134 protein-coding genes and 3 tRNA genes (1 of these 137 running past the window's edge) are annotated in these 106,148 nt (G+C 62.7%); 79 read left to right on the top strand and 58 right to left on the bottom strand.

Annotation, left to right across the window (positions count from 1 at the left end):
• The 4 genes from PZ895_RS07575 to PZ895_RS07590 all read left to right on the top strand — a co-directional run.
• Positions 1-301: hypothetical protein (locus tag PZ895_RS07575; RefSeq protein ID WP_275838415.1), on the top strand; the 301-nt coding region annotated here is incomplete at its 5' end.
• Complete coding sequence (locus PZ895_RS07580) at positions 298-534, top strand: hypothetical protein (protein WP_275838416.1); 237 nt, start codon at positions 298-300, stop codon at positions 532-534. The genes PZ895_RS07575 and PZ895_RS07580, both read left to right, overlap by 4 nt.
• Before the next feature lie 197 nt (positions 535-731).
• A complete protein-coding gene (locus PZ895_RS07585) occupies positions 732-1,322 on the top strand; it encodes a phage tail protein (protein WP_275838417.1) in 591 nt (196 codons plus the stop codon).
• Positions 1,323-2,035: 713 nt separating this feature from the next.
• Complete coding sequence (locus PZ895_RS07590) at positions 2,036-2,278, top strand: hypothetical protein (protein ID WP_275838418.1); 243 nt, start codon at positions 2,036-2,038, stop codon at positions 2,276-2,278.
• Here the strand turns inward: PZ895_RS07590 and PZ895_RS07595 are convergent.
• The 8 genes from PZ895_RS07595 to PZ895_RS07630 all read right to left on the bottom strand — a co-directional run bounded on the left by PZ895_RS07595 (position 2,275) and on the right by PZ895_RS07630 (position 8,965).
• On the bottom strand, positions 2,275-2,667 hold the full coding sequence (locus PZ895_RS07595; protein ID WP_275838419.1) for a hypothetical protein: 393 nt from the start codon (positions 2,665-2,667) through the stop codon (positions 2,275-2,277). The two genes, PZ895_RS07590 and PZ895_RS07595, sit on opposite strands and share 4 nt — an antisense overlap.
• 29 nt (positions 2,668-2,696) lie before the next feature.
• A complete protein-coding gene (locus tag PZ895_RS07600; RefSeq protein WP_275838420.1) occupies positions 2,697-2,978 on the bottom strand; it encodes a hypothetical protein in 282 nt (93 codons plus the stop codon).
• Positions 2,979-3,126: 148 nt separating this feature from the next.
• On the bottom strand, positions 3,127-4,101 hold the full coding sequence (locus PZ895_RS07605; RefSeq protein ID WP_275838421.1) for a DUF2971 domain-containing protein: 975 nt from the start codon (positions 4,099-4,101) through the stop codon (positions 3,127-3,129).
• 187 nt (positions 4,102-4,288) lie between these two features.
• A tRNA-Pro gene (locus tag PZ895_RS07610) sits at positions 4,289-4,365 on the bottom strand.
• Positions 4,366-4,379: 14 nt separating this feature from the next.
• Positions 4,380-5,672: an O-antigen ligase family protein gene (locus PZ895_RS07615; protein WP_275838422.1), complete on the bottom strand. Its 1,293-nt coding sequence runs from the start codon at positions 5,670-5,672 to the stop codon at positions 4,380-4,382.
• Positions 5,669-7,204 carry an undecaprenyl-phosphate glucose phosphotransferase gene (locus PZ895_RS07620; RefSeq protein WP_275838423.1) on the bottom strand — a complete coding sequence of 512 codons (1,536 nt, stop codon included), beginning with the start codon at positions 7,202-7,204 and terminating at the stop codon, positions 5,669-5,671. The genes PZ895_RS07615 and PZ895_RS07620 overlap by 4 nt, the downstream gene beginning before the upstream one ends.
• A gap of 77 nt (positions 7,205-7,281) precedes the next feature.
• Positions 7,282-8,385 carry a glycosyltransferase family 4 protein gene (locus tag PZ895_RS07625; protein ID WP_275838424.1) on the bottom strand — a complete coding sequence of 368 codons (1,104 nt, stop codon included), beginning with the start codon at positions 8,383-8,385 and terminating at the stop codon, positions 7,282-7,284.
• Between the two features lie 22 nt (positions 8,386-8,407).
• On the bottom strand, positions 8,408-8,965 hold the full coding sequence (locus tag PZ895_RS07630; RefSeq protein ID WP_275838425.1) for a polysaccharide biosynthesis/export family protein: 558 nt from the start codon (positions 8,963-8,965) through the stop codon (positions 8,408-8,410).
• Positions 8,966-9,150: 185 nt separating this feature from the next.
• Here PZ895_RS07630 and PZ895_RS07635 point away from each other — a divergent pair, with 185 nt between their 5' ends.
• Positions 9,151-11,214, top strand: coding sequence for an exopolysaccharide transport family protein (locus PZ895_RS07635; protein ID WP_275838426.1), 2,064 nt, complete (start codon positions 9,151-9,153; stop codon positions 11,212-11,214).
• Here the strand turns inward: PZ895_RS07635 and PZ895_RS07640 are convergent, their stop codons facing one another.
• A complete protein-coding gene (locus PZ895_RS07640; RefSeq protein ID WP_275838427.1) occupies positions 11,215-12,354 on the bottom strand; it encodes a GNAT family N-acetyltransferase in 1,140 nt (379 codons plus the stop codon).
• Between the two features lie 146 nt (positions 12,355-12,500).
• Between PZ895_RS07640 and PZ895_RS07645 the strand changes: the two genes are divergently transcribed.
• A complete protein-coding gene (locus PZ895_RS07645; RefSeq protein WP_275838428.1) occupies positions 12,501-13,466 on the top strand; it encodes a polysaccharide deacetylase family protein in 966 nt (321 codons plus the stop codon).
• Here PZ895_RS07645 and PZ895_RS07650 read toward each other — a convergent pair.
• Positions 13,461-13,688 carry a DUF2842 domain-containing protein gene (locus tag PZ895_RS07650; protein WP_275838429.1) on the bottom strand — a complete coding sequence of 76 codons (228 nt, stop codon included), beginning with the start codon at positions 13,686-13,688 and terminating at the stop codon, positions 13,461-13,463. The genes PZ895_RS07645 and PZ895_RS07650 overlap by 6 nt on opposite strands.
• A 139-nt stretch (positions 13,689-13,827) precedes the next feature.
• On the opposite strand from PZ895_RS07650, the gene PZ895_RS07655 reads away from it, so the two are divergent.
• Positions 13,828-14,925 (top strand): COX15/CtaA family protein, encoded by a 1,098-nt coding sequence (locus PZ895_RS07655; protein WP_275838430.1) that lies wholly within the window; start codon positions 13,828-13,830, stop codon positions 14,923-14,925.
• Positions 14,926-14,931: 6 nt separating this feature from the next.
• Here the strand turns inward: PZ895_RS07655 and argC are convergent, their stop codons facing one another.
• The 5 genes from argC to PZ895_RS07680 all read right to left on the bottom strand — a co-directional run bounded on the left by argC (position 14,932) and on the right by PZ895_RS07680 (position 18,623).
• The gene (gene argC / locus PZ895_RS07660) at positions 14,932-15,873 is read right to left on the bottom strand and encodes an N-acetyl-gamma-glutamyl-phosphate reductase (protein WP_275838431.1); all 942 of its coding nucleotides are present in this window, start codon (positions 15,871-15,873) and stop codon (positions 14,932-14,934) included.
• Positions 15,874-15,946: 73 nt separating this feature from the next.
• Positions 15,947-16,903 carry an agmatinase gene (speB, locus tag PZ895_RS07665; RefSeq protein ID WP_275838432.1) on the bottom strand — a complete coding sequence of 319 codons (957 nt, stop codon included), beginning with the start codon at positions 16,901-16,903 and terminating at the stop codon, positions 15,947-15,949.
• 96 nt (positions 16,904-16,999) lie between these two features.
• The gene (gene rpsI / locus PZ895_RS07670) at positions 17,000-17,476 is read right to left on the bottom strand and encodes a 30S ribosomal protein S9 (RefSeq protein WP_275838433.1); all 477 of its coding nucleotides are present in this window, start codon (positions 17,474-17,476) and stop codon (positions 17,000-17,002) included.
• On the bottom strand, positions 17,476-17,943 hold the full coding sequence (rplM, locus tag PZ895_RS07675) for a 50S ribosomal protein L13 (protein ID WP_275838434.1): 468 nt from the start codon (positions 17,941-17,943) through the stop codon (positions 17,476-17,478). Before rplM ends, rpsI begins: the two co-directional genes overlap by 1 nt.
• A 218-nt stretch (positions 17,944-18,161) precedes the next feature.
• Entirely contained in the window at positions 18,162-18,623 is a 462-nt protein-coding gene (locus PZ895_RS07680; protein WP_275838435.1) for a PaaI family thioesterase, read from the bottom strand.
• A gap of 129 nt (positions 18,624-18,752) precedes the next feature.
• Between PZ895_RS07680 and PZ895_RS07685 the strand changes: the two genes are divergently transcribed.
• The 5 genes from PZ895_RS07685 (at position 18,753) to PZ895_RS07705 (ending at position 22,270) form a co-directional block, all read left to right on the top strand.
• Positions 18,753-19,568: an enoyl-CoA hydratase gene (locus PZ895_RS07685; protein WP_275838436.1), complete on the top strand. Its 816-nt coding sequence runs from the start codon at positions 18,753-18,755 to the stop codon at positions 19,566-19,568.
• Positions 19,568-19,993, top strand: coding sequence for a VOC family protein (locus tag PZ895_RS07690; RefSeq protein WP_275838908.1), 426 nt, complete (start codon positions 19,568-19,570; stop codon positions 19,991-19,993). The genes PZ895_RS07685 and PZ895_RS07690 overlap by 1 nt, the downstream gene beginning before the upstream one ends.
• Positions 19,990-20,511, top strand: a complete 522-nt coding sequence (locus PZ895_RS07695; RefSeq protein ID WP_275838437.1) for a CoA-binding protein — start codon at positions 19,990-19,992, stop codon at positions 20,509-20,511. The genes PZ895_RS07690 and PZ895_RS07695 overlap by 4 nt, the downstream gene beginning before the upstream one ends.
• Positions 20,512-20,617: 106 nt before the next feature.
• A complete protein-coding gene (locus PZ895_RS07700) occupies positions 20,618-21,901 on the top strand; it encodes an O-acetylhomoserine aminocarboxypropyltransferase (RefSeq protein ID WP_275838438.1) in 1,284 nt (427 codons plus the stop codon).
• 18 nt (positions 21,902-21,919) lie between these two features.
• On the top strand, positions 21,920-22,270 hold the full coding sequence (locus PZ895_RS07705) for a cupin domain-containing protein (protein ID WP_275838439.1): 351 nt from the start codon (positions 21,920-21,922) through the stop codon (positions 22,268-22,270).
• Between the two features lie 33 nt (positions 22,271-22,303).
• Here PZ895_RS07705 and PZ895_RS07710 read toward each other — a convergent pair whose 3' ends face one another.
• Positions 22,304-23,545, bottom strand: a complete 1,242-nt coding sequence (locus tag PZ895_RS07710) for a cytochrome P450 (RefSeq protein WP_275838440.1) — start codon at positions 23,543-23,545, stop codon at positions 22,304-22,306.
• An 83-nt stretch (positions 23,546-23,628) separates the two neighbouring features.
• Here PZ895_RS07710 and PZ895_RS07715 point away from each other — a divergent pair, with 83 nt between their 5' ends.
• The 5 genes from PZ895_RS07715 (at position 23,629) to hupB (ending at position 30,187) form a co-directional block, all read left to right on the top strand.
• Positions 23,629-24,744, top strand: a complete 1,116-nt coding sequence (locus PZ895_RS07715) for an FAD-dependent oxidoreductase (protein WP_275838441.1) — start codon at positions 23,629-23,631, stop codon at positions 24,742-24,744.
• A gap of 114 nt (positions 24,745-24,858) precedes the next feature.
• Complete coding sequence (locus tag PZ895_RS07720; protein ID WP_275838442.1) at positions 24,859-25,494, top strand: ATP-dependent Clp protease proteolytic subunit; 636 nt, start codon at positions 24,859-24,861, stop codon at positions 25,492-25,494.
• 291 nt (positions 25,495-25,785) lie between these two features.
• Positions 25,786-27,060: an ATP-dependent Clp protease ATP-binding subunit ClpX gene (gene clpX / locus PZ895_RS07725; protein WP_252926364.1), complete on the top strand. Its 1,275-nt coding sequence runs from the start codon at positions 25,786-25,788 to the stop codon at positions 27,058-27,060.
• A 245-nt stretch (positions 27,061-27,305) separates the two neighbouring features.
• A complete protein-coding gene (gene lon / locus PZ895_RS07730; RefSeq protein WP_275838443.1) occupies positions 27,306-29,714 on the top strand; it encodes an endopeptidase La in 2,409 nt (802 codons plus the stop codon).
• A gap of 200 nt (positions 29,715-29,914) precedes the next feature.
• Positions 29,915-30,187 (top strand): DNA-binding protein HupB, encoded by a 273-nt coding sequence (gene hupB, locus PZ895_RS07735; protein ID WP_275838444.1) that lies wholly within the window; start codon positions 29,915-29,917, stop codon positions 30,185-30,187.
• 75 nt (positions 30,188-30,262) lie between these two features.
• On the opposite strand, the gene PZ895_RS07740 is transcribed toward hupB, so the two are convergent.
• The 17 genes from PZ895_RS07740 to PZ895_RS07820 all read right to left on the bottom strand — a co-directional run bounded on the left by PZ895_RS07740 (position 30,263) and on the right by PZ895_RS07820 (position 39,179).
• Complete coding sequence (locus PZ895_RS07740) at positions 30,263-30,439, bottom strand: Flp family type IVb pilin (protein ID WP_275838445.1); 177 nt, start codon at positions 30,437-30,439, stop codon at positions 30,263-30,265.
• A gap of 705 nt (positions 30,440-31,144) precedes the next feature.
• The gene (locus PZ895_RS07745) at positions 31,145-32,134 is read right to left on the bottom strand and encodes a site-specific integrase (RefSeq protein ID WP_275838446.1); all 990 of its coding nucleotides are present in this window, start codon (positions 32,132-32,134) and stop codon (positions 31,145-31,147) included.
• Positions 32,135-32,288: 154 nt separating this feature from the next.
• Positions 32,289-32,594 (bottom strand): hypothetical protein, encoded by a 306-nt coding sequence (locus PZ895_RS07750; RefSeq protein WP_275838447.1) that lies wholly within the window; start codon positions 32,592-32,594, stop codon positions 32,289-32,291.
• A complete protein-coding gene (locus PZ895_RS07755; RefSeq protein WP_275838448.1) occupies positions 32,591-32,935 on the bottom strand; it encodes a hypothetical protein in 345 nt (114 codons plus the stop codon). Before PZ895_RS07755 ends, PZ895_RS07750 begins: the two co-directional genes overlap by 4 nt.
• On the bottom strand, positions 32,932-33,630 hold the full coding sequence (locus PZ895_RS07760; protein WP_275838449.1) for a hypothetical protein: 699 nt from the start codon (positions 33,628-33,630) through the stop codon (positions 32,932-32,934). Before PZ895_RS07760 ends, PZ895_RS07755 begins: the two co-directional genes overlap by 4 nt.
• Before the next feature lies 1 nt (position 33,631).
• Positions 33,632-33,919 (bottom strand): hypothetical protein, encoded by a 288-nt coding sequence (locus PZ895_RS07765; RefSeq protein WP_275838450.1) that lies wholly within the window; start codon positions 33,917-33,919, stop codon positions 33,632-33,634.
• Positions 33,916-34,308 carry an HNH endonuclease gene (locus tag PZ895_RS07770; protein WP_275838451.1) on the bottom strand — a complete coding sequence of 131 codons (393 nt, stop codon included), beginning with the start codon at positions 34,306-34,308 and terminating at the stop codon, positions 33,916-33,918. Before PZ895_RS07770 ends, PZ895_RS07765 begins: the two co-directional genes overlap by 4 nt.
• Complete coding sequence (locus PZ895_RS07775) at positions 34,308-34,775, bottom strand: hypothetical protein (RefSeq protein WP_275838452.1); 468 nt, start codon at positions 34,773-34,775, stop codon at positions 34,308-34,310. The genes PZ895_RS07770 and PZ895_RS07775 overlap by 1 nt, the downstream gene beginning before the upstream one ends.
• Positions 34,775-34,990 (bottom strand): hypothetical protein, encoded by a 216-nt coding sequence (locus PZ895_RS07780; RefSeq protein ID WP_275838453.1) that lies wholly within the window; start codon positions 34,988-34,990, stop codon positions 34,775-34,777. The genes PZ895_RS07775 and PZ895_RS07780 overlap by 1 nt, the downstream gene beginning before the upstream one ends.
• Positions 34,987-36,099, bottom strand: a complete 1,113-nt coding sequence (locus tag PZ895_RS07785; protein WP_275838454.1) for a recombinase RecT — start codon at positions 36,097-36,099, stop codon at positions 34,987-34,989. The genes PZ895_RS07780 and PZ895_RS07785 overlap by 4 nt, the downstream gene beginning before the upstream one ends.
• Before the next feature lies 1 nt (position 36,100).
• Positions 36,101-36,787, bottom strand: a complete 687-nt coding sequence (locus tag PZ895_RS07790; RefSeq protein ID WP_275838455.1) for an exonuclease domain-containing protein — start codon at positions 36,785-36,787, stop codon at positions 36,101-36,103.
• Between the two features lie 2 nt (positions 36,788-36,789).
• Complete coding sequence (locus PZ895_RS07795; RefSeq protein WP_275838456.1) at positions 36,790-37,797, bottom strand: PD-(D/E)XK nuclease-like domain-containing protein; 1,008 nt, start codon at positions 37,795-37,797, stop codon at positions 36,790-36,792.
• Positions 37,794-37,961 (bottom strand): hypothetical protein, encoded by a 168-nt coding sequence (locus tag PZ895_RS07800; RefSeq protein ID WP_275838457.1) that lies wholly within the window; start codon positions 37,959-37,961, stop codon positions 37,794-37,796. Before PZ895_RS07800 ends, PZ895_RS07795 begins: the two co-directional genes overlap by 4 nt.
• 91 nt (positions 37,962-38,052) lie before the next feature.
• Positions 38,053-38,256, bottom strand: a complete 204-nt coding sequence (locus PZ895_RS07805) for a hypothetical protein (protein WP_275838458.1) — start codon at positions 38,254-38,256, stop codon at positions 38,053-38,055.
• Between the two features lie 79 nt (positions 38,257-38,335).
• Positions 38,336-38,479: a hypothetical protein gene (locus PZ895_RS07810; RefSeq protein WP_275838459.1), complete on the bottom strand. Its 144-nt coding sequence runs from the start codon at positions 38,477-38,479 to the stop codon at positions 38,336-38,338.
• Positions 38,479-38,730 carry a hypothetical protein gene (locus PZ895_RS07815; protein ID WP_275838460.1) on the bottom strand — a complete coding sequence of 84 codons (252 nt, stop codon included), beginning with the start codon at positions 38,728-38,730 and terminating at the stop codon, positions 38,479-38,481. Before PZ895_RS07815 ends, PZ895_RS07810 begins: the two co-directional genes overlap by 1 nt.
• A complete protein-coding gene (locus tag PZ895_RS07820; protein ID WP_275838461.1) occupies positions 38,727-39,179 on the bottom strand; it encodes a hypothetical protein in 453 nt (150 codons plus the stop codon). Before PZ895_RS07820 ends, PZ895_RS07815 begins: the two co-directional genes overlap by 4 nt.
• 648 nt (positions 39,180-39,827) lie before the next feature.
• Between PZ895_RS07820 and PZ895_RS07825 the strand changes: the two genes are divergently transcribed.
• Complete coding sequence (locus PZ895_RS07825) at positions 39,828-40,250, top strand: DUF2493 domain-containing protein (protein ID WP_275838462.1); 423 nt, start codon at positions 39,828-39,830, stop codon at positions 40,248-40,250.
• Here PZ895_RS07825 and PZ895_RS07830 read toward each other — a convergent pair.
• The 5 genes from PZ895_RS07830 to PZ895_RS07850 form a co-directional block, all read right to left on the bottom strand.
• Entirely contained in the window at positions 40,238-40,627 is a 390-nt protein-coding gene (locus PZ895_RS07830) for a hypothetical protein (RefSeq protein WP_275838463.1), read from the bottom strand. The genes PZ895_RS07825 and PZ895_RS07830 overlap by 13 nt on opposite strands.
• Complete coding sequence (locus PZ895_RS07835; RefSeq protein ID WP_275838464.1) at positions 40,624-41,067, bottom strand: helix-turn-helix transcriptional regulator; 444 nt, start codon at positions 41,065-41,067, stop codon at positions 40,624-40,626. Before PZ895_RS07835 ends, PZ895_RS07830 begins: the two co-directional genes overlap by 4 nt.
• Positions 41,054-41,539, bottom strand: a complete 486-nt coding sequence (locus PZ895_RS07840) for a hypothetical protein (protein WP_275838465.1) — start codon at positions 41,537-41,539, stop codon at positions 41,054-41,056. Before PZ895_RS07840 ends, PZ895_RS07835 begins: the two co-directional genes overlap by 14 nt.
• 67 nt (positions 41,540-41,606) lie before the next feature.
• Positions 41,607-41,846 (bottom strand): hypothetical protein, encoded by a 240-nt coding sequence (locus PZ895_RS07845; protein WP_275838466.1) that lies wholly within the window; start codon positions 41,844-41,846, stop codon positions 41,607-41,609.
• Complete coding sequence (locus PZ895_RS07850) at positions 41,843-42,508, bottom strand: XRE family transcriptional regulator (protein ID WP_275838467.1); 666 nt, start codon at positions 42,506-42,508, stop codon at positions 41,843-41,845. Before PZ895_RS07850 ends, PZ895_RS07845 begins: the two co-directional genes overlap by 4 nt.
• A 113-nt stretch (positions 42,509-42,621) precedes the next feature.
• On the opposite strand from PZ895_RS07850, the gene PZ895_RS07855 reads away from it, so the two are divergent.
• The 19 genes from PZ895_RS07855 (at position 42,622) to PZ895_RS07945 (ending at position 52,229) form a co-directional block, all read left to right on the top strand.
• Positions 42,622-42,879, top strand: coding sequence for a helix-turn-helix transcriptional regulator (locus PZ895_RS07855; RefSeq protein WP_275838468.1), 258 nt, complete (start codon positions 42,622-42,624; stop codon positions 42,877-42,879).
• Positions 42,876-43,574 carry a hypothetical protein gene (locus PZ895_RS07860; protein ID WP_275838469.1) on the top strand — a complete coding sequence of 233 codons (699 nt, stop codon included), beginning with the start codon at positions 42,876-42,878 and terminating at the stop codon, positions 43,572-43,574. Before PZ895_RS07855 ends, PZ895_RS07860 begins: the two co-directional genes overlap by 4 nt.
• A complete protein-coding gene (locus tag PZ895_RS07865; RefSeq protein ID WP_275838470.1) occupies positions 43,571-43,837 on the top strand; it encodes a hypothetical protein in 267 nt (88 codons plus the stop codon). Before PZ895_RS07860 ends, PZ895_RS07865 begins: the two co-directional genes overlap by 4 nt.
• A complete protein-coding gene (locus tag PZ895_RS07870; protein WP_275838471.1) occupies positions 43,838-44,350 on the top strand; it encodes a hypothetical protein in 513 nt (170 codons plus the stop codon).
• Positions 44,350-44,535 carry a hypothetical protein gene (locus PZ895_RS07875; RefSeq protein ID WP_275838472.1) on the top strand — a complete coding sequence of 62 codons (186 nt, stop codon included), beginning with the start codon at positions 44,350-44,352 and terminating at the stop codon, positions 44,533-44,535. Before PZ895_RS07870 ends, PZ895_RS07875 begins: the two co-directional genes overlap by 1 nt.
• Positions 44,532-44,864, top strand: a complete 333-nt coding sequence (locus tag PZ895_RS07880) for a hypothetical protein (RefSeq protein WP_275838473.1) — start codon at positions 44,532-44,534, stop codon at positions 44,862-44,864. Before PZ895_RS07875 ends, PZ895_RS07880 begins: the two co-directional genes overlap by 4 nt.
• A complete protein-coding gene (locus tag PZ895_RS07885; protein WP_275838474.1) occupies positions 44,861-45,037 on the top strand; it encodes a hypothetical protein in 177 nt (58 codons plus the stop codon). The genes PZ895_RS07880 and PZ895_RS07885 overlap by 4 nt, the downstream gene beginning before the upstream one ends.
• A gap of 211 nt (positions 45,038-45,248) precedes the next feature.
• Positions 45,249-45,617 carry a hypothetical protein gene (locus PZ895_RS07890; RefSeq protein ID WP_275838475.1) on the top strand — a complete coding sequence of 123 codons (369 nt, stop codon included), beginning with the start codon at positions 45,249-45,251 and terminating at the stop codon, positions 45,615-45,617.
• 7 nt (positions 45,618-45,624) lie between these two features.
• A complete protein-coding gene (locus tag PZ895_RS07895; RefSeq protein ID WP_275838476.1) occupies positions 45,625-45,750 on the top strand; it encodes a hypothetical protein in 126 nt (41 codons plus the stop codon).
• Positions 45,750-46,961 (top strand): phosphoadenosine phosphosulfate reductase family protein, encoded by a 1,212-nt coding sequence (locus PZ895_RS07900; protein ID WP_275838909.1) that lies wholly within the window; start codon positions 45,750-45,752, stop codon positions 46,959-46,961. The genes PZ895_RS07895 and PZ895_RS07900 overlap by 1 nt, the downstream gene beginning before the upstream one ends.
• Positions 46,962-47,057: 96 nt before the next feature.
• Positions 47,058-47,825 carry a DNA methyltransferase gene (locus PZ895_RS07905; protein ID WP_275838477.1) on the top strand — a complete coding sequence of 256 codons (768 nt, stop codon included), beginning with the start codon at positions 47,058-47,060 and terminating at the stop codon, positions 47,823-47,825.
• 41 nt (positions 47,826-47,866) lie between these two features.
• Complete coding sequence (locus tag PZ895_RS07910) at positions 47,867-48,409, top strand: hypothetical protein (protein WP_275838478.1); 543 nt, start codon at positions 47,867-47,869, stop codon at positions 48,407-48,409.
• Entirely contained in the window at positions 48,409-48,966 is a 558-nt protein-coding gene (locus PZ895_RS07915; protein WP_275838479.1) for a hypothetical protein, read from the top strand. The genes PZ895_RS07910 and PZ895_RS07915 overlap by 1 nt, the downstream gene beginning before the upstream one ends.
• Positions 48,963-50,414: a DnaB-like helicase C-terminal domain-containing protein gene (locus PZ895_RS07920; RefSeq protein ID WP_275838480.1), complete on the top strand. Its 1,452-nt coding sequence runs from the start codon at positions 48,963-48,965 to the stop codon at positions 50,412-50,414. The genes PZ895_RS07915 and PZ895_RS07920 overlap by 4 nt, the downstream gene beginning before the upstream one ends.
• Positions 50,414-50,770 carry a hypothetical protein gene (locus tag PZ895_RS07925; RefSeq protein WP_275838481.1) on the top strand — a complete coding sequence of 119 codons (357 nt, stop codon included), beginning with the start codon at positions 50,414-50,416 and terminating at the stop codon, positions 50,768-50,770. Before PZ895_RS07920 ends, PZ895_RS07925 begins: the two co-directional genes overlap by 1 nt.
• Positions 50,767-51,009: a helix-turn-helix domain-containing protein gene (locus tag PZ895_RS07930; RefSeq protein WP_275838482.1), complete on the top strand. Its 243-nt coding sequence runs from the start codon at positions 50,767-50,769 to the stop codon at positions 51,007-51,009. The genes PZ895_RS07925 and PZ895_RS07930 overlap by 4 nt, the downstream gene beginning before the upstream one ends.
• On the top strand, positions 51,006-51,218 hold the full coding sequence (locus tag PZ895_RS07935; protein ID WP_275838483.1) for a hypothetical protein: 213 nt from the start codon (positions 51,006-51,008) through the stop codon (positions 51,216-51,218). The genes PZ895_RS07930 and PZ895_RS07935 overlap by 4 nt, the downstream gene beginning before the upstream one ends.
• Positions 51,211-51,648, top strand: a complete 438-nt coding sequence (locus PZ895_RS07940; RefSeq protein ID WP_275838484.1) for a hypothetical protein — start codon at positions 51,211-51,213, stop codon at positions 51,646-51,648. Before PZ895_RS07935 ends, PZ895_RS07940 begins: the two co-directional genes overlap by 8 nt.
• Positions 51,645-52,229, top strand: a complete 585-nt coding sequence (locus PZ895_RS07945; RefSeq protein WP_275838485.1) for a hypothetical protein — start codon at positions 51,645-51,647, stop codon at positions 52,227-52,229. Before PZ895_RS07940 ends, PZ895_RS07945 begins: the two co-directional genes overlap by 4 nt.
• Here PZ895_RS07945 and PZ895_RS07950 read toward each other — a convergent pair whose 3' ends face one another.
• Both PZ895_RS07950 and PZ895_RS07955 read right to left on the bottom strand, forming a co-directional pair.
• On the bottom strand, positions 52,230-52,790 hold the full coding sequence (locus tag PZ895_RS07950) for an SLATT domain-containing protein (protein ID WP_275838486.1): 561 nt from the start codon (positions 52,788-52,790) through the stop codon (positions 52,230-52,232). It lies immediately after the preceding gene.
• Positions 52,748-53,851 carry a hypothetical protein gene (locus PZ895_RS07955; protein ID WP_275838487.1) on the bottom strand — a complete coding sequence of 368 codons (1,104 nt, stop codon included), beginning with the start codon at positions 53,849-53,851 and terminating at the stop codon, positions 52,748-52,750. The genes PZ895_RS07950 and PZ895_RS07955 overlap by 43 nt, the downstream gene beginning before the upstream one ends.
• Here PZ895_RS07955 and PZ895_RS07960 point away from each other — a divergent pair.
• Genes PZ895_RS07960 through PZ895_RS07970 form a run of 3 tightly spaced genes read left to right on the top strand, consistent with a single transcriptional unit; the run spans position 53,850 to position 57,329 of the window.
• The gene (locus tag PZ895_RS07960; RefSeq protein WP_275838488.1) at positions 53,850-54,056 is read left to right on the top strand and encodes a hypothetical protein; all 207 of its coding nucleotides are present in this window, start codon (positions 53,850-53,852) and stop codon (positions 54,054-54,056) included. The genes PZ895_RS07955 and PZ895_RS07960 overlap by 2 nt on opposite strands.
• Complete coding sequence (gene terL, locus PZ895_RS07965; protein WP_275838489.1) at positions 54,013-55,482, top strand: phage terminase large subunit; 1,470 nt, start codon at positions 54,013-54,015, stop codon at positions 55,480-55,482. The genes PZ895_RS07960 and terL overlap by 44 nt, the downstream gene beginning before the upstream one ends.
• An 8-nt stretch (positions 55,483-55,490) precedes the next feature.
• Positions 55,491-57,329, top strand: coding sequence for a phage portal protein (locus PZ895_RS07970; protein ID WP_275838490.1), 1,839 nt, complete (start codon positions 55,491-55,493; stop codon positions 57,327-57,329).
• Positions 57,330-57,350: 21 nt separating this feature from the next.
• Here the strand turns inward: PZ895_RS07970 and PZ895_RS07975 are convergent, their stop codons facing one another.
• Positions 57,351-57,530, bottom strand: coding sequence for a hypothetical protein (locus tag PZ895_RS07975; RefSeq protein WP_275838491.1), 180 nt, complete (start codon positions 57,528-57,530; stop codon positions 57,351-57,353).
• Positions 57,531-57,735: 205 nt separating this feature from the next.
• On the opposite strand from PZ895_RS07975, the gene PZ895_RS07980 reads away from it, so the two are divergent.
• The 13 genes from PZ895_RS07980 (at position 57,736) to PZ895_RS08040 (ending at position 65,054) form a co-directional block, all read left to right on the top strand.
• The gene (locus tag PZ895_RS07980) at positions 57,736-58,872 is read left to right on the top strand and encodes a DUF2213 domain-containing protein (protein ID WP_275838492.1); all 1,137 of its coding nucleotides are present in this window, start codon (positions 57,736-57,738) and stop codon (positions 58,870-58,872) included.
• On the top strand, positions 58,872-59,306 hold the full coding sequence (locus PZ895_RS07985; RefSeq protein WP_275838493.1) for a DUF2190 domain-containing protein: 435 nt from the start codon (positions 58,872-58,874) through the stop codon (positions 59,304-59,306). The genes PZ895_RS07980 and PZ895_RS07985 overlap by 1 nt, the downstream gene beginning before the upstream one ends.
• Before the next feature lie 19 nt (positions 59,307-59,325).
• Positions 59,326-60,273: a major capsid family protein gene (locus tag PZ895_RS07990; protein ID WP_275838494.1), complete on the top strand. Its 948-nt coding sequence runs from the start codon at positions 59,326-59,328 to the stop codon at positions 60,271-60,273.
• Positions 60,274-60,285: 12 nt separating this feature from the next.
• On the top strand, positions 60,286-60,639 hold the full coding sequence (locus tag PZ895_RS07995; protein WP_275838495.1) for a hypothetical protein: 354 nt from the start codon (positions 60,286-60,288) through the stop codon (positions 60,637-60,639).
• Positions 60,640-60,707: 68 nt separating this feature from the next.
• Positions 60,708-61,172, top strand: coding sequence for a DnaT-like ssDNA-binding protein (locus tag PZ895_RS08000; protein WP_275838496.1), 465 nt, complete (start codon positions 60,708-60,710; stop codon positions 61,170-61,172).
• Entirely contained in the window at positions 61,172-61,537 is a 366-nt protein-coding gene (locus tag PZ895_RS08005; RefSeq protein ID WP_275838497.1) for a hypothetical protein, read from the top strand. The genes PZ895_RS08000 and PZ895_RS08005 overlap by 1 nt, the downstream gene beginning before the upstream one ends.
• A complete protein-coding gene (locus PZ895_RS08010; protein WP_275838498.1) occupies positions 61,537-62,559 on the top strand; it encodes a phage minor head protein in 1,023 nt (340 codons plus the stop codon). The genes PZ895_RS08005 and PZ895_RS08010 overlap by 1 nt, the downstream gene beginning before the upstream one ends.
• Before the next feature lie 187 nt (positions 62,560-62,746).
• Positions 62,747-62,983, top strand: coding sequence for a hypothetical protein (locus PZ895_RS08015; RefSeq protein WP_275838499.1), 237 nt, complete (start codon positions 62,747-62,749; stop codon positions 62,981-62,983).
• A 76-nt stretch (positions 62,984-63,059) separates the two neighbouring features.
• Entirely contained in the window at positions 63,060-63,404 is a 345-nt protein-coding gene (locus PZ895_RS08020) for a hypothetical protein (protein ID WP_275838500.1), read from the top strand.
• A 2-nt stretch (positions 63,405-63,406) separates the two neighbouring features.
• The gene (locus tag PZ895_RS08025; protein WP_275838501.1) at positions 63,407-63,820 is read left to right on the top strand and encodes a DUF4128 domain-containing protein; all 414 of its coding nucleotides are present in this window, start codon (positions 63,407-63,409) and stop codon (positions 63,818-63,820) included.
• Positions 63,821-63,862: 42 nt separating this feature from the next.
• A complete protein-coding gene (locus PZ895_RS08030) occupies positions 63,863-64,315 on the top strand; it encodes a hypothetical protein (RefSeq protein ID WP_275838502.1) in 453 nt (150 codons plus the stop codon).
• Positions 64,315-64,767, top strand: coding sequence for a hypothetical protein (locus tag PZ895_RS08035; RefSeq protein WP_275838503.1), 453 nt, complete (start codon positions 64,315-64,317; stop codon positions 64,765-64,767). The genes PZ895_RS08030 and PZ895_RS08035 overlap by 1 nt, the downstream gene beginning before the upstream one ends.
• 80 nt (positions 64,768-64,847) lie before the next feature.
• Entirely contained in the window at positions 64,848-65,054 is a 207-nt protein-coding gene (locus PZ895_RS08040) for a hypothetical protein (RefSeq protein WP_275838504.1), read from the top strand.
• Here PZ895_RS08040 and PZ895_RS08045 read toward each other — a convergent pair.
• Positions 65,051-65,335, bottom strand: a complete 285-nt coding sequence (locus PZ895_RS08045; RefSeq protein WP_275838505.1) for a hypothetical protein — start codon at positions 65,333-65,335, stop codon at positions 65,051-65,053. The genes PZ895_RS08040 and PZ895_RS08045 overlap by 4 nt on opposite strands.
• A 55-nt stretch (positions 65,336-65,390) precedes the next feature.
• Here PZ895_RS08045 and PZ895_RS08050 point away from each other — a divergent pair, with 55 nt between their 5' ends.
• The 9 genes from PZ895_RS08050 to PZ895_RS08090 are packed head-to-tail and all read left to right on the top strand — an operon-like array spanning position 65,391 to position 74,523.
• Positions 65,391-67,733 carry a tape measure protein gene (locus PZ895_RS08050; protein ID WP_275838506.1) on the top strand — a complete coding sequence of 781 codons (2,343 nt, stop codon included), beginning with the start codon at positions 65,391-65,393 and terminating at the stop codon, positions 67,731-67,733.
• Positions 67,733-68,386 carry a hypothetical protein gene (locus PZ895_RS08055; RefSeq protein ID WP_275838507.1) on the top strand — a complete coding sequence of 218 codons (654 nt, stop codon included), beginning with the start codon at positions 67,733-67,735 and terminating at the stop codon, positions 68,384-68,386. The genes PZ895_RS08050 and PZ895_RS08055 overlap by 1 nt, the downstream gene beginning before the upstream one ends.
• Entirely contained in the window at positions 68,383-68,973 is a 591-nt protein-coding gene (locus PZ895_RS08060) for a DUF2163 domain-containing protein (protein WP_275838508.1), read from the top strand. The genes PZ895_RS08055 and PZ895_RS08060 overlap by 4 nt, the downstream gene beginning before the upstream one ends.
• A complete protein-coding gene (locus PZ895_RS08065) occupies positions 68,970-69,365 on the top strand; it encodes a hypothetical protein (protein ID WP_275838509.1) in 396 nt (131 codons plus the stop codon). Before PZ895_RS08060 ends, PZ895_RS08065 begins: the two co-directional genes overlap by 4 nt.
• Before the next feature lie 6 nt (positions 69,366-69,371).
• A complete protein-coding gene (locus PZ895_RS08070; RefSeq protein WP_275838510.1) occupies positions 69,372-72,362 on the top strand; it encodes a phage tail protein in 2,991 nt (996 codons plus the stop codon).
• 22 nt (positions 72,363-72,384) lie between these two features.
• On the top strand, positions 72,385-72,570 hold the full coding sequence (locus tag PZ895_RS08075; RefSeq protein ID WP_275838511.1) for a hypothetical protein: 186 nt from the start codon (positions 72,385-72,387) through the stop codon (positions 72,568-72,570).
• Positions 72,570-73,517, top strand: coding sequence for a hypothetical protein (locus tag PZ895_RS08080; RefSeq protein ID WP_275838512.1), 948 nt, complete (start codon positions 72,570-72,572; stop codon positions 73,515-73,517). Before PZ895_RS08075 ends, PZ895_RS08080 begins: the two co-directional genes overlap by 1 nt.
• Positions 73,514-74,140: a hypothetical protein gene (locus PZ895_RS08085; RefSeq protein WP_275838513.1), complete on the top strand. Its 627-nt coding sequence runs from the start codon at positions 73,514-73,516 to the stop codon at positions 74,138-74,140. The genes PZ895_RS08080 and PZ895_RS08085 overlap by 4 nt, the downstream gene beginning before the upstream one ends.
• Entirely contained in the window at positions 74,137-74,523 is a 387-nt protein-coding gene (locus PZ895_RS08090) for a hypothetical protein (RefSeq protein ID WP_275838514.1), read from the top strand. Before PZ895_RS08085 ends, PZ895_RS08090 begins: the two co-directional genes overlap by 4 nt.
• A 5-nt stretch (positions 74,524-74,528) precedes the next feature.
• Here PZ895_RS08090 and PZ895_RS08095 read toward each other — a convergent pair whose 3' ends face one another.
• Positions 74,529-75,965: a hypothetical protein gene (locus tag PZ895_RS08095; RefSeq protein WP_275838515.1), complete on the bottom strand. Its 1,437-nt coding sequence runs from the start codon at positions 75,963-75,965 to the stop codon at positions 74,529-74,531.
• Positions 75,966-76,054: 89 nt separating this feature from the next.
• Here PZ895_RS08095 and PZ895_RS08100 point away from each other — a divergent pair, with 89 nt between their 5' ends.
• From PZ895_RS08100 to PZ895_RS08130, 7 genes are all read left to right on the top strand, one after another.
• The gene (locus tag PZ895_RS08100; protein WP_275838516.1) at positions 76,055-76,732 is read left to right on the top strand and encodes a glycosyltransferase family 2 protein; all 678 of its coding nucleotides are present in this window, start codon (positions 76,055-76,057) and stop codon (positions 76,730-76,732) included.
• Positions 76,729-77,049 carry a DUF2304 domain-containing protein gene (locus tag PZ895_RS08105; protein ID WP_275838517.1) on the top strand — a complete coding sequence of 107 codons (321 nt, stop codon included), beginning with the start codon at positions 76,729-76,731 and terminating at the stop codon, positions 77,047-77,049. Before PZ895_RS08100 ends, PZ895_RS08105 begins: the two co-directional genes overlap by 4 nt.
• On the top strand, positions 77,046-77,399 hold the full coding sequence (locus tag PZ895_RS08110; RefSeq protein ID WP_275838518.1) for a hypothetical protein: 354 nt from the start codon (positions 77,046-77,048) through the stop codon (positions 77,397-77,399). Before PZ895_RS08105 ends, PZ895_RS08110 begins: the two co-directional genes overlap by 4 nt.
• Before the next feature lie 1,048 nt (positions 77,400-78,447).
• Positions 78,448-79,251 carry an N-acetylmuramoyl-L-alanine amidase gene (locus tag PZ895_RS08115; protein WP_275838519.1) on the top strand — a complete coding sequence of 268 codons (804 nt, stop codon included), beginning with the start codon at positions 78,448-78,450 and terminating at the stop codon, positions 79,249-79,251.
• 2 nt (positions 79,252-79,253) lie between these two features.
• The gene (locus PZ895_RS08120) at positions 79,254-79,619 is read left to right on the top strand and encodes a hypothetical protein (protein ID WP_275838520.1); all 366 of its coding nucleotides are present in this window, start codon (positions 79,254-79,256) and stop codon (positions 79,617-79,619) included.
• Positions 79,619-80,080: a hypothetical protein gene (locus PZ895_RS08125; protein WP_275838521.1), complete on the top strand. Its 462-nt coding sequence runs from the start codon at positions 79,619-79,621 to the stop codon at positions 80,078-80,080. The genes PZ895_RS08120 and PZ895_RS08125 overlap by 1 nt, the downstream gene beginning before the upstream one ends.
• Positions 80,064-80,369 carry a hypothetical protein gene (locus tag PZ895_RS08130; protein WP_275838522.1) on the top strand — a complete coding sequence of 102 codons (306 nt, stop codon included), beginning with the start codon at positions 80,064-80,066 and terminating at the stop codon, positions 80,367-80,369. The genes PZ895_RS08125 and PZ895_RS08130 overlap by 17 nt, the downstream gene beginning before the upstream one ends.
• Positions 80,370-80,429: 60 nt before the next feature.
• Here the strand turns inward: PZ895_RS08130 and PZ895_RS08135 are convergent, their stop codons facing one another.
• A complete protein-coding gene (locus tag PZ895_RS08135; RefSeq protein ID WP_275838523.1) occupies positions 80,430-80,621 on the bottom strand; it encodes a hypothetical protein in 192 nt (63 codons plus the stop codon).
• A 74-nt stretch (positions 80,622-80,695) separates the two neighbouring features.
• Here PZ895_RS08135 and PZ895_RS08140 point away from each other — a divergent pair, with 74 nt between their 5' ends.
• On the top strand, positions 80,696-80,998 hold the full coding sequence (locus PZ895_RS08140) for a hypothetical protein (RefSeq protein WP_275838524.1): 303 nt from the start codon (positions 80,696-80,698) through the stop codon (positions 80,996-80,998).
• 64 nt (positions 80,999-81,062) lie between these two features.
• Here PZ895_RS08140 and PZ895_RS08145 read toward each other — a convergent pair.
• Positions 81,063-81,138, bottom strand: a tRNA-Val gene (locus PZ895_RS08145).
• A 195-nt stretch (positions 81,139-81,333) separates the two neighbouring features.
• On the opposite strand from PZ895_RS08145, the gene PZ895_RS08150 reads away from it, so the two are divergent.
• Positions 81,334-81,410 (top strand) — tRNA-Asp (locus tag PZ895_RS08150).
• A 270-nt stretch (positions 81,411-81,680) separates the two neighbouring features.
• Entirely contained in the window at positions 81,681-81,806 is a 126-nt protein-coding gene (locus PZ895_RS08155; protein ID WP_275838935.1) for a hypothetical protein, read from the top strand.
• A 105-nt stretch (positions 81,807-81,911) separates the two neighbouring features.
• Here the strand turns inward: PZ895_RS08155 and PZ895_RS08160 are convergent, their stop codons facing one another.
• From PZ895_RS08160 to PZ895_RS08170, 3 genes are all read right to left on the bottom strand, one after another.
• Positions 81,912-82,073 carry a hypothetical protein gene (locus tag PZ895_RS08160; protein ID WP_275838525.1) on the bottom strand — a complete coding sequence of 54 codons (162 nt, stop codon included), beginning with the start codon at positions 82,071-82,073 and terminating at the stop codon, positions 81,912-81,914.
• Between the two features lie 171 nt (positions 82,074-82,244).
• The gene (gene bmt, locus PZ895_RS08165) at positions 82,245-83,255 is read right to left on the bottom strand and encodes a betaine--homocysteine S-methyltransferase (RefSeq protein WP_275838526.1); all 1,011 of its coding nucleotides are present in this window, start codon (positions 83,253-83,255) and stop codon (positions 82,245-82,247) included.
• A 53-nt stretch (positions 83,256-83,308) separates the two neighbouring features.
• On the bottom strand, positions 83,309-84,154 hold the full coding sequence (locus PZ895_RS08170; RefSeq protein ID WP_275838527.1) for a helix-turn-helix transcriptional regulator: 846 nt from the start codon (positions 84,152-84,154) through the stop codon (positions 83,309-83,311).
• A gap of 248 nt (positions 84,155-84,402) precedes the next feature.
• Here PZ895_RS08170 and PZ895_RS08175 point away from each other — a divergent pair, with 248 nt between their 5' ends.
• Positions 84,403-85,353, top strand: a complete 951-nt coding sequence (locus PZ895_RS08175) for a fatty acid desaturase (RefSeq protein ID WP_275838910.1) — start codon at positions 84,403-84,405, stop codon at positions 85,351-85,353.
• Between the two features lie 38 nt (positions 85,354-85,391).
• Positions 85,392-86,123, top strand: coding sequence for a PhnD/SsuA/transferrin family substrate-binding protein (locus tag PZ895_RS08180; RefSeq protein WP_275838528.1), 732 nt, complete (start codon positions 85,392-85,394; stop codon positions 86,121-86,123).
• Here PZ895_RS08180 and PZ895_RS08185 read toward each other — a convergent pair whose 3' ends face one another.
• Both PZ895_RS08185 and PZ895_RS08190 read right to left on the bottom strand, forming a co-directional pair.
• The gene (locus tag PZ895_RS08185) at positions 86,124-88,700 is read right to left on the bottom strand and encodes an FAD-dependent oxidoreductase (protein ID WP_275838529.1); all 2,577 of its coding nucleotides are present in this window, start codon (positions 88,698-88,700) and stop codon (positions 86,124-86,126) included.
• Positions 88,701-88,749: 49 nt separating this feature from the next.
• Positions 88,750-90,324, bottom strand: a complete 1,575-nt coding sequence (locus PZ895_RS08190) for a trimethylamine methyltransferase family protein (protein WP_275838530.1) — start codon at positions 90,322-90,324, stop codon at positions 88,750-88,752.
• A gap of 327 nt (positions 90,325-90,651) precedes the next feature.
• Between PZ895_RS08190 and PZ895_RS08195 the strand changes: the two genes are divergently transcribed.
• Positions 90,652-92,028, top strand: a complete 1,377-nt coding sequence (locus PZ895_RS08195) for an aspartate aminotransferase family protein (RefSeq protein WP_275838531.1) — start codon at positions 90,652-90,654, stop codon at positions 92,026-92,028.
• A 111-nt stretch (positions 92,029-92,139) separates the two neighbouring features.
• On the top strand, positions 92,140-92,505 hold the full coding sequence (locus tag PZ895_RS08200; protein ID WP_275838532.1) for a hypothetical protein: 366 nt from the start codon (positions 92,140-92,142) through the stop codon (positions 92,503-92,505).
• Between the two features lie 229 nt (positions 92,506-92,734).
• Here the strand turns inward: PZ895_RS08200 and mmsB are convergent, their stop codons facing one another.
• The gene (gene mmsB, locus PZ895_RS08205; RefSeq protein WP_275838533.1) at positions 92,735-93,619 is read right to left on the bottom strand and encodes a 3-hydroxyisobutyrate dehydrogenase; all 885 of its coding nucleotides are present in this window, start codon (positions 93,617-93,619) and stop codon (positions 92,735-92,737) included.
• A gap of 162 nt (positions 93,620-93,781) precedes the next feature.
• On the bottom strand, positions 93,782-94,957 hold the full coding sequence (locus PZ895_RS08210; protein ID WP_275838534.1) for an isobutyryl-CoA dehydrogenase: 1,176 nt from the start codon (positions 94,955-94,957) through the stop codon (positions 93,782-93,784).
• Between the two features lie 128 nt (positions 94,958-95,085).
• On the opposite strand from PZ895_RS08210, the gene PZ895_RS08215 reads away from it, so the two are divergent.
• Positions 95,086-96,549, top strand: coding sequence for a cobyric acid synthase (locus tag PZ895_RS08215; protein WP_275838911.1), 1,464 nt, complete (start codon positions 95,086-95,088; stop codon positions 96,547-96,549).
• Positions 96,550-96,553: 4 nt separating this feature from the next.
• Here PZ895_RS08215 and PZ895_RS08220 read toward each other — a convergent pair whose 3' ends face one another.
• A complete protein-coding gene (locus PZ895_RS08220) occupies positions 96,554-96,949 on the bottom strand; it encodes a cupin domain-containing protein (RefSeq protein WP_275838535.1) in 396 nt (131 codons plus the stop codon).
• Between the two features lie 192 nt (positions 96,950-97,141).
• Between PZ895_RS08220 and PZ895_RS08225 the strand changes: the two genes are divergently transcribed.
• Entirely contained in the window at positions 97,142-97,471 is a 330-nt protein-coding gene (locus tag PZ895_RS08225; protein ID WP_275838536.1) for a hypothetical protein, read from the top strand.
• Positions 97,472-97,556: 85 nt separating this feature from the next.
• Here PZ895_RS08225 and PZ895_RS08230 read toward each other — a convergent pair whose 3' ends face one another.
• The 5 genes from PZ895_RS08230 to PZ895_RS08250 form a co-directional block, all read right to left on the bottom strand.
• Positions 97,557-99,218: a dipeptide ABC transporter ATP-binding protein gene (locus tag PZ895_RS08230; protein ID WP_275838537.1), complete on the bottom strand. Its 1,662-nt coding sequence runs from the start codon at positions 99,216-99,218 to the stop codon at positions 97,557-97,559.
• Positions 99,215-100,087: an ABC transporter permease gene (locus PZ895_RS08235; protein WP_275838538.1), complete on the bottom strand. Its 873-nt coding sequence runs from the start codon at positions 100,085-100,087 to the stop codon at positions 99,215-99,217. The genes PZ895_RS08230 and PZ895_RS08235 overlap by 4 nt, the downstream gene beginning before the upstream one ends.
• Positions 100,084-101,031, bottom strand: a complete 948-nt coding sequence (locus PZ895_RS08240; RefSeq protein ID WP_275838539.1) for an ABC transporter permease — start codon at positions 101,029-101,031, stop codon at positions 100,084-100,086. Before PZ895_RS08240 ends, PZ895_RS08235 begins: the two co-directional genes overlap by 4 nt.
• 224 nt (positions 101,032-101,255) lie before the next feature.
• Entirely contained in the window at positions 101,256-102,734 is a 1,479-nt protein-coding gene (locus PZ895_RS08245; RefSeq protein ID WP_275838540.1) for an ABC transporter substrate-binding protein, read from the bottom strand.
• A gap of 106 nt (positions 102,735-102,840) precedes the next feature.
• Entirely contained in the window at positions 102,841-104,118 is a 1,278-nt protein-coding gene (locus PZ895_RS08250) for an acetylornithine deacetylase/succinyl-diaminopimelate desuccinylase family protein (protein WP_275838541.1), read from the bottom strand.
• A gap of 170 nt (positions 104,119-104,288) precedes the next feature.
• On the opposite strand from PZ895_RS08250, the gene PZ895_RS08255 reads away from it, so the two are divergent.
• Positions 104,289-106,148: the 5' portion of a molybdopterin oxidoreductase family protein gene (locus PZ895_RS08255; RefSeq protein WP_275838542.1), read on the top strand. Its footprint extends 981 nt past the window's final position; 1,860 of the gene's 2,841 nt are visible here — the first part of the coding sequence; the start codon lies at positions 104,289-104,291; the stop codon falls past the right edge of the window.

Genomic DNA, 106,148 nt, shown 5'->3' on the forward strand with positions numbered 1-106,148 from the left:
GAACGCAATGATCGATACTGCGCCGCAGCCGAGCCGGCCTTTCATTTGCAGGGGCGTTTATCTGTCGGAGAAGAATGGCGTCTCTCGGGAGGTCGTTCTTGAGGAATTGGAGCCGCGCGGAGAAGCGCGGCCGGAGTTCCTTGTTCTGATGCTTTCCGAACCGCGTCTGCAATTCGAAGAATGGGGCGTCTACGACCTCGCACTGACTGGATCGCCGAGGCTGCACGACTATGACTTGCTGGATGCTCGCTTCAAGGGCCGATGGGATCGGCCCCGCCACAATGACAGTGGGCAGGCATGAGCAAGATGCAGATCGAAAGCCCCAACAGCTTAGCGCAGCCCGTCGCGGAAGTCCGCTGCATCGGCATCGCGGTCGAGCCCACCGAAGACGGCGGCGAGACGATCCGCGCCCGCTTCGTCAGCACCAACAGTGACAAGCCGGGCACGGTCGAGATCGCCGTCAGCGGTAGCCTCCGATCGGCGTTCGTCATCGGCGAAGAATACGACTTCGGCGCGGCGATCACCGCGCGATGACCGTCTCGCCGCAGAGCCCCGCGACCCACGCGCGGCCTCGCCCCGAGCAAGAATATTGCGCGAGCCCCCCCTTTAGGGGCCGCATCCCCCTCCAAGGCTGGGCGAGGCCGCTGCATCCCGAGTTTCGAATGTATTTCCTCGATCGAAATTCGCGTTTTGGTTTCGTTTAAGACCCCCAATCCAAGGAGACTGCGATCATGAGCGGAGTTCAGAAAGCATCCATTTCGGTCCGGCCGGCCGATGACGTGCTGAAGCGCTATGGCAACATGCTCGGCAGTGTTTCAGGTCGCGAAGGCCACCGCGCGATGGCTCGCGCCATCAACCGCACTGTGGTCGGCGCACATGTTCAGGTCTCGCGGGCCGTGGCGAAGCAGTCGAGCATTCCGCTCGCCGAGGTCCGCAGATCGATGAAGCGCAAGATGGTGAACCCTGGCTCCCGCGGCGCGCTGCAAGGCGCGCTCGAAGCCTCTTCGCCCGCGAAGCCGATCCGCGATTTCATGCCGAAGCAGTTTGCGTGGGGTGTCCGGGTCAAGGCTTGGGGCAAGATGCAGCGGTATCCTGGCGCGTTCATCTTCGCCGGCACGTTCAAGAGCGGAAAGCCCGTCGCGAAGTTTCATGCCTTGGTCAACAGGCGCACGGCGATCAATCCGCTCGAAATCATGTATGGACCTTCTGTGCCGCAGGAGATGGTGCGTCGGCCGAGCAGCGACGTGTTCGAAACGACCGCTTACCGCATTCTCCCGCAGCGCCTGCATCACGAACTCGGCCGTCTGTTCCGTTTGAAATGAGTGATCGCGCCCAACGCATCTGCCGCATCTGCGGAGGCGGCTTCTGGCCCCGGTATCGCACCGATCGGGACTGTTGCTATTCCTGTCAGCCGGCGGGGAGAGCGCCCCCGAAGCAAAGGCCCTGCCGAGTTTGCGGAGCGTGGCTACGTGGCCACGCGCACTACTGCGCGCCCTGCTTTAAAGCCAAAGAGAAATCGCGACTGAAAGAGCGTGAGAAGACGCGGCATCGTATCCGCCGGCCGATCGCAGTTCCCGCCGAGAAGGCTTGCTCCCGCTGCCGGCAGGTGAAGCCGGCTTCTGCTTTCTATAGGCACAACGGCCGCGCAGACGGTCTGTCGCCCGACTGCGGCGAGTGCAGTCGGGCTCATCGCAAAAAGGCACGTCGGGAACGCGCGACTAATGCGGCTCAAACATAGGATTATTGACTTACCGCAGCGGTCGGGGATGGTATTGTGAAAGCGAGCCTACCGCTTCCATTCGGAGGGCTCTCCGAAAGGCCCGCGGCTGTAGACGCGGGCCTTTTTCGTGGCCTGGCGCGGGTCCGCTCAACGAGAAGGGGCGGGCTCCAAGCCCGCCCCCTGACCTGCCACAGGGCGTGGTCTGTCTAGGCCCGTTTCCCGCGTAGGTTGGAATTGTGAACGAAACAGGGCGTTAGCGAGTTGCAACCGGCAATGCTCTGAATAGGTGTGGACCCACCGCCTGGGAGCCGCGCCATGCCTCGAAAGCCTGATCCGATCGATACCGCCACCATTGCCCGCGCCGTCCGCTTCGATGCCACGATCTTCCTCGGGACGGGCCGCTATCACACCGCAGGCTTCGAGAAGCTCGAAGACGCCCGCGATGCCGCCCGGCAATTCGGCGAGGTCGTCAGGAATGGGCGGAAGGGCATGGTCTATGCGGTGAGCCCGGAGGGTCGATCGATCTTCGTGCCGGCCGATTACCGATGCGGCGCTTAGCCTGGCAACGCGCTCACGAACTGTAGCACTGACCCCAAGATGATGACGGCGAAACCGATGCCGAAGATCGTCCGTCGCCGATTAAGGCGCTCAACCGTGTCCAAGATCAAGATGTTGTGCATGAAGGCATCGAACCGATCCTGATCGGATGCGATCTCCGCCCAGTCCACTTTCTTCAAGACCCTCATTGCCAGCGGCGACAACTCCAACTCGCGATGCGGTTCGTGACCGTTCGACACGGCCAAGAGCGACTGCTCCATCTCGGCACGGCTTAGACCGTCATACAGGGATACTCGCCATTCCAGGGCGACGATTGCCACGCCCAAAACGTTGAGCGCGATCCCGACAGCGGGAAGCCACGGCAGCATTGCTCCCCAAAGATCACCCATGCCTATCTCCCTTCGCTGGGGGCGCGGCGTCAGCCGCGCGACGCCAGTACATTCGTGAGAGAAGCGCGTTCTGCGAGACGCATAGCGACCGGGCCGATGCGTTCGATTGCTTGCTGATTGAAAGACCCCGACCGGATGGCTGCGACCGCCGCCATGCGGTCTTTCGGATCAACGCCGGCCGCGATGATCGCGCGGACCATCCGCTCGCAAATGCGCCTGCGCATCGCTCGGAACTCTGGCCTGGATGGATCGCGGATAATGACTTCATGGGGCGATCGATCGATGCGCTTATTGTTTGCATTCGTGTTCATCAAATTGTCCTTTTTGCTGTCCGCTTCTTGACTGAACCGGAACGCGTCAAGGTTCGCGTGGTTTGTGACGTAAATCAAATTGGAAATGACGCAATTTACTCCAACTGTGACCGTTGGATTATAGTTGGAAAATTGTGCGCTTTATTGATCAGTGCGAGACGCGCAGCGGAATATCGGAATTGATGATCCGGTTCTCCGGGCTGTGAACGCCGGCCGCGGCCATGCTGTCAATGAGCGCCTGCCTCACGATCGGGCCGTAATTCGACGGCCCGATAATCACCCGCTCGATCAAGCGATTTGGGGATGCGCCTACAAAGCCGCGTTCGGGATAATCCTTCAGCGGGATTTTGTATATGCGCTGCGGAATGCCGTTGAGCGTGACGATTTCGGGTTTGACCTCCGTCGATTGGTGGAGAGTTGAATTGTGAATGATCCGCCACTCTAGCTCTTCTGCGAACCCCGGATGTTTGAGGCAGGTCAGCCCGAAAAGGAACATCGAGAAGCCCCAGTTCACAATCAACTGCGGGTCTTGGGTTGCCAGCCATTGGCGTTCGCTGTCGATGTTAGTGATGATCTGCTCGATATCGGCGGCTATCTCCGCATCGGTGAGATAGGACACCGGGCTCGAATAGACCCCGAGAACGTCCGTTTCAGATTTGAATGCCTCGGTGTTTAGCACGACGCCGACGCCGACAGAGCCCTGTGAGTAGGCCCGCCACATAGATAGCCGGCCGATCAAATCCTCACGCGGATCATGTTCGGAGACGCATGTGATGTAGGTGTCGTGAAGCATCGATCGTGCATGGCCGTCGACAAGCGAAAGAATTTCATCACTCGGCGTCAGGCCTGGGTGGATCGCGTTAAGCGCGGCGCGCAGGCGATCGATCCTGCCGTCCGAATAAAGCGCTGTCCGAATGCGGACATGTCCATTCGCGACCTCGCTTAGGTCGTTCATGCCGCGGGCGTTTCTCATCCAGATCGAACCCGACGAAAGCATTTTCGTGAAGCTATCCGCGGTCGTGTAATGCACGAACCGAATTTTTGGATTGGTCATGACCGCGATGAGCTTCTTGGTAGCGCGCGGCATGAAAATCGCGCGAAAGCGAAAGTCGTCTTGGTTCATAGGCTTCTCCTGATGCCCGGCAGAATGCCAAGCGTCGCTGGCCGCAGCCATGGCGGATGTCGAGCGTCCACGGAAATATGGATCGCCCTGTGCTTATTATGTGCTTACGAGGTTGAAAAACGAGCGCGCGCGGCGATGCGAGATTGAAGGCCAATCTCGCTAACATTCCGGTTTAATTGGGGAATTTTGGTCGGAGCGGCCGGATTTGAACCGACGACCCCTTGACCCCCAGTCAAGTGCGCTACCGGGCTGCGCTACGCTCCGAGCCGGGGCAAGCTCTAATTGGTCGGTCTTTGCAAGGCAAGCGCATAATTGCACGGCGCGATGGAATCGGTCGGTGACGCGGCGGAATGCATCGCGTGATGGCGGGCTTCGAGCCCAACGCAGCCCCAGATGATACCCATCAACAGATAGAAATGGCGCCAGTGGTCCATGTCGATGACGGTGCCGAGCGCGATATGGCCGACGAATACGACCCATGCGCACAGCAGGAATGGCTGCCAGCTTCTCCGCCGGAACAGGATGCGAAAGCCCGCGGCGACGGTCAGCACGAGCAGCGTGAAATATGCGGCGAATCCGACCCACCCATAGTCCATCAGCGCCTTCAGCCAAACATTGTGAGTGTCCTCGCCAAAGATCGTGCCGAAGACCAGCGGCCCGATTCCCAGCGGATGCTCCATGGCGAGCGCGAAGCCGAGCCCGTAGCGGGCGAAGCGGCCGAGCCGTGCGCCGTCATAGTCCTGCACGAGCTGGGCGCGCGTCTCGAACAGTGTTGCGACCTGCGGAATTTGTAGCGCGATCATGATTGCGACCGCGATCAGACCCATGCCGACAAGCGCCATGACGAGGATGCGCAGCCGCAGCTTGTTGCTCGACGAATTGAGGAAGACGGCCGCGCAGACGACGATTGCGGAAAGCGCATAAAGACCCCACGCGCCGCGCGAGAAGGACAGGAAGATGGCGAAGGACAGGACGAGAAGCCCGACCGCCTGGACCGGCATCTTCAGGAGACGGCCCGTGACCAAGCCATGCAGAAGCCAGACCGCCGGCAGCACGAGAAAGGGACCGAACACGTTCGGATCCTTGAAGGCGCCGGCGGCGCGATCGTAGAGCGTGAACCGCTCGGCGCCGGGAAAGGCGCCGAAATAGCCGAGGATGCCAAGAAGGCCCGTCAGGCAGGCGGCGAGCGTCCAGCCGACGAAGATCGCACCTAGGAGAGCGGCGCGTTTCTCGACGATGGCGGCGACGAACACCGCCGTCAGTGCGAGGAAGGCGGTGACGGCCAGATAGAGCGGCGTGTCCCTGAGGTCGCTCATCTGGGTCATCGAGATCATGCCGCCGATCAGATAGACGATCCATAGAACGAGGAGCGGCACCGTCGCGCGCGAGATGGTGAGTCCGAACAGCGCCCAGACGCCGATGAGCGCGACCATGTAGAGCTCATAGGGCGCGGGCTCGTTCTGGACGAAGCCGGCGAGCGCCACGCCGAAACCGACTGCGACGGAACTCACCAGCGCGACGATCCTGGCATCGATCGCCGCGCGGGAAAGGGGGGCGGACACGGCACTCAATACGCATTCTCCGTATTGAGAAGCCGCAACGGCGTCAGGAACAGGATCTTGAGGTCGAGACCGAGCGACCAGTTCTCGATATAGTCGAGATCGTATTCGGTGCGGCGGCGGATCTTGTCGTCATGGTCGATCTCGCCGCGCAGGCCGTTGATCTGCGCCCAGCCGGTGACGCCGGGCTTGACCCGGTGACGCGCGAAATAACCGTCGACGACTTCCTCGAAGAGCCGATTCTGCGAATGCCCCTTGATGGCGTGCGGACGCGGGCCGACGAGCGAGAGCGAGCCGAGAAGCGCATTGAAGAACTGTGGCAACTCGTCGATCGAGGTCTTGCGGATGATGCGCCCGACGCGGGTGACGCGCGGATCGCCCTTGCTGACGGCGCGGCGCGCGAGCGGGTCGCACTGATCGCTGTACATCGAGCGGAACTTGAAGACCTCGATGACTTCGTTGTTGAAGCCGTGCCGCTTCTGCCTGAAGAAAACCGGCCCCTTGCTGTCGAGCTTGATGGCGATGGCGGTGGCGATCATGATCGGCGAAAAGACGATCAGGCCCGCGAGGCTGAAGACGATGTCGAACAGGCGCTTGGCGACCGAATCCCAGTCGTTGATCGGCTTGTCGAAGATGTCGAGCATCGGCACCGAGCCGACATAGGAATAGGCGCGCGGACGGAAGCGTAGCTGGCTCGAATGGGCCGAAAGGCGAATGTCGACGGGCAGGACCCACAGCCGCTTCAGAAGCGACAGCACGCGCGACTGCGCGCTCAGCGGCAGCGAGACAATCAGCATGTCGATCCGCGCAATGCGCGCGAACTCGACGAGTTCGGCCACCGAACCGAGTTTGGGATAGCCGGCGACGATCGGCGGCGAGCGCGTGTCGTCACGGTCGTCGAAGATGCCGCAGATGCGGATGTCGTTGTCCGGGTCCTGCTCGATCGTGCGGATCAGGGCTTCGGCGGGCTTGCCGCCCCCGACAATCAGCGCGCGGCGTTCCATCGTGCCGTTTCGTGCCCACCGGCGGATCAGGATGGACAGCATGAAGCGGCCCGAAAGGACGAGGAGGAGCGCGCTGACGAGCCAGCCGGCGAACCAGACCCGCGAGAATTCGTCGGAAATCTTGAGGAAGAATCCCGCCATCGCGAGCAGTGCGAATGCCGCGGTCATGACGAGAACGATGCGCGGCAGATAGACGAAGGGCCGGCGCATGACGCCGAGTTGGTAGAGATTGGCGACTTCAAGCAGGAGCACGCCGAGCCCCGAGCCGGCGAGGATGACGAGCGGATAGCCATAGGTCAGGCCGGTCACCCCGTTCGTGTAGGCGAAGAAGATCGAAAGGCCGGTCAAGGCGAGGATCAGGAACTCGCAAAGGCGCAGCAGGCCGCTGACCATGACCGGCGACATGGTGTCGGTTCGGTATTGCGATGCGACGGCGCGTGCGATTTCGCTGAGTTCGCCCGGACCGGCGGGCGCCGACTCCTCGGTAAAGTCGCGAACGGCTTTCGCAGTGAACTGATGGGTGGGCTGGCTGTGGTTCATGGGCACACTCGCAATCTGCGAGAAAACCTTACGATGGCTGCCCTAAGAAACGCTTGAAACGAAGGGCGCGTCGCCCCTCAAGCACATTTACGGTAAATGCTTTCGATACGTCCCGCCATGGCGGTGGCGCTGAAATGCTGTTGCAGGCGCTTCGCATCCGGCATGGTCGCGGCGAGCCATTCGCGATCTTCCAGAGCGCGGATCATGAGGGCGACAAGGCTGTCGGCGGTAGGTTCGGCAAGAGCAGGCGAGTTTGCCCCGAAAATCTCGGGAATGCCGCCGACGGCGGTTGCGATCATCGGCCGCCTCGCGCCGAGTGCTTCGAGGACGATATAGGGCATCGCCTCCGCACGCGAGGGAACGACCATCACTTTCGCCATGCCGAACGCCTGTCGCGCCGGCATGGCCGAATGGAACGTGACGGCAAGTCCGAGCGCGGAGACGCGCGCGCGATAGCGCGGCAGGTCGTCGCCGTCGCCGACCATATGGGCGCTGACGCCCGGAAATCGTTCGCGCGTCTTTGCCAGCGCCTCGATGAAGAGATCGGGACCCTTCAGGTCGCGCATCATGCCGATATACAGAAAATCGGCGGCATCGGTCCGCGTTTCCACCGGCTCGAATTCCGATGCCTGCAATCCGTTGTAGACCAGGCTGTGTGGCGCGCGCGGCGTGCCGATCTTGGCAAGGTAGGTTTGCCGCTCGAAATCGGAGACGAACAGGATGTGGTCGCTGAACCGCTCCAACTGCCGTTCGGCCAGGAAATAGCCGCGCCCTGCCGCCGAGCGTGGGTCGTAGTGGAGCACGCCGCCATGCGGTGAATAAAGACGTCCGAGCGATTTGCGACGGCGCTTGAGAAGCGTACCGAAGAAGCGGGCGTAGAAGCCGCCCTTGGCCCCATGGCCGTGCAGGACGTCCGGCTCGAGGTCGCCGATGAGGTTGAACGCGCGTATCGCCGTCGTCAGGTCGCCGATCCCGACATGGCGCTGCATCGCGATCCGATGGATGCCGAGCGAAACGAAGGGCTCGACCGTCTTGAACAGCCGGTTCTCGTGATCGCCGCCGGTGGTCGAATCGCAGACGATCGCCACCTCGTGGCCGGCCGCATGTTGCGCCGATGCAAGGTCGCGGACATGCCGGAAAATTCCGCCGACCGGAGATCTGAACGTATGGACGATGCGCATACGTCCTTATGCGCGCAAAACCCTAAAAGAAGCGTTCCCGCACATAGAGCGTATCGCCCGGCAGGACCGGGTCCGTCGTCGCCACGCGGCCTGTCATCACCTCGCCATTGATCTGGCGCGTGATGTCGACATCGCGCTGCTGGGCGCGGGGCGTATAGCCGCCTGCCGCCGCGACCGCCTTTTGCACGGTCATTCCGGGGACGTAGGAATACTGCCCTGCCGCGCCGACTTCACCCATGATGAAGACCGGACGGTAGCGGTCGATTTCGGCAGTCACATCGGGATTGCGGATATAGCCGTCGCGCAGCTTGGTCGCGATCTGGCTCTCGATCTGATGCAGCGTATAGCCACGTGCAGCCACCGCTCCGATCAGCGGAAAGGCGATGTAGCCGGACTGGTCGACGGAATAGCTGTTGGTCAGGGAAGCTTGTTCGAACACGGAGATTCGCACGCGATCCCCGGCATCGAGCACATAGGGCTGGTTGATGGCTTCGTGGAAGGCGTTGGGGGCGGGCTCGTAGCTGGTGCAGCCCGTCAGGAGCGCGAGGGCGAAGAGACCATAAAGAGCTTGGCGTTTCATGACCTGGCGAGCGTCCATCCCTTGAGCCGCGAAGCAGCCCGATTGCAGATGGCATGTTATCGGCTCGTTAAGGTTAATGGCTGGTAAAGCGCAATCATCAGCGTCCTGATCGCTGCCTCAATCGTTAACTTCGTGGTTACCATGTATCTTTACTTCTGAGCCACCTTGGCCGGAGTGGATTCGCTATGAGCGGTATGCAAATGGGTGGCAATGACGTCGATATCGACCTTCGTCGTCTCGCCTTGAGCGTGCGCGACAAGTGGAAGGCGATTCTGACCGTTGCGCTGGTCGTCACCATCGCGGCCTTTCTTCTCGCCTATTTCGCGACGCCGCTATACCGTGCGGAAACGCGCATCCTGATCGAGGCGCGAGAATCCGCCTATACGCGCACGACGGGCGGCGGCGAGGGCGATCGTCCTGTCCTCGACGATGAGGGCGTGGCAAGCCAGGTCGAGGTGATCGCCTCGAGCGACATCCTGCGCCGCGTCGCCGCTGAATTGCAGCTTTCCGAGCGCAGCGAATTCCAGCGGAGCGGCATCCTTGCCTCATTCGGTTTCGGTGGGTCGGACGAATTGCTCCGCGCGCAGACGACGATCGACATTATGCGCGAGAAACTCTCCGTCTACCGCGTCGAGAACTCTCGCGTGATCGTCGTGCGCTTTTCATCGCAGGATCGCGAACTGGCGGCGGCAGTGCCGAACGCCATCGCCGACGCCTATCTCGACGAGCAGCGCGCCGCCAAGCTTCTTTCCAACGAGGATGCGACCGGCTGGCTCGCGCCCGAAATCGCCGATCTGCGCGAAAGGGTCCGCGAGGCCGAGGCGAATGTCGCCGCTTTCCGCGCCCGCTCGGGGCTTCTCGTCGGCCAGAACAATTCGACGCTGGCAAGCCAGCAACTCTCCGAACTGTCCTCCGAACTGTCGCGCGTGCGCGCCAGCCGCTCCGCTGCCGAAGCGCGGGCCGAAGGTGTTCGTCAGGCGCTGGAAAGCGGGCGGTCGCTCGATGCGGTGCCCGAAGTTCTCGCCTCGCCGGTCGTCCAGCGCCTTCGTGAAAGCGAAGTGCAGTTGAACGCCGAGATCGCCGAATTATCGACCACGCTGCTCGACAACCATCCGCGGCTGCGCGGCTTGCGCTCGCAACTGGCCGATCTGTCGACCCGCATCCGTGCCGAAGCGCGCAACGTTCTGGAGAGCCTGGAAAACGAAGCCCGCGCGGCCCAGCGCAGCGAAGCGCGCTTGCAGGGAGATCTCGACGCCTTGAAATCGACGTCTGCGGCGGCGGGCACACAGGAGGTGGAACTGCGCGCGCTGGAGCGCGAGGCGACGGCCCAGCGGGAACTGCTCGAATCCTACCTGACGCGCTTCCGCGAGGCGAGCGCGCGCGGCGACCGCAACTATCTGCCCGTCGACGCGCGGATTTTCGCCCGCGCCACGCCGCCGGTCGATTCCTACTATCCGAAATACGGACCGATTCTCGGCGCCGCCTTCATGGGCTCGCTGCTCCTGATGATCGTCGGGACGCTTCTGGGCGAACTTTTCAGCGGCCGCGCCATGCGTCCCGCCGCCGGAGGCCTGCGCGTTCAGCCTGTCCCGCATCTCGTCATGCCAGCGGCCGCATCCGCCAGCATTGGCGATGCCTCGGCGGGCGACGATGCGCTTTCGCTGGACGTTCCGGTCGAGACCGCTGCCCAAAGGCTGATCGCAGCCGGCGTTTCGCGCGCCGTGTTCGTCTCGCCGGAAGGGGAGGAGGCAACCACGGCATCCGTCATGGTGGCGCGCGAACTGGCCGATGCCGGGATGCGCGTCCTCTATCTCGATTTGACTTTCACCGGCACGCCGTCGAGCAACATGCTCGAAAGCCAAACCTATACGGGAATCACGAATCTTCTTGCCGCCGAGGCCCAGTTTACCGAGACGATCCACGGCGATCTCTATTCCGATGCTCACGTCATTCCCGTCGGAACGGCCGAAGCGCGGCGCGCGATGCGGGCCGCCGACCGGCTGCCGATCATCCTGACGTCGCTCACGACCGCTTATGACATCGTGGTGATCGAATGCGGCCCGGCCGAAAGCGACAGCCTCCGCCGTGTGGTGGGCGATGCGAGCGAGGTCATGATCGGCACGATCGACGCGACCGATGCGCGTGTGCAGGCGGCTTCGGAGAGCCTTTTCGGGGCAGGTTACGGGGAAGCTTTTCGCGTCGTGGCGAGAATGCCGGAAGCGCGCAGTGAGGCAAGGACGGTCGCCTGACTATCTGAGGCGACGCATCGCTTTCGCCATGGCCCAGAGCTGCGGGTTGGCCTTGATCTGCTTCTTGGCGCGGCTGACGAGATTGGAGCCGAGCACGGCAAGGCGCGCTGCCGGCGTCAGTGGAATCACCACGTCGAAATGGGTGATCTCGACGTTGCACCAGGAGCGCTTGTACGCCTCGTCGCCGACGCTGAAATCATAGAGCCGCAGACCTTTTGCGCAGGCTTCCTCGAGATTGGAATAGGCGAGATATTCGCCCGGACTGATCGATGCCAGGTCGTCATCCTCGATCGCCCCGAACTCGCAAACGGTCCGATCGTGAAGATGCGACGAACCCGTAATCGCCCGCACCCGGTTACCCACGATCAGCGCTTCGAGGGTGAACGGCCTGTCGCCTTCATGCTGGCTGGCCTGGAGAAGCGCACGCCAGAAACTGCGGATATGCGGCTGCGAAAACACGTCGGCGATGCCGGCCTTTTCGAAACGCGCCGCCTTCAACCGGAAGAAGGCGTCGAGCACCGCATCGATCTCTGCGGGGCTTGCGGGCTTTTGCACGTCGCTTCCGCCGGCCTCTTCGAAACGGCGCGATTGCACACGGCGCTTCTTCGATTTCTTCTTCCCGTTGGCCCTTTCGAGGAGGCCGGCAAAGCCGCCGCCAAGGTCGGCGGCAAGCGCGATGTTCGGGCTCGTCCGCGAGGAGAGGCCGGCGAGGAGGTTTGCCTGCCCGCCAAGCCAACGGTGCTGGCGTTCGAGTGCGATAAGGGCGACATGTGGCAGCGCCCGTCCGATGGCATCTGCAAGCATGTCGGCCGGGACCATGATGTCGGGATCGGCGCACGGGCAGAAATTGCCGTTGGCGTGTGCTCCGCCCGCAAATGCGAGAGCGGAAAACCCGTTGATCCGCGTTTCGACCAGCGGAAGCGCGGCAACGGTCCTGGCTCCATTCTTCAACCAGACGATCCATCCGGTTTCGCCGCTCTCGCGGAGCCACTTTTCGACCCAGAGCGGATGTTGCGCGGCGCCCTTGATCCGCTGGGCCGCGAAATCACGGTAGCGGCCGAGGGCCCGGTGATCGGCGCCTTCGACGGTGAGTGCAAGTCCATCATCTGCGCACCGCTTCATTTCCAGAGCGTCAACCATGCTTCAACTCTTCGCTCATATGGTCTTGTGCGTTTCTCTGCTGTCGGCGGAGGAGGTTAGGGCACAAAGGTTTCGAAATGACCGACAACCGCGAGCGACTTCGCAGATTCGTGCTGAACGCATCGCGATGGTCGGGCGTCGCCAGAATGGCCGGATCCCATCTTTCCGGGCTTGGCGCCATCCTGATGCTGCACAGCGTCACCGCCGTGCCGCGGGCGGGCCTCGGGCTGAACGATCATCTGTCGGTAACGCCCGATTTCCTCGACCGCGCGATCGCGGACATGAAGCGCGCCGGCTTCAGCTTCATTTCGCTCGATGAGATGGTCGAGCATCTGGCAACCGGGCGTCGCTGCAAGCTTGCGACCATCACGCTCGACGACGCCTATCTCGACAATTTCACCGAGGCGCTGCCGGTCTTCGAAAGCCATGACACGCCCTTTGCCATATTCGTTGCGCCGGGCCTGATCGACGGCACGGTTCAAGCCTGGTGGGAAGTGGTCGAGCAACTCGTCATGATGCGCGACGAGGTGGCCCTGCCTCCAACCGTCGAGGGAGCACCGTTCGTCAGTTCGTCTCCGGCCGAAAAACTGGTCGCAGCCAGGCATCTTTGTGAACTGATGACGGCGCGGGTGCCTGAAACCATGCGGCAGGCCGTTCTCGACGAGATGGGGGGCAGGCAGGTCGATACGAGCGCGTTCATGTCATGGGACGACATTGCCGCCGTCTCGCGCCATGCGCTGGGCACGATCGGCGCACATACGATCCACCATCACAATCTCGCGCGGCTCGATGAGGAACTCGCGCTCATCGAGATGCGCGGCTCGGCCGACGTCATTGCCGACATGATTGGCATCCGGCCCCGACACTTCGCCTACCCATATGGTCATGCGCAGGCTGTCGGAGACCGGGAAATCCGGCTGGCAGGGGAGGCGGGCTTCGTGTCGGCGGTGACGACGCGGCACGGCACGCTTCACCCCGAACATCGCGAACATCTTCATGCACTGCCGCGTATCTCCCTCAACGGCCGCTATCAGGACATCGGCCATCTGCGAACGATGCTGACCGGCTTCACGACCTTCGCGAATTCGCGGCGGCGGGTCGTGACCCTATAGGTTCCGCGCGAGGTCTCGTTTCGAGGGCTTCACCATCCACGAAATGATGAACATCGCCGGGATGACCCACAAAAATCCCGTCAGGAAGAAATAGGCGAGGTGGACCCACACGCTGGATTCGGCGAGCTGCGCCACCGCGATGATCGTGGCGACGATCGCATAGATGGCGACCAGCAGGACCAGAAGCACTGTTCCGATGAGTTTTTTGACGCGAACGGGCATGGGTTTTCCTTCCGGGCAATCGTGTAGTCCAGACAATCACCCAAGGCAAACGCGACGGCATGTCGCGCGGGGCAGACGCTTGAATTGACGCGTCCGATGCGGCACTTCTCCGCCACGCCAAACATCAAAGGACCACGCGATGGCTGTGTCGGCAGCAACAGGCAGCCTTCCAATCGACGCCCGCGCCCGCGAAACGCGCGACCGGCGGCTGGTCCGCTATTGGCTTTATCTCGTCCTCCTCGTTCTTTTCGCGCTCTTCGTCGTCGGCGGCGCAACACGCCTGACCGGGTCCGGTCTGTCGATCACCGAATGGAAGCCGATCCACGGGGTCATCCCGCCGCTTAGTGAGGCGCAATGGCAGGAGGAACTGGAGAAATACCGCCAGATCCCGCAATATCAGCAGATCAATCGGGGTATGAGCCTCGACGAGTTCAAGACGATCTTCTGGTGGGAATGGGCGCATCGCCTTCTTGCGCGCGGCGTCGGGTTTCTCGTCGCCATACCGCTCGCGTTTTTCTGGCTGACGGGCCGGCTCGAAAGTCATCTGAAGCCGAAACTTCTCGGCCTGTTGGCATTGGGCGGGCTGCAAGGCTTCATCGGCTGGTGGATGGTCGCATCAGGGCTGTCGGAGCGCGTCAGCGTCAGCCAGTACCGTTTGGCGACGCATCTGATGCTGGCCTGCCTCATTTTCACCGCAACGATGGTGATCGCACGCGGCCTCGCGCCGCATTCGGCCGGCCCGGCGCCCGACCGGACGCGCAGCCAGGCCGGCTGGCTCCTGATCCTCGTCCTCTTCCAGATCTATCTCGGCGCGCTCGTCGCCGGCCTTCACGCCGGCATGACGTTCAACACCTGGCCGCTGATGGACGGCGCATTCTGGCCGGGCGGCCTCCTCGTCGTCGAGCCGGTCTGGCGCAATTTCTTCGAGAACCCGAAGACCGTGCAGTTCGTCCACCGGATGGGCGCATACGTCCTGCTGGCGGTCGCGATCTGGCATGTCGTTTCGGCATGGCGCGCTTCGCCTGCCACCACGCATTCCCGCCGCGCAGGGGTTCTGCTGGCGATGATCGTCGCACAGGCGTTGATCGGCATCACGACGCTGGTTCTGGTGGTGCCGCTCGGCTGGGCGCTGGCGCATCACGCCTTCGCCATCGTCGTGCTCGGCTTCGCCGCCGCGCACTGGCGCGGCACGAAGGGGGCATATCGGCCGCAGGTTACGACCGTCTACGCCCGCTGACAGGCATCACGCAGCCCGTCGCGACAGCATCAGATCCATGTTCTGGACGGCGGCGCCAGAGGCGCCCTTGCCCAGATTGTCGAGCACCGCGACGAGATTGACCTGTCCGGCGTCGTCGTTGCCAAAGACGAAGAGCTTCATCCGGTTGGTGTCGTTGAGTTCGGTGGGGTCGATCCGCGCGAGCCTGGCGCTCGTCTCCAAAGGCACCACCTCGACGACTTCCTGCCCGGCATAGTGCGCAGCCAGCGCGGCGTATATGTCACCGACACCTGGCGCGCCGTTCATATCCGCCGTATGCAGCGGCACCTGCACGATCATGCCCTGCGCGAAGCGGCCGACGCTCGGCGAGAAGATCGGCCGGCGGTCCAGCAAACCATGCTGCATCATTTCCGGCACATGCTTGTGCGCAAGCGTGAGGCCGTAGAGGAAGTGCGGCGCGGCGATATGATCGGGCGTGTCGGTGTTTTCCATCTGCGCGATCATCTGCTTGCCGCCGCCCGTATAACCGGAGATCGCATTGACGCTGACGGGATAGTCGGACGGCAGGATGCCCGCCCTGACTAGTGGCCGGATGAGGCCGATCGCGCCGGTCGGATAGCAGCCCGGATTGGCGACGAGCCGCGCGGTTGCGATCCTCTCGGCCTGGTCCTCGTCGAGTTCGGCAAAGCCATAGGCCCAGTCGGGATGGATGCGGTGCGCCGTCGAGGTGTCGATGATGCGGGTCGAATTCGTGCCTTCGAGCATGGCGACGGCCTGTTTCGCCGCATCGTCCGGTAGGCAGAGAATCGCGACGTTGGCCGCCTTCAGCATGTCCTCGCGCAGCGCATCATTGCGCCGCTCCGCTTCCGGGATCGACAGCATGTCGAGGTCGTCGCGACCGGCAAGCCGCGTGCGGATTTGCAGGCCGGTGGTGCCATGCTCGCCGTCGATGAAGATTTTCGGTTTCATGCTCGTCACTTCGAATTCGTTTTGAAACAATCGCTTGGGCCGGCTTTCGGACTCGATCCGGCAGCCGCTTGATTCACTTCGCCAACCGCGATCGTCGCTCCGCCAGAAGACCAACATAGTGCATCGCGACGGACGCGCCGGCAATCGCGGTGATGTCCGCATGGTCGTAGGCCGGCGCGACCTCGACGATGTCGGCGCCGACGATGTTGAGCGAGCCGAGCTTGCGAAGGACGGACAGCATCTTGGCGGAAGAGGGACCGCCGGCGACGGGAGTTCCCGTTCCCGGCGCATAGGCCGGGTCGAGGCAGTCGATGTCGAAGGTGATGTAGGCCCTGGCGTCGCCGACGCGGGCCTTGATCGCGGCGGCGATCTCGTCGGCCCGCATCTCCTCGAGGTCGTAGCCGTAGAGCATCTGGATGTCGCAGTCTTCCGGTGCGTGCGTGCGGATGCCGATCTGGATCGAACGCGATGCGTCGATCACGCCGTCGCGCACCGCGCGACCGACGAAGGAGCCGTGGTCGATCCGCTTGCCGTCGTCGAACCAGGTGTCCTGATGGGCGTCGAACTGGATCAGCGCCAGCGGGCCATGTTTTTCGGCGTGCGCCCTCAAAAGCGGCCAGGTCACGAAATGATCGCCGCCCATCGAGATGACGGACGCGCCGGAGGCGACGAGCTTGGCCGCCTCGCGTTGGATCGTCGCCGGCGTCTTCTGGTGATTGCCGTAGTCGAGAAGGCAATCGCCATAGTCGATGACGGCGAGGCTCTCGAAGAGGTCGGCGTCGAACGGATATTGCGGGTCATTGTCGAAGATCGCGGAGGCGCGCCGGATCGCCTGCGGCCCGAACCGCGCACCCGGCCGGTTGGAGACGGCCGCGTCGAACGGAATGCCCCAGACGACCACATCCGCGCCCTTCAGCGACTTCGTATATTTACGCCGCATGAAGGAGAGGGCGCCGGCATGGGTCGGGTCCGTCGCCGCGCCTGTGAGTTGGCGTGCTGTGAAGGCGTGGTCGATCGTCTTTGCGGGCATGAGGGGGCTCCTTCCAGACCATGGCAAATAGCACAGTTGTGGAACGAAAAAAGCGGACCCGAAGGCCCGCTTTTCGAAGTTCCGAATGCGAAACGCCTAGCGCTTCGAGAACTGGAACGAACGACGGGCCTTGGCCTTGCCGTACTTCTTGCGCTCGACCGTACGCGAATCGCGGGTCAGGAAGCCGCCCTTCTTGAGCACGGCGCGAAGGCCCGGCTCGTAATAGGTCAGGGCCTTGGAGATGCCGTGACGAACGGCGCCGGCCTGGCCCGAAAGGCCGCCGCCGGCGACGGTGGCGATGATGTCGTACTGGCCGTTGCGGTCAGCGGCGACGATCGGCTGCTGGAGCACCATCTGGAGGACCGGGCGCGCGAAATAGGCGCCGAATTCCTTTTCGTTGACGATGATCTTGCCCGAGCCTGGCTTGACCCAGACGCGCGCGATGGCGTCCTTGCGCTTGCCGGTGGCATAGGCGCGGCCCTGCTTGTCGAGCTTCTGGACGTGAACCGGAGCGGCCTGCTCGGTCGAGCCGGTCGCCTGGCCCAGGTCCTGGAGAGAATTGAGTTCAGCCATTATTTGAAGACCCTCGTGTTCTTCTTGTTCAGGCCGGCGACGTCGAGCGTCTCGGGCGTCTGAGCGGTGTGGGGATGTTCGGAGCCGGCATAGACGCGCAGGTTCTTCATCTGGCGACGGCCGAGCGGGCCGCGCGGAATCATGCGCTCAACGGCTTTTTCGATGACGCGCTCGGGAAAGCGGCCTTCGAGAATCTGGCGCGCGGTGCGCTCCTTGATGCCGCCGGGATGTCCGGTGTGCCAGTAGTACACCTTGTCGGTGAACTTCTTGCCGGTGAACACGGCCTTGTCGGCATTGATGATGATGACGTTGTCGCCATCATCGACATGCGGCGTGAAAGTCGGCTTGTGCTTGCCGCGCAAACGGTTGGCGACGATGGAGGCCAGACGGCCGACGACGAGATGCTCGGCGTCGATCACGACCCACTTCTTCACCACGTCCGCAGGCTTCTGCGAAAAGGTCTTCATGGTTTCTGTCTTTCGTTGGGTCCTTCACGAAGGAAGGCATTTCTTGTTGCTTGCGTTGGCGTCCGAAGCCGCCAACAAAAACGGCCTCCGGGATCGGAGGCGCGTTGGGATCGGCTTATACGTTCGAGGTTCCGCGTCGTCAAGCAGCAGAGTGAGTCATGCCGCAAAAAATAACGATATAAAACAATAAGTTAGTGATGCGGTATTATTTTACCGCGTCATTTCGGACGCTTCGGCGGGATCGAATAGGTTCCGGTGGCGTGCGCGACGACCTGCCGGTCGGGTCCGCTGACCATTTCGATATCGAAGACCATCAGGCTGCGCCCGAGCTTCAGGATGCGGCAATTGCCGTCGATGGGGCCTGCTTGGGCCTTGCGCATGAAGTTGATGTTGAGATTGGTGGTGACGGACAGCGCATCCGGGCCGGCATGGGAAAGCACGCACACATAGCCGCCGATGTCGGCGAGCGTGAAGAGGGAAGGGCCGGAGACGGTGTTGCCGGGGCGCAGGTGCCGATGGTCGGCGTCGAGCCGCACCGTGCAGCCGCCCGGAAAGACGTCCGTCGCATAATAGGCGGCGAAATCCTCGTTGAGCTGCGGGTAGACTTGCCTGAGCAACGAGTTCACCTCGTCCGCATTCATCACCGGCGTAGGAACGTTCGACGGCTTCGATCCGTGCATGTCTTCTCCTTCCATCCTCGTCGCGCCAAGGAACATGCAACGCCAGGCAAACGCAAGTGCGCTTCAGGGGGCATGAAACGCTTCTTCTTTGATGCTAAGGGTCGGCAAGGACGTCAGGGAGATTTGGCAATGAATGTGACTGCCCTTGCATCGGTCAGGACCGAGCCGGCGCGCGCCGAGCGTGAAGGTCCGGTCTTGCGCATCGTGCTCGATGCGCCGCCGGCAAACGCGCTGTCGATGGAGATGATCGCGACGCTGCGCCGCCATCTGGCCGCAGCGAAGGACGACGCAGCCGTGCGGGTGGTCGTCATCGCTGCCGTGGGCAAGGTCTTTTCCGCTGGTCACGACCTGAAGGAGATCACGGCGCACCGCTCCGACGCCGATGGCGGCCGCGTCTGGTTCGAGGAACTGATGACGGCGTGCGGCTCGCTCATGCAGGAGATCGTGCGCCATCCCAAGCCCGTCATCGCCGTCGTGGCCGGCGTCGCGTCGGCAGCCGGTTGCCAGATCGTCGCAAGCTGCGACCTCGCCATAGCGACGACCGAAGCGACCTTCGCCACGCCCGGCGTCAATATAGGTCTCTTCTGCTCGACGCCCATGGTGGCGCTGTCGCGCAATATCTCGCACAAGCACGCGATGGAGATGCTTCTGACGGGTGAGATGATCGAGGCGACGACGGCGCGCGAATTCGGCCTGGTCAACCGCGTGGTGCCGCCCGAATATCTCGACCAGATCGTCGGCAAATACGCCCAGACCATCGCGTCGAAATCCGCCCTCACGCTGAAGATCGGCAAGGAAGCCTTCTATGCGCAAGCCGAGATGAGCCTCTCGGGAGCCTACGACTATGCAGGCCGGGTGATGGTGGAGAACATGCTCGCGCGCGACGCCGCCGAGGGAATCGGCGCGTTCGTCGAGAAGCGCAAGCCGGAGTGGACCGACGAATGATGGAGCCGCGCATCTCCATCGTCACGCTCGGCGTGGACGACCTCGACCGCGCGGTCCGCTTCTATCAGGAGATGGGCCTGACGCGGCATCGGGGCATTACCGACGGCGTCGCCTTCTTTCAGATGGGGGGCATGATCCTGTCGCTGTTCCCACGGGCCGACCTCGCGAAGGACGCGGGAATCGAAAATCGTCCGACAGGCTTTGCCGGTATCGCGCTCGCCTACAACACGCGTTCGGATGCCGAGGTCGACGAGGTGATTGCAGCGGCGAAGGCGGCGGGCGGTCGCATCGTTAAAAAGCCCGAGCGCGCCTTCTGGGGCGGTTATGCGGGCTATTTTGCCGATACCGAGGGGCACTTGTGGGAAGTCGCGCACAATCCCGGCTTTCCGATCGACGGGGAGGGGCGCATCGCGCTGCCGCAATGAACCACGATTCCTACGATCATTCCTACATCACGGGCATTCTCAACAAGGTGAAGACCATCGCCATCGTCGGCGCCTCGGCGAACGACGTGCGCCCGTCCTTCTTCGTCGCGAAATATCTGATCGACAAGGGCTACGCCGTGTTTCCGGTCAATCCGGGCCATGCCGGCAGGGACATCCTCGGCCGCATGACCTATGCGAAGCTCGCCGACATCCCCGAGCCGATCGACATGGTCGACATCTTCCGCGCCTCGAATGCCGTGCCGGCCATCGTCGAGGAGGTGCTGGCGCTCGACCCGTTGCCGAAGGTCGTCTGGATGCAGCTTGGCGTGCGCGACGACGTTGCGGCCAAGCGGCTGGAAACCGCCGGCATCGAAGTCGTCATGAACCGCTGCCCCAAGATCGAATATGCCAGGCTTGCGGGCGAAATCGGCTGGAACGGCGTCAACAGCGGCGTCATCTCGTCGAAAAAGCCGATCATGCGCTCCGGCTTCCAGAGCTTCGGTATCCGGCAGAAATAGTTGCCACCGGACCGCCCCGGCGCGCAACATTCGTCTTTGCTTTTGGCCCGGCGCTTTGCGATGACTGTGCCGGCCTGACAATTTGCATTCATCTGGAGGACGTACGATGGCGCAGCGCGCACCCGGCTTCAACACCTTGGCGGTTCACGCGGGCGCGCAGCCCGATCCGGCGACCGGCGCCCGTGCGACGCCGATCTATCAGACGACGTCCTTCGTCTTCGACGACGCCGACCATGCCGCCTCGCTCTTCGGTCTGAAGGCGTTCGGCAACATCTACACCCGCATCATGAACCCGACGCAGGCCGTGCTCGAAGAACGCCTGGCCGCGCTCGAGGGCGGCACGGCAGCGCTGGCGACGGCTTCCGGCCACGCGGCGCAGCTCCTGATCTTCCACACGATCATGCGCCCGGGCGACAATTTCGTCGCCGCGCGCCGGCTTTATGGCGGTTCGATCAATCAGTTCGGCCACGCCTTCAAGAATTTTGGCTGGGAGGTGCGCTGGGGCGATACCAATGATTTGTCGACCTTCGAGAACCAGATCGACGACAGGACGCGCGGCATCTTCATCGAAAGCCTCGCTAATCCCGGCGGCACCTTCGTCGATATCGCCGCGATCGCCGAGATCGCGCACAGACACGGCCTGCCGCTGATCGTCGACAACACAATGGCCTCGCCCTACCTCCTGCGCCCGATCGAGCACGGCGCGGACATCGTCGTCCACTCGCTGACCAAGTTCATCGGCGGTCACGGCAATTCCATGGGCGGCGTCATCGTCGATGGCGGCACGTTCGACTGGTCGAAATCCGGCAACTATCCGATGCTGTCGGAGCCACGCCCGGAATATGGCGGCATCGTCCTGCACGAAACCTTCGGCAATTTCGCGTTCGCCATCGCCTGCCGCGTGCTCGGCCTGCGCGATTTCGGCCCGTCCATTTCGCCCTTCAACGCCTTCATGATCCTGACGGGCCTGGAAACCCTGCCGCTCAGGATGCAGCGCCATTGCGACAATGCGCTGAAGGTCGCCGAATGGCTGAAGACGCATGACAAGGTCGAGTGGGTTTCCTATCCCGGCCTCGCCGACGACCCGAACAACGCCTTGCAGAAGAAATATGCCCCGCAGGGCGCGGGGGCCGTCTTCACCTTCGGCCTGAAGGGCGGTTACGAGGCGGGCGTCAAGGTCGTCGAGGGCGTCGAGCTCTTCTCGCACCTTGCCAATATCGGCGACACCAAGTCGCTGATCATCCACCCGGCTTCGACCACGCACCGCCAATTGTCGGACGAGCAGCAGACGGCGGCCGGTGCTGGCCCCGACGTCATCCGCCTGTCGGTCGGCATCGAGGACGTCGCCGACATAATCGCCGACCTCGAACAGGCGCTGGCGAAAGCCTGATCATCACGGGAGGACGCCATGTATGTCAGCCATATCGTCGGTCTCGGCATTTCGGGAATAGACCCCGAGGCGGGGCAACCGGCCGAAGGGCGCGTGATCGAAGGCAATCCGCAGTTCCGCACCTGGAACATCGAGGAGGCCGGCAACGGCCTGTTCGCCGGCATCTGGGAATCGACACCCGGCAAGTGGCGCATCGAATATGACGAGTGGGAATATTGCCGCATCCTCTCCGGCGTCTCCGTCATCACCGAGGACGGCGGCGCCGCGCGCACGGTGAAGGCCGGCGACAGCTTCGTGCTCCGCCCGGGTTTCAAGGGAAGCTGGGAAGTCGTCGAGACGACGCGCAAGGAATATGTGGTGCGGGTTTAGGGTCGAAAGGCAGCGCTCCGTCGCGCGCCCTCATCACTCCACGACCAATCGCTCCAATCCATGAAAATGATAGGTGTCGCGATAGCGCGGCTCCTCGGCCAGCCTCAGCCCCGGCAACCTCTCGAACAGCATTTTCAGCGACGCCTGCATTTCCAGCCGCGCCAGCGGCGCGCCAATGCAGAAATGAATGCCGGCGCCGAAGGAGACGTTCTTCTGGTCCGCGCGGCCGGGTTGGAAGACGAGGGGATCGGCGAAGGCAGCCGCATCCGTGTTCGCTGCTCCCAGCATCAGCCAGATGCGCTCGCCGGCCTTGACGGAGACGCCCGGCGCGATCTCGCAATCCGTCGCCGCAAAACGGTTGAACATGTGCAGCGGCGCGTCGAAGCGCAGGCATTCCTCGACCGTGGCGGCCGTCATCGCTGCGTCGGTGAAGAACCGGCGCGGGTCGCCGCCCTGTTTCAGGATCGTGCGGATGGCATTGCCGGTCTGATGCACCGTCGCCTCGTGCCCGGCATTGAGAAGCAGGATCGCGGAGGCGACGAGTTCGTCCTCGGTCAGCTTCTCGCCGTTTTCATGCGCCGAATTGAGGAGGCTGAGGAGATCGTCCGCCGGCGCGGCGCGCTTCGCGCGGGCATGATCGCGAATGAAGGCGGAAAATTCGGCCGTGGCACGATTGGCGTCGGCCTCGATCTCGCGTGTCAGTCCGTGCATGTACATGGCGACCATGCGGTGCGACCAGTCGAGGAGCTGCGGCCCGGCTTCCACCGGAACGCCCAGCATCTCGCAGATGACGACGATCGGCACCGGCGTCGCGAAGGCTGGGATGAGATCGACGGGCCTTTTCGCCTCAAAACCGTCGATCAGCTCATGCGCCAGTTCCTCGACGCGCGGGCGCAGCCGCTCGACCTGACGCGAGACGAAGGCGCGGTTGACGAGCGTGCGCAGCCGCGTGTGGACGGGCGGCTCCAACTCCAGCATCGAGCGCGCCTCGACGGCGTCGAAATCAGCCAGATGCGAGCGGTCGCCCGACCGTGAGACATAATCGACATAGCCGCCCGGCTTTTCGCGGCCGAAATTGCGGTCGCGCAAGGCTCGGTTGACGCCTTCGTAGGAGGCGACGCACCACGTGCCGAAATCTTCCCAATAAAAAACCGGAGTTTGCGCCTGAAGCCGGGCATAGGTCGGATACGGATCCTGAAAGAAAGCCGCATCGTGCGGGTCGAGGCGGAGCTGAAGCGTGGCGGGATCGAACTGGAGGGTCGCGGGCAGGGTCATGCTTGAGCGTCTAGCGCGACTTGTCTGTCCGGTTCCAGTCCTTATGGTAGGCCAGCGGACAGGGTACGAGGGATACAGGGACGATGAAGACCATTGTGGTCGGCGCCGGCATTTCGGGCCTTTCGACGGCGTGGGCTCTGACGAAGCGCGGGCATGACGTGACGCTGATCGAGCAGGGACCGATCCCCAATCCGCTCGCCGCGTCCGGCGATCATCACCGCATCATCCGCCGCGCCTATGGCGCGCATCTGGGCTATGCGGCACAGATCGACGAGGCGTTCTCGGCCTGGAACGCGCTCTGGCAGGATCTCGGGCAGAAGCATTACGACCATCGCGGCTGCCTGTGCCTTTCCTATGAAAAAGGCGACGCGGCGGACGTGCATCGCGAGGGCCTTGCGGATGGCGGCCATCCGTTCGAGATCGTCGAGGCGGGCGAGGCCGTCGCCCGCTGGCCGTTCATCGAGGAGAGGGGCCTGCGCTACGCGCTCTATTCGGATGAAGGCGGTGCGCTGCACTGCCGCCGCATCGCGACCGGCATCGCCGAATGGCTGCGGGCCAACGGAGCCGATGTGCGAGAGAACACGAAGGTTGTCGGCGTCGATGTCGACGGCGCGACGCTGACGCTTGCAGACGGGTCGCTGCTTGCCGCCGACAGTCTCGTCGTCACGGCCGGAGGCTGGGTGCTCAATCTTTTTCCCGACCTTGCCGTCGACCTCCAGCCCTATCGCACCGCGGTCGCCTATCTCGACCCGCCGGCCGATCTGCGGGAGGCGTGGGCGGCAGCTCCCACGCTGCTCGACGTCGGCACGGAAGACGAGGGCTACATCATCCCGCCTTCCGGGGATGGCGGCTTGAAATTCGGCACCGGACTGCACCGTCAGGTGACGGCCGATGCCGACGGCGATCGCGAAATGGCGCCGGAGGAGGGGGACCGGATCGTTCGCCATTTCGCACCGTCCATCGCCCGGCTCGACGAGTACCGGATCGCGTCGACGGCAAGCTGCGTCTACACCTTCACGCATGACGAGACCTTCTACAGCGCACATATCGGCCACGCGCTCGTCGTCTCTGCCTGTTCGGGCCACGGGTACAAGTTCGGCGCCGCCATTGGCCGGCGTGTCGCCGATGCGGTGGAGACCGGCGATCTGGCGACGTTGCGTCACTGGATGCGAGCCGATCAAGCCAATGAAACGGCCTGATACGACACCATTCGGCCGCTCTTGCGCAGGCCGAACCGGCCATCCTATTTAAGGGCCAGCAGCGACCATTCAGATTCGGTCCGTCCGGGCCGACAATCCCTTGAAGGAAGAGACATGAGAGATCCCGTCGAAACCTATATGAGCCTCGTGCCGATGGTGGTCGAGCAGACCAATCGCGGCGAGCGCGCCTACGACATCTTCTCGCGCCTTCTGAAAGAACGGATCATCTTCATCACCGGCCCGGTGGAGGACGGGATGGCGACGCTGGTCTGCGCGCAGCTTCTCTTTCTCGAGGCCGAGAATCCGAAAAAGGAAATCAACCTCTACATCAACTCGCCAGGCGGCGTGGTGACCTCGGGCATGGCGATCTACGACACGATGCAGTTCATCAAGCCGGCCGTTTCGACGCTGTGCATCGGTCAGGCCGCTTCGATGGGATCGCTCCTGCTTTGCGCCGGCCACAAGGACATGCGCTTCGCCACGCCGAACGCGCGCATCATGGTGCATCAGCCCTCTGGCGGCTTCTCCGGCCAGGCGTCGGACATCGAGCGCCACGCACAGGACATCATCAAGCTCAAGCGCCGCTTGAACGAGGTCTATGTCAAGCACACCGGCCAGGATTACGAGACGATCGAAAAGACGCTCGACCGCGATCACTTCATGACGTCGGAAGAGGCGAAGGCCTGGGGCCTGATCGATCGCGTCATTTCCGAGCGCGAGGCGACCGAGGGCGACAAGCCGGCCGGATGATGCCTTTTGAACGGCCGATGACGCGGTTTTGACGCGAAACGCGGCAATTCCGTCACAATAGGCTGTTTCCACCGGGACATCGGGCTTCTAGGTTAAGCCGATGTTCAATGATAGCAGGCTTAGCTTTTAGCTGGGGATTTGCAGACAGGGGGCCAATTCGCGTTTTGCATCTCGGAGCGAATTGGGTTCACTGATGCGACATTCTTGGCAGGGCGGGTCGCCCGCCTTAGAATTTAGATTCGGCGCCGTGTTGGGGCGGTGCCGGAGAGCGGTGCCGAAAGGACGTACCAAATGAGCAAGATCAGCAACAGCGGTGGCGATTCCAAGAATACGCTCTACTGCTCGTTTTGCGGCAAGAGCCAGCACGAGGTTCGCAAGCTGATCGCAGGCCCGACGGTCTTCATCTGCGACGAATGCGTCGAATTGTGCATGGACATCATCCGCGAGGAAAACAAATCCTCGATGGTGAAGTCGCGCGAGGGCGTTCCCACGCCGCAGGAAATCCTGAAGGTTCTGGATGATTACGTCATCGGCCAGCCCTACGCCAAGCGTGTGCTGTCGGTCGCCGTCCACAATCACTACAAGCGCCTCGCCCACGCGTCGAAGTCGAACGACGTCGAACTGGCGAAGTCCAACATCCTCCTGATCGGCCCGACGGGTTGCGGCAAGACGCTGCTCGCCCAGACGCTCGCCCGCATCATCGACGTGCCCTTCACCATGGCCGATGCGACGACGCTCACCGAGGCCGGCTATGTCGGCGAGGACGTCGAGAACATCATCCTGAAGCTGCTCCAGTCGGCCGATTACAATGTCGAGCGGGCGCAGCGCGGCATCGTCTATATCGACGAGATCGACAAGATCTCGCGCAAGTCCGACAACCCGTCGATCACCCGCGACGTCTCGGGCGAGGGCGTCCAGCAGGCGCTGTTGAAGATCATGGAAGGCACCGTCGCGTCCGTTCCCCCGCAGGGCGGCCGCAAGCATCCGCAGCAGGAGTTCCTCCAGGTCGACACCGCCAACATCCTCTTCATCTGCGGCGGCGCCTTTGCCGGGCTCGACCGGATCATCTCCGACCGCGGCCGCAAGACCTCGATCGGCTTCGGCGCCAATGTCGCCTCTCCGGAAGACCGGCGCACGGGCGATCTCTTTCGCCAGGTGGAGCCCGAGGATCTGCTGAAGTTCGGCCTCATCCCCGAATTCGTCGGCCGTCTGCCGGTCCTGGCGACGCTCGAGGACCTGGACGAGCCGGCACTTATCCAGATCCTGACCGAGCCGAAGAACGCGCTCGTCAAGCAGTACCAGCGCCTGTTCGAGATGGAGAACGTGGAACTCACCTTCCACGAGAGCGCGCTTTCGGCCATCGCCAAGAAGGCGATCGAGCGCAAGACCGGCGCGCGCGGCCTGCGCTCCATCATGGAAGCGATCCTGCTCGACACCATGTTCGAGCTTCCCGCGCTCGAAGGCGTTCAGGAAGTCGTCATCTCCGACGACGTGGTGCAGGGTTCGGCCCGTCCGCTCTACATTTATTCTGAGCGCGAGCACGAAAAAGGCTCCGCCAGCGCGTGATTGCAATTCGGGCGTGGGCTTGCCTCACGCCCGCCATGCGTTTCGGGCATGGCGACGTTGCGGCAGCCTGCGTCTTGATCTGCCTGGAGTCAGACGCCACCTAAGTGCTATTCGGGTGCCAGGTCTTCCGTGCTGCTCAATTCGTGTCCTTGTCTCTCAGGGCAATAGGCGGAAGGCCTTGACGCCGCTAATATGAGATTCGCGGCTGGCTGCTTCACGGCGGTCGCGGACAGAAAGGTTGGAATATGACCAAGCTCTCCAGCGCCCCCGGCCAGACGACCTACGCCGTTCTGCCGCTGCGCGACATCGTGGTTTTTCCGCACATGATCGTGCCGCTCTTCGTCGGTCGCGAGAAGTCGATCCGTGCGCTTGAGGAAGTCATGGGATCGGACAAGCAGATCCTGCTTGCCACCCAGAAGAATGCCGCCGACGACGATCCGCAGGCCGATGGCATCTACGAGATTGGCACCGTCGCCAGCGTGCTGCAATTGCTGAAGCTGCCCGACGGCACCGTCAAGGTGCTGGTCGAGGGGTCCGCCCGCGCGCGGATCACCTCCTTCACCGATCGCGAGGATCATCATGAGGCCGCGGCCGAACTGATGGCGGAGACCGAGGATGAGGAAGTCGAGATCGAGGCGCTTGCGCGTTCGGTCGTCTCGGACTTCGAAAACTACGTCAAGCTGAACAAGAAGATTTCGCCCGAGGTCGTCGGTGCCGCGAGCCAGATCGAGGATTACTCGAAGCTCGCCGACACGATCGCCTCGCATCTGGCGATCAAGATTCCCGAAAAGCAGGAAATGCTTGCCACGCTCTCCGTGCGCGAGCGGCTGGAAAAGGCCATGGGCTTCATGGAAGCCGAGATTTCCGTGTTGCAGGTGGAAAAGCGCATTCGCTCGCGCGTCAAGCGCCAGATGGAGAAGACGCAGCGCGAATACTACCTCAACGAGCAGATGAAGGCGATCCAGAAGGAACTCGGCGAGGGCGAGGACGGCCGCGACGAGGCGGCCGAACTGGAAGACCGTATCAAGAAGACCAAGCTGACCAGGGAAGCCCGCGAGAAGGCGGATGCGGAGTTGAAGAAGCTGCGCACCATGTCGCCGATGTCGGCCGAAGCGACCGTCGTGCGCAACTATCTCGACTGGCTGCTGTCGATCCCGTGGGGCAAGCCTTCCAAGGTCAAGAAGGACCTGGAATTCGCCCAGAACGTGCTGGACACCGATCATTTCGGCCTCGACAAGGTCAAGGAACGCATCGTCGAATATCTGGCGGTCCAGAGCCGGCAGAAGAAGCTCAAGGGTCCGATCCTGTGCCTTGTCGGCCCTCCCGGCGTCGGCAAGACCTCGCTTGGCAAGTCGATCGCCAAGGCGACCGGCCGCGAGTTCATTCGCATGGCGCTCGGCGGCGTGCGGGACGAGGCCGAGATTCGCGGCCACCGCCGCACCTATATCGGCTCGATGCCCGGCAAGGTCATCCAGTCGATGAAGAAGGCGAAGAAGTCCAATCCGCTCTTCCTGCTCGACGAGATCGACAAGATGGGCCAGGATTTCCGCGGCGACCCGTCCTCGGCGCTTCTCGAAGTGCTCGATCCTGAACAGAACTCGTCCTTCATGGATCACTATCTCGAGGTCGAATACGACCTGTCGAGCGTGATGTTCGTGACGACAGCCAATACGCTCAACATCCCTCCGGCCCTGATGGACCGCATGGAGATCATCCGGATCGCCGGCTACACCGAGGACGAGAAGGTCGAGATCGCCCGCCGGCACCTGCTGCCCAAGGCCATTCGCGACCATGCGTTGAACACCGGCGAGTTTTCGGTGACGGACGAGGCGCTGCGCGAGACGATCCGCACCTATACGCGGGAAGCGGGCGTGCGCAATCTCGAACGCGAGTTGATGAAGCTCGCGCGCAAGGCGGTGACGGAAATCCTGCGCACCAAGGTCAAGTCGGTCGAAGTGACCGTCGAAAACCTCGATGGCTATCTCGGCGTCCAGCGCTATCGCTTCGGACAGGTCGACGGCGAGGATCAGATCGGCGTCGTCACGGGCCTTGCCTGGACCGAGGTCGGCGGCGAATTGCTGACGATCGAAGGTGTCATGATGCCCGGCAAGGGCAAGATGACGGTGACGGGCAATCTGAAGGACGTCATGAAGGAGTCGATTTCGGCCGCCGCGTCCTATGTCCGCTCGCGCGCGATCGATTTCGGCATTGAGCCGCCGCTCTTCGACAAGCGCGACATCCACGTCCATGTGCCCGAGGGCGCGACGCCGAAGGACGGTCCGTCCGCCGGCATCGCGATGGTCACGGCCATCGTCTCAGTGCTGACGGGCATTCCGGTCCGCAAGGACATTGCCATGACCGGTGAGGTCACGCTGCGTGGCCGCGTCCTGCCCATCGGCGGTCTCAAGGAAAAGCTCCTCGCGGCCCTTCGCGGCGGCATCAAGAAGGTGCTGATTCCCGAGGAGAATGCGAAGGATCTGGCCGACATTCCTGAGAATGTGAAGAATGCTCTGGAAATCGTGCCGGTCAGCCGCGTCGGAGAAGTGTTGCAACACGCGCTGATCCGTCAGCCCGAGCCGATCGAATGGACTGAGACGGCTGCGGCGACGCCCGTGCCGTCCGACGATTCGGCCTCCGCGAGCCTTGCGCACTGACCGGGTTGCAACAAACCGTCTGATAATTGCGAAAGCCGGGCCTCGCGCCCGGCTTTTCGATTGAAAAACCGCGGAAAAGCTGGGATTTTGCGCCCCCAAGGCCAGCTTTTCGCTTGGTTGCAGGCGCGCTGTGTGACTACACTCCGCCCGCTGCCGGCAGAACCCAGTTTTCCGGCCTTTCAAATGAAAGGAAGTTTTTAATGAACAAGAACGAGCTCATCGCCGCGGTTGCCGAGGAAGCGAACCTTTCCAAAGCCGATGCGCAGTCTGCAGTGGATGCCGTGTTTTCCACGATCTCCGGCGAACTGAAGAAGGGCGGCGACGTGCGTCTGGTCGGCTTCGGAAATTTCTCGGTCTCGCGCCGTGAAGCCTCGACCGGCCGCAACCCGCAGACGGGCGCCGAAGTCCAGATTCCGGCCCGCAACGTGCCGAAATTCTCGGCCGGCAAGGGCCTCAAGGACAATGTGAACTGAATTCACTTCTTCCTGTAGGTGAAACGAAAAAGAGCCGGCGAAAACCGGCTCTTTTTTTGGAAGGGTGATCAGGTCTTAGTTGCCTGCGGTTCCGACGCTTGTCGCGATGCCTTGGAACTTCGTGTTCAGGGCCGTGCCGACCTGGCCGGCGCCGACGATGATCACGACGCCGATGAGGGCGGCGATCAGGCCATATTCGATGGCGGTTGCGCCGGACTCGTCGTTCTGGAAACGCTTCAGAAGGTTCTTCATTGGAATTGGGCTCCTTGTCCCCGCTTTGTGACAAGGCTCAATCTAGAGGGGGCATATTGCAATCTGCTTAAGCGGGAAGGTTAACCAACCGCTACGTTTCGCGTAGTTAAAGTCGTATGAAACTTAAAACTTGAATTACTTGGACGAAGCGAGCCGCGGGGCGGTGTCGCGCGGCCCGTCTCCAAGGATGAAACGCGTGAAAACCACCTGGCCCCAGAGCGCGGATGGAACGTCACGAAGCATGGCCGGTTCTGTCCCAAAGCGGACAGGAGACCAACATGCCTGGCCTGCTGCCGGTTTCGTGGACACCGAGATATGGCCTGCTGCATGGCAGGATCGGGAAGTGCTCCTCGAAGCCTGCCTCCCGCCTGCTGCGGCAAGGATCCCTGTGACGACGGGAACGCGGTCTCCCCGCTGTCCGCAGAAAAGACGTTACACCCGAAAAAGCATTATGGCGGGCGTGAAAAATGCCTCCGCGCAAGCGGCTTTTCGTGGCGGTCAAGGGCTGGAACGATGAGTTCCTTGGAAAACATGGTGGGCGATGACGGGCTCGAACCGCCGACATCTTCGGTGTAAACTTCGTGGGCTTACCTGAACCATGCGGAACTCTGGGAACCGCACCCTTCGTAAATGGGTCGTTTCCGGCATGGTTTCGCGTTTCGTTCTCAAAAGTCAGGTTCGCCGTGTCAAAGCGCACTTCGTAAATCAGAACTCCAGCGACGACGCGAGCTTGCGCAGGTGGCCTGGCGAATAGCGGGCATAGACGCGATAGGTGATGCGCGGATTGTCGTGCCCAAGGAATTGCGCGATTTCATCCATGGAGTGGCCGTCCTCGGCCAGCCAGACCGCAGCCGAATGCCGGAGCATGTGCGGTGACACGTCGGGCCTGCCGATCGCCTCGCCTGCGGTCTTGATGCCCTTCCGAATGGACTTTACTGGCCCGCCTGCCCATTCGATCACGTAGGGCGACAACGCGCCCTTGTGGGCTACGTCGAGCGCAGCGCGCAGCTTGCCGTTAATCGGCACCGAGGCGCGGCCCTTGCGCTTCGCCTTGTCGAACGGATTGCGCAGGTGGATGATTCCTCGCGCGAAATCCACCCGATCCCACGTCAGTTGCAGCGCCGCCTCGCTTCGTGCGCCAGTGCCGATCATCAGCATGATCGCCAGGGCAACATGCGGCGCGTTCGTCGCGTCCATGAGCTTTGCGGCTTCATCCTTCGTGATATAGCCGTCCTTCGGGTTCGGCTTGGTCGGCCGCTCGATATGCGGCGCGTGTGGTATCATCCGCTGCTTCCATGCCCAGACCAGCACGGATCGAAGATGGCCGAGTTCGGTGTGAATCGAGCCATCGCTCTTCCCGGCCTGCCTTCGCGCTTCGACATAGGCGCGGCAATCGGCCGTGGTGACCTCAACGGCCTCGACGCTGGCGAACCAAGGCGCCAGCGCCTTCCATGTGTATTTCATGGTTTCGGCGATCGACCTACCGGCCTTGTCCAGCCGATAGCCCGCCCAGATGTCCTCTACCGTCGTCCCGCGCGGACGCGTGAGTTCGGCATATCGAGCCGGGGCGAGGCGACGCGCCTCTTTTGGATCTGATGTTCCAAGTCGATAACGCCGTCGTCCGCTGGCGACGGTGGGGTCGTCCCAGGTGACGCAGAGTTCGTCTCCGAGCTTGGTGATGCGCCATTCTGGCATTCGATCTTCTCCACGTCCTCGCCCCTGATCCGCAGCAGTTTGCCGCCCAGGCGGAAGGCTGGCAATTCCCCATCCGCGATCATGTTGCGGATATGGCGTTCCGAGCAGTCCCAGCGCTCAGCAAGGGTGCGAGGGGTATATGCTGTGGCACGGCTCATTCTGTCTTCCCCTCCCTTGTAGAGCGGGCGCGGACGGCAGAGGTTTCCCATGCCTTATCGATATCGGTCACGTCGCAGACGGTGCCGTAGGTCACCCCATCGCGGAACGCTTGCTCGACAAGCCCTGTCTCCACGATGCTGAACCCCTCGGCAGCGAGAGCGGCGATAGCCACGTCTGCGCATCCGAGACTGCCCTTCCATTCGGGGTGATGGGTGCCGTCCTGCCATGGGTCCGGTTCGCCCATCTGCGCTGCCTGCTCACGGTCGTAGGCCCGCGCGATTATCTCCCTTGGCGTCTTCATGGCTGGCGCTCCTGAAGGGCCTTCCACGACGGCATAGCTGATTGCAGGCGGGACTTGTGCGGCTCTGGACAAATCCACCAACCAAGAGATGAAAGCCGCTTAAACAGCCACCACCGCAAGCCGCTTGCTCTTTCCTGTTTTGCACCTTTGTATGGCGCGTCGGATGGTTCAAGCATCCGATAGGCGGAAAGAAGCCTTCTCTTGCTTGACGGGTCTGTAACGCCTTGGATTGCCGCCCAAATCATATCGTCGCGGCGCTGGTGAAAATCGAGGGCTTCTAGGCATTGCTTGTTGTGCGCCAGAAGCTCCATCAAGTCGGCATCGAACTGTTTCATGCTCATGGCTTCCCTTCCTCCCCTGCCGCCGATTGGGGACGGAGGGCGGCTTCGAGGACCGCGCGCGCAGCCTGGTAAATCACCGGTTCCGGAGCGTTGAGGCCATGCTGCATGAGAATATCGCCGGCCCGTCGCACGGCGTCGTCTGTCACCGCTGGCCCGCCCTCGGCTTGTGCGAGACGGGCTTCGGCAGGCAGGGCTGTTATTTCTGCAATACACCCTGCCACAATGTCGGCTATCGGCTGATCTGACCCACCATCAGACGTAGCTTTCACTTCGGCCATCGCTTCGACAAGAATATCGAAATGTCTCTGGCTTGGTGCTTGCTTGAGTGCGAATGCCATACGGATATTTTCAGCCTCCAACTCCGCCACCCGCTCCCGCAGCCGTGCTTCGGCTTCTGGAGAGGCGAGGGGCGCGGCGTAGAGTGGTTGTCGGTGCTCCCGACGAACCGGTTCAAATCCTTCGACATAGTGCCATATGCCGCTACCTTCATCCTTGTATCGCCAGACGACAGGTTCCGCCCCCACCCCATCTACGGGAAGGGAGGGGGAAGCGCGGCGGTTCCAAGCTTCGCCCCCATGCGGATGGGCCGCGCCACACGAAAGGCACGCAGCATCAAATGCGGAGAGCGATACGTTATCGCTACCACAAAACGGGCAGGGCTTGAGCGCTTCCCGCGCCTGTTCGATGGGGGTCATGTCAGGCTCCTTTCAGGGCGGTGCGCTTGGCGTCTTTCACGCACTGGTTCACGCGAAAACGAAGCTCTTGATGTGGGGTGAGGTCGTCCACGAAAGGCGGCTCAATCCATGAAATCGCGGCGCGCAGAGCATCATTCGCCGATCTCAACGCCTCTATCTCTTTGGCTTGAGCTTCGAGCGCTGCGACGGCTCGCTCGCACAATTCCCGTGTCGGGCGATTCGCATGATTCTTCGCGCGCATTCGCAATTCGCGCACCAGGTCGTCATTCGGGGCGGGCGTGGTGGTCATCGTGCGGCTCTATAAAGCGGGCGCTGTCGAGCGGGCAGGGGCAGCTTGTCGGCTGCCTTGGCCTTCTTCTCGGCGCGGGTTTTCGTGGTGGCAAAGGGCTGGCCCTGCATCTTCGGGCCGTCGTCGACGATGCGCAGATGCTTTTTGGCGACGGCATCGGTCTTGGCCTTGTGGAACTCGGCAAGCGCCGGCGCCAGATTGGATTCGCGGTGCTCGCCTCCGAGAATGAGCGCGACCTTGTGCTCGAGTTCCCATGGCTCGCCTGGCGCGATCGGCCGGCCCGAAAGGTAGCAGCAGCCGTCATAGGCTCGCAGGATGCGCAGGCGGACGCGCGGCGGGACTTTGCTGTCTGGTGTCTTTCCGATCCACTCCTTGACTGCTCGTGGCATCACGCACCTCCCTTCGGCGCCGGGAGCAGCGGCTGCATTGATCCAGTCTCATAGGCGCTGGCGATGCGCGGCCGCACATGCTCCGAAACGGAATGACCGTCGGGCATCTGGATATGGGCGAGGAATGCGTCCTCGAACGTCTCGATGCCGCTTTCGATGCTCTCCAGCTTCGCCTTGATGCAGAGGAAGAGCGCGCGCCAGCGGGACCGACAAGCCTGCTCCCATGCGGCCATTGCGGAATCGGCCGAACGGGTCTTGCCTCGCTCCGTCATGATGAACTGCTTGTCCATCTGGTTCGGCAGTGGAAGGTGGAAGACGATGCGCCGGCTCGACATCTCGAACACGAGCATGGCGCGGGTCTGCTCTTCGAAGATGCCGAAGCCAGCGGCGCGGTGTTTGCGCAGGAGGCCATCGATCTCGCCCTTCGTCTTAGAGACGGCGACGTTCGTCGTGGCAGCGTAGGCCATCAAACACCTGCCTTTCGGCGCATGACGATCTCGCACTCAAGCATTGTGCGGCGGCAAGAGGCCAATTCGCCCTCAAGGAACTTCCATGCGCGGCGCGCAGCCTTGCGGGCCTCGATCTGCCCGGCGATCACATGATAGCGCCTGACGGCCTCCGCATAGCGGCGTGCGGCCTTCCTGCGGTCGATGATGATGAAGAACCATGCCAGCGGGTTCATGCTGCCAACTCCCCAGCCTCGACGCCCGCAATCCCGGCGATGATGTCGACCGCGTCGTCCCGCTCGATCTCCTTCCGCGCGACCTGCCGGCAATAGTCGACGATCTTCCGGGCCCGAGCGCGCTGGTCGTCTGTCAGGCCATCCTTGAACAGGCCTTTCGACACCTGGACGATATCGCCTTCGTCGGGACCGATCGCCGCAACCATGACCTTGGCGAAGGTTGAGAGCCATGTCGGATCGGCAGGCTCGGAGGCCGGCGCATTGTCGCCACCGGCCTCCGAGCTCTGGCCGCTCTCCTGGGAGGAGGATTCGCCGGCCGCGGCGTCTTGAGGGGCGGGATCGCCGCTGCCGTTCTCGTCGGACGAGGGGGCGCCCGACGAGGTCTGTTGTTCGATTGCCGGGCCACCAGAGAGCGTATCCGTCTCGCGGGTCACGTGGTCCGCGCTGAAGCCTTCGCGCGCGCCCGCGTCCTCCTGTGGTGAATTCTGCCGTTCCTGAAGGCGCTGCATGATGGAGGGCGTGATGTCCTTCGCGTTGTCGGGGCCTTGGAACTGCTGGGCCTCGTCGCGGTCGTAGACGCCTAGGATCACCTCGGGGCAGTGCCGCCGCGCCCATGACCGCGCGGAGAAGTAGCCGAGCTGCTGCTGCGGGTCGGATTTCCAGAGCGGCGAGTTCTTCGTCGGGATCGTCCCGATCGGGGGCGAGGTGTACGAGCATTCCTCGCCGTCGAGCGTGCCGACGACGGTACAGGTCATTTCGGCCCCGCTGCCCTCGAACGAGTATTTCAGCCGGCCTTTGATGCCCGAGCGCGTGTTGACGACTGCGGCGATCAACTGCGCCTCGTAGGCAATTGCGCCGTTCACGGCATAGGACTTGGAAGCGACGGCGAACGGGCTCATCTGCCATTCGAGGGCCTGCATCGCGACGGCCATGCACGCGCCGGCATTCCCGCGAAGGTGCTTGGGCAGCGCAATGTCGGCGCGGCACATGACCTCTGCAAAACGCACGACGTCAGCGAGGCTCTGTGGGGCGAGGCTCGATCCATTCGCGCCGGTCGAGATTGCGACCGAGTTCATGGTCGATCGGTCGGTGGTGGCGATCTGGTTCATATCAGTTGGCTCCGAGAATGTGACGCGCGGTGTGTTTCTCGTCCGGCCCAAGATCGGACTTGAACGCGACCCACTGCAGGTAGTCGTGTGGCAGGGCGGCCCACTTGGCCCCGCGATGCTTGCCGAACGTGACATTGCGCAGCACGACAGGCTCGCTCGTCAGTTCGATCAAGCGCTGCACGCTGGACGCGAAGATCAGTCGGTGAAGGATGTAGGCCGTGACGAGTGTGTCAGGGCCTGCCCGGTGCGGTGGCATTGCCGCATCGAAGTCCATCCCGTCGCTGTCGATATCGAGATGATACCGGAGCACCTGATTGGAATGGCCCGGCGCCTCGGGGAAAAGATGCCGTGCGCACTGAAGCGTGCAGATCCATGGAAACGCCCCACCACCAAAGAATGCGCGTTCGAACTTGGCATTGTGCGCGGCGAAGGCATCGCCTGGCTCCATGCCTGCCATCAAATGGCGAAACGCCACATCCGGGGAAACAGCATTCGCAACGTCAGCGTCGCAGATGTGGTGAATCGCGCGTGTGACGGCCGGAATGGGGTGGCCGGGGTTGACGAACATCGCGTGAGGCCCGTTCATCCGCCAGTCGTCGGAAAGGTCAGTCCAACCAATCTCGCAGACGCCTTTGACCTGATCCTCGGGAACGCCAGTGGTCTCGAAATCGATGACACGGATCTTCATGGCTATGCGGCCTCCGCGTTAAGCTGCGTGTCGATGCGCGTCCGCGCCCAACCCGGCATTTCCGTGAATGAGATGTGCTGGTCGAACCCGTCGTAACCGGGCCACTCCTGGCGGCGCAGGCACTCGCGCAGAACCTTGATGCCCTGCAGCGCCTGGCGCTCGCCGAGATCGATGTCGCTGTCCTTCAACTGCATCACGCGGACGTCGTAAGGCGCGGTCTTCTCTACGAAGACGAAGGTGAAGGACGTGAACGCGTCGGCACCAAGCACCTCGCGGACGATCAGGCGCATCAAGCCAGCCTGGACGTGGTAGCCGTGGCTGTAGATCGCCTTGGCGATGCTCTCGTCGTCGACCGACGCCGCGGTCTTGAGGTCGACGAAGTCGCCGCCGTCCATCGGGATGACGTCGGGCCGGGCCTTGAGCCAGATGTCGCCGGCGCGATGGAAGATAGACCGCTCGATCTTGCCGTTCAGGATGCCGATGCGAACGGCTTCCTTTTTCGACAGAGCGTCGCGCATGTGGCGGATATGGCCGATCTCGGTTTCGGTGATGACGGTCTTGCCAGCGGTCGCCTGCTTCGCCAGCCATTCCTTGCAGGCGTTGGCGTTAGCGTTCCAAGGCTTCCAGGCGCCCTTGTCGTCCTCGTACTTCGCCGGCCGCAGAGCATAATGCTCCGCGAAGCCTTCCTCACCGAGCAGGAGCATGTGAGCGGCTTTGCCGAAGTTCAGGGCCGGCTTCTCGTCCTGCTCCTCGGCGTCCGCATTGTACGGGCTCGACCACCAGTATTCGGACGGGCGGCGCAGGACGGCACGAAGTCCGCTCGAAGAGATCGAAAACCCGTCGAACAGATCGGTGTCGCGGTGATAGGTGTCGATCGGCACCATGGCGTAGACGCCATCGGCCGTGATTTGCTTGCCGTCCCACCGGCGCTCCTTGCCGAGGTTCTGGACGACGCGCGCCGCAGCATTGCCGGCGAGCTCGAATGCTTCGTCGTTCGCGTGCTTGTTCATCGCAGTTCCCTTTCGTCCAAATCGTTCTGGATGCGCTCGAGGAGCTCCTTGGTGCCGCCGGTGCCGAACTCGGCGCGCAACTGACGCAAGAGCTGGCGGGCGCGGTATTCGAGAAAGCCGAGAGCGTGAATGTCGGGCTCGACCGGCTGCTTCTTGGCGCTCATGCCCACGGCCCCTTGTCGACGATGGAGACGAGAAGGATCGCAGCGGCGATCAAGCGGAAGGGATGGACGATGGCGAAGTGAGTGAAGCCGGTCATTGCACAGCGCTCCGATTGTCGAATTCGCTGTTAGGACCAAAGACCGCCTCTGCCCGCAGGTTGACGAGATAGCCGGCAGCCAACTCTTGGCGGGCGACCTCAAGCGCGACATCGACCGACCGGATGAACCGTGCCACCCAATCTTGACTATTCTCTCCACCCCACACATCGCAGACGACTAGTTTCTCATGTTCGCTCATCACAGAATGGCTCCAGTGTAGGCGGCAACCAGAAGGCAGCCGGCGAGAAAGGCGAGGAAAAGGGCGGAGGCGGTGCGGATCATGCGGCCGCCTCGCGGACGATCTTGATTTTGCGGATGACCGCTCCCGGCCGGCGGGCAGCGGCTTCCTTGCGGGCCTGCGCTGGCGTTTCAGCGGAGACGTCGATGGGCTCGGAGCCGTCGAAGTGGACGCGGAAAACCATCACGCGCCTCCCAGCAAATGGCCGCGACCGGCTGCGATCATGTCGCGGCGATAGGCGCTGTCGTCAGGCCCGCCGCTTTCCATCAGGCGCTCTTGTCGGTCCTGCCATGCGGCCTCGGCGCGGTTGTCGGACATCGCAGCGCATTCACCGGGAATGTTCTTGGCGAGGTTCGCGATCTGGTCAGGGGTCAAATCCCACTCATCCAGAAGCTGGCGGCAGATGTCGGTGAGAGCTTCGTTGGGGTAGGTCATGCCGCCTCCGCCATCTGCCTTTCGGCGACTTCGTATTCCATGACCGCAGCGTCATAGGCGCGCTGGGCCACCGCCAAATCGTCGGGCCGGCGCACGGTCCGCGCTTCCTCGATCGCGAGCTGCGTCTTGGCCGTGTCGCGGATCATGCGCAGATCGCGGAGGGGCTGGGGCAGGGCGGCAAGCTCGGCAGCGCGCCTCGCGTCGATTTCGGCATACTTGCGCTGGCGCAGGACGGCACTCTCGATCCGGGCAAGGCAGTCGTCGATCGACCGGCCGTAGCCTTCCTCACTGCCAGCGCGCCATTCCCAGCCGTCTCCATGCACGCGGACCCAGCCGACGCGCTCGCCGGTGTCCTCGTCCTCGACCCAGCGGACAGCCGGTGTCGCGCCAAACGTCGCCGATACCAGCGCCGTGGTCAGGTCTTCTGCAGTGGTGCGAAGTGCGGACATCGCTGCTCTCCATCTGTGCCAGCCTTGCCGGGGTGGCGGGTGGCTGATGGAGGGAATATCGCAGAAAATGCGATGCGCTACAAGAGGGCTTATCGAAAAAAATGCGATATGAGATTGACCGCGCCAGATCGATGCGCGAAAAAGAAAGCCCGCCGAAGCGGTTCAGGCTTTCGGCGGGCGTTGGTAGCGGTTTTGACCGTGGGACGTTTTATCCGCTGCCAAATCTCGGCTTAGTTATAACATAACGCGCCGAGGCATCAATTGAAAAACCTCCCAACGGGTTCCGGAACCTCCCAAAATCCGGGGCTTACGTGCCGAGATGCTTCGAGAGATCGGGCTAACCGGCATATGGACAGCATGAGGTTAGTAAGCGCGGGCTCTGAGACGGCCTTCCTCGTCTGCCAAGGCGAGAATAAACGACGAAAGCGGTGAGGTTCTGGCGCGAATGCCGGTTCACAGCCGGGAGTGCAGGCCCCCAAGACGCCACCGGGAGCATCCGGAAGTCAGCCTGGTCGATAAAGCGCTGGACCCCTGACAGGCTCAGGTTGGAATGGGATCGGATAGGTTGAGGGCCATACCTCACCCTCCGTCTTAATTGATAGCTATGCCTGAAGATCGGGTGAAGTCTGAAACCAGAAGGAAGGTGCTATGCGGGTTCTGATTTGCGGTGGCCGAGACTTCGGAACGTCCACCGATGAGAAACACTGGATGCTCGACCAGCTCACGCGATTGAATGCCCAGCACGGGTTCTCCGCGATCATCGAGGGCGGCGCTCCTGGCGCTGATACGGGCGCTCGCATCTTCGGTGAGATTTCGAGCATTCCAGTCGAGACGTTCCGGGCGGACTGGCGGAAGCATGGCCCGGCCGCCGGCCCGATCCGCAATCAGCGCATGATCGATGAGGGCAAGCCCGATGTCGTCATCGCATTCCCGGGCGGTCGCGGCACGGCAGACATGGTGCGGCGTGCTCGTACGGCGGGTCTCCGGGTCATAGAGGCGTCAGCAAAAGAAAACCCCGCCGAAGCGGGGCCGTCGTGTCCAATTTCTACGAAAATTGGTCAGCCTGCTTGAGGCGGGGCAAGTACCCGGATTTTCCCAGCTTCGATCGTCGGCCCACCATCAAATGCATACGTTACAGTTATTTCACCAGCGGACGGCACCTCAACAGGCAGCCCGGCCATGGCAAACACTGCCGGGGCATCACTTGAGGTAATATCCGTGTCGCCTGTAGCCTCAAATTTCGAGCGACCGGTTGGACCGGAAAGGACCATGTGAAAATGATGTTTTCCCTTCGCGAGCCCATACACGCGAGTCCAGAGCGAAATACCAAGATTTGCAGGCATGACGCCAGGGACAATATCTGAGCCATACACTCCGATCAAAATATGCTTGCCTGTATTCTCTAAGCGGACATCATCGCAAAACACTGTTTCTGCGCGGATTTTCAATTTGTAGTCTCCAGCCGGTTTGTCCGGGCAGTGGTCACAGCACCTACTCGAACAAACGTATTGGAACCCGTTGTCCCCGAGCTTGAGCGATTTGCAGCTGGGTAATCGCTGTGTTGTTCGGCCGTCGGCAAATTATTGCAGCCACGATCAGCGGGACGATCCAAGTCGATCGAAAAGTTTGGATTCCCGCGGAGAGCCCAAACCAATTCCGCGACGCTTTCGAGCGTTAGGTTGCTATAGCCAGACAGGCATCGGTGAATACGCGAGCGATCTACGTCAAGCAGTGCCGCCAACTGCTGCTGAGTGAGGTGATCAGTAGCCTTCCTCGCCAGAAAGGCATTTTGCAGCTGACTGCCAACATGAGAGACAAATCTCGCGACGGATTCACTCTTCTCGTCGAGCAAGAAGAAGTGGCCGTCTTCCAATTCATTCTGAGACAATGTCGGCCTCCTTTGCTCCAGCTTGATATTTTGGTTCGTCAAGATCGGTGTCGGCTCGGTGTAACTTGGCATCGATGCGGTGCCGCTCATAGAGCGACTTGTCATTTTTGAGGTTCTCGAAAAGGTCACCCTTCACAGCAATGAAGCAATCTCTGGTTGGAACCCATCCGAAAAATCTCAGGTCGGGTGTCCTCATTTCCCAGATATCATCGGACGAGGGGCTCATTCTTTGGAACATCCTCGAACCGATGAAGGCATGCCCCGCATTGTAAGATTGAAGGATTGCCAACGCTTGCTGGGCCGGGGCGATATGGTCTCGATAAAACGATCTTGCCGCCTTAACATCAGTGTTCAACCATCCAAGAAACCCCGGATCTGCATAAAAGCGACGGTCTTCAAATTCCGTCCGCTTCAACCGCACACGTACGCGGACAAGCACTCCGGTAGCTGCTAGCTCATCAAGTGTTGCCATATAAGTCAACAAATCCCAAGCGGCAATAACCCATTATGATTAACGATTGGCAATTGGCGGCAGCCCATCATGCCTCGCCTTCCTCGCGCACCTTCCGGCCCTTCTCTGTCAGCCGGAACCAGAACTGCATCCCGCGGCCCGGCACGAGTTCGACCAAGCCCATATCGACCAAGCTATCGACGGTCCGCTGTTCGTGGCCGATGAAATAGTTCAGTTCCCGCCCCACGCTGTCCTCATGATCGAACCCGTCGTCCAGCTTGATCATCATGCGGATTTGCGCGGTGGAGAGGTCGGACAGGCGGGTCATGCCGTTTTCAGCTTCAACTGACCCTGCACGCCGCCTTGGCGCTCGATCTGGTTCGTCATGCGGCGAAGCTGGTTTGCGCGGATCGTCACGTAGATCTCGCCCACCCATTCAAGCTCTTGATCCTCGATCGGATGGTCGTTCCAAGATTCGAGCGTGTAGCCCCGCGCGCCGCGCCGGATCGTCTTGAGGAAGCGCCGGCCGTCGCGCGTCCGTACCGCCGCTTCCTCGCCAAGGAATGAATCGGTCCCGCGCTTCTGCTCGCGCCAAACGATAATCACGTCGCCCTCGTCATAGCGGGGCAGCATCGAAATACCTTTGACCTGGAACGCGATCATGTCGCCTGGCAGCGGAATGCGCAGCGTGATCTGGTCGAGGCCCTCCGGCGGCGTCTGCTCGAAGTCGGGATCGATCTGCGCGCCCGCTCCGACGAAGCCCATCAGCGCGACGGTGCTGGTCGGCTCTTCGATGTCCTCGGGATCGCGGTAGAGATCATCGGGCGTAACGCCGAGAGCGTCGGCAATCGGCATCTCCCTCTTCGGCATGATCCGCGTGTGGCTGTTTTCGATACGGCTGATCGTCTGCCACTGGACGCCGATAGCGTCGCCAAGGTCGGTCTGGGTCCAGCCCTTGGCCTCTCGGAGTTCTTTGACGCGGTTCTTCATGCCGCAATCGATATCAAACATCGCAAAAAATGCGTATCGCACGAAATGCGATCTTAGAGGTTGACGATATCGCAAAAACTGCGATATAAGGCTTGAAAGAACGGAGCCTGTTGATGTCCCTCAAAGATTGGCGCGAAGCGAACGGATGCAGCACCCAGCAGCTCGCAAAGGAGCTTGGTCTGGATGAGAAGTCCGGACCGGGCACTGTCTGGCGCTGGGAGACTGGCCGCAGCCGCCCCGACGCCGATGTGATTGCCAAGATCACCGAAATCACGAGCGGCGCAGTCACCGCCAACGACATGCACGAGACGCGCCTCGCGTTCCTCCGCTCGAAAGAAGACGAGAGCGCCAGCGAAGAGGCGGCCGCATGAGCGTGATCTTCCTCAGGGCTGATCCATACTGGATCGACATGATGGTGCCGATCGCTGCATCTGATGCCGCGAACCTCTACTGGTGCTCTGACATACCAGCCGCCGAAATCATCGACGCGTACGCTCCCGACCTTCATCCCAACCAAATTGCGTCGTTGGCCGGCGCCGCGTTCAGCCCGTTCGTTTGCGAGGAATGCGATTCCGCTGTCATCGTAGCCTCGCGAACTAAGGCGCAGGAGCTTTTCAGTCAGGAACGGCGTCGAGCGCGTCGACCCGGACGCTGGGATCGATGGAGCCGGCTGCTTTGCTCCGATTGCCGCCAAGCCCGCCGCGATCGGGAAATTGCCCCTCTTCTCAGAGAACAGCACAGTCGTCAGCGTCGCGAGACGGAACTCCGCACGATGCCATATCAAGAGTATCTGCGGACGCCAGAATGGGCCGCCCGTCGAAAGGATGCGCTCCGCCGAGCACGGTTTCATTGCCAGACATGCGCAGGCGGCGGGCAGCTTCACGTTCACCATCGGACATATGTTCGTCGCGGCGCTGAACATTCGAGCGACCTGATCGTCTTGTGCGCCGACTGCCACGACCTTTTCCATAAGCACGGCAAGTTGGCCAACGGTGGCCGCGCGTTCGCCTCCAAAGTGGAGAACGCCACCCGCCGCACCCCCGCTACGGGAGAAGCGCAGCCATGACCCCTAACAAGCTGGAAATCATCATCAGCGACGTGCGCGGGGTAGGGCGTTTCCTTCGCCAAGTCGTCGCGATCTTCGCCTTGCTCGTCATACCGGTATCGATCGGCATCGCTGTCGAGAGTGCGCCCATGCAGTGGGTCGGCTTCGTCTGCGGGATCATCCTGCTCTTGTCGTTCGCGCACAAAAGCAACGGGCAGCACAAGTTCAAGACGACCGACGAGGCTCGCGCCTTCCTCGACAAGATCGATCGCGGGGAGGCGTGAATGACCGTCTCTCTCACCCACGCCGTTGCGGTTGCCGTCGAGAAGTTCGCAGACTGCGGACCTGGCAAGTGGTGGTTCGTCCATCACCCTGACGGCTTCCTTATCGAGTGCGCCCTTCAACAGCGCGCCGAACAGATCGCGGCCGAGATCAACGCCGGCCGTTCCACTTCGCCTGACAAGTTTTGCGTACAGGCGAGCGCCGACCGTGACGCTGGCCACATGCCAACATGCGCGCTCACCCCGCGAGATGACCTCACGGTCGGCACCGATTCCCCAGAGCGCGAACCGGGCAACCCCGAAGTATGCGCGATCTCCCCCATGCGTTCCCATTCTGGGGATAGCCGGCCGGCGGCGCATGACCCCCTCAAATCCTACGCGACTAGCCCGGCCGGCGAATCTATTCAGCGCGAGCGCAAGCCCATGCGGCCTCTTTGCCAGCGCCCAGGCATGTGCGGCGGCTACGGCCGGAAGCATTGCGGACCCTGCGAACGTGCGGCGGGAGTGGCGGCGTAATGGCGTACATCCCGAACCGCACCTGGACCGTGGCCGATGTCGATAGGGTGACTGATCTCGGCTTCAACCACTATTCGATCTCCGACATTGCCATGCTGGTCGGGCGCTCCGTCGAGGACGTGCGCAAGCTGGTCGTTGAGAACGGGATTTTCGTGCGGCCGGATGACAAGGCGGGGTCGCGATGAGCTACCTCCACTGGCATGTCGGCATGAAGGTCGTTTGCGTCGAAGGCGCCAACCGAGAACACGGCTACGGCGATGAGAAACTGCCGGAGACAGGGCGGGTCTACACGATCCGCGAGATCAAGCCGTGCATGGGGTCGGGCGTTGTTTGCATAACGCTCCGAGAGATCGTCAACGAGAAGCGGACCTACTTCCAAGTCGACCTCCGTCGTGAGGTGTTCGGTGAGTGTGCGTGGCCCGCCCATACCTTCCGCCCGATCCAGGACCGCAAGACCGACATCAGCGTCTTCACGGCCCTCCTGAACGATCAGAAGCAGAAGGAGCCGGCATGACCTGGTGGCTCTCATCATTCGTAATCGTTCTGGTTGTCGGCGCCATAGCCGCAGCGCGCGTCATGATCGGCAAGGCTCAAGCTGTTGCTCGAGACGAGTACGAGTTTGCGCGCGCGCCCATCGTCGACCACGAGCCGATCGTTTCTGAACTCCGGCGCGGCGGGGCGATCTGATGCCCCGTATGCCGGTCCAAACAACTCGAGTTGCACTGCCGTACGATCTTGGCGGGTCCTCTGGCCGTGCATTCGTCATTCCCTTTCTGCCTTTCGCCATCGAGCCGTTCAGGCCCGGTGCCGATGTCTCCAACGCTTCAAATCGTAGCGATGGAGACAGGGCATGTGTGACCGCAGACGGTGCGAATCCGCACCCAATGAGGGCGAGTTCATGAGCGAGAGTGCAGCAGCACATGAGGCGTTCGAAATGCTGAACGCCGCAACGCGACAGGAGTATCGCGGCTGGGGAGATACCCAGACCGCGGCGCGCGACAGGGCAGCAAGTAAGGCTGGGGTAACGCCGGCCCAAGCTGAACGGCTCTGGAAGCACTGGCGATCGATGAAGTCGATGAACGCCGACGTCTACCGGGGCCTGCGCAACAAGTACGGGCACCTGTGCTCGATCATCGAAAACGCCGCCGATGCGGTCGAGGCCAAGCGGCACGAAATCGAGGGAAATCATGCGTCTTTGGAACGCAGTCAAACGGCTGGCGGTCGAGCTGTGTCGGCTCGCCAGATCCACCATCAGGCAGATCGGTAGGCGGCAGATGAGCTATGCTTTCGCCGCCGCAGCCGCCGCTGCCATTGTCATCGCTCTGATCGTCTTCGATGCGAGCGCTCTTGGCATGTCGGAGCCTTCGGGCGTTCAGCGCGCGAATGCGTGGGGGTGGTGATGCGCCAGCCAACCCTCTTCGAAGGTTCTAAGCGTCTCGTATATGACGATGCGGTCGACCTGACAGTTCAATCCTTGCAGGCCTACGGACCGTCGCATGATCACTGGGCAATCGCGTGGTCGGGCGGGAAGGACAGTTCAGCCCTGCTCACCCTGGTCGTCCACCTGATCGACGTCGGCCGGATAACAGCGCCAAAGACACTGACCGTCTTTTATGCCGACACCCGACAGGAGTTGCCGCCGCTCGCGATCGCCGCGCAGGCGATAATGGCGCAACTCGCTGCGCGCGGCATCCGGTGTGAGGTAGTGACGGCGCCGCTCGACAAGCGGTTCCTCGTCTACATCCTCGGCCGGGGCGTGCCGCCGCCCAACAACAACACGCTCCGGTGGTGCACTCGGCAGATCAAGATCGATCCGATGGCGGGCGCGCTGGAGGCTCGCCTCGACACGCTCGACGGCAACATCCTGATGCTGACCGGTGTGCGGCAGGGCGAAAGCGCCATCCGCGACAATCGTATCGCGATGTCCTGTGGCAAGGACGGTGCTGAATGCGGGCAGGGCTGGTATCAGGAGGTCTTGCCGAACGCTAAGGGCATCCGCGGTCGGATAGCGACCCTGGCGCCGCTGCTCCATTGGCGCGTCTGCAATGTCTGGGACTGGCTGCGCATCTACGCTCCGATCAAGGACTATGGCGGATGGTCGACGGCCGCGATCGCCGATGCCTATGGCGGTGACGAGGCCGAGGAGAAAAATGCGCGCACAGGCTGTGCAGGCTGCCCGCTCGCTTCGAAGGACCTGGCGCTGGATACCATCGTCGCAATGCCCGATTGGTCGTATCTGGCGCCGCTCAAGGGATTGAAGCCGCTCTATCGCGAACTGCGGCTTCCGACCAACCGGCTGCGCAAAGCAGGCATCGAAACTCTCAAGGACGGCTCGATTGCTGCCAACCCACAGCGCATGGGCCCGCTCACGTTCGATGCGCGGCTGATGGGACTTGATCGCGTCCTGTCCATCCAGTCGGACTGCAACAACGGCGCTCGGCAGCAAAACCGACCGACTATCGATCTCCTCAATCGAGAGGAAGAAGCCCGCATCCGCGAACTGATCGCGGCCGAGACGTGGCCGCAAGGCTGGGACGGCGACGAGCCGACGGCCGACACTCCCATGGCATCGATCTTCGCCGACGGCTCCATGCAGCCGCTGCTGGTTTGAGGGAGCGCCCCGAATGACCTCCTCCCTCCGCCTTTTCATCATCCTCTCTCTCCTTTCCTCGGCAGGCATAGCCGGGCTCGCATGGAGTGGGATGCGATGATCCAGCGCGAGGAGGTCATTGGCGACTGCCGTTTGATCCTTGGCGATGCCATGTCGGTCATGCGCGACCTGCCGAAGGCCGATCTGATCGTGTCAGACGTGCCCTATTCTCTGACGACCGGCGGCGTCTCAAAATCGTCGAAAACGATGTCGGGCATCTTCGCCGCGCACAACTACCGGAACGACGGGCAGCTCATCATGGCGACCGTTCCGTTCCCTGAAATGATGGCCGCTTTCAATGACGCACTTGGCCCCGATGCCGACTGCTACGTCATGTCGAACGACAAAAACCTGCGGCCGATCATGAACGCCGCCGCTGCCGCCGGCTTCGGCCTCCACAATGTGCTCGTCTGGGATAAGGTCACCCCGACCGCGAACCGCTGGTACATGAAGAACCTCGAGTTCACGATCTACCTTTGGAAGGGCAGAGCGCGGACCATTAACGACCCGTCCTCAAAGCAGCTTCTGCGAGGCGGGATCGACAAGGCGACCGGCCACCCGACCGAGAAGCCAGTTCCCCTCATGGCCGAATATGTCCGCAACTCGTCGGCTCGTGGCGACCTGGTGCTCGACCCCTTCATGGGCAGCGGAACGACCGGAGTCGCGTGCGCCAATTTGGGCCGTAAGTTCATCGGCATCGAGATCCACGAACCGTTCTTCGACATGGCCTGCGAGCGCATTCGCGCGGCCTACGAGCGCCCCGACATGTTTATCGAGCGGGCATCGACGCAGGTCCAGCAGCCCCTTTTCGGAGGTGCCGCATGACCCCTCAATCAATCGATCGATCCAATGGAAGGAGCACTGGCATGTCTGACGTAGGTCACAACTCGGAACAGACGCCCGCCGAGCGCAAGGCGGTCTTCATGGGCCACTTCAAGCCGATCGCCGCGCAACTGTCGGTCGTCCAGGAGGCGCAGGCGGAATACAAGCGGCTCCGCAAGCTGGCGAAGGCCGAAAAGATCAAGCTCGCCGATATCGATTTCGCGCTGCGCTGCGCGGAGGTCGAAGACGAGAACGTGATCGTCGACGACCTGAAGCGCAGGGCAGAGATCGCGGCGTGGTTTGCGCTGCCCGTCGAGTTCCAGTCCGACATGTTCGGCGACTTCACCCGCGAGCCGGGCGTCGACCGCGCCCGCCGCGAAGGGCGTAAGGCTGGTGCGCTTGGTGTCGGCGGTAACCCGTATGACGAGAACAGCGAGAACGGCAAGGCATGGGCCGAAGAATGGTCCGCAGAGCAGAAGAAGGCTCTGGAGGCCATGCAGTCCGCGATGGAGAAGCGGAACGCCGAACTGATCAAGGGGCAGGAAGAAGCCGACGGCGATCCCTTCGAAGAAGACGAGGCTGCCTGATGCTGATCCTCGGCCTCGACATCGCGACGACAACAGGGTTCGCCTGGTACGATACCGAGGCGAGCCTATCGGCCATCAAAGCGGGCTCTTTCCGCATCGGCGGAGAGGGATTCGAGAACCGCGCCGGTGAGATGGGCGCCACCATGATCCGCATGCTCAAGGAGCAGCGTCCGGACTTCGTCGCGATGGAACAGCCAACGCGAAACGTCATGCAGCATCGCAAGCAAACTCACGATCTCGCCGGCGAACACGACGAACTCACCATCAATGCCGGGACATCGCTGTTGCTGAACCAACTGACGGGCGCGGCGGCGGCAATCATTCGCGGCTATCGAATCCCGTTCGATGTCATCGCGCCAACATCCTGGCGCAAGCAGTTCCTCGGATTTGGGAAGCGGCCGGGCTGGCAGCGCAAGGATTGGAAGAAGGCGGCACGGGACCGCTGCGCGCAGCTCAGGATCACTGTGACCAATGACGACATGGCAGATGCCGTTGGTGTCGCCTTCGCAGGCGCTTCGCTCCAGACCTTCAAGCATATGCAGGCGAGGGCGGCATGAACGCATTTGCTCGCGATCTCAAGCCAGCTCTTCCCGATGCCGTCGATGCAGAGTGTGCGCTGCTCGGCGCCATCATGCTGAACGCCGACGCTTACTGGCGCGTCGCGGGCTTTCTCAAGGGCCAGCACTTCAAGGAAGACGTGCACCGGCTGATCTACGAGACGATGGGCACGCTGATATCGAGCGGGCGTTCGGCGAACCCGGTCACGCTCAACCCATACATGCCCGCTGGCCTGATGATTGGCGACATCACGATCACGGCCTACCTCGCGCGGCTGGCCGCAGGCGCGATCAACGTCATCAACGCCTACGACTATGCCCGCGCCATCATCGAAATGTGGTCGCGGCACCAGATCATCGCCCGCATGGAAGACGTCATCGAAATGGCACGGTCCATGCCGGCCGACATGACGCCAGAGAGGATCATCGGCCATGCCGCCGGCGAGCTCACCCGGATCGCCCAAGAGGGCAATGAGCGCGCGGGCTCGACCAAGTATGGTGTCGTTCTCCCGGCCGCCGTCGACAAGGCGGCGAAGGACAGCGACAACAGCGCGTCGCGCATCCCGTGGTTTCTGCCGGAGATCGGCCAGGCGCTCGGCGACATCCGCCGCGGCAATCTGATCGGCCTGATGTCGGATTCGGGCGGCGGCAAAACTTCATTCAGCCTGCAGCAGTGCCGTTTCGTGGCAGGACGGGGCTTCAAGTCGGCGTTCTTCTCGATCGAGGTCACGGAAGAGGAGGCGGCTCTCCAGGCCGCGGCGCAGCACAGCAAGATCAGTCTCGGGCGGATCGACAACTTCACGCTCAACTCGAAGGAAAAGGCCGACCTCGAGGCGGAGATGATGGCCTCGACCGATCTGCCATTCTATATCGTCGGCTTTGGCGAGTGCACGCTCTCGGACATCCGGATCAAGGCGGAGGCGATGGTCAAGAGCCATGGGCTCGACCTCATCGTCATCGACCACGCGAAGATGATCACACTGCCGAATCCCAAGGACATGTTCGCCGAGCGGATCAATGCGCTCTACCGCGGCCTCAAGGCGCTGGCGAAGACGCTGAACGTCGCCATCGTGATCCTGATCCAGCGGAACGACGACTGGAAGAATCGTTGGCGCTCTGGCAGCTCCATCCGTCCCGTCATGGGCGACGCATATGGCGGCGGCTCGATCAAGCAGAGCCTGGATGTCTGGTTCTCGCTCTACCGCCCGGAACCGCTCTATCGCGAGTTGATCCCCACCATGCCGCCGGAACGCGCCCGCGACGGAGAGAAGACCAAACGCGAGGTGATGATCGAAAAGCTCGAGATGAGCCGAGGCAAGGCGTGGGTCATCAATCACAAGCGCCGGCGCGGCGAGCCCGGCCAATCACCTGAAATCCGGTTCGACGGCGAGTTCACCATGTTCTCATCGTCGTCCGACGAGATGCCACCTGCATTCGAGGGCTTCTGATGACCAAGGACTTCCTGCCCGAATACAGCCAGATGCCCTACGGCTCGCGCTACCGGCCCTTGTTCAAGCTCTTCGCCGGTGAGAACTGGCGCTTCGTGCGCAAGGACGGTCAGCCCGTCGAGTGCGACACCGCCACCCAGGCGATCGACGCGGCCAAGGCTTGCGTCAAGGCTATCTTGAACCCGGTCATCCGCGCTGAGGTGATCGAGCCCGACGCCATGCTCGACGAGGTCGCCGAGTGGCGCCAGCGCAAGGAAGCTGAGGCCGCAGAGGAGCGCGCCCGGGCATTCCTCGGTCCCGAGACGCTGTTCAGCAAGGGTCGTCAGGTCGTTGTCGAGCGGAGGAGAGCGCGATGACACCACGAGACATGGCAAACGCAATCATTGCCGAGACCGCAGCTGCGCACCGGGCAACTCCTGCCGAAGTGATGGGGCGTAACCTGTCACGTCGCGTCGTGGCGGCGCGGTACGCCTGCATCCGCGCGATTGACGCCGCGTTTGACTGGACACCTTCTCATCTTGGCCGCCTCTTCGGCCGTGACCATTCGACGGTGCTGTATGCGCTTGGCAAGCTCAAGAAGAAGCCAACGGTATGAAGCTCAACGCGCGGATCGAGCAGCAGAAGGCGAGGGATGCAGGAGCGCGCGGCGGCGCCAGAGCGGCTTATATCCAGGCGACCGACCGTCTGTTGGATGAATACGAGCAGGGCAGGGCAGCGAGCGCGGTGCTGGCAGACATGAAGCGGGAGCGAGATGCCTATCGCGCCCGACTCCCCGGCAACCAGAACAGGCCGCGCCATGGCTGACATCTATCGCGTCGCCCGACAGTGCGGCGTCATCCTAAGAGAAGGTCATGAGCATCCGGGGGCGTTTCGACGTCCCCGTGAGTGTTTCTGCAAGCCGACGCTGCGCGAGATCGGCCGAGAGCATGGCGAGGATCATCTTCGCCTTGTGCTCATGCTCATGACCGGCACGAAGACGAACGCTGCCGAGCTCTACGCCGACATGATCAAGGCCGTCTCGTCGGTGCTGGCGCGCAACCCGGATCTCATCAAGCGCCCGTCGCTGGTGCACGATTTCAACGCGATCGATCTCGGCTCGCTCAGGAAGAAGGCCAAGGGCATGAACAGCGGCGTACCCACGACCCATGTCCTTCGTGTTCTGATCGGTCTGAAGTTCTACAGCCCCATCCAGGGCGATCTCATCGAAATGCTCACAGGAGAGGCGGCGGCGTGACCTACGAGGCTTGGACGTACGATGCGGTTCGTGACCGCGTATTGGAAGCGGCAGAAACCCTGATGGCATCGCCGGCAGCGCTCGGACCGCGCATGCTCGGCAGCATGTCCGACATCTTCAGCGAGTATGTCGACGACTACCGCAGAGGCGAGACGACGCGCATCCGGCGCATCCCAGCACCCGGCGCGCTCACCCGCATGGAAGAGACCTGGACATGGATCAACACCATGCTCGAGGAGAAGGAACGCAAGCTCCTCTACGATTACAGCTTCCTCAAGAGCCGAAAAGGCATGTACCTTGCCCGGTATCTGGAGCAAAACGGCGTCATTCGCCGAACTTTCGAGCGCCGTGTAAACAAGGCGTGTCAACGCATTGCGAACAATCTCAACCGGCAGCTATCAGTTCGGTTGACAATGCCGCTGGACGGCGTGTCGCAAATCAGGACAGAAGTCGATCCAACAACGGTATCTTCGGTGTCGTACGCCAAATGGGAACGCGGCGCCGATGCGAAGCCCCAGCACCTCCCTGATCATCCCGATCACAGGAACCTCGTGAGGCAGCTTGCCAGGCGAGCGGGGTGATTAGCTCGCGGGCTGTTCGTCCACGTCACTGGTGTAGTGGCCCGCCTTGATCTTCGACTGCGCTTCCTTGAAACACCAATCTGGGGCGGGGGGTGCGGACCCGCGGGCCGCGTCTAACCGATCCATCAAGGCTTCAAACTCTGCTTGAAACTCTTCGAAAGGGCCAGATCTGCGGATTATAGATATCTGTCGGAACCGGTCGCGTAGATTGGTGAATTCCGCAGCAGAACGACTGATCTCAGACACGCGCATGTCCATGTTCAGCGCGATGTAGATGGAAGGGAAAAAGCCGGCGGTGAGGCTCATGAGAGCGGCGACTGCTTGGGCCCAGTCGCTACGAAGCGTCGTCCCCAAAATTTGGGACGTGGCCACACCGGCTAGCAGGATCGGAGCAATCAGGAAGCCGGCCCGCCACCGCTGAGCGCTCTTTTGCCAAGTGTAAAGGCTAGCCCCCGTATATCGGCAATTGTCCTCTTGGCGGCTGCATTCGTCGACCAGGCTCTGGATGCGAGTGTCCGTCATGGGATCAACGGGATGTCCGTCCCGAATATCTTCTGCCATTCTTCACCCGCTGAAATCGGACGGCTACCTGCCTCGTGTTCGCATGCATTGATAGCGCGATCCCGTGCCGTTCGCGCCTTCGATGTCCAGGCTGAACCCAAACTCATGGCTTCCCAAGTTCCCGGCGCGAACACATAAGAGTTCTCCTTGCCGACAAGGTAAACTAGGAAGTCGCGCACCATCCAGTCATACCAGGTTCGGCTCTTGCCGGCATGTTCCCAGCTGTTGATGAAGTCCACTGCTAGGATTTCAAACCAAAACGACTTAATCGGAACAGCGCAGTGAGTTTGCCAGCGCTTCATCATCTTGACGAGTTCGCGGGTATTGCCATTCGACCGTGTTGTTGAGCTGGATATAGCAACTCGTTCAGCCTCGTAATCCGCCGCCTTATAGCTTCCCCCGCCAGCCGTAATGCATACCCAATATTTTCCATCTTCGAGCTTGAAAGCGGGAATGACCTCGACGTTATAGGAAGAGAATGGAACCACGACAGCCGGGCCGTCCCCGCGTATTGCGGTGTAGGGATAACTCTTGAGAAGTACGCCGCGAATCTCCTGCAAGAGTTGTGACTGCTTGTTGCCTTCGCGTCGCTGGTACTGTTCGTAGACTGAATAGGGCAACTGGAAAAGAACGTCGACATCGCGAGGCGGCCGCATACGAGTGCGTTTCGCCCATGAGCCGATGAAGATCGAGTTGGCCGTGCCGCTGGATGACGCCCAATAGTACAGGTTGAGCGGCTTGATGGCGCTCTCGCGACGATCTCGACCGTTCTGCATCTGGATGTCCGTGAGGGTTAGCCTCTCGAGGAATATGCGGAAGCGTTCCGAGACAGACATGCTTGTGCTCACCGTTTGGCTTTGAAAAACAATCAAAACGTGCATCAGGAAATCAAGCATGGCTAGGGGCGGCAGTCGAACTAATGCCGGCCGCAAGCCCGGCGTCCCCAACAAAGCGTCTGTCGAGCGCCAGAAGAAGGTCGCAGCGACCGGCGCGACCCCGCTCGAATACATGCTGAAGGTGATGCGCAACCCGAAGGCGAGTGACCAGAGGCGGGACGACATGGCGAAATCGGCTGCCCCCTATGTGCATCCCAAGCTCGCGAGCATGCAGCACACCGGGCGCAATGGCGGCCCCATCCAGACCGTCGACCTGACCAAACTGAGTGGCGATGAACTCGATCAGCTCGAAAGCATCTTCGGTCCGCTTGCCGGATCCGGCGACGATGATGCGCCTGATCCGGCAGGAGAGGGCGCGGCGGCAGGATGAGGCCGAACGCAACCGCGTTGCCCGCGACGCCGAACGGATTCGGGAGCGGTGCCAGACGCTGTCCGGGTTCGTCCGTGAGGCCTGGCATGTACTGGAGCCGACGGCAAAGCTGGTCTGGAACTGGCACCTCGACGCGATCTGCGAACACCTCGAGGCGGTGACCGACGGCCGGATAACCCGGCTGCTGGTCAACGTGCCTCCCGGCTCGTCCAAGTCGATGCTGGTCGCGGTGATGTGGCAGGCATGGGAGTGGGGTCCGAAAGACCTCCGCTCGATGCGGTATCTGACGACGTCGTTCAACGATGGGCCGGTCAAGCGCGACACGCGCAAGTGCCGCGACCTGATGCTTTCGGACTGGTACCGGGCTCTATGGCCCGAAGTGGTACTGACCCGCACGGGTGAGACGTCTTTCGCCAACAGTTCGACCGGAACCCGTGAGGGTGTCGCCTTCGGGTCGCTGACGTCGCAACGTGGCGATCGTCTGGTCATCGATGATCCGCACTCCACCGAAACGGCAGAGAGCGCGACCGAGCGCCTGGCGACGACCCGCAAGTTCCGTGAGGGCGCCCAGAACCGTCTGAACGATCAGGAGAAGTCGGCGATCGTCATCATCATGCAGCGCTTGCATGAGGAGGATGTGTCGGGCGTTATCGAGGAAATCGGGATGGACTATGTCCACCTGATGCTCCCGATGGAATTTGAGCCGGAGCGGGCGTGCCAGACCGAAATCGGGTTTCGCGATCCGCGCACCTATGAAGGCGAATTGCTCGACCCTGCGCGCTTCCCTGCGGAGGCGGTGGCCAAGCTCAAGCGCGACATGGGCAGCTATGCTTATGCCGGGCAATACCAGCAGCGCCCGGCGCCCCGATCGGGCGGCATGTTCCAGCGCAGCGACTTTGAGGTCGTCGACGCGGTTCCCGCTGGCGCGCGGCGGTGCAGGGCGTGGGACTTCGCGGCATCGAAGGAAAAGCCCGGCCGGCAGCCGGACTGGACCGTCGGGCTGCTCATGGCGCACCACAAGGGCACATTCTACGTCGAGGACGTCGAGCGTGGCCGCTGGTCTGCCGGCGAAGTCGAGACGAAGCTGAAGAACATCGCGACACAGGACGGATTGAGCGTCACCATCCGAATGCCGCAAGACCCGGGATCGGCCGGCAAGGCGGATGCCGCGACGAAGACGAAGCTGCTTGCCGGACACGCCGTAAAGGTGTTGCCGGTAACGGGCGACAAGGCCACCCGCGCCAAGGGCGCATCTGCCCAGGCTGAAGCCGGCAATGTAAAGGTGGTGCGCGGCCGCTGGAATGAACTGTTTCTGGACGAGGTCTGCTCGTTCCCGAACGCACAATTCGACGACCATGTCGATGCCTTCGCGGACGCTCTGAACGAGCTCGCGCTGGGATCGACCTTCACTCTCGACAATCTCTAGGAGCCGACATGGGAGCCGTGATCGACATCGCGCGCCGGTTCGGCGACAGCCTGACGAACCTTGTGTCGAGGATGGGCACGGAGCGGGACAAGGCATCGCACTCGTTCTACGGCGCCGTGCTGCTCGATGACGCTCAACTCGTCAACTCCTATCGCGGCGCCTGGCTGCCAAGGAAGATCGTCGATATCCCTGCGCTGGACAGCTGCCGCAACTGGCGCAACTGGCAAGGCGATGAGGATCAGATCGAAGCCATCGAGGCCGAAGAGAGCCGGCTGAACCTGCGCGGCAAGGTGCTTGAGGCGCGCACCAAGGCCCGTCTTCTCGGAGGCGCGGCCATTCTGATTGGCACTGGCGAGGCGAACCTGCTTGAACCGCTGGACGACGCCCGTATCGGGCTCGGCGGCATCAAGTATCTGACCGTCTTCACCCGCAAGCATTTGACGGCGGGCGAGATTGATCGCGACCCCGCATCGGAGTTCTATGGCCGCCCGGCGTTCTATCGTCTGACGGGCAAGGACGGCCGGCAAGTGGAGGTGCACCCCTCGCGCCTTGCTGCCTTCCAGGGCAATGCTGTGCCAGATGAGGATTTCGCGCAGTATCAGGGCTGGGGCGACAGTGTGCTCGTCGCGGTCATGGACGCGATCAGGAACGCTGACAGCACGGCCGGCAACATCGCCTCGCTGGTGTTCGAGGCCAAGATCGACATCATCCGCCTGCCCAACTTCATGGCGAACCTGGGCGACGAGAGCTACAAGCAGAAGATCCTCGAGCGCTACACCCTCGCCAACACGGCCAAGGGCATCAACGGCACGCTGATGCTCGACAAGGAAGAGGAATACGAGAGCAAGTCGGCGAACTTCTCGAACTTGCCTGACGTTCTCGACCGATTCCTGCAGATCGTTTCCGGCGCGGCCGATATCCCGGCAACGCGCCTCTTGGGGCAGTCGCCAGCGGGCCTGAACTCCACCGGTGAGGCAGACCTGCGGAACTACTACGACCGCATCTCCGCCATGCAGGAAATCGAGATGACGCCGGCCCTGCACCGGCTGGACGAATGTCTGATCCGTTCTGCTGTTGGTTCGCGTGACCCCGGCATCCACTATCGCTGGGCCCCGCTCTGGCAGATGACCGACAAGGAACGGGCCGACATATTCAAGACCAAGGCCGACGCGGCGCGCGCCATTGCGGGCTCTGGCGGCATGTCTCCGCAGCTCATGCCGATCGATGCGCTGTCGGATGCGCTGGTCAATGCCTTCGTCGAGGACGGCAGCCTGCCGGGCCTGGAGAAGGCGATCGAAGAGTACGGCAAGCTGTCCGAGCAGGAAGAGGACGAGGACGACGTGGCGGCCGCGCTGCCGGCACCTGCGAACACCAATGAGCAGATGCGCCTTGCTGCGAACGATGCCGCGCCGCGCACGCTGTATGTCCGCCGCGATGTCCTCAACAAGCGCGATATCGAGCGCTGGGCGAGGGCGCAGGGCTTCACCGACATCGTGCCCGATCTGCACGTCACGATCGCCTACAGCCGGACGGCGGTCGATTGGTTCTCAGTCGGTACGTCATGGTCGGAAAAACTGGACATCGCCGCCGGTGGTCCGCGCCAGATGGAACGCCTTGGCGATGACGGCCGATACATCGCGCTCCTGATCACGGCGAACGAGCTCGTCTGGCGTCATCGCGAGATCGTCGATGCCGGCGCGTCGTGGGATTGGCCGGACTATCAGCCGCACATCAGTATCCAGATCGGCGGCGACATCGATCTGGCGCAGGTCGAGCCGTACCAGGGCAGGATCGTGCTGGGGCCAGAGGTTTTCGAAGAGGTTCACGGGGTCGACGTACGAAACTGATCGACCGGAATTCGTCGACTCCTACTTCTCCCGCCGATAGACGTCAGAATTGAAGCGGGGTTCCGAATACTCAACGAGAATGTGCTTTTCGACCGTGATCGAGCTTTTCAGCGCTTTTTCGGCAATGGACTTGATCTCATTGAACGCCTTCTCGGCGCTTTGCAGATCGTAGAACGCGCCGACGATTGTCGCGTTCGGCAACCGGTGCCAGGCCCCTTCCGAACTCAACATCCATGTTGCCCAGCCAAGCTTGATCGCAGCGTCTCGAAACGCAGGGTAAGGGCTGGGGTTGGCGTCTGCGAGGTCGTATGTCGCTAGAAATCTTGGCAATTCTTCCTCCCTCTTGCTGCGCTCGCAGACTGTTGTGAATGCAGCCAGGAGTCGACATCCGACGAGGGTCTTTTACATGCAATTCACAGACGCTGTAACCGTCGCGGGGACGCGCCGGACCGGTGACGGCTATCTTGTCGCCGACGCCAAGGCCGTCCGCACGGGCATCCAGCTCTATGCGGGCTCCGAAGTCGGCCGACCTGACCTTGCTATCGTTCGGGTCTACCGATCCGAGGACGAGGTTCGCAATACGGACAGCCTGCGCTCTTTCAGCCATGCGCCGATCACCGTCGAGCATCCCGCCGTCTCGGTTAACGCCAAGAACTGGAAAGACTTCGCCGTCGGTGAGGTCAGCACGGCGGCGACATGGGACGGCAACCGCATTTCCCTGCCGCTGATCCTGAAGGACGCCAAAGCCATTGAGGCGGTGACAGGCGGCAAGCGCGAGCTTTCGGCCGGGTACACCTGCGACCTGGACTGGACCGCCGGCACGACCAAGGACGGCCAGGCCTTCGACGCTCAACAGAAGAACATCCGCGCCAACCACGTCGCCATCGTCGACCGTGGCCGGGCCGGTTCCGAATGCAGGATCGGTGATGCCGAACCGCATAAGTGGGGCGTGAGCCCTGTCAACCTCCAGACTGCAGATGAAAGGACCATCCAAATGGATCTGCGAAAAGTGCTGGTCGATGGGCTCACGGTCGAAACGACCGATCAGGGTGCCCAAGCAATCGACAAGCTTCAGAACGCCCTCAAGGATTCGGCCGCTCGCGTCGAAACCCTGACGGCTGATCACGCCAAGGCCATCGCCGCCAAGGATGGCGAACTGGCAAAGAAGGATGCCGAGATCGACGCCCTCAAGGGCAAAGTTCTCGACGCCGCCGCGCTCGACAATCTCGTGCAGGCCCGATCGGCACTCGTCGACACGGCCCGCAAGATCGCGAAGGACGTCAAGATCGACGGCCTGACCGATGCCGAAATCCGCAAGGCGGTCGTCACCGCCAAGCTCGGCGATGATGCGGTCAAGGACAAGGCCGAGGCGTACATCGATGCACGCTTCGACATCCTTGCCGAGGACGCCGCCAAGGCCGCCGACCCGGTGCGCCAGGTTCTCCGTTCCGGCGTCCAGTCGAACGACGCCGCCACTGCCGACGAGGACAAGGCCTATGCCGCGTCCCTGGCTGATCTCAACCGCAAGACGGAGGCCGCATAATGGACCCGCTGCAGACTTCTTATCCCGATCGGCAGGCGCGCTGGGTCGAGGGCATGATCCCCGACATGCGCACGCCGGGCCAGGACATCTCCATGAACGTGGAGACCGCCGCCGGTATCGGCTTCGGCAAGGTGGCCGTGCAGGGCACCGCGGACAACCAGATCCGCGTCTCCGCTGCATCGCGAGCTTTCCGAGGCGTGACCGTGCTCGACACGACGCAGCTGCAGGACAGCTACCCGCAGTATGCGACGGCCCGCGTCCGCACCAAGGGCCCGATCGTCGTCACGGCGGCTGTCGCCGTCGCTGCGGGCGCTCCGGCCTACTACGTGCCGGCATCGGGTGCATTCACCAACGTCGAGACCGACAACACGCTGGTTGGCACGTGGGAAACCACGACCTCCGGCGCCGGTCTCGCCGTGCTCAACCTGAGCTAATCCTGAAAGGAACGAGGAAATGAAGCACTTCCAGATGGATGCTCAGGTCGCGATGAGCTTCGCGGTCTCGCAGGCATCCCGCATCAACGCCACGGTCTACCAGACCCGCTATCCGGCGATTCGGTACCGTGGCCTCGTGCCGGTCGATACGACCGGGCCGGAATGGGTGAAGTCGATCACCTATTTCTCGCTCGACGGCGTCGGCCAGGCGGAATGGATGAACGCGGGCGCGGACGATGTGCCGCGCGCCGAGCTCATCCGCGCCAAGACCGAAACGACCGTCTCCATGGCGGCTATCGGCTACGGCTGGAATCTCGAGGAACTGGCACAGGCCCAGATGCTTGGCGTCGACCTTGCCCCGCGCAAGGGTCAGGCTGCGCGTCGCGCTTCCGAGGAGTTCATCGATCAGGTTGCCTTCTTCGGCGACGTGGCGAAGGGCTTCTACGGCGTCACCAACCAGCCCGGCGTTACAGCCGGCGACGTTGCTGCGGTTGGGACGGGCTCTTCGACGGAGTGGGCGAACAAGACGCCGGGCCAGATCCTCGCCGACGTCAATGCCATCCTGTCGGGCGTGTTCGTCGACAGCAACACGGTCGAACTCGCAGGCGTCCTGCTTCTGCCCTACACGCAGATGCACTACCTCGGCACGACCCTGCTCAACGACAATGGCGCCGAGCGCACCATCCTGTCGTGGCTGCGCGAGAACAACGTCTACACCATGGAGACAGGCCAGCCGCTCACGATCCGCGCCGTTCGCGGGCTGGAGACTGCCGGCGACGGCGGTACGGCGCGCATGGTGGCCTACCGGAACGATGAGGAAGTGCTGCGGCTCAACATGCCGATGCCCTTCCGCTTCTTCCCGGTCTGGCAGACGGGTCCGTTCCGCTACGAGGTGCCCGGTGCATTCCGTATCGGCGGCGTCGATGTCTCTCTGCCTGGCGCGATGCGCTACGCGGACGGCATCTAAGGAGGATCGGATATGACGAAGATCACCAACAACGCTGCCGGCGTTCGCGTCGTCAATGCCAAGGTCGACGGCAAGGTCACTCAGGTTTCGCTCCGTCCGGGCGAAACCAAGGATCTCGACCTTATCGAGACGAAGGCCATGAAGGCCCGGATCGGATCCGGCGACATCGTCGTCGGCAAGTCTGCGGCGAAGGCAAAGGAGTCGGATACCGGCTTTAAGGCCGAGCATCACGGCGGCGGCAAGTTCAACGTCACCGAGGGTGAGACGGTGCATCTGTCCGGTCTCTCCAAGGCTGACGCGGACGCCTTCAACGCGATGAGCCCAGCCGACCAGAAGGCCTATGTCGACGCCGAGAAGGCCAAATAAAGCACAACGGGCCCGGTTTTGCGTAATGCGGGAATCGGGCCCCGGTCTTTTGCGTTAAGCGAGGCGTCATGACCCCTTACGGCACCGAAGCAGGCTTCACCGAGTACGCCGCCGCCATGGGTTACACCGTGCCCACTGGTGACGTTCTGCCGGCGATTGTGCGCGGCTCGGTCTATGTCGATGGTGTCTATGGCGAGCGCTTCACTGGCGTTCAAGCCGACATGATGCAGGAGCGTGCCTGGCCGCGTATCGGTGCCACCGCGTTCGGCACGTCAATCGCGCCGTCCATCACACCAAAGCGGGTCGAGCACGCGGCATATGAGGCCGCTCTGGCTGAATTGCGCGCGCCCGGCTCGCTTTCGATCGTGGTGACGCCGAGCAAGCGCATCGTGGAGGTTAAGGCTGGCTCCGCAGGCGTGCGCTATTCGGACCAGGGCGACGCGATCGACGGCGCCATTCCGGTGCTGACGGTCGTCGAGGGGCTGCTCGCGCCGCTCCTGACCCAGCCCATGCCCAGCATCATGGTGGTGTGATGTCTCTGCTTGAAGGCGAACTCGCCAATATCATTGGTGACGCGCTGGTGTCGGCCGACATCCCCTATGACGTGACGATCATTCGGCTCACATCGGGCGAGAGCGATCCGTCGACGCCATGGATACCGGGCGAGCCGACGCTGACGGAATACACGGGCAAGGGCTTTGTCGACAGCTACAGCGTGTTCGAACGCGCAGCGTCATCGATCGAGACGGGCGATATCAAGATCGTGCTGGTTGCGAACACGTTCAGCATCGTGCCGAACCCTGCCGATGAAATCCGGGCGCGGGGCGTGATCTACAACGTGATCGACGTGCAGCCGGACCCGGCGCGGGCGACATATGCTGTGCAGGCCCGCCGCTGATGGCCCGTCGCCAGACAGCACGGCAGCGCCTCGCAGCGCTATCGGCCAAGTTCGAGCCAGCCTTGCAGGCCGCGTTCCTCGCCGCCATTGATGACCTCCGCAATGGGGTGCAGACCGCCCGCGTGGCAGAGCGCCTTGAACGGGGCGATGTGGATGGGGCACTTCGGGCTTTGAACGTCGATCCGGCTGCCTTCCGGCTTTTCGAGGAAGGGATACGCGAAGCCTTCATCGGTGGCGGCATTGCTTCCAGCGGCGCGGTGTCCGGTCTTCGCGATCCGAGCGGCGGGCAACTGCTTGTGCGGTTCGATGCGCGGGCGCCGGTTGCCGAGCGGTTCATGCAGGACGTGGCGCTGCGCAATGTGCGCCTGGCCGACGATGTGATTGCAGCCTCGCGCCAGCATATGGTTCAAGGCTTGATCGACGGCCGCAACCCACGTTCTGTCGCGCTAGACATGGCTGGCCGCATCAATCGCGCCACTGGCAGGCGGGAAGGCGGCATCCTCGGGCTTTCGTCCGTGCAGGAGCGATATGTCGCCACGGCACGGCAAGACCTGCTCTCGGGCGATCCTGAACGGCTTCGGCACTATCTGAAGCTTGGCCGCCGCAATAAGAGCTACGACCGCACCATCACCGCCGCCATTCGGGACGGCAAGTCGATCCCGGCCACCAAGGTGCAGGAGATCGTCGGCAAGCTATCGGATAGCTATCTGCTTCTGCGGGCCGAAACGATCGCGCGCACAGAGACCATCGGGGCGCTGAACGCATCCCACTCGGCGACGTTTGATCAGCTCGTGGCAGACGGCAAGGTCACGGCCAACCAGGTCAGGAAGATATGGCGCGCGACGAGGGATTCGCGGACGCGGGACAGTCACGCTGCGCTGGACGGGGAGAGCGTCGGCAAGGACGAGCGGTTCTCGAACGGGCTGATGTTCCCTTGCGAGCCGGGCGGCAATCCATCCGAAATTTGTAACTGCAGATGCTCGCTCGATTATCGTGTCGACTGGTTTGCGAACCTGACGTGATGTAATGGCCGGTCAACAATCCTTCCAAGCGCAAATAGACCGATGGGTTGCGGAAACCCAAGCGCGGATGGTCGCGGTGTTTCGGGCGAGTGCGCAATTCGTCATTGAGGATGTCCGGGCTCGCACGCCGCGCGATACGGGCTATCTCGTGAACTCCCTCACGACCTCTCTCGACGGCCCGCTTCCAATGCGCGGGACGCAGGGCGATGGATACACCGCGCCGCCGTTCATAGCCGTCATCGCCGGCGCGGACTTGGGCGACGTGATCACGGCAAGCTTCGTCGCGGAATACGCGGCCGCCATCGAGTACGGCGCACGGGGCAGGGAAGGCCGGGGGATGGTCAGGCTCGCCGCGCAGAACTGGCAGGCGCATGTCGACCGCGCCACGGCAGAGGCTAAGGCTGCGGTTCGCTCGCGCGGATAAGCCCCGCCATCGTCATCATCAAAGCGGCCCGGCTCGTCTTGAGAGCGGTATCGCCGCGCAACGTCTCGCCTTTCAGATGCTCAAGCTCGAACGCCATCCGGTGGAGGCGGTCAACGATATCGTCGTCATTCAAGGGCTTTGGTGTCTGGTTCACGCGCAGAAGGTAGCAGCTATGCGAGTTTCTTCAAATCCCGACGATCCAGGCTATCGCCAGTTCATGGTCGCCATAGAGAACGGCAAAGCCGTGCACCCCTTCCTTGATGGCGTCGAGGTAAAAGGGTGCACGACAGCCGATGAGGAAAAGGGCTTCGTCATCCGGTGCGTGCTCGATAGCGACGGCAAGGCCCAGATCGACCCGAACGACCCTGAGCGCGTATGGGAAGAGCGCGTCGAGGGCCGTGTCGAGATCAAGATCGTCTGACCATGCCATCGATCCCCGAGGATATCGAGACGGCGCTCTTCACGCGCGCCGCTGGACTGGCTGCGCTGACGGGTCTGCCCCTGGCCTGGCCTAACGTTTCATTTTCTGCGCCGCCGAGCGGCCGCTATCTGCGCGTGTCGCACCTGCCGAACCAGACGCAGCGCCTGTTCATCAACTCCGCCGCCCATCGCCGGCCCGGTATCCTCCAGATCAGCGTCGTCGTTCCGCTCAACGTGGGCGCCAGCGCTGCCACACGCATCGCAGGGCAGGTCGCAGAGCATTTCCCGATGGATCTGCGCATGACCTCTGGCGGCGTGTCCGTGCGGGTCACTAAGGCCCCAGACATCGCGCCAGCGATCAAGGAAGACGCGGCGTGGATTGTCCCTGTTTCCGTCTCGTTCGAGGCGCTCGCCTAAACCGCCCCTTCGGCAAGGGCTTTCACAGCACAGGAGGCCGACATGGCCCTTTATCCAGTTGCCGGAAGCAAGCTGTTCATCGGCGGCGTTCTGGCAGACAAGAGCACCGATTTCGTCGAGGCGGACTTCACCACCGAAACGTGGCAAGAGATCGATGGCTGGTCGACCATGGGCTCATCCGGCGACACTGCGGCGCTGATCACCACGCCGCTGATCAACCGCGGTCGCGACGTGAAGCAGAAGGGCACCTGGAACGCGGGCCAGATGCAGAACACCTTCGCCATCATCGAAACCGATCCGGGCCAGATCGCGCTCATCGCGGCGTCCAAGACGCGTGACAATTACGCGTTCAAGATCGAGCTTTCGAGCGGCGGCGAGCGCCTGTTTATCGGCCTTGTCATGAGTGCCGAGGAAGCCGGCGGAGATGCCAACACCATCAACAACCTCTCGGCGACGATCGAGATCAACTCCAACATCGTGAAGGTGGCCGCCTGATGGATATCGCATCTCTCAAGCGCGACAGCTCCAAGGTCGAAGCCGGCGATTGGGTCAGCGACATCCCCGGCATGGGCAACGTTCGTCTGCGTGTCCGCGGCCTCTCCAGCCCGACCGTCGTTGCGCTGCGCTCGCGCAAGGAGCGCAAGGTCACTCGGGAAGAGCGGGAGCGTGACGGTTCGCTCAAGCCCGAAGCCGCCATGCGCATCTTCGGCGAAGTGCTGCACGAGGCGGTACTGTTCGATTGGGATGGGCTCACGAAGGACGGCAAGCCGCTGCCCTTTGATGCCGACCTCGCGAAGGAATGGTTGACCAACCCCGATTACGTCGCCTTCGCCGATGCCGTCGTCTGGGCTGCCCAGATCGTCGACAAGGGCCGCGCAGGGGAGACGGAAGACATGGGAAACGGCTCCAAGCGGTCGTCGCGCGCAGCCTCGCCGGCGACGACCTGATCCTTGAAGGCGATCTGCTGCCCGGCACCTTGGACTGGCTTCATGCCTTCTGGGAGCTTTGCACCGATCGCCAAATAGGCATGGGCGTCGGGGCCATCCCGGCGTCCGCCATCAACTCGTGGGCGGCACAGTCCGGGTTGGACGATGTCGAGACGGCGACTTTCCGGGCCTGCATCAGGGCTATGGACGGCGCCTATCTCGAATATGCCAACAAGCCTGAAGCGGAGCGCAAAAAGGTCGAAAGCCGGCCGCTCAGCGGCGAGCTGTTCGATGCGTTGTTCAGCTAGAGCGTGGGATCGCGACGTCCTGTCGGCAGTGTCTGCGGGGCAGGGGCTGATGCAGGTCGCTGCGCGCCTGCCAGCTTCGAAAGGTGGCGCTCGATCAGAGCGACATAGGCGATCATCCCGCAGGCCAGAGCAGCCACGAGGACGCCAACGGCTCCACCGAAGAACACGCCGAAGGGCGAGCCGTTGAACAGCCGATAACCGATCACGACTCCGGCAGCGATGATGGCTATGGCGATCAGACCGTTCAGCGCAGTCAGCGTCTCTGCAAGCAATCTGTTCAATTTGCTCTCCCGTTCCCGCGCGGAGAATAGACCGGCCGTGCCCGGGAGGTAAACAATGGACATTGCGACCCTGGGCATTGCGGTCCGCTCCGAGCAGGTCGACCAGGCCAATGCCTCTCTTCAGCGTTTTGCGCAGGCATCAGGCGCAGCGGAACGCGCCGCCAAGAACGTCGGTACAGAAGCCACCAAGGCCGGGCGCATGGCGGCTGCAGCCAATGACAATGCCGCAGCATCCGCCAGCCGCGCGGCGCAGGCCTATGGCGGGTGGGAAAAGTCTGCCGCGATGGCCGCTCGCGCGATCGGCGCCGTTGTCGGCGCGCTGGCGACGAACGCGCTTATCCAGTTCGCTGATACATGGTCCGACATCAACGCGCGCGTCGGCCTTGCTGTGAGAAACATGGACGCCAGCGGGGCCGTTCTCGATCGCTTGGCAGTAATCGCCCGCCGCACCTATTCGGCTCTGGACCTGACGGCCGAAAGCTTCATCCGCAACGCCACGGTTCTGCGCGAGCTCGGCAAGAGCACCGCCGACCAGCTCGACTACACCGAGGCGCTGAACCTTGCGCTGGTCGTCTCTGGCGCCCGTGCCGATCGCGCAGCCCGCGTGCAGGATGCACTTGGCAAGGCCATGGCACGCGGCAAGCTGAGCGGCGATGAACTGAATACAGTCATCGAGACGGGCGGCCGCGTGGCGGAGGTCTTGGCTGAAGAGCTTGGCATCGGCGTCAATCAGCTCCGCCAGTTCGGTGCTGACGGCAAGATCACCGGCGACGTCATCTACAACGCCCTGACCAAGCGCATGGAAGGCCTTCGCGCTGAGGCGGAACTGATGCCGGCCACGATCGGCGATGGCATGATGCTGATCCGCAACTCGTTGATGCAGTTCATCGGCACGATGGACCAAGCCGCTGGCGCGTCTGAGACTTTCGCGTCCGGTCTGATCTTTGTCGCGGACAACATCGGCCGCATCGTCACGACCACCGCAACCGCGGTCACGATGTACGGCAGCTACTACGTCGCGGCATTCGTGGCAGCCAATGTGGCCACCATGACATTGGCCGGCTCGCTCACATTCTTGCGGGCCGCCCTGATCCGCACTGGCATCGGCGCCGTCGTCGTTCTTCTCGGCGAGCTCGTCTATCAGCTCATTGAAGCGCGCCAGCACGTCGAGAGCTGGGGCCAAGCGTTCGAAGACGTGTTCGAGCGGTCGAAGGCTATTGCGGCGGCATTCGGTTACGGTTTCGAATCGATCGTGGCCGGGATGCAGTCGGTTTGGGCTTCGTTCCTCGCCGATATGGTCGAGGGCTTTGAAAGCTCGTTCGGCGGCATCCTGCGTGCGTTCGGCATCGGCGTTGAGCAGGTGTCGGGCATGGTCTACAAGCTGCGCAACGAGGCGGAGCTTGCGACGGCGCTTTCCGAGGCGTCGGGCAATCTGGCGCAACTGGCATGGAACCATGGCACGCGTCCGCGTGAGGGAGCGGCTGTCGAGCTTCCGGGCGGTGGTGGGTCTGGCATCAGGCCGAGCGGCGAAGTCGACAAGGCGGCGCAGCGTGCAGCGGAACGGGCGGCGAAGTCCTACGAGCGCATCACGCGCTCCGCCCAGCAATACATCGAAGCGCAGAAGCTGGAAGCGCAAGCCATCGGCATGACCGAGCGCGAGGCCAACCGGCTTCGCTACACGCAGGACCTGCTTAACCAGGCGCAGGATGCGGGGATCAAGCTCACTTCGGCCCAGAAAGCCGAGCTGGAAGGCTTGGCCTCCGCCATGGCTGATGCCGAGGCGAACACCACTGCGCTGCGCGATGCGTTCGACTTCGCCAAAGAGGTCACGTCGGGCTTCCTCAACGACTTCAAGTCGGGCCTGGAGCAAGGCAAGGGCGTGCTGCGGTCATTCGCCGACGCGGCGCTCGGCGCGCTCAACAAGATCGCTGACAAGCTCATCGACATGGCCGTCAACAGCCTGTGGGCCAATGCCTTCGGCGGGTCGAGTGGCGGCGGCCTGATGAGCCTGTTCGGCGGCATGTTCGGTGGTGGCGGCCGCAACTGGGGCGCCATGTCAGCATCCGGTAAGTATCTGTTCGATAGCGGCGGCTGGACGGGTGGAGGGTCACGCTCTGGCGTTGCTGGTCTTGTCCACGGCCAGGAGTTCGTAGTTCGGGCAGGGCCAGCCGCTCAGCACCGGCAACTGCTCGAGGCCATCAACTCCGGGCGGCCGGTCAGCGCCAACAACAACCAGCCCGGCGCGGCGAACCAAAACGGCGGCACACAGACAGTTCGCATCGAGCTCGCCGACGGTCTCAAAGCTGAAATCATCGGGGAGGCGAACCAAAACGCCGTCCAGATCGTGCGCCAGAACAACGCTGCCCAGCAGAACTATCGCCAGAATGGTGGCAACTGATGGTGACGGTCATCGATCTTCCGCTGATCCGGGGCTGGGAACAGGTCACGTTCGACCCGATCCAGCCCCGTAGCGCATCGCGCATGGAGGGACGCCGGACTGAGGCGCAGGCATTCGGGACGCCGTATTGGGTCGCAAACTACACGCCGGGATGGCTGCAAGAGCGCGATTACGGGCTGATGGATGCCTTCATGATGCGGGCAGGGGACGGGCAGGAGGTCTTTCGGGCATACGACCCGTTCCGTCCTCGTCCGACCGCGCATGACAGCGGACAGCCCCTGTCGGGCACGAGGGCGGCCGGTGGGGCATTCGACGGCACGGCGACCATTACGGCGCGCACCGCGAACAGCCTGACCATCTCCGGCCTGCCAGCACTCTTCCAATTCCGCGCCGGCGACTATGTCGAGGTGCGCAAGTCGGCGTCGATGATCTCGCTGCACCGGGTCATGGCCGACGTCGCTGCCAACGGCTCGGGCGTCGTCACGCTGGGGATCCGCCACAACCTAGACCTCCAGACTTTCACGCTGCCCCTGACGGCGAACTTCGAAAAGCCGGCCTGTCTGATGCAGATCGATGCGGGCTCCTATCAGGGGCAAAAGTCCTGGTCGTCGCGTTCGCCGTCGTTTTCGGCAACCGAGGTGTTTTTCTCATGAGCCTTGACCCAGCCGTAGAAGCCGCGCTCGACAGCGGGCAGATCAAGCGCCTCGACCTGATCCGGTTCGATCTACCGGGCAAGAGCGTCGGCTATCATCGGGGTGGCCGGCCTTATACCTACAACGGGCTTGTGTATCATCCGAACCGGTGGCTCCAGACGGGCGGCATGAACTCGGCGCTCGGGGTGGCCGTGACGACGCGCACGATCGTGTTCTCGAACGTGCCGACCGCGAACCCCGACGACGCAATCGCCACGCTGGAGAGCTACGCCTATCAGAACGCGCCGGTCATCATCGCGCATCTGGCTGGCGATCCGGTCACCGACGAAGTGCTCGGTATCCTCGCCTCGTCCATCTACGAGATCGACCAGGTGTCCTATCAAAAGGGCGCGGCAGGCGAGAACGGCGAACGCACGCTGACCATCTCGATCGATCTCCAGCCGCCCGGTCGATCCGCGCGCGGGGCCACGCTGGTGAAGCGCTCGCCGGCAGAGCAGAACTTCGACAATTCCGCGACCGACACGAGCCTCGAATACGTGGCCGTCAATGCACAGTGGCCGCTCGAATGGGGGCAAAGGCAGGGATGACCCGGTTCGAGATCGTCAGTGCCGTCCTCGATCAGGAGATGGCAAAGCCGTATCGCTATGGCAGCGCGGATTGCTTCTTCCTCGGGCTGCGCATGGCGACGGCGTTCGGACACAAGGGTTTGATCACCCGCTATCGTCGCCGCTACACCACCTTGCGGGGCGCACAGCGCGCGTTGCGCAAGGTCGGGCACAAGACGCTCGCCACGTTCTTCGCGGCGCTCCTGGCGCCCTGTGCGCCTGCCATGGCCCGGATCGGGGATATCGGCATCGTCCAAATCGGCAACGCCGAGCACGTCGCGATTTGCCTCGGCGCTCGCTGGATCACCAAGACCGAGCGCGGGCCGGCCACCCACGACATCACCGCCGTGACTGCGGCCTTCCGGGCGGGGTAAGCTTTCATGGCGATCTTTACGGCTATCGGCGGTGCTATCGCCGGGGCGCTCTTTGCTGGCTCGGCTCTGGCGGCAACCGTCATTTCCGGGGCGCTGGCATTCGGAGCGAACCTGCTCGTCAGCTACCTGACGCGGCCGAAGAAGCGCAGCTACACGGCTGTTCAAGGCGAGGTGCAGTTCGGCGGCAATATCCCTGTCGGCGCGATGTATGGCCCCGGCCTCGTCAAGGGGCAGCGCGCCTACTACGTGAAGTGGGGCAGCGGCAACAAATACAATGCCGAACTGTTCCTGCTCTCCAACGGCTGGTGCGACGGGCTGGAACCGGAGGTCTATTTCTATGGCAATCGCTATACGCTGATCCCGACCGCGACAGTTTCGAACGAGGTCGCGCGCTATCAGGTCTCCGGCTTCGGCGAGAAGCTGACGATCCGCTTCTATGACGGCCGGCCGGGACAGGCTGCCGATGGCCGGCTCGTCTCGGTGTCGTCGTCTTCCGGCACGCCATGGAAGGCGACCAGCACCTGCGCCGGCATGGCCTATGTCGTCGTCGAGCGCGAATATGACGAGGCGCTGTTCGAACAGGGCGTTCCCGAGATCAGCTTCATTCTGCGCGGGCTTCGGCTTTACGATCCGCGCAAGGACTCGACGGTTGCCGGCGGCTCCGGTGCGCATCGCATCAATGATCGCGCGACGTGGGAGTTCAGCCAGAACCCGGCGCTCCAGCGACTGAACTACCAGCTCGGGCTGCGCGGCCTGATCTCGTCGCGCACGCTGATCGGCGAAGGCAAGTCGCTCGGGCAACTCGACCTCGGCACTTATTTCGCGGCGATGAACGTCTGCGACACGATCCGCGCCGGCAAGCCGACCTATCAGTCCGCGCTCTATGTCGTGTCCGACGACGACCATACGGAGGTGCTGAAAGAGTTCGACGACGCGATGGCAGGCTATGGCCTCAACCGTCGCGGCCTGTCCGGTGTGCTGGTTGGGGCGCCGCAGATCCCTGTCGCCACCATCACGGCCGACGACATCCCGACCGATCGCGCCCAACAGGTGCAACTGCGCAAATCGTCCTTCGACCTCTACAATCACCTGTCCGGTCAGTTCATCTCGAAGGAGGATCAGTGGAACCCGGCCAGCCTGAAGCCGGTCTACGTCAATGCCGACATCGCAGCAGACGGCAGGACGCGGCAGACCTCGAACGACTTTCTCCAGGTCTCCGATCCCGACATCGCGCAATATCTGATTTCGATCCGCTATCGGCAGAACCGCAAGGGCGGCTCGGCAACGGTGCCTGTCTCGCGTCGTCTCGGCCTGCGCGTCCAGGAGGGCGAGTGGGTCACGTTCGAAGGCCGCACCTGGCTGATCCGCGAATGGCAGTGCGACGAGAGCTTCAACGTCACGCTCGTCCTGGCAGAGACCGGCGCGGACATCTATTCGGAAGCGGGCATCGAGCCTGGCCCGATCGTCCTGCCTTCGACGCCACCGGTCAACCCGTCGCTGTTGTCGACCGTCCAGAACTTCGCCGTCGAAGTCGGCATGATCGAAGGTGGCGAGGGGTTTCAGGTTCCGGCGCTGCGCTTCACCTGGACGCCGCCGGAAGACCCGACGATCCGCACGGTGCGGTTTCAGTATGTGACCGCGACGATCATCAGCCAGGAGCCCAACCCCGCCGACGCCTTCGAAGACGCGACAGCCGACGTCGAGCGGGGCGAGTACATCACGACCAAGAACGTCGTCTCGGGCCTCTACTACATCGCCCGCGCGACCATCACGACGCGGCCCGATCGCTTCAAGACGTGGACCCCATGGTTTACGACGGCGCAGCGGACCGGATTGCTTACGGTCTATATCGACGGCGTTGTCGACCAGATCAACGAGTTCATCGGGAACGCACTGCAATTCATCGGGCCGGGCGTTCGCGACCTGAAGGACGAACTGATGCTCGTCGCCACGACGAGCGCCGACCAGGCCCTCGGCCACTATGACGACCGGCAGAAGATCAGGATCGAGCTGACGTCGGGTCTGGAGAATGTCCGCGCCGACGCCATGGTCGCGATCGACGTGGCGACAGGACCGGAGTCCGCGCTTGCGCAACTCGTCGCCTCTGTCGATGCCAAGGTCGGCGACGTCGAGGCCGGCGCGGTCGAGGCGCTGGTCGCCCAGGTCAACGGCGATGGCGGCATCGCGCAATCGGTGACCGCGCTGAGCGTCGCCATGGGCGGCGACGGCGCGAGCGTCAATGTGCGGATGCTCGCGCAGGGATCGCCGGGCGCGGGCTATACGTCACGATATGCGGTTCAGGCGCGGGCGGGCGTCGGTGATGCCTTCCGGGACGCGTCGTTGTTTATTGACGTGCCGGAATCGGCCGCGCAGCCGACACGTATCGTCCTCAGTGCCGAGCAATTGGTGCTGACCAACCCGACAGCATCGGCAACGCCCTTCGTGTTCCAGGATGGTGTCTTGCGGCTCGGCGGCGGCGTCCGCGCGGCATGGGCGCAGATCGACGACGTCTCGATCGTCTGGGCGCAAATCCAGAATGCCGTGGTGAACAACTTCGTCGCGACGGAAGCAAATATCGGCAACCTGACGGTCGACACGATCCACATCAAGAATGGAGCCATCACGTCGGGCGGTTCCGCCGTCGCCCCGGCAACACAGACCGCGTCGGGCGTCTGGCAAACGGTCGCATCCTTCACCATCAACAACACGCAGGGCGCGAATGTCCTGTTCCAGTACGACGTCGTGCTGGCGCTGAGCGGAGCGTCCCAGACCGGCCAGTTCCGTGTCCTGCGCAACGGCGCGCAAATCGCCAGCGGCAGTCACACAAACCCTGCCGGTAGTGGCAGTTCACAAGCATTCAACCGCCTGCTGCTCGACGGCGCACCGGCCGGCAGCGTGATCTACACGCTCCAGGGGCTTGGCACGAATGTCGTCGGGCCGGGCGGAACCAGCTTCAGCATCAGCGGAACGATCGTCGGCCAGTACTGGAAGAAGTAGGCCGCTTCAAAGGACCATCATCATGACCAAGACGACCCCGGCCGCCGACGAAGTGTCGGCAGGCGCTCCAGCCATGCGTTCCGTCCAGATCGACCCACTGGTCGCCTTGGCTGAAGCGCAGGCGCTTTGCGAATTCTACCGCAATCGCTGCCTGATCCTGGCCAATGAAAACCACGTCCTGCGCACCGCTGCCAAGGAGTATGGCTGATGGCTCTGATCTCCTACTACGACATCGGTGTCGCATCGGTCGCAAACGGCGAGACGTTCGTCACCGGAACCGGCACGCAATGGCTGACGGCGCTACGCGAGAACGACATCTTCGTCGGCAAGGATGGCCGGTCTGCGCGCGTCGCCTCGATCGAGAGCGCCACGTCGCTGACACTGGCCCGGCCGTGGCCCGGCGACAGCCAGACCGACGATGTCTATGAAGTCCGCATCACGCCGGCGCCGTCCGAGATCACAGCGTCGGTTCGTGAGCTGCTGGAGAAGCTGCGGCAGGGCTTGTGGCTCACCCCAAACGCCACCGGGACGCTTGCCGAGCGCGCCGGCTATGACAGCGCTCGTCGCGGCTTCATCTACATGCAGACCGACGTCGAGCCCTTCGTCGTCTTCGTCAAGCAGACGGATACGGCGGGCGACTGGTCGCCTGGAACGTCACCACAGGCCGGGCCGCAGGGCGAGCAGGGCGATCAAGGCATTCAAGGTGAACTCGGCCCCCGTGGCTGGACGATGGAACTGGAGGCGGTCACCGATGGCCCCGACCGCGACGTTCTCCGCGTTGTCGGATGGGTCGGCGGCGAGGGCGACCCACCCACAGAAGGCATCGGTTCATATATCGGTCCGGGTGGACTTGTCGCAACGGCAGCCCAAGCACTGAACATCAAGGGCAATATCGGCGATCGCGGCCCGACCGGCATCAACTGGCGCGGCGCCTGGGAAAGCGATGAAACCTATCAAGACCGCGACATCGTGACCGATCCCGACATCAACGACGGCCCGGCTGCCTGGATTGCGACCGCGTCAAACCTCAACAGTCGCCCGCGCGACAATCCCGCCGACTGGCAGTTCTTCCCCGGCGCATTCCCCGCGACCGCCGATTACGGCGTGATCGCCGAAAGCCCTGACACAACCCGCGACTATGGAGTGCTCGCATGAGCCAGCAAATTCGCCGCCGGCGCGGCACGACTGCGCAACACGCCGGCTTTACAGGGGCTGGAGCCGAACTGACGGTAGATACCGACAAGAACACGGTCGTCGTTCACGATGGCGCCACGGCTGGTGGTCATCCGCTGGCGAAAGAGGCGGCACTGGCCGATAAGGCTGACGCAACTGCCACTGCTGATGCGTTGGCGACTCTCGATCAGAACGTCAACGTTCGCCTGCGTTTCGACACGGCTCAGTCGCTGACCAACTCCCAGAAGCAGCAGGCAATGGCAAACGCCGGAGTTCCCCTGTCCGAGTTTTACGAAAGCGGGGAACTGACGATCACGTCCGGGTCGTTCATCACCCTGACGCACGGGCTTTCCGGGATTCCGCGACTGGCGACTGGCGTGTTGCGGTGCAAGACCGCAGAGCATGATTACTCGGTCGGCGACGAAATACTGGCGATGACGATCGAAAGCGCCGACTACGGCTCAATAATTGTGCTGCGACCGACACAGGTGGTTGTTCTCTACGGGACAAACCCAAGCGTCTTCACGGCAAAACACTCAAGCACACGTGCTGGCGTTCTCCTGACGAATGCCAACTGGCGATTGATTGTGAGGGCATGGAGATGAGCGAGGTTCGATATTTCGTCGACAAGGCGGGGCGGTATCTTGGCGCGACCGATGGCGAGCCGCTTTCGGCTTATGAGGTCGAGGAAGGCCCGCATCACGTCTCACAAGTGTGGAATGGTTCGGCGTGGTCTGCCCCGTCGACCATTGAGCAGGTCACCGTCGTTTTCCCCGCCGATTTGTGGCGGCGCGCGACGGACGAAGAGGCCGAGGCGATCGATCAGGCCATGGGGGCGCAGCCGCTGCGCATCCGCCGCATCTTCCAGAATGCGCAGTCCTATCAGTCCGATGACGAGCTTTGGCCCTTGCTCATGGGGGCGGCGATTCAGTTGTTTGGCGAAGCCAGGGCGGCAGTGCTCTTAGAGTCCTCGTTGCCGGGGGCGTAACCGAGTCATTCCTGGGCGCCTTTTGCGAGAGTTTCCAGTCGGCTAGCAGCTAATCGGCCAGCGAACTCGATCAACTCGATCAACACGATCAAGCTGGCGAGTACGGTCGCGGCAATCATCCAGTGTGAGTACCGGAAGTCGGCCGATCCCGTCGCAAAAAACAAACCCACCATATGAAGGCAGCCGCTTCCAAAGAGTGCCGTCGCTACGGCAAAAGTCAGTCTATTTGTTGCAGCAAAGAACGCAACGGAAACAATCAGGCCGACGACACTGGCCATCAAATAATAGTATGGCTTGAAGATATCGGCGGCGGCGAGCTCATTAAGGGTTTCGAAATAGAAGGTTTCGTGGTCGCTGGGTCTGCTTTGAACCCCGAGGTCGTTCTCATCAATACGGCTGAACACCGGACCCCAAAGCATTTCAAACGGGGGCAACCCGACGAGGCTCGCGAACACAGCTGATCTGTGTGCAAGATATTCCCAAGGAAACTCGGCAACTAGCTGCATCCAGGTCTCCGCGAGAGCGGTTCGCGCACTCGGGTTTTCCTGAAAATGATCATACTGAAAGGGCGTTGCGCTTTTGGACGGCCTTCCTCCTTCATCCTCATGAACCTGCCTGCCGACCATGAGCGGCACAAGCGAGCGCGGTGTGTACAACGTTCGGACGTCTTCGAGTGTTTGCGGGGCTAGAACCGAAATATCAACATCACCGGTGCTGGCTGCGGCAATTCCGGCGATGTCGTACTGAGCGATGACAGTCCACAGATGGGCTCTTTTCTCGACGATTTGCGAACTGACGATGCTGGCAAGCGCCAGCAAGCAGACTGCAACGGCCGCCCCGCCGAAAACAGAGACAAAGAAGCGCGCGACGAATCGCAAACGGCCCTCCAGGGCCATGAAAACGACAGCTGCTGCGATCGGCACTACCGCGGCGCCGGCGTTGTGCCGCATGGAAATGGCAAGGAAGAGAAAGAGGAAGGAGATTGCCAGAAGCAGCGTTCGACGCTGCGCGTGTTGGTAGGATGCCGTGGCAGTTCCGAGCGCCATCAACAGGAAACCAGCCATGAAGATATCCGACCAGATTACCCCGATGATCCCTAACAGCGGTGGCCAAAAACTGAAGATCAGAAAGCCTAGCGCCAACGCCGCGCCGCGAAACAGGGACGCGAGCGTCAGTGCAGCCCCAAGGGAATATAGAAGCAACTGTAGCAACAGCATCAGCTGAGGCCCCGGCGAGACTTTGTCCAAGGGTGCCCAGAGGAGCGCCAAGTACGGCGACCAGGCGTCACTGAGATCGCCGGTACGCGCCTGGCGCAATATCTCTATGCTGTCGGTTGACATCGAACCTGGATACCAGATGAAGAGCATCAAAACCGACCAGACCAGAGACAAGCCGGCAGCGGCCGTGAATGACGTTCCCTCTGAAAATCCTTGCGCTGTCATGTATAGCTCCTTCCGTCGGGCTACCGACGCACTTGCACGAAGCGGGAGGTCATGTCACGTACCGATGTGACAACAAGGGGACTGTCCTTTTGAAAAATGTTTGGATCGTCATCCCGGCTTTCAACGAAGGCGAAGTTCTCGGCGATGTCGTTCGCTCGGCCGTCGCTCGCGGGTTCTCGGTCGTGGTCGTAGATGACGGGTCGAAGGATCTGTCAGGGGAGATTGCCTATCGGGCAGGAGCGCATGTTTGCCGTCATCCGATCAATCTCGGCCAGGGAGCCGCACTCCAAACCGGCATCGACTTTGCGCTCGGCCACGACGCGGATGCCGTTGTCACCTTTGACGCAGACGGTCAGCATTCGCTCGACGACGCGTCAGCAATGGTTTCCCGCCTAGCACGAGGCGACGTCGATGTCGTGCTCGGGTCGCGCTTTCGAGGCGAGGTCGTAGGCATGGCATCGTCGAGAAGGTGGCTTCTGCGGGCAGCGACGATATATACCCGAATGACTTCGGGACTGCGCGTCACGGACACCCACAATGGACTGCGCTGCCTAAGCCAGCGAGCTGCGCTGCAAATTCGAATTCGGCAGAACAGAATGGCTCATGCTTCGGAGATCCTGAACAAGATCGGGTCGCTGGGTTTGCGCTATGTGGAGGTTCCTTGCACCATCGCCTACACTGACTATTCCCGCGCGAAGGGGCAGAGAATGTCGGGCGCCCTGACCATTTTGGTCGATCTCGCAATGGGAAGGCTCTATCGATCATGATCAAGTTCATACTTGGAGCGCTTCTTCTCCTCCTCCTGATGTATGCGATAGCCCAGTTCCGCCGATCCCGTCCGATCTCGATCGCTATCATTCTGTGCTGCGTTGTCGGATTCGTGTTCGTGATCTCTCCCGACCTCAGCACGTCAGTGGCCAACTACCTGGGCGTGGGGCGCGGCGCCGATCTCGTCATTTATCTGGTCGCGATTGTCACGCTCGCCGGAATTTTCAACCTCCATCTACGAATTCGTGCGTCCGACCATTTGGTCACTGAGCTTGCACGAGCGTTCGCAATCTCGACCGCACGCGTGCCCAAATGACAATCTGGCTTTACGCGGCTTGTTTGTCGTTTGCAGTCATCATGGGCGTCGGGCAAATGATGTTCAAGTTCGCTGCTCAGGACATCCGCATACGCGCCGAGATTTCGCCGGTCTTCGCTGCGTTTTCGCCTTGGTTGATCGCCGCCATCGTTCTCTATGCAGCAAGCACGGTTCTTTGGGTCGGAATACTCATGTACGTTCCGCTCAGTAAAGCTTATCCGTTCGCTCTTCTCGGCGCCGCATTGGTTCCAATCTTGGCTGTTCTCGCTTTGGGCGAGACGCTATCCATCTACTATCCCCTGGGATTGGGCCTGGTCGTCATCGGCGTTATGATTACCCAGTTGGGCTAAGCGCACTCACCATGGTGCGTGTCGAATGTCATTTGCGCGTGACAACAGCCGCCAACATACCTGTGGGCAAGGGCGCGGAGAGAGTCGGCGGCAACATGCGAGCCACCGCACGCAGCCTGAGAACTTCAAGCAAATATCTGACGCTATAGCCCACATTCAGTCGTTGGACCCGAACGTCGACGTCGATGCCTTTCATCTGAGCTTGACGCTGGAGACACAAGTCCGCGCCTGTGCGCGTGGGCACGGTTATGTGTTCGCCAGGCTCGAAGTAGGGCCAGGATCGGCCCAAAACCTTTCGCGCGAACGATCCATAGTCAGGACAGATGAGGATAAGTCGCCCCTTGTTCGCCACCAGCGACAGGCACTCATGCGCAAAGCTCGATGGCGTGAGAACATGCTCCCAGACGGCTACGGAAAACACGGTGTCGAACTCTCGACCAATGCTCTCACTCCATCCATTCCGGTTCATGTCGACACTTGAGTATTCTACCGTCCGGTCCAACCCCCCTGGCCGAGGCCCGATATCTGCGGCTGAGCCGTTTGGCCGTGTGCGTGCGAGCTTGTTGGCTACTTCAGCATGGCCAGCGCCAACGTCCAGCCAGCTTCGGCCCACAAGATGTCTTTCTATAAAATCGGTGTAAAACACATACTGGGCATCAAGCGCGCCCGAGCGAGCGCCCTCCTTGTACCACAGAGGCCGGAATTGCTCGTAGTGCTGATAGAACTCGGATAGCCGCAGTTCGCTCGGTGGGTTCGCGGTCCCCAACGAACCACAATGATTGCATCGGAACAGATCAAAGGGGCCAAAGGTCGTGTCGACCTTGTGGCTCATCCCCCGATAGACAAGGCGTGTGTTGTCCGACCCGCAGTAATCGCAATGCATGAGAACGCCCTTCTGAATGGCCCAGACTGATCGCAGCTATCCAGCCGACCCGACCGGCCCCTGAACACCCCATAGATTGCCCTTCGAACAACTTCAATCACCCGGAAACGGGGGAAAGGCATAGCCGTGACCATCATCCCGACCGAGTGGATGCCGCTCGTGCCCATGGCCCGCATCATCGGCCACTGGACCGCCGGCAATCACAAAGCCAGCGACACCGACAGGCGCGCTTATCACGTCCTCGTCGAGGGCGACGGCAAGGTGATCCGCGGCGTTCCGTCGATCGACCTCAACTCGGGCTCGATCAAGAGCGGCTACGCGGCGCACACGCTCAACTGCAACACCAATTCCATCGGTGTCTCGATGTGCGGCATGGCAGGGGCCGTCGAGGTGCCTTTCAGTGCCGGGCGCGCGCCGCTGACGCAGGTGCAGTGGAATGCCTTCGTGCAGGCCGTCGCTGCCCTCGCGCGGCGCTACGGCATTCCGGTTACGCCGAAGATGATCCTTTTCCATGCCGAGGTGCAGGGCACGCTGGGGATCACGCAACGCAACAAGTGGGACGTGATCCGGCTGCCGTTCGATCCATCCGGCACCGGCGCCAAGGCCGTCGGCGACAAGCTCCGCAGAGAGGTGACCAAAGCCATGTCTGGAGTGAACATCGCGCCGCCCGATCCGGTGCCTGCCGGGGGCGTGGGTCGCGTCATTCCGCCCGCGCTCAACACCCGCAACGGGCCGAACGGCGAGGTGACCGGGGCGCTGCGAGAGGGAACACGCGTCGAGATCATCGGCCAGAACGGCAACTGGCTGAATATCGAGACGCCGGCCGGGTTCAGCGTGTGGGCGCATCGGGACTTCATCGAGGTGGTCGACGGCCCGCCTGCGCTCGAGCCGACGAAGCCAGATCCTCGACGCGCCATCATCGATCGCATCCGCCGCGATCTCGACGAACTTGAAACCATGGGAGCATGACCATGTGGCAAACCGTATTCGAAATCCTCGCGCCCGTTCTGACGGCGCTGCTCGCAATCCTCGTGCCGGCGCTCATCACGGCCCTGTTCCGATGGTTCCAGAAGCTCGGGCTCGACATCGAGGCAACCCATCGTGAGGCTCTGCAATCGGCCCTCACGAACGCTGCGCTGATCGCGCTCGCCAAAGGAGGCGTGAAGCCCTCGGCCGGCGCTGCAATCGACTATGTGCGAGCGTCTGTCCCTGATGCGGTCAAGACGTTCGGTCTAGACGACAAGCGCATCCTTGACCTGGTGCTGCCGAAGATCACGGCCGCCCGTCTGGCGCGCCCATCAGACCGGCCAGCGGCAGATGCGGAGCCCGTAGGTTGATGTTCACGCACATCGCGGCGTCGTTCCGCAAGACCTTCCCCGGCCGGCAGACGGAATGGCTCCTGACGAGTGTCCTGATAGGCTGGGCGGCCATGCTCATCATCAACCCCGACATGTTCAGGACGACCGCGACCTATGCCAATTTCGGCGAGATCATGTCGCAAAGCATGTGGGCCATGGCCTGCCTCTATGTCGGGGTGGCGCGGCTGGCCGTCCTGATCGTCAACGGAGCGTGGCGGCGCTCTCCACATCTGCGGGCGGGGCTGGCGTTCCTGACATGCCTGTTCTGGTATCAGATCACGGTCGGGATGCTCCAGTCGGGCACCCTCTCGACCGGGCTTGCGGTCTATCCCGCGTTCTTCCTCTTCGATGCGATCAACGTCATTCGGGCCATGGGTGACGCCGCCGTCACCGATCATCACTACGAGAAACAGGCGGCGGCTGATGGAACTTCCGAATGACTGGCTTGGGGCGCTCGTCACGGCGACCATCATCATCGTCCTGGCGATCGCAAACTACATCCGAACGAAGTCGGCATCGCCCGATAATTCAAAGCTCGTCACGGCCTTTGGGCTTGGCTATGCCGAGCGCGAACAGGTTGAACGCCTGATCGCCGAGGTGAAGCGCATCGCGGACGCGCTCACGGACAAGAACACGGAAGGCATCAACCATCGGCTGGACGATCTTCTGGAGCGCATGGACCGGTCCGAGCAGCGCGGGCATATCCAGAAGCCGCGCGCGCCGCGCTGAACGTATTCCTCCCCAACTGGCCCTGTCGTCTCTTCGGAGCGGCAGGGCCTCTTTTTGCGTTCAGGCTTCGCGATCATCAGGCCGCTGTAGCACAGCCGTCCGCGTCGCCGCATCATGGCCCAGCGTTTCCTTCAGTGCGCTTTCGAGAAGATAATCGAGAACCTGCGCATCCAGTTCGATCGCCAGTTTGCGCGCGTCCATGATGTGCCGGGCTATCTGAATGCGGCGAGGATCGGCCAGTGCATCGTTCATCAGGTTCCCTTTCGGCATGTTCGCGCGAGACGGATCGCCTATCGGCGCTGATCGAATCGCGGCATCTTTTCCTAATGTCCAGCCGACGATACAAGCCCGACCTGCCACCCGTCACCCTCGGTGAGGTTCGTGCGCTCGGAATATCGCTCAGCTTCAGATGCTCGATCTGCAACAGCATCAAGGACATCGACCCGCGCGATCTGCCTCAATCCGACGCGGCGACGATGCACGACCTGGTCGAGGTCGCCCATTGCACGAGATGCAACAGGACGCGCGGCGGGATCAGCGTCAATCCCGATCTCAAGCCGTGGGTGAAACACCTGCGGGAGACAGGGCAGGATGATCGGGTGCCATACATCGTGCGCGGGACGATGTGACGAAGCCTCGGTCCATCAAACCTGCGGAACACTTCGTAAATCGTGCTGAAAGCCTTGGAAAACATGGTGGGCGATGACGGGCTCGAACCGCCGACATCTTCGGTGTAAACGAAGCGCTCTACCAACTGAGCTAATCGCCCTCACGAGGCTGGAGATTTAGGCGCTTAGCTCTGTGCGCGCAAGACCGAATTGGCTGGATGACGGGCTTCCGCTGCGTAGCATCGGATGGCTCGGGAAATAACCATTCGCCGCGCTTCGGGCGCTTGACACCTCCGGTCGAACCGCTTAATTCAGCCACCAACGCGGGCCGCACGAACGTGCCGCAAGCGCCAAGCGCGGGTGTAGCTCAGTCGGTTAGAGTGCCGGCCTGTCACGCCGGAGGTCGCGGGTTCGAGCCCCGTCACTCGCGCCATATCTTCCAAGGCTCTCAGCAAATCGCTGCCAAGAAGTTCAACTCGTTTTCGAGCCGAGTTTTGACTTGTCGATTCGCTCTGTTCCGAGTCCACCAGATCGCAACCCGTCAACTGTCAAGCTTCGGCCCTTCGAAACTTCACCGGACCTGACCGGGATATTGGTTTGTCAATGCCGTTTCATCAAACCGGCGGGGTCACATTCTTGCGTTTGGAGCATTGACCTTCCTGCCAATGGAAGGCGCAGCGTCCCAAATCGAAAGGATGACGCCATGATGAAAAGCGAAGAAATGATGATGGACGGCATGGGTTGGGGAATGGGACTTGGCGGCTTGCTGGCATTGTTGCTGGTCGTGCTGATCGTCGCAGCCTTGGTGAAGTATGTGTTCTTCCGGTAGCCGCATTGCGGGCGAATGTGCCGTCAGGAATGTTAGATCCGGCTCAGGTAATTGGCGTGCCGCGCCGGAGGTTTGCGGTTCGATCGCCACCTCACATTTTCAACTTTATGGCTGCTCTTCGACATTCTCCATACCCCGATGGACCTCTTCGGTTCCATCCGGGTCGGGCTGTTGCGCCTGTTGGGTCAGAAGCAGCAGGACAAGCGCAATTCCGGCGAGCACCTTCCACAGTCCAGCCGCCAGTCGTTTGCCGGGGTCGTTGATCATGGTCGACTGTCCCGCGTGCTCGCACGCCATGCAAGGCTGAAACGAAAAAGGCCGGGCTTGTCGCCCGACCTTCAAAGTCTCGACGGCGGTGCCAGTACATCCGTGGTCACCGGCCGGAGACGATCTCTCGTAGCACCATAGATGGGAATCGATTCCCCATCCTGCAAGGGGTCATCCGCGCGGCCGTCGCCGCTCGCGGCGGTTTCCCTCGCCGCCGCTTTGCGAGGCCAGCTTGTTGCGCATCGGGCCGATCCGCGCCTCGATCGTCTCGACGCTGGGGCGCTCGCCCTTGGTATGGCCATCGATGGCCGCGCGCATCGCTGCCAGATGGCCGAACGACGTGCCGCAGCAGCCGCCGACGATCCGCGCTCCGCCATCCACCGCCAGGCGCGCATAGTCGGCCATCAGTTCGGGCGTGCCCGAATAATGGATCTCCGAGCCTCGAAATTCGGGAATGCCGCAATTGCCCTTGACGATAATGGTCGCCTCGGGCCGCGCCGCGCTCATGTCGAGGAGCGAGGCGAGAATATCGGCCGCGCCGACGCCGCAATTCGCCCCCACCGCGACGGGATGTTCGGAAAGCTCGTCGCCGACACTGTGGATCGCGTCCGGCGCGAGCCCCATCATGGTGCGCCCGGCCGTGTCGAACGATCCGGTATAGGTATAGGGCAAGCCGACCTTGATCGCGGCCTCCGCGGCCGCCTTGATCTCGTCGGGCGCGGACATGGTTTCGATCCAGGCGACTTCCGCGCCGCCGGCCTTCAGCCCCTCGATCTGCTCGACGAAGGCGGCGACCGCCTCGTCATAGGTCATGGCGCCGAGCGGGACGAGGAGTTCGCCGGTCGGCCCCACGGAGCCCGCCACGATGACGCGCCGTCCGGCCTTGTCGGCGACGCCACGCGCGATCTCCGCCGCCTTGCGGTTGATCTCGTGGACGCGGTCCTGCGCATGGTGCAGTTTCAGCCGGTGTCGCGTGCCGCCGAAGGAATTGGTGAGGATGATGTCCGCGCCCGCATCGACGAAACCCTGATGCAGGGCTTCGATCTTCTCCGGTGCGGTCTCGTTCCACAGCTCCGGCGCCTCGCCGGCCTCCAGCCCCATCGCGAAGAGATTGGTGCCAGTGGCCCCGTCTGCGAGGAGCACGCCCTTTTGGGCGATCAGGACGTCGATCGGATTTTCCATGGAAGGTCTCGATTTGCTGTTTGGATATGATATAAAGAAATCCTTATATCCGGTCAATCGATGGGGCTCTCGGCGAGTTGCCGGCAATAGCCGGCCGCCTCATGGGCGTTGATCTCGGCGGCACGGATGAGATTGTCGAAATGCCGCGTCAGCGTGCGCACCGGCGTCACGGCGTTCAGCACCAGATACATCTCGCCGACATAGATCGCTGCGCGAATTTGCCCGAAGATGGTGTAGGGGATCGAATAGCGCTGGCGTCCGTCGTAAAGGTAGAGCCGGAAGCTTGGATAAAGATCGTCGACCAGCCGCGCCATATGGACCAGTTGCTCGCGACGCGCCGCATCGGCCAGTCCGCTCCACACGCCGTTCCCCCTGGCAAAGATTTCCAGCATGTGCCGCGGCATACAGACCTCCATATCGGTCTCCGGTCGCCGGTTGTAGTCGATCCGGTAGTCCTTCTCGTCGATCTGGCTGTCGCGGTTCTTGCGCGTCATCTCCGCCTCGTAGTCGATCACCGCGTCGGTGCGCAGAAGATCGGGAATACCCGCCGGCACATAGCGGATCTTGGTGCCGGCGGCTTCCGCGTGCCATGAGGCGAGCAGCGTGCGGTCGAAACTGCCGGTGCCTTCCTCGATTTCGAGGCTCCCGCGGATTTCGGAAGCGAGACCCTCATCTTGGCTGATGCCGAGCAGCCAGTCGAGCGAGACATTGTAAGTGGCTGCCATGTTGAGCAGGGTTTCGGCGCGGGGAAGTCGCGTCGACTGGCCCGAAAGAAGCTGCGACAGGGCCGAACGATCGATTCCGACGCTGGCGGCGAAGGCCGACTGGTTCTGTCCGCTGCGAGCCAGCATCAGCTTCAGCCGTTCGCGGAAAAGTTGGGAGAGGTCACGTTTGTCCATGCGACAGCATATCGCATTTGTTTACTAAAAAAAACATTTGCCGCGCTCGATTTTCACTATCAACGTAATATGCGCAAAGTCACATTGGTGCGGGCCTCATTTGATGTCAGCATTCTGTCAGCAGGATCGGGGGATTCGGCTGGTTGGATGAAGTGGGGCGGGAAATAAGGATGCAACGAGACGGACTTCGGGCCGCGCCGAGCGCGCGTGTGCGGCCCTTTTTCTTGGCGATCGAATGGCCGACAGTCATGCTGGTCGCAGGGTGCTATGGCATCTGGTTGGCATCGGGGACCATTGGCTGGACCTTCTCGCCTTTCCTCGCGATCGTCGGCCTTACCGTCGCCATCGCGCTCCAGTCCTCGCTCATGCACGAGGCCGCCCACGGCCACCCGACCCGCAACGGCTTCGTCAACGAAATCCTGGTCGGCCTGCCGATCGGCCTTGTCTATCCCTACCGTCGTTTCAAGAAGCTTCATTTGTGCCATCATGCCGATGAGCGGCTGACCGACCCTTTCGACGACCCGGAGAGCTACTATCAGGCCTTCTGGAAATATGAGGCGCTGCCGGGCTGGCTGCGCACACTGCTCACCTTCAACAACACGATGGTCGGCCGGTTCCTGCTCGGCCCGGCTCTGTCGAACGCCGCATTCGTGGCATCCGACCTGCAACTCCTGCGCGCCGGCGATCCTGGCGTGCGACGGGCCTGGCGCAACCACCTTGTCGGCCTTGCGGTGCTGCCGCCGCTCCTCGTCTTCGTGTTTCAGATGCCGCTCTGGCTCTATCTCGTGCCGGTCTATTTCGGCCAGTCGCTGATCGCGATCCGGACCTTCGCGGAGCATCAGTGGTCGGAGCGACCCGATGGCCGCACGATCATCGTCGAGCGGTCGCCGCTGTCATTGCTCTTTCTCAACAACAATCTCCACCTCGTCCACCACAAGCAGCCAACCGTGCCCTGGTACGAACTGCCGCGTCTTTTCCGCGCCCGACGCGAGGAATGGGTGCGGATGAATGACGGCTATGTCTTCCCGAACTATCTGGCACTCTTCCGCGCTTTTGCGGTGAAGCCGAAGGAACCGGTCGTCCACCCCGCGCTGCGCCGCCAGCCGGAACAGGGCAGGGCATTCCGCCCGCGCATCCGTGCCCGCTCCGTCCACGGCCTCGGCTCCGCGCCCGTCCTGGCCGAGCCGTCGACCGAATAGGGCTTGCATCCCGCCTTCGCGGCATCCGATAAGTCGCCATGACCCATCAGATTGCCGCCCTTCCCATGTATGACTGGCCGGAAGTCCGCGCCGCGACGGATGCGCAATGGACGCGGATTCGCCATGTGTTGCGGGAATCGGGCATTGATGCTCCCGATGCTCTGACGCGCGAGACCGGCGACCTCTACGACTTCTGGCGCCGGCCCGACATCCTCTTCGCGCAAACCTGCTGGGGGCCGATGGGCGATGGCCTTGCGGAGTGCGTCCATGTCATTGGCCAGCCGGACTATTCGGATGTGGAAGGCGGAGAGGGGGAGTTTTATCGCAGCGTGGTTCTGATGCGGAGCGATGATGAAACGTCGCGCTCCGTCACCTCTCCCTCTGTCCTGGAGCGCCTACCTTCAATCACTTCCCGTCAGGAAGCGATCCGTAACAGGCGCTTTGCCTACAACGTCCCCGACTCCATGTCCGGCTATCTCGCCCTAAAGGCCGATCTCGGCTCCCTCGACCTCTTCCGCGAGCAAATCCCCACCGGCGGTCACCGCGCCTCGATCCGCGCCGTTGCCGCCAACCGCGCGGATATCTGCGCCATCGACTGCCGCTCCTGGGCGCTGGCGCAATGCCACGAACCGGCCGCAGCCGAACTCGTTCCCAGCGGCTGGACGAGCCCGCGCAAGGGCCTTCCCTACATCACCAGCCGCCAGACGCCGCCCGAAACCGTGTCCGCGATGCGCTCTGCACTGATGGATGCCGGCCTGATCGTCGGCTGATCACCCCCGCATCTTCTCGCCCGCCGGGTCGAAAGGCGGCTCGACGGCGATCCGCGCCGGTCGGCGCCGGCCGAGAATTTCGATCTCGAACAGGCCCTCGCTCGCGTCTTCCGAAAGCGCCGCCGGCACATAGCCCTGCGCCATCGATTTTTCGACGTAATGCGCATAGCCGCCCGACGTCACCCAGCCGACCACCGACCATTCGCCGTCGTGAATGCCGCGCACCGCCGAGGCATCGGTCGCGGCCTGCGATCCGCGCACGTCCTTGCCGTCCGCGCCGAAGCGGGGCGCGCCATAGCCGTGAGGCTCGCCGACCGTGCCGAAATCCTGCCCGTTCGCCTTCGCCCAGATCGGCTCGTCGCCCATCACGTCGGCATCGAGCGCATCGACCGTGAACGACACGCGCCGCAGCTTGGGCCCCTCGGCCTGCTCCTTCGCCGCGGCCTCGCGGCCGATGAAGTCGTTCTTCTCCAACTTGATAAAGCGGTCCATCGCGCCCTCGAACGGCCCGTAGATCGGTCGCAGCTCGCGGAACCAGGTCGGGAAGTTCTTTTCGAGCCGCATCGAAAGCAGCGCCCGCATCCCGAAATCGACGATGCCGAACGCCTCACCCTCGCGCTTGATCGCTTCGTAGACGAGCCGCTGATAGGCCGGCTCCATCCAGATTTCATAGCCGAGATCGCCTGTATAGGAGATGCGGTTGACCATGCACGGCGCGCCGGCCACCGCCATCTCGCGGAAATCCATGAACCTGAACGCGCCGTTCGACACGTCGACATCGACCAGCTTTGCCAACAAGTCGCGCGAGCGCGGCCCGGCGATGGAAAGTCCTACCAGCGTCTGGTCGAAGCGGATGATCCGCACCGAGCGGTCCTTCGGCAGATGCTTTTCGAACCAGCGCATGTGGTATTTCTGCGCCGCCGACGAACCCCAGACCATGAAGCGGTCGTCGTCGGCCTTGGCGATGGTGAAGTCGCCGATCAGCTTGCCGAACTCGTTCAGCATCGGCGTCAGCACGATGCGGCCGACCTTCGGCATCCTGTTGGTCATCAGCCGGTTGAGGAAGTCCTCCGCTCCGGTCCCAGCAACTTCGTATTTGGCGAAATTGGCGATCTCCGTCACGCCTACGCGTTCACGCGTTGCGCGAACCTCCGCCCTGATATGCTCGAAATCGTTGGACCGATGGAACGAAACGACATCCTTCGGCTCCGCTCCCTTCGGCGCGAACCAGAGCGGCGTTTCCAGCCCCCACGAGTCGCCCATGACGGCATTGTTGTCGCGCAGCATGACATCGTAGAGCGGCGTCGTCTGCGCCGGCCGCGCTGCCGGCAGTTCCTCGTTCGGGAAGCGGATCGAGAAGCGTCGCGAATAGTTCTCGCGCACCTTGGCGCTGGTGTAGCGCAGGCTCGCCCATTCGCCGAAGCGCGCGACGTCCATGCCCCAGACGTCGAAGCCGGGATCGCCGTTCACCATCCAGTTGGACAGCGCCAGCCCCACGCCGCCCCCCTGGCTGAACCCCGCCATCACCGCGCAGGCACACCAGAAATTCGTCAGCCCCTGAACCGGCCCGACGAGCGGATTGCCGTCCGGCGCGAAGGTGAACGGCCCGTTGATGATCTGCTTGATGCCGGCCTTTTCGATACCGGGGAAATGTTTGAAACCTACCTCCAGCGACGGCGCGATGCGGTCGAGATCCGGCTGCAAGAGTTCGTGACCGAAATCCCAGGGCGTGTTGACCGGCGACCACGGCTTGCACGCCTTCTCATATGTTCCAAGAAGCACGCCGTTGCGTTCCTGCCGCGTGTAGATCTCGCCCTTGAAGTCGAGCACCCCGACCATTTCCCGGCCGGTGCGCGCGTTGAATTCCTCGACCTCCGGCATCGGCTCGGTGAGCAGATACATGTGCTCCATCGCCAGCAGCGGCAACTCGACGCCGACCATCCGCCCGACCTCGCGCGCCCAAAGCCCGCCGCAATTGACGACATGCTCGGCCTTCACGGTGCCGTTCTTTGTCACGACGTTCCACGTCCCGTCGGCCTCCTGCGTCAGTTCGATCACCGGATTGCGCAGCACGATCTCCGCGCCGAGCGTCTTCGCCGCCTTGGCATAGGCGTGTGTCGTGCCGGATGGATCGAGGTGGCCTTCCACCGGATCCCACATCGCGCCGACAAAGTTCGCCTCGTCCATCAGCGGGAACATCGCCTTGGCTTCTGACGGTGTGATGAGCTCGGTGTCCATGCCGAGATAGCGGCCCTTGGCATGGGCGAGACGCAGGAAATCCATGCGTTCGGGCGTATCCGCCAGCATCACGCCGCCGGTCAGGTGCAGCGAGCAGGACTGGCCGGAAATCTCTTCCAGTTCCTTGTAGAGCTGGACCGTATAGGCTTGCAGCCTGGCGACGTTCGGATCGCCGTTCAGCGTATGAAACCCGCCCGCCGCGTGCCAGGACGAGCCGGACGTCAGTTCCGACCGCTCGATCAGCATCACATCCGCCCACCCGGCCTTCGCCAGATGATAGAGCACCGAGCACCCGACGACGCCCCCGCCGATCACAACCGCTTTTGCATGGGATTTCATGTGGATATGCCTGTCTTCGGAATCAGAATGTCATGTTCGGACTATGATACTAGAAATCCGTCGGGGCGCCGCCCTCGGCGATCCGCCGCTCGACGAAATCGTTGACGGCCTCTTCGACCGCCGGGTCGATCGCCGGCTTTTCCCACGCCGCAAGCCGCTCCTTCCACACGTGATTTGCCTTTTCGACCGCCGTCGGGCTGCCCGCCAGTTGCCAGCTCTCGAAATTGCGCCAGTCCGACAGGATCGGCGAATAGAACGCATTCTTGTAGCGATCCTGCGTGTGCTGGGTTCCGAAGAAATGCCCCCCCGGTCCCACATCGCGGATCGCCTCAAAGGCCAGCGCATCCTCCGAAAGATCGAGCGGGGTCAAAAACTCGGCCACCATCTGCAACAGGTCGATGTCGAGGATCATCTTCTCGTAGGAGCAGCGCAGCCCGCCTTCGAGCCATCCCGCGGAGTGCAGTATGAAATTCGCCCCAGCCTGCACCGCGCCCCAAAGCGAAAAGACGCTCTCATAGGCCGCCTGCGCATCGACGGCGTTGGCCGCGCAGACGTTCGACGTTCGGTAAGGGATGCCGTATCGCCGGGCGAGTTGCCCGCCGATAAGCTGCGCCTTCATGTATTCCGGCGTGCCGAAGGCCGGCGCGCCGGACTTCATGTCGACATTGGACGTGAACCCGCCATAGCCGACCGGCGCACCTTTTCGCACCATTTGCGCGAATGCGATGGCCGACAGCGCCTCGGCGTTCTGCTGGACAAGCGCCCCCGCGATCGTCACCGGCGCCATCGCGCCCGACAGCGTGAACGGCGTGACGATCACGATCTGCCCGCGGCTCGCCATCTGGATGATGCCTTCCATCATCGGAATGTCGAGCTTCAGCGGCGAATTGGTGTTGATGATCGTGTAGACGGACGGCTCGGCGAGAAGCTGTTCTTCCGAGATTCCGCGCGCCAGACGTGCGATCTCGATGCCGTCGACATTGCGCTCACATCCGAGCGAATAGATGTGGAACGGCTTGTCGGTGATCAGCGCCAGGTCGCGCACGCATTCCAGATGCCGGATCGACGGGTGGATGTCGGTCGGCTCGACCGGATAGCCGCCGGTCGCGTGGATGATGTTGTGAACCTGCGCCAACTTCAGGAAATTGCGGAAATCCTGCTGGTTGCCCGGCCGGCGTCCGCGGTCGAGGTCGGAGCAGTTCGGCGCCGAGGCGACCTGCGCGAAGAAGAGGTTGCGTCCGCCGAAATGAACGTCATGCGCGGGGTTGCGCGCGTGCAGCGTGAACTCAGACGGGCAATGCGAGACGAATTCGAGGATCATGTCGGCGTCGAAGCGGACGCGCTCCGACCCCTCGCGCACGTCGGCGCCCGCGTCCTTCATGATCCGCCGCGCCTCGTCATGCAGAACGTCGACGCCGATTTCCTTCAGCACCCGCAGCGAGGCGAGGTGGATGGATTCCAGTTCGTCTGCCGAGAGAAGTTCGGTCGGCTGGAAAGGGATCGTATGCCGGCGATAGGGCGGCTGCTCGAAGGCGGCCGATCCGCCCGCACGCTTGCCCGCCCGTCCGCCGCGCCGGCCGCGTTCTGTCGAAAGCGCCTCGGTGGGCATGGTCAGATCGGTCATCGCGGCCTCTGCGGGATTCGGGAATCTCGCCGCATACTGAACTGCCTGCGATCCTTCCAACAACGAACCGGCGACCCGCAGAACGAGGGAATCGACACATGCGGGACGGTGCTATCGATGCAACGACATCGTCGCATCGGCCGCGCGCTTGAACCGCAGCCTGGGCGACGCTACAAGCGATCCATGCGCCGTCCTGTCAAAAGACATGCCCATGCCTCGACGCCGTCGCTGCGCACGCGGCACGCCGAGCTTTTGCGCCTGTGTGCCCGGATCGGATATTCGCCGCCGCTCTCCGCCTGAACCCCTCGTTCAACGGAGAGACATCCCATGACCTACCAGAACTATTCCCTGAAGCAGCTTCAGGAGATCGATGCAGCCCATCATCTCCACCCCTTCACCGACCACAAGGATCTGCGCGGCACCGGTTCGCGCATGATCACGCGCGCAGAAGGCCCGTTCGTCTATGACAGCGAAGGCAAGGAAATCCTCGACGGAATGGCCGGTCTCTGGTGCGTGAATATCGGCTATGGCCGCAACGAACTCGCCAAGGCCGCCTATGCGCAGATGAAGGAACTGCCCTATTACAATTCCTTCTTCAAATGCACGACGCCCACGCCGGTCCTGCTGGCGAAGAGGCTGGCCGAAATCGCGCCGTCCAACATGAACCAGGTCTTCTACGGCTCGTCGGGCTCGGAGGCCAACGACACAGCCCTGCGCCTCGTGCGCCACTACTGGGCGCTCGAAGGCAAACCGCAGAAGAACCGTATCATCTCGCGAAACTGGGCCTATCACGGCTCGACCATCACCGGCACGTCCCTCGGGGGCATGGCGGCAATGCACGGCCAGTTGAACGGCGCGGTGCCGAACATCGTCCACGTCATGCCGCCCTATGCGTTCGAACTGGCAAAGCCCGGCGAGAGCGACCACGATTTCGGCCTGCGTGCCGCAAAGGCCGTCGAGGATGCGATCCTCGAGGCCGGCGCGGAAAACGTTGCTGCTTTCATCGGCGAGCCGGTCATGGGGGCAGGGGGCGTCAAGATCGCGCCCGACAGCTACTGGCCCGAAATCCAGCGCATCTGCCGCAAGCACGACGTGCTCCTGATGCTCGACGAGGTCATCACCGGCTATGGCCGCACCGGCGAATGGTTCGCCGCGCAGTCGCTCGGCATCGAGGCCGACACGATCACCACCGCCAAGGCGCTGACCTCCGGCTACCAGCCGCTGTCGGCGCTCCTCGTCGGCGACCGGATCTCCTCGACGCTGGTCGAAAAGGGCGGCGAGTTCTATCACGGCTACACCTATTCGGGCCATCCGGTCGCCTGCGCCGTAGCGCTTGTCAATCTCGACATCATCGAAAAGGAAGGGCTGATCGATCGCGTCCGCGACGAAACGGGACCGTATCTCGCCAAGGCGCTTGATGAATGTCTTGCCGGCCACGGCATCGTCGGCGAGGTGCGCAGCATCGGCCTGATGGCGGCGATCGAGATCGTCAAGGACAAGGATAGCAGGGCGCGGTTCGAAAATGGCGGCTTTGCCGCCGCCACGGTCCGCGACCATGCCATCGCGGGCGGCATGATGATGCGCGCGGTCGGTGACACGATGATCCTTTCGCCACCATTGATCTGGACGAAGGACACGATCGACATGGCCTGCGATCGCATCGGCAAGGCGCTCGACCTGGCGGAACGCGACCTGCGCAAGTAGCGCCCCCCAGCGCCCTTTCGCGGTCCATGGAGGGGCGCCACTTCACCTTGGAACATCGCCGCGCGTGACGCGTTTTGTGCGGCGCAATATCGCGCTCGGGGATAGTATTCGATGTCGATCAAGCCAACTGCCCGTTCGGTGAAGGCCGCAGCGGTCTTAACGAGCAATCTCATGCTTGCGCCGGCCGTCATCGCCTTGCGTATGCCCATGCTGACCGCCGAGGCGAACAGTTCCAATCCTTACCGCGTCGAGACGACTCGCGCGGTAACGGAAAAGATGTCGGCGATGGTCGAGGGCGCGCTTGCGGCCCAGATGGCGTTTGCGCAGGCGACCATTCAGTTCTGGCCTGAACTCATGTCCGGGCGAACCCCGTCGCTGGTCAGCGGCGTGGCCATCGAACGGGCATTTCAGGCCGCGCTCGGTCCCTCCGGGCGGGCCGTCAAGAGCAACCATAGGCGGTTAAGTCGAGTTAAGTAGACTGGAATGCAAAAACCGCGCTCTCTGGAAGAGAAACGCGGTCTTGCCACAAAGACGCATGGCACTTCGCGACAAGATACTTGCGAAGGGTACTGCTCCGGTACGCAATACCTGATCCGGAGCGGGAGGCGGCTGCGACGACCGCCTTGTGACCTGTTTTAGCGGGACAATCTTACCAGCGGGTTAGCAGTCGCTTAAGCAAAAATGAATCCACACAAAATGTCCTTGATCATTGGGCTTTTCCGCGCAGGAAGTTGATGATGCCGGAAAAATCGGTCCCGCCCTGGCCGATCGCGTTGAAAAGCGCGTAAAGCTGCGTCGCTTCGGCACCGAGCGGTGTCACCGCCCCGGCGCTCTGCGCGGCCTCCTGGGCAAGCTTCAGGTCCTTCAGCATCAGGGCGGCGGCGAAGCCGGGCTTGTAGTCGCGATTGGCCGGCGAGTTCGGAACCGGGCCGGGCACGGGGCAATAGGTCGTCAGCGACCAGCACTGGCCCGACGAGGTGGAGGCGACGTCGTAGAGCGCCTGGTGCGACAGGCCGAGCTTTTCGGCCAGCACGAAGGCTTCGCCGACGCCGATCATCGAGATGCCGAGAATCATGTTGTTGCAGATCTTCGCCGCCTGTCCCGCGCCGGCGTCGCCGCAATTGACCACCTTGCCGGCCATCGGTTTCAGGATCGGGTCGGCCTTGGCGAAAGCGTCCGCGCTGCCGCCGGCCATGAAGGTCAGCGTGCCGGCCTCCGCCCCGCCGACGCCGCCCGAAACCGGCGCATCGACCGAAAGCATCCCGGCATCGGCAGCGATCTTGTGCGCCTTGCGGGCCGAGTCGACGTCGATGGTGGAGGAATCGATGAAGAGCGTCCCCTTGGCCGCGGCCGGCACGATGTCCTCATAGACCGAGACGACATGCTTGCCCGCCGGCAGCATGGTGATGACCACCTCGGCGCCGGAAACCGCCTCTCGCGCGCTGGCTGCAACAGTTGCGCCATTGGCCTTGGCGGTTTTCAGATTCGCCTGCACGAGATCGAAACCCGTCACCTTGTGGCCTGCCTTGACGAGATTGGCGGCCATGGGATTGCCCATATTGCCGAGGCCGATGAATGCGATTGTGGTCATGTGGTTCCTCCCGCGGTCGGTGAATAGTGAATGGTGAATGGTGAATGGCGAGCGGGTGAGAAGCGTCGATGACTGCGAGAACTGGTGACCATGTTGCGCGAAGCGACAGGCGATGAGATTTTCCCATTCACCATTCACCATTCACCATTCACCATTCACCATTCACCTACCGATCAAACTCCGCGCGATGATCACCCGCATGATCTCGTTCGTGCCTTCCAGAATCTGATGCACGCGCAGATCGCGCACGATTTTCTCGACGCCGTAATCGTGCAGATAGCCGTAGCCGCCATGGACCTGGAGCGCCTCGTTGGCGACGTCGAAGCAGGTGTCGGTGACGAAGCGCTTGGCCATCGCCGACCATTTGCCGGCGTCATGCGCCTTGCGGTCGAGCTTCGAGGCAGCGGCGTAAAGCAGCATCCGTGACGCGCTCAACTCCGTTTCCATGTCGGCGAGCTTGAATTGCAGCGCCTGAAACTGGTCGATGGATTTGCCGAAAGCCTGTCTTTCGCCGGCATAGGCGAGCGCCTTGTCGAGCGCGGACTGCGCCCCGCCGAGCGAGCAGGCGGCGATGTTGAGCCGCCCGCCGTCGAGCCCGGCCATGGCGATCTTGAACCCTTCTCCTTCGCCTGAGAGAAGATTTTCTGCCGGCACCTTGCAGTCGTCGAAAATCACCTGACGGGTCGGCTGCATGTGCCAGCCCATCTTGTTCTCGCTCGCGCCGAAAGAAAGGCCGGGCGCATCCTTGGGGATGACCAGCGTCGAGACGCCCTTGGGCCCGTCCTCGCCAGTGCGCACCATGGCGACATAGACGTCCGATTCGCCCGCGCCCGAGATGAACTGCTTGGCGCCGTTGACGATATAGTCGCTGCCATTGCCGCCCGTGCGGGTTGCGCGCGTCTTCAGCGCGGCGGCGTCGGAGCCTGCGCCCGGCTCGGTCAGGCAGTAGCTCGCGATCCATTCGAGCGAGGTCAGTTTCGGCAGGAAGCGCTGGCGCTGCGCCTCGTCGCCGAACCTGTCGATCATCCAGGTCGCCATGTTGTGGATCGAGATGAAGGACGAGAAGGCCGGGCACGCGGCCGCCAGCGCCTCGAAGATCAGCACCGCGTCGAGCCGTCCGAGGCCCGAACCACCGACGTCCTCGCCGATATAGATGCCGCCGAACCCGAGCGGTCCCGTCTCGCGGATCACGTTTGCCGGGAAATGGCGCTCGCGATCCCAGTCGAGCGCATAGGGCGCGACGCGCTCGGCGGCGAAGCCGGCCGTCATCTCCTGGATGGCGCGTTGATCCTCGTTGAGTTCGAACTGGCTGGCCGTGGCGTCGGTCGCGGCGTCCATGCCGACCTCCCTGTCGCAATGGATTTTCCTCGCCCGGCAATCTAGACCATTGTCCGACGCGCGCAACGTCAACCCTGTGCGCGGGGCGACAAGGGGATGTGCATGGGTTCGAGTCGGAGATGCATCGTTTGACCCGCGCCATGATGCTTCAGGGCACCGGCTCCGATGTCGGCAAGACGCTTCTCGTCGCCGGGCTTTGCCGTGTCGCGCTGCGTCGCGGCATGAAAGTCCGCCCGTTCAAGCCGCAGAACATGTCGAACAATGCCGCGATTGCCATTGGCGAGAACGGTGCGCCGGGCGAGATCGGCCGGGCGCAATGGCTTCATGCGCGCGCCTGCAAGGTCACGCCCTCGGTCGACATGAACCCGGTCCTGCTCAAGCCGCAAAGCGACGTCGGCGCCCAGATCGTCATCCACGGCCGCATGGCGGGCGAGGCGGCCGCGCGGAATTTCGGCGCGCAGAAGGAGCGGCTGATGACGGCCGTCATGCAATCCTGGCATCGCCTCCGCAAGGATGCCGATCTCGTCATCGTCGAGGGCGCAGGTTCACCCGCCGAAATCAATTTGCGCGACCGCGACATCGCCAATATGGGCTTCGCCACGGTCGCAGACGTGCCTGTCATCCTCGTCGGCGACATCGACCGCGGCGGCGTCATCGCCTCCATCGCCGGCACCCACCTCATCCTGCCGGATGAAGACCGACGCATGATCGCCGGCTTCATCGTCAACAAGTTCCGCGGCGAGCTTTCGCTTTTCGGCGACGGTCTTGCCGCCATAGAACGCTTCACCGGCTGGCGCTCCTTTGGCGTCGTGCCGTGGCTGAAGGAAGCCGCGCTACTGCCCGCCGAGGATGCCGTCGTGCTCGACCGTGCCCCGCGCGGCGGCAAGGGGCGGCTGACGGTCGCCGTTCCCATGCTCTCGCGCATCGCCAATTTCGACGATCTCGACCCGCTGCGCGCCGAGCCGGACGTGGATGTCGTGTTCGTGCCGCCCGGCAGGCCGCTTCCGCCAGTCGAAATCATCGTCCTGCCGGGCTCCAAATCGACCATCGCCGATCTCGCTTTCCTGCGGGCGCAAGGCTGGGACCGTAACATCGCCCGCCACCATGCCGAGGGCGGCATCATCATCGGCCTGTGCGGCGGCCTCCAGATGCTCGGCCGGAACGTGCGCGACCCGAATGGGACCGAGGGGCCGGAGCGCGATGCGCCCGGCCTCGGTCTCCTCGACGTCGAAACGACGCTGGAACCGAACAAGACCTTGCGCGAGGCGACCGCCCGCTCGCTTCGCCACGATTCTGAAACCTCGGGCTACGAAATCCATCTTGGACGCACCACCGGCCCGGATTGCGGGCGCCCCGTCTTCGAGATCGACGGCGCGCCGGATGGCGCAAGCTCAATCGATGGCCGCGTCTGGGGCACCTATCTGCACGGCCTCTTCACCGGCGACGCCTTCCGCCGCCGCTTCCTCGCCGAACACGGCGTCGAAGCCTCGCCGTTCGGCTTCGAGCAGCGCATCGACGATGCGCTGGACGCCATCGCCGAAGCGCTCGAAACCCATCTCGACTGCGACGGTCTCCTCGCCGCCGCGCGCTGACCCGTCAGCCGTTCTCCTTGAACCAGTCGACGATGGCCGGCATGTTGCGCTCGAACCCGCCGGGGATGAAGAAGTTGAGAAGGCCGGCGCGCGCGTAGGTCCGGTTCTCGAAATCGTGGATCGTGCCGGCCGGGATGCGCAGGAAATCGCCCGGGGCTATGTCGTGCCATTCCTCGCCGGCGCGAACCGCCATCACGCCGCCGATGCCGTAGAACACCTCGTCATTGGTTTCGTGACTATGCGCGCCGGGTCCGGTCTGACGGGCGTCGAGCCACCATTCGGAGACGCTGTAGGCTTCCTTCGTCTCCGCCTCGTCCGCCTTGAAGATCGCCCTCATCCCCGGCATCTCGTAGATGCGGCCGGTTCCGGCGGTAAGCTTGATGACCTGCGGATCTGCCATTCGTTCCTCCCTCGTTCGGCGTCAGGATAGCGCGATCCTTGCTCGCCGGAAGGGGACACTCACCACAAGCGCGCCATGTGGCCATGTATAAATGGTTCGTAAGCTTCATTCAGGTAGCAAAGAAAGATGCGGCGCAGCCGTGACATGCACATCGGGGGTTGATCAGAGCGGATGACGGACCAGGACCTAAAAATGCCGGTCGAAACCTTGCTCATTCTCGCGATCATCCTGCGCGAGGGCGACAGGCTGGATCAGTTCGGCCCGTTGTCTGAACGGGTCTATGACTGGTTGGCGCTCGGGCCGCAGGAGCGCGAAATTCTCGCGACCGAGTTACAGACGTATCATGCGGGGGTCAGTTCGGCTGCCAGCATACTGACCTTGCGGGGATTGCCGGCCGGACAGCGCCGGCTCCTCGCGCGCCAGGTGCTGGATTTCGCCGCGGTCGATCCGCTGCTCGGTCCCCACCAGCGCCGTCTCACCGTCCGCGTCGAGGATATTCTGGCCGTGGACGATCCGGCTTAGGGTATGTTGAGATTCAGGTCTGTGCGCGCCGAAAGCGCAGAAAGCTGCCATTTGCAGGCCGCTCAGGCGTGAATCTCAACACACCCTAGCCGATGGCGGTTTGACGCCTTCGCGCCAGCGCGCGGTCGAGATCGGGCGAAGCGGCGACAAGCATCCTTCCCGCCTCCGATCGGGGAGCGTCGAGCACCGCGCCGGTGTCGCCGCGCTCGACGATTTCGCCTTCGTGCATCACCATCACCTGATCCGTGATCGCCCGCGCGACCACCAGATCATGCGTGATGAAGAGGTAGGCGACGCTCAGACGCTGATTCAGATCGGCGAAGAGGTCGAGCACCTGCGACCGGATAGACACGTCGAGCGCGGACACCGGTTCGTCGGCGACGATCAGCTTCGGCCGCGTGATCAGCGCCCGCGCGATGGAGAGCCGCTGCCGCTGCCCGCCCGAAAACTCGTGCGGATACTTGTCCATGTCCGCCGCCGACAGCCCGACCTCGGCGAGCGCCTGCGCGACGCGCTCGCGCCGTTCGGCTCGCGAGGGTTGGCTTTCCAGAAGATGCAGCGGCTCGGCCACCAGCCGCTCGACCTTGTGTCGCGGATTGAACGAACCGTAAGGGTCCTGGAAGACCACCTGCATGTTGCGCCGCGATGGCCGCAGTTCCGCCTCGCTCTTCGTCGTCAGTTCCGCCCCGCCGAACCTTATCGAGCCGGATGTCGGCCGGTCGAGCGCGAGGATCATGCGCGCCAGCGTCGACTTCCCGCACCCCGATCGCCCCACCAGCGCCATCGACTGCCCTTCGTAGAGGTCGAATGAAACGCCGCTGACGGCCCGGAACGGCTCGGCCCTGGAAAACAACGAGAGCCGACGGCTGGCATAGTCGCGGGTGACGTCGCGAATCTCCAGCAGCGCTGGACCTGCGCCCGGCACACCCCCCTTGTGGGGAGGGGTGCGGGGTGGGGATATGAAGCGCGAAGTTCTCTCCGGCACATGCGTCGAAGCCTCGGCCAGTTGCCGTGTATAGGGATGCGTCTTTTCCGTCAGGATTCGCCCCGTCTCACCCGTATCCATCACCTCGCCATGGCGCATGATCGTCACCCGGTCGGCCATGTCGGCGACGACGGCCAGATCGTGCGAAATCAGAAGTAGCCCCATCTTCTGCTCATCGACGAGATCGCGCAGAAGCTGCAGAATCTGAGCCTGCAACACCACGTCGAGCGCCGTCGTGGGCTCGTCGGCGACGAGCAATTTGGGATGAAGGGCGCAGGCAATGGCGATGACGACGCGCTGCCGCTGGCCGCCTGACAATTCGTGCGGGTAGCGCGTCAGCGGAAATTTCGCCTCGGGCAGTCCCACCCGGTCGAGCATCGCGCGGGCGCTGTTCTCCGCGTCCTTCCGGTTGACACCTCGATGCCAGCGGATGCCCTCCGCCACTTGCTCGCCGATCGTCTTGACCGGGTTCAGTGCCGTCATCGGTTCCTGGAAGACCATGCCGATATCGTCGCCGCGCAGCCGGTTCATCGCCGTTTCGGGCGCGTTCAAGATGTCGATGCCGTCGAAACTCACGCGCCCGCTCGTCCGCGCCAGATCGGGCAAAAGCCTCATCAAGGTCAGCGCCGTCATCGACTTGCCCGACCCCGATTCCCCGACCAGCCCCAGCACCTCGCCCTGCTCGATATGCAGGTCGACGCCTTTCAAAATCTCGAAATTGCCGATCGACAGGCGCAGGCTTTCGATTTCGACGAGGCTCATCGCTGGCGCCTCAGTCGGGGGTCGAGCACGTCGCGCAGTCCGTCGCCGAGAAGGTTGAGGCCGAGAACAGTGACGACGATGGCAAGGCCAGGGAAGATCGCCAGATGCGGCGCGACCATCATCCGCGTCTGCGCGTCGAAAAGCATCCGGCCCCAGCTCGTCATCGGCGGCTGCGCCCCGAGCCCGAGATAGGAGAGCCCGGCTTCCGCGAGGATGCCGAGCGCGAACTGGATCGTGCCCTGGACGAGCAGGAGCGAGGCGATGTTGGGCAGTATGTGTTCGATGGTGATGAGCGTGGCGGATTTTCCCGACGCCCGCGCGGCCAACACATATTCCCGCGGCCAGAGCGCCATCGCGCCGGCGCGGGCGACGCGCGCGAAGACCGGAATGTTGAAGATGCCGATGGCGACGATGGCGTTGACCGCGCCGGGGCCAAAGATCGCGGTAATCATGATCGCCGAGAGCAGGGCAGGGAAGGCAAAGACGAGATCGTTGAAGCGCATCAGCGCCTCGTCGATCCAGCCGCCGCGCGCGGCAGCCCAGCAGCCTAGCGGCACGCCGATCCCCATGCCGATGCCGACGGCGACGAAGGCGACCGCGATCGAATTGCGCGCACCCATCATGATCAGCGAAAGGATATCGCGACCGAAATGATCGGTCCCGAACCAGTGCTGCGCCGAAATCGGCTGCATCCGGTTCGCGACCGTCAGGTTGATGACGTCGTATGGCGTCCAGACGAAGGAGACCAGCGCCATCAGCGCGATCAGCGCTGTGATGACGAAGCCGGTCACGAACGACGCATTCGAAAACGCCGCGCGGACGAACTGCCCGGCATCCTCGACCGGCGGGGAGGCGGGTTCGGCGCTCATGCGCGCGACCTCAACCGCGGATCGACCATCGCATAGGCGATGTCGACGAGAATGTTGACAAGGACGACGCTGGCGACGAGCAGCATCACCACCCCCTCGACGACGATCAGGTCGCGTTGGTTGATCGCCTGGAAGAGGAGCCGGCCGAGCCCCGGCAGGTAGAAGACGTTCTCGATGATGATCGTCCCGGCGAGCAGGAAGGCGAATTGCAGGCCGAGGATGGTCAGGACCGGGATCATCGCGTTGCGCAGCGCGTGCCGCCACAGGACGGTGCGGCGTGGCATCCCCTTGGCGCGCGCGGTGCGGATATAGTCCTCGCCGAGCACTTCGAGCATGGCCGAGCGCGTGACGCGGGCGAGGATCGCGGCCTGCGGAAGCGCGAGCGCGACGGCGGGCAGGATCAGCGCCTTCAGCCCCGGCCAGATGCCGCCCGCCCAGCCCGGAAATCCGCCGGCCGGCACCAGTCGCAGCCAGACCGCGAAGACGTAGATCAAGAGAAGCGCGAACCAGAAATTGGGGATCGCAACGCCGATCTGCGCCGTCCCCATCGAGACCGTGTCGCCCATGCGCCCGCGCCGTGCGGCGGCGAAGATGCCGACCGGAATGGCGATCATGGTCGAAAGCGCCAGTGAGATCACCGCCAGCGGCAGCGAGACGATGGCTCGCTCCGCGATGAGGTCGATGACGGGAGAGCGATAGGTGTAGGAATTGCCGAAGTCACCCACCGCCATGCCCGTGACCCAGTTTGCGTAGCGCTCCAGAAGCGGCACGTTGAGCCCCATCTGCTCGCGCAGCGTCGCCAGCGCCTCGGGCGTCGCATTCATCCCCAGCATGATCCGCGCCGGATCGCCCGGCAGGATTTCCATGACGGAGAACACGACGACCGACGCGACGAGCAGCGTGATGAGGCCGATGACGACGCGCTTGAGGAGGAAGAGGGTCATAGCTGCGGCGCACAGCGCCAGTTTCGGCGATGGCTCTCGTCCTTCGACCGCGCCCCCCCACTCTTTATCCCTCTCCACAAGGGGGAGGGAACCGTCAGCGTCATGCCACACCCGGATATGTTGCGGAACGATGACGGCATAAGCGCGCCGTCAATGTCTCCCTCCCCCTGGTGGGGAGGGATAAAGGGTGGGGGTTCAAGGGCGAACACGATGCAGACTGGCCGCTACTCCGCCCACTTCACCTGCGTCAGATCGATCGCGGGGATCGGTGAATTCTCCCACATGCCTTCGAGCTTCGCGTCCCAGACGCCGATCTTCGGCAACTGGAACAGGAATCCGACCACGGCATCCTCTGCCAGAATCCGCTGCGCCTCGCCGTAAAGTTCGTTGCGCTTTTCCTCGTCGGACGTCGAGTCGAGTTCGGCGATGATCGCGTTGAACGACTCATTCTGGTAGTTGAAGTAGTAATCCGGCCGCGAATAGATATCGATGTCGTTCGGCTCGGTGTGCGAGACGATCGTCATGTCGTAGTCCTTCTCGGTGAAGACCTGGGACAGCCAGTCGGCCCATTCCACCGGGATGATTTCGAGCTCGATGCCGACCTGGCGAAGCTGCGAGGCGATCACCTGTCCGCCTTCGCGCGCATAGGGCGGAGGCGGCAGTTTCAGCGTCGCCGAAATGCCGTCTGCAAATCCCGCATCGGCAAGCAATTGCTTGGCCTTCTCCGGATCGTAGGGATAGGTGTCGGTCAGGTCGACATAGGCCGCGTTGGCCGGTGAGAAGTGCGAGCCGATCGGCGTGCCGAGGCCCGAGCCGTTGCCGGCGATGATTTCCTCGCGGTTGAGCGCGTGGGCGATCGCCTGGCGCACTTCAAGCCTGTCGAACGGCTCCTTGCCGTTGTTGATCGAAAGCAGCGTCTCGCCCTCGGTCGAGCCGATCACGACTTCGAAGCGGTCGTCGGACTGGATCTGCGCGAGCGCGTCGCCGGCCGGCATGTTGGGGAAGGCGTGGACGTCGCCCGAAAGCAGCGCCGGAATGGCGGCTGCCGCATCCGGCACGATGCGGAATTCGGCGCGTTCCAGCGCGACCGCCTCGCCCCAATAATCCGGGTTCCTGACGAGAACGACGGAGGAGCCCCTGGCCCAGCTATCGAACTTGAACGGGCCGGTGCCGACCGGCGTTTCCATGTTACCGGCAGCCGTTGCCTCCGACACGATCACCGCGTCGCCCCAGCCCATATTGTAGAGGAACGAGCCCTGCGGGCGCGACAGCGTCACGGTCACCGTCGTCGGGTCCGTCGCCTCGACATTTTCGATGGCCGCGAAGAGTCCTTTCTGCGCATTCGTGGAATCCTCGGCGCGGGCGCGGTCGAGCGAGAATTTCACGTCGGCGGAGGAAAACTCCGCCCCGTCGTGGAATTTCACGCCCTCATGCAGCTTGAAGGTATAGGTCAGCCCGTCCTCTGAGACTTCCCAGCTTTCCGCCAGCGCGGGGAGCACTTCGCCCGTCGGCCCGATCCTGGTCAGGCCCTCGAAGAGATTCGCATAGACGACTTCGTCGATCGCTGCGGCTGCGCCTGCGGTCGGGTCGAGATGCGGGGGTTCCAGCACGACGCCGATCACGACATCGGCGCGTTGCGCGAAAGCGGTGCCGGAGGCAAGCGCGATGGCTGCTGCGGCAAGCACAGGAACGATGATCTTCATGTCAGGCAGGCTCCCAGGGATTTTGGTGTGTTTTGCCGGATTGAAGCGCGAAAACCGGCCGGAGTAAATCGTGATTGTGCTTTGCACACCCGATGCGCGGGAAACGTCAGTTCCGCCCTGCGCCGAGAAGATGGCCGAGCCCGATGGCCATCACCTTGGCCGACTGGACCATGTCCTCGATGCCCACCCATTCGTCCGGCTGGTGGGCAAGGTCGAGGATGCCGGGGCCATAGGCGATGCAACTGAACAGATGTCCGATCCGCGAGACGTGCTTCTGGTCATAGGTGCCGGGCGAAACGACGTAGTCCGGCTCGCGGTCGAAGATGTCGCGAATGCCGGACGCGACGGCCTTGACCACCGGCTCATCCATTTCCGTCATCAGCGGCAGCACTTCCATCATGTCGCGGATCGAGTAGTCGAATTTCGGCCGCTCCTGCTTCAGCCGGTCGAGAATGGACGTGACCTCGCGCTTCACGTCGCCGATGTCTTCTTCGAGCAGGAAGCGCCGGTCGATCACGGTCCGGCAGGTGTCGGCCACGTTCGGCGAGGGCAGGCCGGGAAAGAAGTCCTCCGTCTGGCCGCCATGGATCGAGTTGATGTTCATCGTCGAGCGCCGCGCGCCTTCCGGCACGACGGGCGTGCGCGTCTGCTTCCGGTCGAGTGCGGGGAAAAGCTCGTCCTCGAAGGCTGCCAGCACCGCACCCATGTGGCGAATGGCCGAATCGCCGAGGAACGGCATCGAACCGTGCGCGATTCGCCCCTTGGTCTCGATCTCCGCCCACCAGACGCCGCGATGGCCAAGGCAGATCCGGTCCTTGTTGAGCGGTTCGGGAATGATGACGTGGTCGACGCGCGGCTTGGAAAAATAGCCCTTGCTGGCGAGGTAGGCGACGCCGCCGAACCCGCCCGATTCCTCGTCCACCGTCCCGGAAATCTCGATGGCGCCGGCGAAATCCGGGTTGGTGGCGATGAAGGCTTCGGCCGCGATGACCGAGGCGGCGAGCCCGCCCTTCATGTCGCACGCCCCGCGGCCATAGACACGCCCGTCCTTCACGACGCCCTCATAGGGATCGACCGTCCAGCCTTCGCCCGCCTCGACGACGTCGATATGCGAGTTGAAATGCACCGTCTCGCCCGGTCTCTTGCCCTCGTAGCGGGCGATGACGTTGGTGCGCGGATAGCGGTCGCTGTCGCCCGGCGTGCCTTCCCCGCGCACATATTCGATTTCGAACCCCGACCGCTTCAGCCGCTCGCCGAGATATTCGGCGCAAGGCGTATAGGCTTCGCCCGGCGGGTTGATCGTCGGAAAGCGGATCAGATCCCGCGTCAATGCCACAAGGTCATCGGTGCGGCCGTCGACCGCCTTCATCAATTGGTCTCTCATATCCGCAATGTGAGCGGGCGAGGAAACGCTTGGCAAGTGCGGCAGATGCCGGATCGGGCTGGACCAGCGATTTCGGTGCGTTGGCGCGCGTCAAGGCATGGAGAACCACGCGACCCCATTTTCTTGGCATCAGGTCTTGTATAAGAGTCGAACAAAGCAAAAAGGTTTCCATGTCCAGCCAACACCGCGTCGATCTGTCCCGACCCGTCTCGGACGAAGTGCGCAAGACGACCTGCTACATGTGCGCCTGCCGGTGCGGCATTGACGTTCACCTGAAGGACGGCAAGATCCGCTACATTGAGGGCAACCGGGACCATCCGGTCAACAGGGGCGTGCTCTGCGCCAAGGGCTCGGCCGGCATCATGCAGCACTATGCGCCGGCGCGGCTTCGGGCGCCGATGCTGCGCACCGGCCCGCGCGGCTCGGGCGAATTCAGGGAAATCTCGTGGGACGAGGCGCTGGCGCTGGCGACCGACTGGCTCGGTTCCGTTCGTGCGAGCGACCCGAAGAAACTCGCATTCTTCACCGGCCGCGACCAGTCGCAATCGCTGACCGGTTTCTGGGCGCAGCAATTCGGCACGCCCAACTATGCCGCCCATGGCGGCTTCTGCTCCGTCAACATGGCGGCGGCCGGCATCACCACAATCGGCGGCGCGTTCTGGGAGTTCGGCCAGCCCGACTGGGACCGCACGAAGCTCTTCATCCTGTTCGGTGTCGCCGAGGACCACGATTCGAACCCGATCAAGATCGGCATCTCGAAAGTGAAGGCGAAGGGCGCGCGCTTCGTCTCGGTCAATCCGATCCGCACCGGCTATTCGGCGGTTGCCGACAACTGGATCGGCATCCGCCCCGGCACCGATGGTCTCCTGATCCTGTCGCTCATCCACGAACTCCTGAAGGCGCGGCGCATCGATGTCGACTATCTGATGCGCTATTCCAACGCGCCCTGGCTGGTGATCGACGCGCCGGGCACTGCCGAACACGGCCTTTTCGCCCGCGACAAGGAGGGGTGCCCGCTCGTCTTCGAAACGGTGACGGAACGCGCCGTCCCCTCCGGCTCGAAAGGCGCGCGCCCCGCGCTCCATGGCCGCTTTACGCTGCCGGACGGCCGCGCCGCGCGCCCATCCTTCGAGCTTCTGGCCGCCGAATATCTCGATCCGAAATACGCCCCGGAGAACGTCGCAACGCAGACCGGTCTCGACGCCGACACCATTCGCGGCCTCGCCGCCGAAATCGGTCGCGTCGCCTTCGAGGAAACGATCGAGATCCACCAACCCTGGACCGACGTGAACGGCCAGCGGCACGAAAGCTTTGTCGGCCGTCCGGTCTCGTTTCACGCCATGCGCGGCATTTCGGCCCATTCCAACGGTTTCCAGACTGCGCGTGCGCTGCACATGCTTCAGGTGCTGATCGGCGCGATCGACTGCCCCGGCGGCTTCCGCTACGAGCCGCCATACCCCAAGCCCGTCGAAGCCCATCCCCGCCCGCACGGCAAGGCCGAGCATTTCGGCTCCAACCAGCCGCTCTCCGGCCCGCATCTGGGCTTTCCGCTCGGGCCGGAAGACCTCCTGATCGACGAGGACGGCAAGCCAACGCGCATCGACAAGGCATTCTCTTGGGATGCCCCGCTCTCGGCCCACGGCCTGATGCACATGGTCATCGCCAATGCCCATGCCGGCGATCCGTACCCCGTCGACGTTCTGTTCCTCTACATGGCCAACATGGCCTGGAACTCGTCGATGAACACGGCCGGCACGATCAGGATGCTGGAGGAAAGGGACGAGGCGGCCGGCGAATACCGCATTCCGAAGATTATCTATTCCGACGCCTATTCGTCCGAGATGGTCGCCTATGCCGATCTCGTCCTGCCCGATACGACCTATCTCGAGCGCCACGACTGCATCTCACTGCTCGATCGGCCGATCTCCGAGCCCGATTCGGTCAACGACGCGATCCGCTGGCCGGTGGTGCAGCCCGACCGTGACGTGCGCCCGTTCCAGAGCGTCCTGATCGATCTCGGCGCGCGCCTC

Source organism: Mesorhizobium sp. YIM 152430 (assembly GCF_029210365.1).
Taxonomy (GTDB): domain Bacteria; phylum Pseudomonadota; class Alphaproteobacteria; order Rhizobiales; family Rhizobiaceae; genus Aliihoeflea.

Coding starts and splice junctions, on each gene's coding strand:
- PZ895_RS07955 (WP_275838487.1), bottom strand. CDS start 53,851: ATGTCGTCCCGCCTCTGGTCACTCGCCTTCGGGTTGCGCATCACCTTC.
- PZ895_RS07780 (WP_275838453.1), bottom strand. CDS start 34,990: ATGAACCCGCTGGCATGGTTCTTCATCATCATCGACCGCAGGAAGGCC.
- PZ895_RS07840 (WP_275838465.1), bottom strand. CDS start 41,539: ATGGCAACACTTGATGAGCTAGCAGCTACCGGAGTGCTTGTCCGCGTA.
- PZ895_RS07700 (WP_275838438.1), top strand. CDS start 20,618: ATGGCGCAGCGCGCACCCGGCTTCAACACCTTGGCGGTTCACGCGGGC.
- PZ895_RS08025 (WP_275838501.1), top strand. CDS start 63,407: ATGCCATCGATCCCCGAGGATATCGAGACGGCGCTCTTCACGCGCGCC.
- PZ895_RS08030 (WP_275838502.1), top strand. CDS start 63,863: ATGGCCCTTTATCCAGTTGCCGGAAGCAAGCTGTTCATCGGCGGCGTT.
- PZ895_RS07950 (WP_275838486.1), bottom strand. CDS start 52,790: ATGGCAGAAGATATTCGGGACGGACATCCCGTTGATCCCATGACGGAC.
- PZ895_RS07775 (WP_275838452.1), bottom strand. CDS start 34,775: ATGGCCTACGCTGCCACGACGAACGTCGCCGTCTCTAAGACGAAGGGC.
- PZ895_RS08200 (WP_275838532.1), top strand. CDS start 92,140: ATGTCGATCAAGCCAACTGCCCGTTCGGTGAAGGCCGCAGCGGTCTTA.
- PZ895_RS08220 (WP_275838535.1), bottom strand. CDS start 96,949: ATGGCAGATCCGCAGGTCATCAAGCTTACCGCCGGAACCGGCCGCATC.
- PZ895_RS07980 (WP_275838492.1), top strand. CDS start 57,736: ATGCAATTCACAGACGCTGTAACCGTCGCGGGGACGCGCCGGACCGGT.
- PZ895_RS07885 (WP_275838474.1), top strand. CDS start 44,861: ATGACCTGGTGGCTCTCATCATTCGTAATCGTTCTGGTTGTCGGCGCC.
- PZ895_RS08190 (WP_275838530.1), bottom strand. CDS start 90,324: ATGACCGATCTGACCATGCCCACCGAGGCGCTTTCGACAGAACGCGGC.
- PZ895_RS08080 (WP_275838512.1), top strand. CDS start 72,570: ATGGCTCTGATCTCCTACTACGACATCGGTGTCGCATCGGTCGCAAAC.
- PZ895_RS08000 (WP_275838496.1), top strand. CDS start 60,708: ATGACCCCTTACGGCACCGAAGCAGGCTTCACCGAGTACGCCGCCGCC.
- PZ895_RS07940 (WP_275838484.1), top strand. CDS start 51,211: ATGGCTGACATCTATCGCGTCGCCCGACAGTGCGGCGTCATCCTAAGA.
- PZ895_RS07765 (WP_275838450.1), bottom strand. CDS start 33,919: ATGACCACCACGCCCGCCCCGAATGACGACCTGGTGCGCGAATTGCGA.
- PZ895_RS07685 (WP_275838436.1), top strand. CDS start 18,753: ATGAATGTGACTGCCCTTGCATCGGTCAGGACCGAGCCGGCGCGCGCC.
- PZ895_RS07995 (WP_275838495.1), top strand. CDS start 60,286: ATGACGAAGATCACCAACAACGCTGCCGGCGTTCGCGTCGTCAATGCC.
- PZ895_RS07805 (WP_275838458.1), bottom strand. CDS start 38,256: ATGAGCGAACATGAGAAACTAGTCGTCTGCGATGTGTGGGGTGGAGAG.
- PZ895_RS07690 (WP_275838908.1), top strand. CDS start 19,568: ATGGAGCCGCGCATCTCCATCGTCACGCTCGGCGTGGACGACCTCGAC.
- PZ895_RS07595 (WP_275838419.1), bottom strand. CDS start 2,667: ATGGGTGATCTTTGGGGAGCAATGCTGCCGTGGCTTCCCGCTGTCGGG.
- PZ895_RS07850 (WP_275838467.1), bottom strand. CDS start 42,508: ATGAAGAACCGCGTCAAAGAACTCCGAGAGGCCAAGGGCTGGACCCAG.
- PZ895_RS07795 (WP_275838456.1), bottom strand. CDS start 37,797: ATGAACAAGCACGCGAACGACGAAGCATTCGAGCTCGCCGGCAATGCT.
- PZ895_RS07900 (WP_275838909.1), top strand. CDS start 45,750: ATGCGCCAGCCAACCCTCTTCGAAGGTTCTAAGCGTCTCGTATATGAC.
- lon (WP_275838443.1), top strand. CDS start 27,306: ATGACCAAGCTCTCCAGCGCCCCCGGCCAGACGACCTACGCCGTTCTG.
- PZ895_RS07625 (WP_275838424.1), bottom strand. CDS start 8,385: ATGCGCATCGTCCATACGTTCAGATCTCCGGTCGGCGGAATTTTCCGG.
- PZ895_RS07935 (WP_275838483.1), top strand. CDS start 51,006: ATGAAGCTCAACGCGCGGATCGAGCAGCAGAAGGCGAGGGATGCAGGA.
- PZ895_RS08210 (WP_275838534.1), bottom strand. CDS start 94,957: ATGGACGCCGCGACCGACGCCACGGCCAGCCAGTTCGAACTCAACGAG.
- PZ895_RS08110 (WP_275838518.1), top strand. CDS start 77,046: ATGACAATCTGGCTTTACGCGGCTTGTTTGTCGTTTGCAGTCATCATG.
- PZ895_RS08015 (WP_275838499.1), top strand. CDS start 62,747: ATGCGCGGGACGCAGGGCGATGGATACACCGCGCCGCCGTTCATAGCC.
- PZ895_RS07910 (WP_275838478.1), top strand. CDS start 47,867: ATGTCTGACGTAGGTCACAACTCGGAACAGACGCCCGCCGAGCGCAAG.
- PZ895_RS08195 (WP_275838531.1), top strand. CDS start 90,652: ATGACCTACCAGAACTATTCCCTGAAGCAGCTTCAGGAGATCGATGCA.
- PZ895_RS07845 (WP_275838466.1), bottom strand. CDS start 41,846: ATGACCCGCCTGTCCGACCTCTCCACCGCGCAAATCCGCATGATGATC.
- PZ895_RS08050 (WP_275838506.1), top strand. CDS start 65,391: ATGGACATTGCGACCCTGGGCATTGCGGTCCGCTCCGAGCAGGTCGAC.
- PZ895_RS08085 (WP_275838513.1), top strand. CDS start 73,514: ATGAGCCAGCAAATTCGCCGCCGGCGCGGCACGACTGCGCAACACGCC.
- PZ895_RS07755 (WP_275838448.1), bottom strand. CDS start 32,935: ATGAGCATGAAACAGTTCGATGCCGACTTGATGGAGCTTCTGGCGCAC.
- PZ895_RS07620 (WP_275838423.1), bottom strand. CDS start 7,204: ATGAACCACAGCCAGCCCACCCATCAGTTCACTGCGAAAGCCGTTCGC.
- PZ895_RS07915 (WP_275838479.1), top strand. CDS start 48,409: ATGCTGATCCTCGGCCTCGACATCGCGACGACAACAGGGTTCGCCTGG.
- PZ895_RS07880 (WP_275838473.1), top strand. CDS start 44,532: ATGAGCTACCTCCACTGGCATGTCGGCATGAAGGTCGTTTGCGTCGAA.
- PZ895_RS07715 (WP_275838441.1), top strand. CDS start 23,629: ATGAAGACCATTGTGGTCGGCGCCGGCATTTCGGGCCTTTCGACGGCG.
- PZ895_RS08005 (WP_275838497.1), top strand. CDS start 61,172: ATGTCTCTGCTTGAAGGCGAACTCGCCAATATCATTGGTGACGCGCTG.
- PZ895_RS07865 (WP_275838470.1), top strand. CDS start 43,571: ATGACCCCTAACAAGCTGGAAATCATCATCAGCGACGTGCGCGGGGTA.
- PZ895_RS07760 (WP_275838449.1), bottom strand. CDS start 33,630: ATGACCCCCATCGAACAGGCGCGGGAAGCGCTCAAGCCCTGCCCGTTT.
- PZ895_RS07800 (WP_275838457.1), bottom strand. CDS start 37,961: ATGAGCGCCAAGAAGCAGCCGGTCGAGCCCGACATTCACGCTCTCGGC.
- PZ895_RS08160 (WP_275838525.1), bottom strand. CDS start 82,073: ATGATCAACGACCCCGGCAAACGACTGGCGGCTGGACTGTGGAAGGTG.
- PZ895_RS07705 (WP_275838439.1), top strand. CDS start 21,920: ATGTATGTCAGCCATATCGTCGGTCTCGGCATTTCGGGAATAGACCCC.
- terL (WP_275838489.1), top strand. CDS start 54,013: ATGATGCGCCTGATCCGGCAGGAGAGGGCGCGGCGGCAGGATGAGGCC.
- PZ895_RS08095 (WP_275838515.1), bottom strand. CDS start 75,965: ATGACAGCGCAAGGATTTTCAGAGGGAACGTCATTCACGGCCGCTGCC.
- PZ895_RS07600 (WP_275838420.1), bottom strand. CDS start 2,978: ATGAACACGAATGCAAACAATAAGCGCATCGATCGATCGCCCCATGAA.
- PZ895_RS08055 (WP_275838507.1), top strand. CDS start 67,733: ATGGTGACGGTCATCGATCTTCCGCTGATCCGGGGCTGGGAACAGGTC.
- PZ895_RS07810 (WP_275838459.1), bottom strand. CDS start 38,479: ATGGTTTTCCGCGTCCACTTCGACGGCTCCGAGCCCATCGACGTCTCC.
- PZ895_RS08250 (WP_275838541.1), bottom strand. CDS start 104,118: ATGAGAGACCAATTGATGAAGGCGGTCGACGGCCGCACCGATGACCTT.
- PZ895_RS07820 (WP_275838461.1), bottom strand. CDS start 39,179: ATGTCCGCACTTCGCACCACTGCAGAAGACCTGACCACGGCGCTGGTA.
- PZ895_RS08010 (WP_275838498.1), top strand. CDS start 61,537: ATGGCCCGTCGCCAGACAGCACGGCAGCGCCTCGCAGCGCTATCGGCC.
- PZ895_RS07695 (WP_275838437.1), top strand. CDS start 19,990: ATGAACCACGATTCCTACGATCATTCCTACATCACGGGCATTCTCAAC.
- PZ895_RS07925 (WP_275838481.1), top strand. CDS start 50,414: ATGACCAAGGACTTCCTGCCCGAATACAGCCAGATGCCCTACGGCTCG.
- PZ895_RS08070 (WP_275838510.1), top strand. CDS start 69,372: ATGGCGATCTTTACGGCTATCGGCGGTGCTATCGCCGGGGCGCTCTTT.
- PZ895_RS07895 (WP_275838476.1), top strand. CDS start 45,625: ATGAGCTATGCTTTCGCCGCCGCAGCCGCCGCTGCCATTGTCATCGCT.
- PZ895_RS07580 (WP_275838416.1), top strand. CDS start 298: ATGAGCAAGATGCAGATCGAAAGCCCCAACAGCTTAGCGCAGCCCGTC.
- PZ895_RS07745 (WP_275838446.1), bottom strand. CDS start 32,134: ATGCCAGAATGGCGCATCACCAAGCTCGGAGACGAACTCTGCGTCACC.
- PZ895_RS07680 (WP_275838435.1), bottom strand. CDS start 18,623: ATGCACGGATCGAAGCCGTCGAACGTTCCTACGCCGGTGATGAATGCG.
- PZ895_RS08060 (WP_275838508.1), top strand. CDS start 68,383: ATGAGCCTTGACCCAGCCGTAGAAGCCGCGCTCGACAGCGGGCAGATC.
- PZ895_RS08130 (WP_275838522.1), top strand. CDS start 80,064: ATGGAACTTCCGAATGACTGGCTTGGGGCGCTCGTCACGGCGACCATC.
- PZ895_RS08065 (WP_275838509.1), top strand. CDS start 68,970: ATGACCCGGTTCGAGATCGTCAGTGCCGTCCTCGATCAGGAGATGGCA.
- PZ895_RS07630 (WP_275838425.1), bottom strand. CDS start 8,965: ATGAAACGCCAAGCTCTTTATGGTCTCTTCGCCCTCGCGCTCCTGACG.
- PZ895_RS07825 (WP_275838462.1), top strand. CDS start 39,828: ATGCGGGTTCTGATTTGCGGTGGCCGAGACTTCGGAACGTCCACCGAT.
- PZ895_RS07985 (WP_275838493.1), top strand. CDS start 58,872: ATGGACCCGCTGCAGACTTCTTATCCCGATCGGCAGGCGCGCTGGGTC.
- PZ895_RS07605 (WP_275838421.1), bottom strand. CDS start 4,101: ATGAACCAAGACGACTTTCGCTTTCGCGCGATTTTCATGCCGCGCGCT.
- PZ895_RS07860 (WP_275838469.1), top strand. CDS start 42,876: ATGAGCGTGATCTTCCTCAGGGCTGATCCATACTGGATCGACATGATG.
- PZ895_RS08075 (WP_275838511.1), top strand. CDS start 72,385: ATGACCAAGACGACCCCGGCCGCCGACGAAGTGTCGGCAGGCGCTCCA.
- PZ895_RS07920 (WP_275838480.1), top strand. CDS start 48,963: ATGAACGCATTTGCTCGCGATCTCAAGCCAGCTCTTCCCGATGCCGTC.
- argC (WP_275838431.1), bottom strand. CDS start 15,873: ATGAAACCGAAAATCTTCATCGACGGCGAGCATGGCACCACCGGCCTG.
- hupB (WP_275838444.1), top strand. CDS start 29,915: ATGAACAAGAACGAGCTCATCGCCGCGGTTGCCGAGGAAGCGAACCTT.
- PZ895_RS08175 (WP_275838910.1), top strand. CDS start 84,403: ATGCTGGTCGCAGGGTGCTATGGCATCTGGTTGGCATCGGGGACCATT.
- PZ895_RS07740 (WP_275838445.1), bottom strand. CDS start 30,439: ATGAAGAACCTTCTGAAGCGTTTCCAGAACGACGAGTCCGGCGCAACC.
- PZ895_RS08185 (WP_275838529.1), bottom strand. CDS start 88,700: ATGAAATCCCATGCAAAAGCGGTTGTGATCGGCGGGGGCGTCGTCGGG.
- PZ895_RS08225 (WP_275838536.1), top strand. CDS start 97,142: ATGCCGGTCGAAACCTTGCTCATTCTCGCGATCATCCTGCGCGAGGGC.
- PZ895_RS07785 (WP_275838454.1), bottom strand. CDS start 36,099: ATGAACCAGATCGCCACCACCGACCGATCGACCATGAACTCGGTCGCA.
- rplM (WP_275838434.1), bottom strand. CDS start 17,943: ATGAAGACCTTTTCGCAGAAGCCTGCGGACGTGGTGAAGAAGTGGGTC.
- PZ895_RS07870 (WP_275838471.1), top strand. CDS start 43,838: ATGACCGTCTCTCTCACCCACGCCGTTGCGGTTGCCGTCGAGAAGTTC.
- PZ895_RS07645 (WP_275838428.1), top strand. CDS start 12,501: ATGGCCGGATCCCATCTTTCCGGGCTTGGCGCCATCCTGATGCTGCAC.
- PZ895_RS08040 (WP_275838504.1), top strand. CDS start 64,848: ATGGGCGTCGGGGCCATCCCGGCGTCCGCCATCAACTCGTGGGCGGCA.
- PZ895_RS07790 (WP_275838455.1), bottom strand. CDS start 36,787: ATGAAGATCCGTGTCATCGATTTCGAGACCACTGGCGTTCCCGAGGAT.
- PZ895_RS08230 (WP_275838537.1), bottom strand. CDS start 99,218: ATGAGCCTCGTCGAAATCGAAAGCCTGCGCCTGTCGATCGGCAATTTC.
- PZ895_RS07990 (WP_275838494.1), top strand. CDS start 59,326: ATGAAGCACTTCCAGATGGATGCTCAGGTCGCGATGAGCTTCGCGGTC.
- PZ895_RS08235 (WP_275838538.1), bottom strand. CDS start 100,087: ATGAGCGCCGAACCCGCCTCCCCGCCGGTCGAGGATGCCGGGCAGTTC.
- PZ895_RS08125 (WP_275838521.1), top strand. CDS start 79,619: ATGTTCACGCACATCGCGGCGTCGTTCCGCAAGACCTTCCCCGGCCGG.
- PZ895_RS07905 (WP_275838477.1), top strand. CDS start 47,058: ATGATCCAGCGCGAGGAGGTCATTGGCGACTGCCGTTTGATCCTTGGC.
- PZ895_RS07655 (WP_275838430.1), top strand. CDS start 13,828: ATGGCTGTGTCGGCAGCAACAGGCAGCCTTCCAATCGACGCCCGCGCC.
- PZ895_RS08105 (WP_275838517.1), top strand. CDS start 76,729: ATGATCAAGTTCATACTTGGAGCGCTTCTTCTCCTCCTCCTGATGTAT.
- PZ895_RS08115 (WP_275838519.1), top strand. CDS start 78,448: ATGGCCCGCATCATCGGCCACTGGACCGCCGGCAATCACAAAGCCAGC.
- PZ895_RS08035 (WP_275838503.1), top strand. CDS start 64,315: ATGGATATCGCATCTCTCAAGCGCGACAGCTCCAAGGTCGAAGCCGGC.
- PZ895_RS08140 (WP_275838524.1), top strand. CDS start 80,696: ATGTCCAGCCGACGATACAAGCCCGACCTGCCACCCGTCACCCTCGGT.
- PZ895_RS07930 (WP_275838482.1), top strand. CDS start 50,767: ATGACACCACGAGACATGGCAAACGCAATCATTGCCGAGACCGCAGCT.
- PZ895_RS07750 (WP_275838447.1), bottom strand. CDS start 32,594: ATGAAGACGCCAAGGGAGATAATCGCGCGGGCCTACGACCGTGAGCAG.
- speB (WP_275838432.1), bottom strand. CDS start 16,903: ATGCCCGCAAAGACGATCGACCACGCCTTCACAGCACGCCAACTCACA.
- PZ895_RS07770 (WP_275838451.1), bottom strand. CDS start 34,308: ATGCCACGAGCAGTCAAGGAGTGGATCGGAAAGACACCAGACAGCAAA.
- PZ895_RS07585 (WP_275838417.1), top strand. CDS start 732: ATGAGCGGAGTTCAGAAAGCATCCATTTCGGTCCGGCCGGCCGATGAC.
- PZ895_RS08135 (WP_275838523.1), bottom strand. CDS start 80,621: ATGAACGATGCACTGGCCGATCCTCGCCGCATTCAGATAGCCCGGCAC.
- PZ895_RS07970 (WP_275838490.1), top strand. CDS start 55,491: ATGGGAGCCGTGATCGACATCGCGCGCCGGTTCGGCGACAGCCTGACG.
- PZ895_RS07815 (WP_275838460.1), bottom strand. CDS start 38,730: ATGACCTACCCCAACGAAGCTCTCACCGACATCTGCCGCCAGCTTCTG.
- bmt (WP_275838526.1), bottom strand. CDS start 83,255: ATGGAAAATCCGATCGACGTCCTGATCGCCCAAAAGGGCGTGCTCCTC.
- PZ895_RS08090 (WP_275838514.1), top strand. CDS start 74,137: ATGAGCGAGGTTCGATATTTCGTCGACAAGGCGGGGCGGTATCTTGGC.
- PZ895_RS07720 (WP_275838442.1), top strand. CDS start 24,859: ATGAGAGATCCCGTCGAAACCTATATGAGCCTCGTGCCGATGGTGGTC.
- PZ895_RS07960 (WP_275838488.1), top strand. CDS start 53,850: ATGGCGAAATCGGCTGCCCCCTATGTGCATCCCAAGCTCGCGAGCATG.
- PZ895_RS07890 (WP_275838475.1), top strand. CDS start 45,249: ATGAGCGAGAGTGCAGCAGCACATGAGGCGTTCGAAATGCTGAACGCC.
- PZ895_RS07650 (WP_275838429.1), bottom strand. CDS start 13,688: ATGCCCGTTCGCGTCAAAAAACTCATCGGAACAGTGCTTCTGGTCCTG.
- clpX (WP_252926364.1), top strand. CDS start 25,786: ATGAGCAAGATCAGCAACAGCGGTGGCGATTCCAAGAATACGCTCTAC.
- PZ895_RS07640 (WP_275838427.1), bottom strand. CDS start 12,354: ATGGTTGACGCTCTGGAAATGAAGCGGTGCGCAGATGATGGACTTGCA.
- PZ895_RS07710 (WP_275838440.1), bottom strand. CDS start 23,545: ATGACCCTGCCCGCGACCCTCCAGTTCGATCCCGCCACGCTTCAGCTC.
- PZ895_RS07590 (WP_275838418.1), top strand. CDS start 2,036: ATGCCTCGAAAGCCTGATCCGATCGATACCGCCACCATTGCCCGCGCC.
- PZ895_RS08170 (WP_275838527.1), bottom strand. CDS start 84,154: ATGGACAAACGTGACCTCTCCCAACTTTTCCGCGAACGGCTGAAGCTG.
- rpsI (WP_275838433.1), bottom strand. CDS start 17,476: ATGGCTGAACTCAATTCTCTCCAGGACCTGGGCCAGGCGACCGGCTCG.
- PZ895_RS08020 (WP_275838500.1), top strand. CDS start 63,060: ATGCTCAAGCTCGAACGCCATCCGGTGGAGGCGGTCAACGATATCGTC.
- PZ895_RS08120 (WP_275838520.1), top strand. CDS start 79,254: ATGTGGCAAACCGTATTCGAAATCCTCGCGCCCGTTCTGACGGCGCTG.
- PZ895_RS07635 (WP_275838426.1), top strand. CDS start 9,151: ATGAGCGGTATGCAAATGGGTGGCAATGACGTCGATATCGACCTTCGT.
- PZ895_RS07855 (WP_275838468.1), top strand. CDS start 42,622: ATGTCCCTCAAAGATTGGCGCGAAGCGAACGGATGCAGCACCCAGCAG.
- PZ895_RS08245 (WP_275838540.1), bottom strand. CDS start 102,734: ATGAAGATCATCGTTCCTGTGCTTGCCGCAGCAGCCATCGCGCTTGCC.
- PZ895_RS08180 (WP_275838528.1), top strand. CDS start 85,392: ATGACCCATCAGATTGCCGCCCTTCCCATGTATGACTGGCCGGAAGTC.
- PZ895_RS07875 (WP_275838472.1), top strand. CDS start 44,350: ATGGCGTACATCCCGAACCGCACCTGGACCGTGGCCGATGTCGATAGG.
- PZ895_RS08240 (WP_275838539.1), bottom strand. CDS start 101,031: ATGACCCTCTTCCTCCTCAAGCGCGTCGTCATCGGCCTCATCACGCTG.
- mmsB (WP_275838533.1), bottom strand. CDS start 93,619: ATGACCACAATCGCATTCATCGGCCTCGGCAATATGGGCAATCCCATG.
- PZ895_RS08155 (WP_275838935.1), top strand. CDS start 81,681: ATGATGAAAAGCGAAGAAATGATGATGGACGGCATGGGTTGGGGAATG.